The sequence below is a fragment of the Streptomyces sp. NPDC046887 genome, from assembly GCF_040644755.1.
Taxonomy (GTDB): Bacteria; Actinomycetota; Actinomycetes; order Streptomycetales; family Streptomycetaceae; genus Streptomyces; species Streptomyces lichenis.
Genome location: NZ_JBEYXH010000020.1, coordinates 1 through 113,629, shown reverse-complemented (window position 1 = coordinate 113,629; position 113,629 = coordinate 1). Strand labels below are relative to the sequence as shown.

At 72.7% G+C, this 113,629-nt stretch carries 92 protein-coding genes, 13 tRNA genes, 1 other RNA gene, 2 pseudogenes and 1 riboswitch (1 of these 109 cut by a window edge); of the genes and pseudogenes, 58 read left to right on the top strand and 50 right to left on the bottom strand.

Annotated elements, in window-relative coordinates; genetic code table 11:
• Nucleotides 1-216 carry the beginning of an SDR family oxidoreductase gene (locus ABZ945_RS19855; RefSeq protein ID WP_361270973.1) on the bottom strand. The gene continues 561 nt to the left of window position 1, outside the view, so the window shows 216 of its 777 coding nt (coding positions 1-216); its start codon is at nucleotides 214-216; its stop codon lies beyond the left edge, outside the window.
• A 381-nt stretch (nucleotides 217-597) separates the two neighbouring features.
• On the opposite strand from ABZ945_RS19855, the gene ABZ945_RS19850 reads away from it, so the two are divergent.
• From ABZ945_RS19850 to ABZ945_RS19840, 3 genes are all read left to right on the top strand, one after another.
• On the top strand, nucleotides 598-903 hold the full coding sequence (locus ABZ945_RS19850; RefSeq protein ID WP_361270970.1) for a hypothetical protein: 306 nt from the start codon (nucleotides 598-600) through the stop codon (nucleotides 901-903).
• A 425-nt stretch (nucleotides 904-1,328) separates the two neighbouring features.
• A complete protein-coding gene (locus tag ABZ945_RS19845; RefSeq protein ID WP_248631569.1) occupies nucleotides 1,329-1,886 on the top strand; it encodes a SigE family RNA polymerase sigma factor in 558 nt (185 codons plus the stop codon).
• Between the two features lie 137 nt (nucleotides 1,887-2,023).
• On the top strand, nucleotides 2,024-3,667 hold the full coding sequence (locus ABZ945_RS19840; RefSeq protein ID WP_361271012.1) for a long-chain fatty acid--CoA ligase: 1,644 nt from the start codon (nucleotides 2,024-2,026) through the stop codon (nucleotides 3,665-3,667).
• A gap of 94 nt (nucleotides 3,668-3,761) precedes the next feature.
• Here the strand turns inward: ABZ945_RS19840 and ABZ945_RS19835 are convergent, their stop codons facing one another.
• Both ABZ945_RS19835 and ABZ945_RS19830 read right to left on the bottom strand, forming a co-directional pair.
• Nucleotides 3,762-8,036 carry a PAS domain-containing protein gene (locus ABZ945_RS19835; RefSeq protein ID WP_361270968.1) on the bottom strand — a complete coding sequence of 1,425 codons (4,275 nt, stop codon included), beginning with the start codon at nucleotides 8,034-8,036 and terminating at the stop codon, nucleotides 3,762-3,764.
• A gap of 234 nt (nucleotides 8,037-8,270) precedes the next feature.
• Nucleotides 8,271-8,717 carry an SSI family serine proteinase inhibitor gene (locus ABZ945_RS19830; RefSeq protein ID WP_361270965.1) on the bottom strand — a complete coding sequence of 149 codons (447 nt, stop codon included), beginning with the start codon at nucleotides 8,715-8,717 and terminating at the stop codon, nucleotides 8,271-8,273.
• A 214-nt stretch (nucleotides 8,718-8,931) separates the two neighbouring features.
• On the opposite strand from ABZ945_RS19830, the gene ABZ945_RS19825 reads away from it, so the two are divergent.
• The 7 genes from ABZ945_RS19825 to ABZ945_RS19795 all read left to right on the top strand — a co-directional run bounded on the left by ABZ945_RS19825 (nucleotide 8,932) and on the right by ABZ945_RS19795 (nucleotide 14,771).
• Nucleotides 8,932-9,022: transfer RNA gene (locus tag ABZ945_RS19825), tRNA-Ser, on the top strand.
• 231 nt (nucleotides 9,023-9,253) lie between these two features.
• A tRNA-Arg gene (locus ABZ945_RS19820) sits at nucleotides 9,254-9,326 on the top strand.
• On the top strand, nucleotides 9,322-10,425 hold the full coding sequence (locus ABZ945_RS19815; RefSeq protein WP_361270962.1) for a DUF2797 domain-containing protein: 1,104 nt from the start codon (nucleotides 9,322-9,324) through the stop codon (nucleotides 10,423-10,425). Before ABZ945_RS19820 ends, ABZ945_RS19815 begins: the two co-directional genes overlap by 5 nt.
• 55 nt (nucleotides 10,426-10,480) lie before the next feature.
• Nucleotides 10,481-11,398: an amidohydrolase family protein gene (locus ABZ945_RS19810; protein WP_361270959.1), complete on the top strand. Its 918-nt coding sequence runs from the start codon at nucleotides 10,481-10,483 to the stop codon at nucleotides 11,396-11,398.
• A 69-nt stretch (nucleotides 11,399-11,467) separates the two neighbouring features.
• Entirely contained in the window at nucleotides 11,468-12,223 is a 756-nt protein-coding gene (locus ABZ945_RS19805) for a response regulator transcription factor (protein ID WP_361270956.1), read from the top strand.
• 89 nt (nucleotides 12,224-12,312) lie between these two features.
• A complete protein-coding gene (locus ABZ945_RS19800) occupies nucleotides 12,313-13,830 on the top strand; it encodes an MFS transporter (protein WP_361270953.1) in 1,518 nt (505 codons plus the stop codon).
• 92 nt (nucleotides 13,831-13,922) lie between these two features.
• Nucleotides 13,923-14,771 carry a TetR/AcrR family transcriptional regulator C-terminal domain-containing protein gene (locus ABZ945_RS19795; protein ID WP_361270950.1) on the top strand — a complete coding sequence of 283 codons (849 nt, stop codon included), beginning with the start codon at nucleotides 13,923-13,925 and terminating at the stop codon, nucleotides 14,769-14,771.
• A 10-nt stretch (nucleotides 14,772-14,781) separates the two neighbouring features.
• On the opposite strand, the gene ABZ945_RS19790 is transcribed toward ABZ945_RS19795, so the two are convergent.
• From ABZ945_RS19790 to ABZ945_RS19780, 3 genes are all read right to left on the bottom strand, one after another.
• Nucleotides 14,782-15,627: a YceI family protein gene (locus tag ABZ945_RS19790; protein WP_361270947.1), complete on the bottom strand. Its 846-nt coding sequence runs from the start codon at nucleotides 15,625-15,627 to the stop codon at nucleotides 14,782-14,784.
• A 194-nt stretch (nucleotides 15,628-15,821) separates the two neighbouring features.
• Nucleotides 15,822-18,320 (bottom strand): MFS transporter, encoded by a 2,499-nt coding sequence (locus ABZ945_RS19785; protein WP_361270945.1) that lies wholly within the window; start codon nucleotides 18,318-18,320, stop codon nucleotides 15,822-15,824.
• A 122-nt stretch (nucleotides 18,321-18,442) separates the two neighbouring features.
• Nucleotides 18,443-18,898: a MarR family winged helix-turn-helix transcriptional regulator gene (locus ABZ945_RS19780; RefSeq protein ID WP_361270943.1), complete on the bottom strand. Its 456-nt coding sequence runs from the start codon at nucleotides 18,896-18,898 to the stop codon at nucleotides 18,443-18,445.
• A 268-nt stretch (nucleotides 18,899-19,166) separates the two neighbouring features.
• On the opposite strand from ABZ945_RS19780, the gene ABZ945_RS19775 reads away from it, so the two are divergent.
• The gene (locus ABZ945_RS19775) at nucleotides 19,167-19,367 is read left to right on the top strand and encodes a hypothetical protein (protein WP_361270942.1); all 201 of its coding nucleotides are present in this window, start codon (nucleotides 19,167-19,169) and stop codon (nucleotides 19,365-19,367) included.
• 122 nt (nucleotides 19,368-19,489) lie between these two features.
• On the opposite strand, the gene ABZ945_RS19770 is transcribed toward ABZ945_RS19775, so the two are convergent.
• From ABZ945_RS19770 to ABZ945_RS19735, 8 genes are all read right to left on the bottom strand, one after another.
• Nucleotides 19,490-20,581 (bottom strand): RNA polymerase sigma factor SigF, encoded by a 1,092-nt coding sequence (locus tag ABZ945_RS19770; RefSeq protein ID WP_361270939.1) that lies wholly within the window; start codon nucleotides 20,579-20,581, stop codon nucleotides 19,490-19,492.
• A 398-nt stretch (nucleotides 20,582-20,979) separates the two neighbouring features.
• On the bottom strand, nucleotides 20,980-21,837 hold the full coding sequence (locus ABZ945_RS19765; protein ID WP_361270937.1) for an RNA polymerase sigma factor SigF: 858 nt from the start codon (nucleotides 21,835-21,837) through the stop codon (nucleotides 20,980-20,982).
• Nucleotides 21,838-22,072: 235 nt separating this feature from the next.
• Nucleotides 22,073-22,366 carry a Dabb family protein gene (locus tag ABZ945_RS19760; protein ID WP_361270934.1) on the bottom strand — a complete coding sequence of 98 codons (294 nt, stop codon included), beginning with the start codon at nucleotides 22,364-22,366 and terminating at the stop codon, nucleotides 22,073-22,075.
• A gap of 67 nt (nucleotides 22,367-22,433) precedes the next feature.
• Nucleotides 22,434-22,598, bottom strand: coding sequence for a hypothetical protein (locus ABZ945_RS19755; RefSeq protein ID WP_248631599.1), 165 nt, complete (start codon nucleotides 22,596-22,598; stop codon nucleotides 22,434-22,436).
• A gap of 182 nt (nucleotides 22,599-22,780) precedes the next feature.
• Nucleotides 22,781-22,868: transfer RNA gene (locus ABZ945_RS19750), tRNA-Ser, on the bottom strand.
• A 173-nt stretch (nucleotides 22,869-23,041) separates the two neighbouring features.
• Nucleotides 23,042-23,470: a tRNA adenosine(34) deaminase TadA gene (gene tadA / locus ABZ945_RS19745; RefSeq protein ID WP_361271009.1), complete on the bottom strand. Its 429-nt coding sequence runs from the start codon at nucleotides 23,468-23,470 to the stop codon at nucleotides 23,042-23,044.
• 86 nt (nucleotides 23,471-23,556) lie between these two features.
• Nucleotides 23,557-24,084, bottom strand: a complete 528-nt coding sequence (locus tag ABZ945_RS19740; protein WP_361270930.1) for a hypothetical protein — start codon at nucleotides 24,082-24,084, stop codon at nucleotides 23,557-23,559.
• A 335-nt stretch (nucleotides 24,085-24,419) separates the two neighbouring features.
• Complete coding sequence (locus tag ABZ945_RS19735) at nucleotides 24,420-24,614, bottom strand: hypothetical protein (protein ID WP_248631704.1); 195 nt, start codon at nucleotides 24,612-24,614, stop codon at nucleotides 24,420-24,422.
• A 413-nt stretch (nucleotides 24,615-25,027) separates the two neighbouring features.
• On the opposite strand from ABZ945_RS19735, the gene upp reads away from it, so the two are divergent.
• Nucleotides 25,028-25,663, top strand: a complete 636-nt coding sequence (upp, locus tag ABZ945_RS19730) for a uracil phosphoribosyltransferase (RefSeq protein ID WP_248631606.1) — start codon at nucleotides 25,028-25,030, stop codon at nucleotides 25,661-25,663.
• Between the two features lie 151 nt (nucleotides 25,664-25,814).
• Here upp and ABZ945_RS19725 read toward each other — a convergent pair whose 3' ends face one another.
• The 4 genes from ABZ945_RS19725 to ABZ945_RS19710 all read right to left on the bottom strand — a co-directional run bounded on the left by ABZ945_RS19725 (nucleotide 25,815) and on the right by ABZ945_RS19710 (nucleotide 29,564).
• Entirely contained in the window at nucleotides 25,815-26,450 is a 636-nt protein-coding gene (locus tag ABZ945_RS19725) for a LytR C-terminal domain-containing protein (RefSeq protein ID WP_361270926.1), read from the bottom strand.
• Between the two features lie 116 nt (nucleotides 26,451-26,566).
• Nucleotides 26,567-26,863 (bottom strand): type II toxin-antitoxin system VapB family antitoxin, encoded by a 297-nt coding sequence (locus tag ABZ945_RS19720; RefSeq protein ID WP_003949502.1) that lies wholly within the window; start codon nucleotides 26,861-26,863, stop codon nucleotides 26,567-26,569.
• A 343-nt stretch (nucleotides 26,864-27,206) separates the two neighbouring features.
• Complete coding sequence (locus ABZ945_RS19715; RefSeq protein ID WP_361270924.1) at nucleotides 27,207-28,781, bottom strand: M28 family metallopeptidase; 1,575 nt, start codon at nucleotides 28,779-28,781, stop codon at nucleotides 27,207-27,209.
• 192 nt (nucleotides 28,782-28,973) lie between these two features.
• Complete coding sequence (locus tag ABZ945_RS19710) at nucleotides 28,974-29,564, bottom strand: HhH-GPD-type base excision DNA repair protein (protein ID WP_361270921.1); 591 nt, start codon at nucleotides 29,562-29,564, stop codon at nucleotides 28,974-28,976.
• Nucleotides 29,565-29,728: 164 nt separating this feature from the next.
• On the opposite strand from ABZ945_RS19710, the gene ABZ945_RS19705 reads away from it, so the two are divergent.
• The 3 genes from ABZ945_RS19705 to ABZ945_RS19695 all read left to right on the top strand — a co-directional run bounded on the left by ABZ945_RS19705 (nucleotide 29,729) and on the right by ABZ945_RS19695 (nucleotide 33,073).
• Nucleotides 29,729-30,727, top strand: a complete 999-nt coding sequence (locus ABZ945_RS19705) for an aldo/keto reductase (protein WP_361270918.1) — start codon at nucleotides 29,729-29,731, stop codon at nucleotides 30,725-30,727.
• 381 nt (nucleotides 30,728-31,108) lie between these two features.
• On the top strand, nucleotides 31,109-32,548 hold the full coding sequence (locus tag ABZ945_RS19700; RefSeq protein WP_361270915.1) for a peptidase: 1,440 nt from the start codon (nucleotides 31,109-31,111) through the stop codon (nucleotides 32,546-32,548).
• A 24-nt stretch (nucleotides 32,549-32,572) separates the two neighbouring features.
• A complete protein-coding gene (locus ABZ945_RS19695) occupies nucleotides 32,573-33,073 on the top strand; it encodes a tetratricopeptide repeat protein (protein ID WP_361270912.1) in 501 nt (166 codons plus the stop codon).
• Here the strand turns inward: ABZ945_RS19695 and ABZ945_RS19690 are convergent.
• Complete coding sequence (locus ABZ945_RS19690) at nucleotides 33,043-33,990, bottom strand: phosphorothioated DNA-binding restriction endonuclease (protein ID WP_361270909.1); 948 nt, start codon at nucleotides 33,988-33,990, stop codon at nucleotides 33,043-33,045. The genes ABZ945_RS19695 and ABZ945_RS19690 overlap by 31 nt on opposite strands.
• Before the next feature lie 144 nt (nucleotides 33,991-34,134).
• Between ABZ945_RS19690 and ABZ945_RS19685 the strand changes: the two genes are divergently transcribed.
• The 5 genes from ABZ945_RS19685 (at nucleotide 34,135) to ABZ945_RS19665 (ending at nucleotide 38,357) form a co-directional block, all read left to right on the top strand.
• The gene (locus tag ABZ945_RS19685; protein ID WP_361270907.1) at nucleotides 34,135-34,554 is read left to right on the top strand and encodes a TOBE domain-containing protein; all 420 of its coding nucleotides are present in this window, start codon (nucleotides 34,135-34,137) and stop codon (nucleotides 34,552-34,554) included.
• A gap of 544 nt (nucleotides 34,555-35,098) precedes the next feature.
• Complete coding sequence (locus ABZ945_RS19680; protein ID WP_361270904.1) at nucleotides 35,099-35,677, top strand: hypothetical protein; 579 nt, start codon at nucleotides 35,099-35,101, stop codon at nucleotides 35,675-35,677.
• 12 nt (nucleotides 35,678-35,689) lie between these two features.
• Nucleotides 35,690-36,649 carry a ParB/RepB/Spo0J family partition protein gene (locus tag ABZ945_RS19675; RefSeq protein WP_361270902.1) on the top strand — a complete coding sequence of 320 codons (960 nt, stop codon included), beginning with the start codon at nucleotides 35,690-35,692 and terminating at the stop codon, nucleotides 36,647-36,649.
• Between the two features lie 5 nt (nucleotides 36,650-36,654).
• Entirely contained in the window at nucleotides 36,655-37,227 is a 573-nt protein-coding gene (locus ABZ945_RS19670) for a hypothetical protein (protein ID WP_361270899.1), read from the top strand.
• Between the two features lie 425 nt (nucleotides 37,228-37,652).
• Complete coding sequence (locus ABZ945_RS19665; RefSeq protein ID WP_361270897.1) at nucleotides 37,653-38,357, top strand: HNH endonuclease signature motif containing protein; 705 nt, start codon at nucleotides 37,653-37,655, stop codon at nucleotides 38,355-38,357.
• A gap of 524 nt (nucleotides 38,358-38,881) precedes the next feature.
• Here the strand turns inward: ABZ945_RS19665 and ABZ945_RS19660 are convergent.
• A pseudogene (locus ABZ945_RS19660) lies at nucleotides 38,882-38,992 on the bottom strand (IS5/IS1182 family transposase); the annotation flags it as partial.
• Between the two features lie 261 nt (nucleotides 38,993-39,253).
• Nucleotides 39,254-39,571 carry an AAA family ATPase gene (locus tag ABZ945_RS19655; RefSeq protein WP_361270894.1) on the bottom strand — a complete coding sequence of 106 codons (318 nt, stop codon included), beginning with the start codon at nucleotides 39,569-39,571 and terminating at the stop codon, nucleotides 39,254-39,256.
• On the opposite strand from ABZ945_RS19655, the gene ABZ945_RS19650 reads away from it, so the two are divergent.
• Nucleotides 39,570-39,845 carry a DUF6251 family protein gene (locus ABZ945_RS19650; protein WP_361270892.1) on the top strand — a complete coding sequence of 92 codons (276 nt, stop codon included), beginning with the start codon at nucleotides 39,570-39,572 and terminating at the stop codon, nucleotides 39,843-39,845. The two genes, ABZ945_RS19655 and ABZ945_RS19650, sit on opposite strands and share 2 nt — an antisense overlap.
• Nucleotides 39,832-40,041 (top strand): annotated as a pseudogene (locus ABZ945_RS19645) (site-specific integrase); the annotation flags it as partial. The gene ABZ945_RS19650 and the pseudogene ABZ945_RS19645, both read left to right, overlap by 14 nt.
• A gap of 101 nt (nucleotides 40,042-40,142) precedes the next feature.
• On the opposite strand, the gene ABZ945_RS19640 reads toward ABZ945_RS19645, so the two are convergent.
• Nucleotides 40,143-40,230 (bottom strand) — tRNA-Ser (locus tag ABZ945_RS19640).
• Nucleotides 40,231-40,361: 131 nt separating this feature from the next.
• On the opposite strand from ABZ945_RS19640, the gene ffs reads away from it, so the two are divergent.
• The 6 genes from ffs to ABZ945_RS19610 all read left to right on the top strand — a co-directional run bounded on the left by ffs (nucleotide 40,362) and on the right by ABZ945_RS19610 (nucleotide 49,469).
• Nucleotides 40,362-40,456: signal recognition particle sRNA small type (gene ffs / locus ABZ945_RS19635), an RNA gene on the top strand.
• A gap of 143 nt (nucleotides 40,457-40,599) precedes the next feature.
• Nucleotides 40,600-42,888, top strand: coding sequence for a DNA polymerase III subunit gamma and tau (locus tag ABZ945_RS19630; protein ID WP_361270890.1), 2,289 nt, complete (start codon nucleotides 40,600-40,602; stop codon nucleotides 42,886-42,888).
• Between the two features lie 108 nt (nucleotides 42,889-42,996).
• On the top strand, nucleotides 42,997-44,247 hold the full coding sequence (purD, locus tag ABZ945_RS19625; RefSeq protein WP_361270887.1) for a phosphoribosylamine--glycine ligase: 1,251 nt from the start codon (nucleotides 42,997-42,999) through the stop codon (nucleotides 44,245-44,247).
• A gap of 316 nt (nucleotides 44,248-44,563) precedes the next feature.
• The gene (locus ABZ945_RS19620; RefSeq protein ID WP_361271007.1) at nucleotides 44,564-46,717 is read left to right on the top strand and encodes a hypothetical protein; all 2,154 of its coding nucleotides are present in this window, start codon (nucleotides 44,564-44,566) and stop codon (nucleotides 46,715-46,717) included.
• 284 nt (nucleotides 46,718-47,001) lie between these two features.
• Nucleotides 47,002-48,465 carry a N,N-dimethylformamidase beta subunit family domain-containing protein gene (locus ABZ945_RS19615; RefSeq protein WP_361270884.1) on the top strand — a complete coding sequence of 488 codons (1,464 nt, stop codon included), beginning with the start codon at nucleotides 47,002-47,004 and terminating at the stop codon, nucleotides 48,463-48,465.
• 104 nt (nucleotides 48,466-48,569) lie between these two features.
• Entirely contained in the window at nucleotides 48,570-49,469 is a 900-nt protein-coding gene (locus tag ABZ945_RS19610; RefSeq protein ID WP_361270882.1) for a phosphoribosylaminoimidazolesuccinocarboxamide synthase, read from the top strand.
• Between the two features lie 157 nt (nucleotides 49,470-49,626).
• Here the strand turns inward: ABZ945_RS19610 and ABZ945_RS19605 are convergent.
• From ABZ945_RS19605 to ABZ945_RS19570, 8 genes are all read right to left on the bottom strand, one after another.
• Nucleotides 49,627-49,699, bottom strand: a tRNA-Gly gene (locus ABZ945_RS19605).
• Nucleotides 49,700-49,721: 22 nt separating this feature from the next.
• On the bottom strand, nucleotides 49,722-50,333 hold the full coding sequence (locus ABZ945_RS19600) for a response regulator transcription factor (RefSeq protein WP_248631624.1): 612 nt from the start codon (nucleotides 50,331-50,333) through the stop codon (nucleotides 49,722-49,724).
• A complete protein-coding gene (locus tag ABZ945_RS19595) occupies nucleotides 50,330-51,616 on the bottom strand; it encodes a histidine kinase (protein WP_361270879.1) in 1,287 nt (428 codons plus the stop codon). Before ABZ945_RS19595 ends, ABZ945_RS19600 begins: the two co-directional genes overlap by 4 nt.
• 53 nt (nucleotides 51,617-51,669) lie before the next feature.
• Complete coding sequence (locus ABZ945_RS19590) at nucleotides 51,670-52,470, bottom strand: ABC transporter permease (RefSeq protein WP_361270877.1); 801 nt, start codon at nucleotides 52,468-52,470, stop codon at nucleotides 51,670-51,672.
• 1 nt (nucleotide 52,471) lies between these two features.
• Nucleotides 52,472-53,449 carry an ABC transporter ATP-binding protein gene (locus ABZ945_RS19585; RefSeq protein ID WP_361270874.1) on the bottom strand — a complete coding sequence of 326 codons (978 nt, stop codon included), beginning with the start codon at nucleotides 53,447-53,449 and terminating at the stop codon, nucleotides 52,472-52,474.
• A gap of 139 nt (nucleotides 53,450-53,588) precedes the next feature.
• Nucleotides 53,589-53,661, bottom strand: a tRNA-Gly gene (locus ABZ945_RS19580).
• Nucleotides 53,662-53,740: 79 nt separating this feature from the next.
• Nucleotides 53,741-53,812, bottom strand: a tRNA-Gly gene (locus tag ABZ945_RS19575).
• Nucleotides 53,813-53,988: 176 nt separating this feature from the next.
• Entirely contained in the window at nucleotides 53,989-54,345 is a 357-nt protein-coding gene (locus ABZ945_RS19570) for an Lsr2 family protein (RefSeq protein WP_361270872.1), read from the bottom strand.
• 336 nt (nucleotides 54,346-54,681) lie between these two features.
• On the opposite strand from ABZ945_RS19570, the gene purS reads away from it, so the two are divergent.
• The 9 genes from purS (at nucleotide 54,682) to purM (ending at nucleotide 64,378) form a co-directional block, all read left to right on the top strand.
• A complete protein-coding gene (purS, locus tag ABZ945_RS19565; protein WP_248631629.1) occupies nucleotides 54,682-54,927 on the top strand; it encodes a phosphoribosylformylglycinamidine synthase subunit PurS in 246 nt (81 codons plus the stop codon).
• Nucleotides 54,924-55,628, top strand: a complete 705-nt coding sequence (gene purQ, locus ABZ945_RS19560) for a phosphoribosylformylglycinamidine synthase subunit PurQ (RefSeq protein WP_361270869.1) — start codon at nucleotides 54,924-54,926, stop codon at nucleotides 55,626-55,628. The genes purS and purQ overlap by 4 nt, the downstream gene beginning before the upstream one ends.
• Nucleotides 55,628-57,877: a phosphoribosylformylglycinamidine synthase subunit PurL gene (gene purL, locus ABZ945_RS19555; RefSeq protein ID WP_361270867.1), complete on the top strand. Its 2,250-nt coding sequence runs from the start codon at nucleotides 55,628-55,630 to the stop codon at nucleotides 57,875-57,877. Before purQ ends, purL begins: the two co-directional genes overlap by 1 nt.
• 105 nt (nucleotides 57,878-57,982) lie before the next feature.
• Nucleotides 57,983-58,498, top strand: coding sequence for a helix-turn-helix domain-containing protein (locus tag ABZ945_RS19550; protein ID WP_361270864.1), 516 nt, complete (start codon nucleotides 57,983-57,985; stop codon nucleotides 58,496-58,498).
• 28 nt (nucleotides 58,499-58,526) lie between these two features.
• Nucleotides 58,527-59,414 carry a M23 family metallopeptidase gene (locus ABZ945_RS19545; RefSeq protein WP_361270861.1) on the top strand — a complete coding sequence of 296 codons (888 nt, stop codon included), beginning with the start codon at nucleotides 58,527-58,529 and terminating at the stop codon, nucleotides 59,412-59,414.
• A 51-nt stretch (nucleotides 59,415-59,465) separates the two neighbouring features.
• Nucleotides 59,466-60,275, top strand: a complete 810-nt coding sequence (locus ABZ945_RS19540) for a sterol carrier family protein (protein WP_361270858.1) — start codon at nucleotides 59,466-59,468, stop codon at nucleotides 60,273-60,275.
• A gap of 54 nt (nucleotides 60,276-60,329) precedes the next feature.
• Complete coding sequence (locus ABZ945_RS19535; RefSeq protein WP_361270855.1) at nucleotides 60,330-61,178, top strand: META domain-containing protein; 849 nt, start codon at nucleotides 60,330-60,332, stop codon at nucleotides 61,176-61,178.
• A gap of 522 nt (nucleotides 61,179-61,700) precedes the next feature.
• Nucleotides 61,701-63,227 carry an amidophosphoribosyltransferase gene (gene purF / locus ABZ945_RS19530; RefSeq protein WP_248631635.1) on the top strand — a complete coding sequence of 509 codons (1,527 nt, stop codon included), beginning with the start codon at nucleotides 61,701-61,703 and terminating at the stop codon, nucleotides 63,225-63,227.
• Nucleotides 63,228-63,295: 68 nt separating this feature from the next.
• Nucleotides 63,296-64,378, top strand: coding sequence for a phosphoribosylformylglycinamidine cyclo-ligase (purM, locus tag ABZ945_RS19525; protein ID WP_361270851.1), 1,083 nt, complete (start codon nucleotides 63,296-63,298; stop codon nucleotides 64,376-64,378).
• 75 nt (nucleotides 64,379-64,453) lie between these two features.
• Here the strand turns inward: purM and ABZ945_RS19520 are convergent, their stop codons facing one another.
• Together ABZ945_RS19520 and ABZ945_RS19515 are read right to left on the bottom strand one after the other, a co-directional pair.
• Entirely contained in the window at nucleotides 64,454-64,711 is a 258-nt protein-coding gene (locus ABZ945_RS19520) for a DUF3073 domain-containing protein (RefSeq protein WP_361270848.1), read from the bottom strand.
• A gap of 415 nt (nucleotides 64,712-65,126) precedes the next feature.
• Nucleotides 65,127-66,242, bottom strand: coding sequence for a Glu/Leu/Phe/Val dehydrogenase dimerization domain-containing protein (locus tag ABZ945_RS19515; protein ID WP_361270845.1), 1,116 nt, complete (start codon nucleotides 66,240-66,242; stop codon nucleotides 65,127-65,129).
• A gap of 209 nt (nucleotides 66,243-66,451) precedes the next feature.
• On the opposite strand from ABZ945_RS19515, the gene ABZ945_RS19510 reads away from it, so the two are divergent.
• Nucleotides 66,452-67,324, top strand: coding sequence for a hypothetical protein (locus ABZ945_RS19510; protein WP_361270842.1), 873 nt, complete (start codon nucleotides 66,452-66,454; stop codon nucleotides 67,322-67,324).
• A 477-nt stretch (nucleotides 67,325-67,801) separates the two neighbouring features.
• A complete protein-coding gene (gene bldC / locus ABZ945_RS19505) occupies nucleotides 67,802-68,008 on the top strand; it encodes a developmental transcriptional regulator BldC (RefSeq protein ID WP_003949541.1) in 207 nt (68 codons plus the stop codon).
• Nucleotides 68,009-68,252: 244 nt separating this feature from the next.
• Here bldC and ABZ945_RS19500 read toward each other — a convergent pair whose 3' ends face one another.
• The 3 genes from ABZ945_RS19500 to hrpA all read right to left on the bottom strand — a co-directional run bounded on the left by ABZ945_RS19500 (nucleotide 68,253) and on the right by hrpA (nucleotide 72,918).
• Nucleotides 68,253-68,618 carry a DUF6274 family protein gene (locus ABZ945_RS19500; RefSeq protein ID WP_361270839.1) on the bottom strand — a complete coding sequence of 122 codons (366 nt, stop codon included), beginning with the start codon at nucleotides 68,616-68,618 and terminating at the stop codon, nucleotides 68,253-68,255.
• 144 nt (nucleotides 68,619-68,762) lie between these two features.
• A tRNA-Asp gene (locus ABZ945_RS19495) sits at nucleotides 68,763-68,836 on the bottom strand.
• Between the two features lie 110 nt (nucleotides 68,837-68,946).
• Nucleotides 68,947-72,918: an ATP-dependent RNA helicase HrpA gene (gene hrpA, locus ABZ945_RS19490; protein WP_361270836.1), complete on the bottom strand. Its 3,972-nt coding sequence runs from the start codon at nucleotides 72,916-72,918 to the stop codon at nucleotides 68,947-68,949.
• A 116-nt stretch (nucleotides 72,919-73,034) separates the two neighbouring features.
• Here hrpA and ABZ945_RS19485 point away from each other — a divergent pair, with 116 nt between their 5' ends.
• The 4 genes from ABZ945_RS19485 (at nucleotide 73,035) to ABZ945_RS19470 (ending at nucleotide 76,193) form a co-directional block, all read left to right on the top strand.
• Nucleotides 73,035-73,487, top strand: coding sequence for a hypothetical protein (locus ABZ945_RS19485; RefSeq protein WP_361270833.1), 453 nt, complete (start codon nucleotides 73,035-73,037; stop codon nucleotides 73,485-73,487).
• Between the two features lie 85 nt (nucleotides 73,488-73,572).
• Complete coding sequence (locus ABZ945_RS19480; protein ID WP_361270830.1) at nucleotides 73,573-74,430, top strand: thioredoxin domain-containing protein; 858 nt, start codon at nucleotides 73,573-73,575, stop codon at nucleotides 74,428-74,430.
• Nucleotides 74,427-75,257 (top strand): cytochrome c biogenesis CcdA family protein, encoded by an 831-nt coding sequence (locus ABZ945_RS19475; RefSeq protein ID WP_361270827.1) that lies wholly within the window; start codon nucleotides 74,427-74,429, stop codon nucleotides 75,255-75,257. Before ABZ945_RS19480 ends, ABZ945_RS19475 begins: the two co-directional genes overlap by 4 nt.
• 105 nt (nucleotides 75,258-75,362) lie before the next feature.
• Nucleotides 75,363-76,193 carry an SDR family oxidoreductase gene (locus tag ABZ945_RS19470; protein WP_361270825.1) on the top strand — a complete coding sequence of 277 codons (831 nt, stop codon included), beginning with the start codon at nucleotides 75,363-75,365 and terminating at the stop codon, nucleotides 76,191-76,193.
• Between the two features lie 87 nt (nucleotides 76,194-76,280).
• On the opposite strand, the gene ABZ945_RS19465 is transcribed toward ABZ945_RS19470, so the two are convergent.
• From ABZ945_RS19465 to ABZ945_RS19450, 4 genes are all read right to left on the bottom strand, one after another.
• A tRNA-Phe gene (locus ABZ945_RS19465) sits at nucleotides 76,281-76,354 on the bottom strand.
• A gap of 24 nt (nucleotides 76,355-76,378) precedes the next feature.
• Nucleotides 76,379-76,453: transfer RNA gene (locus ABZ945_RS19460), tRNA-Asp, on the bottom strand.
• Between the two features lie 40 nt (nucleotides 76,454-76,493).
• Nucleotides 76,494-76,566, bottom strand: a tRNA-Glu gene (locus ABZ945_RS19455).
• A gap of 80 nt (nucleotides 76,567-76,646) precedes the next feature.
• Nucleotides 76,647-78,299, bottom strand: a complete 1,653-nt coding sequence (locus ABZ945_RS19450) for a metallophosphoesterase (RefSeq protein WP_361270822.1) — start codon at nucleotides 78,297-78,299, stop codon at nucleotides 76,647-76,649.
• A 59-nt stretch (nucleotides 78,300-78,358) separates the two neighbouring features.
• Between ABZ945_RS19450 and ABZ945_RS19445 the strand changes: the two genes are divergently transcribed.
• From ABZ945_RS19445 to ABZ945_RS19425, 5 genes are all read left to right on the top strand, one after another.
• Entirely contained in the window at nucleotides 78,359-78,709 is a 351-nt protein-coding gene (locus ABZ945_RS19445) for a metallopeptidase family protein (RefSeq protein WP_248631647.1), read from the top strand.
• A gap of 157 nt (nucleotides 78,710-78,866) precedes the next feature.
• Nucleotides 78,867-79,502, top strand: coding sequence for a hypothetical protein (locus ABZ945_RS19440; protein WP_361270819.1), 636 nt, complete (start codon nucleotides 78,867-78,869; stop codon nucleotides 79,500-79,502).
• A gap of 298 nt (nucleotides 79,503-79,800) precedes the next feature.
• Nucleotides 79,801-82,071 carry a DEAD/DEAH box helicase gene (locus ABZ945_RS19435; protein ID WP_361270816.1) on the top strand — a complete coding sequence of 757 codons (2,271 nt, stop codon included), beginning with the start codon at nucleotides 79,801-79,803 and terminating at the stop codon, nucleotides 82,069-82,071.
• Between the two features lie 207 nt (nucleotides 82,072-82,278).
• Nucleotides 82,279-82,351, top strand: a tRNA-Lys gene (locus ABZ945_RS19430).
• 371 nt (nucleotides 82,352-82,722) lie between these two features.
• Entirely contained in the window at nucleotides 82,723-84,249 is a 1,527-nt protein-coding gene (locus tag ABZ945_RS19425; RefSeq protein ID WP_361270813.1) for an RICIN domain-containing protein, read from the top strand.
• Between the two features lie 48 nt (nucleotides 84,250-84,297).
• Here the strand turns inward: ABZ945_RS19425 and ABZ945_RS19420 are convergent, their stop codons facing one another.
• Complete coding sequence (locus ABZ945_RS19420; protein WP_361270811.1) at nucleotides 84,298-84,783, bottom strand: hypothetical protein; 486 nt, start codon at nucleotides 84,781-84,783, stop codon at nucleotides 84,298-84,300.
• Between the two features lie 43 nt (nucleotides 84,784-84,826).
• The gene (locus ABZ945_RS19415; protein ID WP_361270808.1) at nucleotides 84,827-85,924 is read right to left on the bottom strand and encodes a hypothetical protein; all 1,098 of its coding nucleotides are present in this window, start codon (nucleotides 85,922-85,924) and stop codon (nucleotides 84,827-84,829) included.
• A 408-nt stretch (nucleotides 85,925-86,332) separates the two neighbouring features.
• On the opposite strand from ABZ945_RS19415, the gene ABZ945_RS19410 reads away from it, so the two are divergent.
• On the top strand, nucleotides 86,333-87,097 hold the full coding sequence (locus ABZ945_RS19410) for a hypothetical protein (protein ID WP_361270805.1): 765 nt from the start codon (nucleotides 86,333-86,335) through the stop codon (nucleotides 87,095-87,097).
• 67 nt (nucleotides 87,098-87,164) lie between these two features.
• Nucleotides 87,165-89,018, top strand: coding sequence for an FG-GAP-like repeat-containing protein (locus ABZ945_RS19405; protein ID WP_361270802.1), 1,854 nt, complete (start codon nucleotides 87,165-87,167; stop codon nucleotides 89,016-89,018).
• A 478-nt stretch (nucleotides 89,019-89,496) separates the two neighbouring features.
• Here ABZ945_RS19405 and ABZ945_RS19400 read toward each other — a convergent pair whose 3' ends face one another.
• Together ABZ945_RS19400 and ABZ945_RS19395 are read right to left on the bottom strand one after the other, a co-directional pair.
• The gene (locus ABZ945_RS19400; protein WP_361270800.1) at nucleotides 89,497-90,180 is read right to left on the bottom strand and encodes a class F sortase; all 684 of its coding nucleotides are present in this window, start codon (nucleotides 90,178-90,180) and stop codon (nucleotides 89,497-89,499) included.
• Nucleotides 90,181-90,192: 12 nt separating this feature from the next.
• Nucleotides 90,193-91,017, bottom strand: a complete 825-nt coding sequence (locus tag ABZ945_RS19395) for a hypothetical protein (RefSeq protein WP_361270797.1) — start codon at nucleotides 91,015-91,017, stop codon at nucleotides 90,193-90,195.
• Between the two features lie 207 nt (nucleotides 91,018-91,224).
• Here ABZ945_RS19395 and ABZ945_RS19390 point away from each other — a divergent pair.
• From ABZ945_RS19390 to ABZ945_RS19375, 4 genes are all read left to right on the top strand, one after another.
• Nucleotides 91,225-91,298: transfer RNA gene (locus ABZ945_RS19390), tRNA-Met, on the top strand.
• A 249-nt stretch (nucleotides 91,299-91,547) separates the two neighbouring features.
• Nucleotides 91,548-92,636 (top strand): PP2C family protein-serine/threonine phosphatase, encoded by a 1,089-nt coding sequence (locus ABZ945_RS19385; RefSeq protein WP_361271004.1) that lies wholly within the window; start codon nucleotides 91,548-91,550, stop codon nucleotides 92,634-92,636.
• 289 nt (nucleotides 92,637-92,925) lie between these two features.
• Nucleotides 92,926-93,057, top strand: a riboswitch (cyclic di-AMP (ydaO/yuaA leader).
• Between the two features lie 192 nt (nucleotides 93,058-93,249).
• On the top strand, nucleotides 93,250-94,356 hold the full coding sequence (locus ABZ945_RS19380) for a M23 family metallopeptidase (protein WP_361270794.1): 1,107 nt from the start codon (nucleotides 93,250-93,252) through the stop codon (nucleotides 94,354-94,356).
• A gap of 114 nt (nucleotides 94,357-94,470) precedes the next feature.
• Nucleotides 94,471-95,415, top strand: coding sequence for an aldo/keto reductase (locus ABZ945_RS19375; RefSeq protein ID WP_361270792.1), 945 nt, complete (start codon nucleotides 94,471-94,473; stop codon nucleotides 95,413-95,415).
• Nucleotides 95,416-95,439: 24 nt separating this feature from the next.
• Here ABZ945_RS19375 and ABZ945_RS19370 read toward each other — a convergent pair whose 3' ends face one another.
• The 4 genes from ABZ945_RS19370 to ABZ945_RS19355 all read right to left on the bottom strand — a co-directional run bounded on the left by ABZ945_RS19370 (nucleotide 95,440) and on the right by ABZ945_RS19355 (nucleotide 101,046).
• Nucleotides 95,440-96,777 carry a PrsW family intramembrane metalloprotease gene (locus tag ABZ945_RS19370; RefSeq protein WP_361270790.1) on the bottom strand — a complete coding sequence of 446 codons (1,338 nt, stop codon included), beginning with the start codon at nucleotides 96,775-96,777 and terminating at the stop codon, nucleotides 95,440-95,442.
• A gap of 76 nt (nucleotides 96,778-96,853) precedes the next feature.
• A complete protein-coding gene (trmB, locus tag ABZ945_RS19365; protein WP_361270787.1) occupies nucleotides 96,854-97,627 on the bottom strand; it encodes a tRNA (guanosine(46)-N7)-methyltransferase TrmB in 774 nt (257 codons plus the stop codon).
• Nucleotides 97,628-98,113: 486 nt separating this feature from the next.
• Nucleotides 98,114-99,406: an L-2-hydroxyglutarate oxidase gene (gene lhgO, locus ABZ945_RS19360; RefSeq protein ID WP_361270784.1), complete on the bottom strand. Its 1,293-nt coding sequence runs from the start codon at nucleotides 99,404-99,406 to the stop codon at nucleotides 98,114-98,116.
• A gap of 161 nt (nucleotides 99,407-99,567) precedes the next feature.
• A complete protein-coding gene (locus tag ABZ945_RS19355) occupies nucleotides 99,568-101,046 on the bottom strand; it encodes an MFS transporter (RefSeq protein WP_361270781.1) in 1,479 nt (492 codons plus the stop codon).
• A 1,055-nt stretch (nucleotides 101,047-102,101) separates the two neighbouring features.
• On the opposite strand from ABZ945_RS19355, the gene ABZ945_RS19350 reads away from it, so the two are divergent.
• Nucleotides 102,102-104,213, top strand: a complete 2,112-nt coding sequence (locus ABZ945_RS19350; RefSeq protein ID WP_361270779.1) for an asparagine synthase-related protein — start codon at nucleotides 102,102-102,104, stop codon at nucleotides 104,211-104,213.
• A 36-nt stretch (nucleotides 104,214-104,249) separates the two neighbouring features.
• Here ABZ945_RS19350 and ABZ945_RS19345 read toward each other — a convergent pair whose 3' ends face one another.
• Both ABZ945_RS19345 and ABZ945_RS19340 read right to left on the bottom strand, forming a co-directional pair.
• A complete protein-coding gene (locus ABZ945_RS19345) occupies nucleotides 104,250-106,091 on the bottom strand; it encodes a sigma-70 family RNA polymerase sigma factor (RefSeq protein WP_361271001.1) in 1,842 nt (613 codons plus the stop codon).
• A 359-nt stretch (nucleotides 106,092-106,450) separates the two neighbouring features.
• Complete coding sequence (locus ABZ945_RS19340; RefSeq protein WP_361270777.1) at nucleotides 106,451-107,311, bottom strand: helix-turn-helix domain-containing protein; 861 nt, start codon at nucleotides 107,309-107,311, stop codon at nucleotides 106,451-106,453.
• 329 nt (nucleotides 107,312-107,640) lie between these two features.
• On the opposite strand from ABZ945_RS19340, the gene ABZ945_RS19335 reads away from it, so the two are divergent.
• Together ABZ945_RS19335 and ABZ945_RS19330 are read left to right on the top strand one after the other, a co-directional pair.
• Nucleotides 107,641-109,089, top strand: a complete 1,449-nt coding sequence (locus ABZ945_RS19335) for an NAD(P)/FAD-dependent oxidoreductase (protein ID WP_361270774.1) — start codon at nucleotides 107,641-107,643, stop codon at nucleotides 109,087-109,089.
• A gap of 163 nt (nucleotides 109,090-109,252) precedes the next feature.
• A complete protein-coding gene (locus tag ABZ945_RS19330; protein WP_361270771.1) occupies nucleotides 109,253-111,115 on the top strand; it encodes a SpoIIE family protein phosphatase in 1,863 nt (620 codons plus the stop codon).
• A gap of 4 nt (nucleotides 111,116-111,119) precedes the next feature.
• On the opposite strand, the gene ABZ945_RS19325 is transcribed toward ABZ945_RS19330, so the two are convergent.
• Nucleotides 111,120-112,451 carry an MFS transporter gene (locus ABZ945_RS19325; protein WP_361270999.1) on the bottom strand — a complete coding sequence of 444 codons (1,332 nt, stop codon included), beginning with the start codon at nucleotides 112,449-112,451 and terminating at the stop codon, nucleotides 111,120-111,122.
• 178 nt (nucleotides 112,452-112,629) lie between these two features.
• On the opposite strand from ABZ945_RS19325, the gene ABZ945_RS19320 reads away from it, so the two are divergent.
• Entirely contained in the window at nucleotides 112,630-113,169 is a 540-nt protein-coding gene (locus tag ABZ945_RS19320) for a MarR family transcriptional regulator (RefSeq protein ID WP_361270768.1), read from the top strand.
• Nucleotides 113,170-113,629 lie beyond the last annotated feature (460 nt).

Below are 113,629 nucleotides of genomic sequence, written 5' to 3'. Positions count from 1 at the left end.
ATCGGCGCTCACCCATCCCACCTGGCAGCCCTCCGCGGTCAGGGCGTCGGCCGTGGCGGCCAGCTCCTCCTTGCCGCGGGCCACGAGCACGGTCCGCGCCCCCGCCCGGGCGAGAGCGGTCGCGATGGCCCGGCCGATGCCCGAGCTGCCACCGGTCACCAGCGCGGTCCGTCCGTCGAGCGAGAACAGTTCGGAGAGGTAGGGGTGTGTGCTCATGCGCGCACTGTAGACACGCCTCCCGGGCGCACTCGAACTTCCGTACGGTTCCGTGGGACTCCGTACGGGCCGGGGCCATCCGCCGCCGGATTGCGGCGGGCCGGTTGGTGGTGATGTCGAAACGTTTCTTCTCTTGCGGCCCATGGCCGCGCCCCCGGCGTGCCCCTCTCGGTCCCCCGTTTCCTCCCGAAAGCCGCCGTGAGGAGGTTTATCGACTTGTCCTCACGCTTGCGAGCGAATCGGCCGGTCATGTCTGGTTCGCCGGGGATTCGGTGGGCAACTCTTGGACCACGACGTCGCGAACGACTCGGAGAGACGGCCAACTCCCCGGGAAACAGCCGAACTTGCACCGCCGTATCGGTGCCTTGGAGGAGAAACGACATGGCAAGCATCCGTACCGCCCGCGTGATCGCCGCCGCTGCCGCTCTGCCGCTGGCCCTGGGCCTCTTCGCGGGGGTGGCGACGGCCGACAACGGCAGTTTCGCGGACGACGGATCGAACGCGTCGGTGGGGTCGATCATCGGCAGCGGTGTCGGTGACGACAACGAGGGCAACTCGACCACCACCCAGCAGGTCGCCAGCGGAACCGGAGCCTCCAACCAGAACAACACGGCCAGCGTGAACGGGTCGGCCTTCACGGTCATCGACCAGGACAACACCACGATCTACTTCACCAACCTCTGGTAAGCCGCACCCCGGTGCCGAGCCGCCGCACCGGCCCGCCATGGGCCGGGTAGGGAGGACCGGACGCCCGCCGGACACGGGCGGGGACTCGAACGGCGACAGGGGGACGGAGAGGAGCCGAAGAGGAGCGGAAGAAGCGACAGGCGGAGACGTGGTCACAGCGACGGCCCGTGCGGCGGTACCCCGGTACCGGCGCACGGGCCGTCCGCGTGCCCGCGCGAGCACCCCGCCGGCGCTTCTGCCGATGCTCGGCCGCCGCCGCCGTCGTCTCGTCGAGGCCCATGTCACCGGCCCGGACCCTGACTGCCGGGGCGCCGCCCTCCACCTCCAGGTGGTGGGGAGGACCCCGCCGCTCCGACCTGAGGGGGACCCGCGGTCGGGACCTCCGGGCGATACGGGGGCGTCATACCCGCGCCTAGCGTGGGCCCATGACCGCGACTCCCGGGCCCGTCTGCGCCGGCGCCTCCACGGCCGCCGCCGCGCACGTCTCCTCCTACCCGTCGTTCACCTCGTACGTACGGGCCCGAGGCCCCGTGCTGCTGCGCACCGCCCGGTCGCTGACCGCCAATCCGTGCGACGCCGAGGACCTGCTCCAGACCGCGCTCGCCAAGACCTACGTCGCCTGGGACCGCATCGAGGACCACCGGGCGCTCGACGGGTACGTCCGACGCGCCCTGATCAACACGCGTACCTCGCAGTGGCGCAAGCGCCGGGTCGACGAGTACGTCTGCGACGAGCTGCCCGAGCCGCTGGGGCCGCCCGCGGCCGACCCGGCGGAGCAGCAGGCGCTGCGCGACGCGATGTGGCGCGCCGTGGAACGGCTGCCGACCCGGCAGCGGGCCATGGTGGTGCTGCGGTACTACGAGGACCTCAGCGAGGCGCAGACGGCCGAGGTGCTCGGTGTCTCGGTCGGCACCGTCAAGAGCGCGGTGTCCCGGGCGCTCGGCAAGCTCCGCGAGGACCCGGAGCTCGCCCCGGCCCGCTGACCCGGCCACCCTCCACGCCCCTCGCCCCACGGCTCCTACTTCCGGGTAGCCGGGTAGTGACATACCACGTGGTATGTGCGCACAATCGCCGGAACTTCATCCCCGCGTAATGGCGCGCATGTCGGGAGGCTCTGTTGCTGCACAGCACGATGCAAGACGTACCGCTGCTGATCTCACGGATTCTGGCCCACGGGTCGACGATCCACGGCCGCTCCACCGTCACCACCTGGACCGGGGAGCCGGAGCCGCACCGGCGCACCTTCGCCGAGATCGGCGACCGGGCGGCCCAGCTGGCGCACGCCCTGCGGGAGCTGGGCGTCGAGGAGGGCCAGCCGGCGGGCACGCTGATGTGGAACAACGCCGAGCATGTCGAGGCGTACCTCGCCATCCCCTCCATGGGCGCCGTGCTGCACACCCTGAACCTGCGGCTGCCGCCCGAGCAGCTCGCCTATATCGTCAACCACGCCGCCGACCGGGTCATCCTGGTCAACGGCAGCCTGCTGCCGCTCCTCGTCCCGCTGCTCCCGCACCTCCCGCGTGTCGAGCACGTCATCGTCGCCGGCCCGGGCGACCGCTCCGCACTGGACGGGGTCGCGCCGGCCGTCCACGACTACGAGGAGCTGATCGCGGGCCGCCCCACCCGCTACGACTGGCCCGAGCTGGACGAGCGGGCGCCCGCCGCCATGTGCTACACCTCCGGCACCACCGGCGACCCCAAGGGCGTGGTCTACTCCCACCGCTCGATCTATCTGCACTCCATGCAGGTGAACATGACCGAGTCGATGGGGCTGACCGACCGGGACACCAGCCTGGTCGTCGTCCCGCAGTTCCATGTGAACGCCTGGGGGCTGCCGCACTCCACCTTCATGGCCGGCGTCCATATGCTGATGCCCGACCGCTTCCTCCAGCCGGCGCCGCTCGCCGAGATGATCGAGCGGGAGCGCCCGACACACGCCGCCGCCGTTCCCACCATCTGGCAGGGACTGCTCGCCGAGGTCACCGCCCACCCCCGCGACCTGACCTCCCTGGACCGGGTCACCATCGGCGGCTCCGCCTGTCCGCCCTCCCTGATGGAGGCGTACGACAAGCTCGGTGTCCGTCTCTGCCACGCCTGGGGCATGACGGAGACGTCCCCGCTGGGCACCATGGCCAATCCGCCGGCCGGGCTCACCGCCGAGGAGGAGTGGCCCTACCGGCTCACCCAGGGCCGCTTCCCGGCCGGTGTCGAGGCACGGCTCACCGGGCCCGGTGGCGACATCATGCCGTGGGACGGCGAGTCCGCCGGCGAACTGGAGGTGCGCGGTCCGTGGATCGCCGCGGCCTACTACGGCGGCCCGGACGCCGAACCGCTCCGCCCCGAGGACAAGTTCAGCGCCGACGGCTGGCTGAAGACCGGCGATGTGGGCACCATCAGCCCGGACGGCTTCCTCACCCTCACCGACCGGGCCAAGGACGTCATCAAGTCCGGTGGGGAGTGGATCTCCAGCGTGGAGCTGGAGAACGCGCTGATGGCCCACCCCGATGTGGCCGAGGCGGCGGTCGTCGCCGTACCGGACGAGAAGTGGGGCGAGCGCCCGCTCGCCACCGTCGTCCTCAAGGAGGGCGCCACCGCCGACTACGCGGAGCTGCGGGCCTTCCTCGGGGAGTCGATCGCCAAGTGGCAGCTGCCCGAGCGCTGGACCATCGTCCCGACGGTCCCGAAGACCAGCGTCGGCAAGTTCGACAAGAAGGTCATCCGCCGGCAGTACGCGGAGGGCGCGCTCGACATCACCGAGTTGTGACTCGCGCCGCCGTGAACTGATCGAAGGCGGCAGGGATCAGGCGGGATGTTTCACGTGAAACATCCCGCCGTCCGTCTCCCTCTGTCGGACTCCGTCAGTTGGTGCCGATCTTGGCCAGCAGATCCACGATCCGCGCCTGCACCTCGCCGCTGGTCGAGCGCTCCGCGAGGAAGAGCACGGTCTCGCCCGACGACAGCTTGGGCAGCTCCGTCTCCTGGAGGCTGGCCGAGGTGTAGACGACCAGCGGGGTGCGGTTGAGCTGCCCGTTGGCCCGCAACCAGTCGATGATCCCGGCCCGCCGCCGGCGTACCTGCATCAGATCCATCACGACCAGGTTGGGCCGGGTCTGTGCGGCGAGCGTGACCGCCTCGCTGTCCGTCGCCGCCCGCGCCACCTGCATCCCGCGCCGCTCCAGCGACGCCGTCAGGGCGAGGGCGATCTCCTCCTGCTCCTCGATGAGCAGGACGCGGGAGGGGTGCTGCTCGCTGTCCCGGGGCGCCAGCGCCTTGAGCAGGACGGCCGGATCGGCGCCGTACGCGGCCTCCCGGGTCGCCTGCCCCAGCCCTGCCGCGAGCAGTACCGGCACCTCCGCCGCCACCGCGGCCTGTCGCAGCGACTGGAGCGCGGTACGGGTGATGGGCCCGGTCAGCGGGTCGACGAACAGCGCCGCCGGGAACGCGGCGATCTGGGCGTCCACCTCCTCGCGGGAGTGCACGATCACCGGGCGGTAGCCCCGCTCGCTGAGTGCCTCCTGCGTCGAGACATCCGGCGCGGGCCACACCAGCAGCCGGCGCGGGTTGTCCAGCGGCTCCGGCGGCAGCTCGTCGTCCACCGGCTGCGGCGTCGGCTCGTTGGCGACCTCGACCGCACCGCCCGGCCCGTCCAGAAGCTCGGGCCCCTCAGCCGCGTCCTGGTCGGGCGCGCCGATCTCGTACGCCCGTCCGCCGGTGGACGAGGCGAGCCGGGGCTGCGGCTGCGGATGCGGATGCGGCCGCGCCGCCGCGGCGGCCTCCAGCACGGGCGCCGGGTCCTCCTCCGGCGGTGTCGCCAGCTTCCGCCGCCGCCCCGACCCGGACGAGGCACCCTGCCCGGCGGTGGCCTGCTGCCCAGCGGCCTGCGGCCCCGCGGATCCTTCCCCGGTGCCGGTGGCCCCCGGGCGGACCGCCTGCTGCCCGACCACCGGCTGACCGCCCGCAGCCGCCTGACCGCCCGTCTGCTGGGTGAAGGGCACGCCCTGGCCGAGGGTGCGCACGCTGAACGCACGTCCCTGGGTGGACTGCGACGGATCCTGAGCCGAGGCCGAGGGCGGCTGGCCGGCGGGCTGCTCCGCGAGGCTCCGCCGGGCCGGGGCGGGCCGATCGGAAGGCACGGGCCCGCCGGTATCGGCAGCGGTTCCGGTCGGTGCCTCGGGAGGCAGCGGTACGGAGCCGGTGCCGCCGCCCGTGCCGCCGCCCGCCGCCGTACTGTCCGCCTCCGGCGCCGAGCCGTTCGCCGCCGGTCCGCCGGCCGCGTCCGCGGTCCGCGAGACACCCTCGCCCACCGCGCGCCGCCGCCCGGTGGGCGCCGAAGCCGCATCGGGGTCGGGGGCAGGCGCCGGATGGGCCTGGGCCGACCGCGGGGCTCCGTTCCGCTGGTACGGCTGGGGCTCCGTCGGCAGCGAACCCCGCCCGTGCTCCGCGTCCGCCGAGTCGTGCCGGGTCGGCTCCTCGTCGGAGCCGGATACCGAGGAGACGCCGGACGCCGAGGGGACGCTGGACAGAGCGGAGACGCCGGACACAGCGGGGACCGAGGACGGGTCCGTATGGACGGCGTCGGCGGGGGCCCGGCGGTCGGCGTCGGCCGGCGGCAGGGCGAAGGGGCTGCGTGGGGCAGCGGCGTCGGAGGAGCCGGCCTCGGCCGTGGCCGTCCGTTCCTGGGCGGGGCCCAGTGCGCGCCGGGCCCGTCGGCCGGTCGGCTCGTTGGCAGACCCACCCGCGGCAGGGGCGGCCGGGAGCGCGGGCAGCGCGGCGGGCTCACCGTCCCGTCGGGCCCGCCGTCCGGACGGGTGGACGGGCATCGCGTCGGCGGGCACGCCCTGCGGCGGCACCGTCTCACCCAGGGCAGGCCGGCCCTGGGCGCTCTCGGCGGCGGTCAGGACCGCGCCCTCGGCCGGGCTGGGGCGTCCGCGCCGCCGCCCGGTGGGAGCAGCCGGCACCATCGCGGCCGCCACCGGGTCGGGCGCGGCTCCGCCCGCGGCCGCGGCCTCGTCCGTACGGGCACGGCGACGACCGGTCGGCTCCGCGGCCACCGGGTCCTCGTCGCGTACCGGGCTCTCCAGGAAGGCGTCCGTGGAAGACCGCCGCGCCCGCCGGCGCCCCCCACCGTTCGTACCGCCACCGCTCGTACCGCCATCGGTCCCACCGGCCGCACCCGCCGCCGGGGCCACCCCGCCGCCACCGGCGGTGTCCCCGCCCTGACCGCCCGAAGAATCCGGACCGCCCGAAGAATCCTGACCGCCCGAAGAATCCGGACCGCCCGAAGAATCGGCACCGCCCAGGGAATCCCGAACGCCCACGGAACCCCGACCGTCCCGACCATCCGGACCGCCCCGGCGGCCGACGGCGTCCCGCTCGCCGTTCTGCTGGGCGGGCAGCAAGGCCCCCGCCGCCGCGAACGCCGCGCCGCCCGCGTATCCGTCCCGGGCCCGGTCGACCTCGCCGAGAGGCACCTCCAGCACGAACGCGCTGCCGGGCATCCCGGGGACCTCATGGCTCTGGACCACTCCGCCGTGCGCCCGGACGATGCCGCACACGATCGGCTCGTGCACCGGGTCACCGCCCGCGTACGGCCCACGGACCTCGATCCGCACCACATCCCCGCGCTGGGCGGCGGCCACCACGATGGTCGAGTCGGCGTAGCCGCCCGCCGCCACCTGCCGGGTCCGCCCGGTCGAGTCGACGCCCGCCACGTCCGCGATCAGATGCGCGAGCGCCGTGGAGAGGCGGACCCCGTCCACCACCGCCTCGATCGGCGGGGCGTGCACGGCGAACTGCACCCGGCCGGGCCCGATCAGCTCCACCGCGCCCTCGACACCCGCGGCGACGACCCCGTCGAGCAGGGCCACGCCCTTGTGCAGCGGCTCGGCACCGGCGTCCAGGCGCTGGTACCCCAGCACGTTGTCGACGAGCGTGGTCATCCGGGCGTAGCCGGCGGCGAGGTGGTGCAGGACCTGGTTGGCCTCCGGCCACAACTGCCCGGCCGGGTCGGCGGCCAGGGTGCCGAGCTCGCCCCGCAGCTCCTCCAGCGGGCCGCGCAGCGAGGCACCGAGGACGGCGGTCAGCTGGGTGTGCCGGGCGGCCAGCGCCGCATACGCCTCCTCGCGCCGCTCCCGCTCCACGGCGTCCCGCTCACTGCGGTCGGCCACCTCGGTGACATGCCGCTCGGCCAGTTCGGCGACCTCGGCGGTGTGCCGCTCGGTCAGCTCGGCGAGCTCCGCCGTGTGCCGCTCGGTCAGTTCGGCGATCCGCGCCTCGACCTCGGCGACCTTCTCCTCGTGCTGGGCGACCAGTTCCTCGTACGGGCGGCGGTCGGTGAAGGTCATCACCGCGCCGACGAGCTGGTCCCCGTCGCGTACCGGCGCGGTGGTCAGGTCCACCGGCACCGGGGAACCGTCCTTCGCCCACACCACCTGGCCGCGCACCCGGTGCTTGCGGCCGGAGCGCAGGGTGTCGGCCAGCGGCGACTCCTCGTACGGGAACGGCTCGCCGTCCGCGCGGGAGTGCAGCATCAGCGGGTGCAGTTCCTTGCCGCCGAGGTCGCTGGCGCGCCAGCCGAGGATCTGGGCGGCGGCCGGGTTGACCAGCACCACCCGGCCGTCGGTGTCGGTGCCGACGACGCCCTCGGCGGCGGCGCGCAGGATCATCTCGGTCTGCCGCTGGGACCGGGCCAGTTCGGCCTCGGTGTCGATGGTCCCGGACAGGTCGCGCACCACGAGCATCAGCAGCTCGTCACCGGTGTACGAGGAGCCCGCGCCGGCGCTGTACGGGTCGTACGCCTCGCGCCCGTCCTCCAGGCTCGCGCTGGTCACCTCGACCGGGAACTCGCCGCCGTCGGTCCGCCGCGCCACCATCCTGGCCGGCTTGGTCCGTCCGCGGGCGTCCGCGGCCTCGGGCCGGCGCATCGAACCGGGGATCAGCCGGGAGTCGAACGCCGGCAGCAGATCGAGCAGACCCCGCCCGACCAGGGCGGTGCCCGGCGCCTCGAACATCTCCAGCGCGATGGTGTTGGCGTTGACGACCGTGCCGTTGCAGTTGACGAGTACGAGCCCGTCCGGCAGCGCGTCGAGTATGGCTGCGAGGCGAGCAGCGCCTCGGGATGGCCTGCTGCTCACGACGACGCTTCCTCCCACTCGGCCTGTCACTGCACAGGAGTCTAAGGGCAGCCGATGGGGGCCCGACGGCGGTTGTGTGGGGGTTCGCGAACGATGATCTTGTACGGGCCGGCCGTGGCCCCGCCCCGGCCGCGGGCATATGCGCAGGCCGGGAGCGGGACGAGCCCACGGTGGGGGCGGAGGCGAGACGAGGAGGCGGGCCTCGGACGAGCCGTGGACGAGCCGTGGTGAGGACTACGACCGGACCCTCGGCAGCACCGGCTTCAGCGCGTCCCAGCGGGCGATCTCGCAGCCGTCCGTCCGCGAGAAGCGGGCGTCCACGTCCTCGCCGCGCCAGGTGCCGGTGATGTGCGCGGTGGCGGGCCCGCCGTGCTGCATGGTGCACATCGTGCCTTCGGCGACCGGCGCGAACGGGTCCCTGTCCTGCGCGGCCAGTTCGTCCAGCCGGTCGCAGGCGCTCTTCGCCCGCGGGTGCGTCCCGACGGCGCTGCGTGTGTCGCACTCCAGCTCGAAGGTGCCGTTCGCCGTGGAGTAGCCCGAGTCGGCGATGGTGATGGTCAGCTTGTCCGGCCCCGCCAGCAGCGGCAGCGGCAGCGGTGAGTCCAGGGCGACGGCACCGGGCGCGGCGGCGCCCAGTACGGCGAGGGAGGCGGCGGACGTGAGGAAGAGGCGACGCAGCATGCGTACTCCTGGGGTGCGGAAGCCGGGGGTGGCCCGGCCGGAGGCCGGACCTTCGCTCACCCCGTTAACGCGCCACCGCCGACGGCGTTGCGCACCCGCTAACGCCTTTGCCCCGCCCCGGGGCCGCCTAGTACCGTAGGGATCGATTGGTGACACCCCCCGTGGCTGTGTCATCATCTGCACGCACCACTCGCTCCGCGCGGGTGCGCGCACTGGAGGCGTCGCCTAGTCCGGTCTATGGCGCCGCACTGCTAATGCGGTTTGGGTCTTAAAGCCCATCGAGGGTTCAAATCCCTCCGCCTCCGCAGCACCACCCGAAGCCCCGGCCCCACGGCCGGGGCTTCGGTCGTTTCCGCGCCCGGAGCGCCGTCGTGCCGAGGGCTTCCGGCCTCCGGCCCCGGGTGGGCGCCTGGAAGATCGTCTGGGGAGTTTGCCCAGCTCAGGACCGGTCCGGGTAATGGATTTCGCGTCCCGCCGCCGGTCATGTAATGTTGTTCTCGCAACGCCGACCGGGACGAAAAGCCCGGGAAGCACAAGCACTCGTAGCTTAACGGATAGAGCATCTGACTACGGATCAGAAGGTTGCAGGTTCGAATCCTGCCGAGTGCACACAGCTCAGAGGCCCGGACGACAGTCCGGGCCTCTTGGCGTTGGTGGTCGTACAGCAGCGGCGTACACCCACGGGCCCGGAAAGCAGTCGGGCGCCGGTCGGCGAGCAGGGTGTCCCGTTCATGCCATCCGCCCGTGGAGCGACTCGATCACGGTGCGAGCCACCCAGGGCAACCCGGGCGTGGTGCGGGAAGGGGCGGGCGTGGTGAGGGTGTGGCGGTGCCGGGGGTTGCGGTGGGGTGGGGTCGGGGTCGGGCGGGGGCCCGGGTTGGTGTGGGAGGGCGGGCGGGTGAGTGGGCTCGGGTACGGGCAGCGGGTGGCGTTTCGGGTGGTCGGCGAGCGGCGGTGCCCGGGGGCGCGGGGGAACCGCTGTCCGGTGGAGGCGAGGCTGCCGGGGCGGAGCACGGGCGGGTTGTGCCCGGAGTGTGCTCGGCTGGATCGGGCGCACTCGGTGGCGGCGGACACGGCGGCCGGTGACCCGCGCACGTTCCGGGTGTATCTGGCGTGGTTCGGGCCCGGGTTGGTGAAGGTGGGGATCACCGCCGAGGAGCGGGGCGGTGCGCGGCTGCTGGAGCAGGGGGCCGTGGCGTACACCTGGCTGGGCCGCGGGGCGTTGATGGCGGCGCGGCGGACGGAGGAGCTGCTCGGCACGGCGCTGGGGGTGCCGGACCGGGTGCCGTACGCCGTGAAGCGGCTGGCGCGGGCCGGGTTGCCCGAGGCGGGTGAGCGGGCGGCCGAGGTGGCCGAGCTGTACCGGCGGGCGGCGGAGGTGGGCGGCTGGGACGAGACGCTGGAGCGGTTGCCGCCGGTGGTCGAGGACCATGCGGAGGTGTTCGCCCTGGGTGCGGTGGAGCGGATCGACGGGGTGGTCGCCGAGTTGGTGGACGGCGGGTGGTTGGTGGGACGTCTCGCCGCGGCGGCCGGGCCCGATCTGCACCTGGAGGTGGAGGGCGGAGGGGCCGTGGTGCTGGACACGCGGTTGATGGTGGGTTGGGGGCTGGCCGGAGTCGAGGAGGGAGAGGAGGGGGAGAGTGGCGGGGTGGCGGTGCCGGTGGTGAGGGGGCCGGGGGAGGGAGAAGCGCAGGGCGGGCTGTTCTGAGGGGACGTGAGGGGCGGGGGTTGTTCCGCGGACGGGGGCCGGGGAGGGTGGGCGCATGTGCGGGGTGAGTGAGGGGCGGGAGAGGCCGGCGGGCGAGGGCGTGTGGGTGCGGGGGTTCCGGGAGCGGTACGGGTTGCCGGGGCTCGTGGATGTGCACACCCACTTCATGCCGGAGCGGGTGCTGCGGAAGGTCTGGGCCTACTTCGACGCGGTGGGTCCGATGACCGGGCTCGCGTGGCCGATCACGTACCGCGAGGAGGAGGACCGGCGGGTCGAGCTGCTGCGGGAGTTCGGGGTGGTCCGGTTCACCTCGATGCTCTACCCGCACAAGGCGGGGATGGCCCGCTGGCTCAACGGCTGGGCGGCGGACTTCGCGGCGCGGGTGCCGGACTGCCTGCACACGGCGACGTTCTTCCCGGAGGAGGGCGTGGCCGGGTATGTGCGGGAGGCGGTCGAGGGCGGGGCGGTGGTCTTCAAGGCGCATCTGCAGGTGGGCGCGTACGACCCCAACGACCCGCTGCTGGAGCCGGTGTGGGGGCTGCTCGCGGAGGCGGGGGTGCCCATCGTGATCCACTGCGGTTCGGGACCCGCTCCGGGCAAGCACACCGGGCCGGAGCCGATCGCCCGGCTGCTCGGCCGGCACCCCGGACTGCGGCTGATCGTCGCCCATATGGGGATGCCCGAGTACGGCGACTTCCTGGACCTCGCCGAGCGGTACCCGGAGGTGCGGCTCGACACCACCATGGCGTTCACCGACTTCTCCGAGCGGCTGGCGCCCTTTCCGGTGGGGGAGCGGGGGCGGTTGCGGGATCTGGGGGGACGGATCCTCCTCGGCAGCGACTTTCCCAACATCCCGTACGGCTATCCGCACCAGCTGGAGGCCCTGGAGCGGCTGGAGCTGGGGCCGGACTGGCTGCGGGCGGTCTGCCATGGCAATGCGGTGGGGTTGTTCGGCCTACCGGCGCTTGATTGAGGCGGTTTTCTCAGGAGATTCACAGACAGGGGCCAGGGGGCTCTCACCGGGCGGGGCCACGCTCGCCGTATGACCGTTTCCGCCCCCGAGGGGCTCACCGTTCCGTTCTCGTCCGAAGCGGCGCCGGGTGGGGTCCGAGTACTGGTCGTCGGACCGGAGACCTCGCCCACCGACCTGCTGGCCGCCGCCCTGCGGTACGAGGGGTGGGAGGTGCGGGGCGCCGAGGACGTGGCCGCGGCGCTGCGTACCGCCCGGGAGCACCGCCCCGACGCGGTGGTACTGGACGCCGCGGTGCTGCACACCGGGGCGGATGACGGGGGGCTCGGCGCGCTGCGGCGGGGGCTGCCCGCGGTGCCGGTCCTCTTTCTGACGCCGAGGCGCCCGGTCGGCGGCGCCCGTCTCGCGGGGCTGACCGCGGGCGGGGACGACGCCGTGGTCAAGCCGTTCGCCGTCGAGGAGGTCGTCGCCCGGGTGCGGGGGCTGGTCCGGCGCTCGCCGGTCGCCGCGGCGCGCCCCGCCTCCGTCCTGGCCGTGGGCGATCTGACGCTCGACGAGGACAGCCGGGAGGTGGCGCGGGGCGGGCGGGCCGTCCATCTCACCGGCACCGAGTTCGAACTGCTGCGGTTCCTGATGCGCAACCCGCGGCGGGTGCTCAGCAAGGCGCAGATCCTGGACCGGGTCTGGAGCTACGACTTCGGCGGCAAGGCGAACATCGTGGAGCTCTACATCTCGTATCTGCGCCGCAAGATCGACGCCGGGCGGCCGCCGATGATCCACACCCGGCGCGGGGCGGGCTATCTGATCAAGCCGGCGGAGGGGGCCTGAGAGGGGCGGGAATATTTGTTGTACGGCGTAGAGGCGTGACTTGTACGGTGTAGAGGAAGGGTCCTCTACACCGTAAGGGAGCTGCCGCCGTGACGGCCACCACGCCCGCGAGTACTGCCGTCGAGCCCTCCGGCGGCCATCCCCAGCGCTGGCTGATCCTGGGGGTCATCTGCCTCGCCCAGCTCACCGTGCTGATCGACAACACCGTCCTCAACGTCGCCATCCCGTCCCTGACCGGCTCGCTCGACGCCTCCACCTCCGACGTCCAGTGGATGATCAACGCCTATGCGCTGGTGCAGTCCGGTCTGCTGCTCACGGCCGGGAACGCCGCCGACCGCTACGGCCGCCGGAAGATGCTGCTGGCCGGCCTCGCCCTCTTCGGGCTCGGCTCGCTGGCCGCCGGGCTCGCCCAGAGCTCGGCCCAACTGATCGCCGCCCGGGCCGGGATGGGCGTCGGCGGCGCGCTGCTGATGACCACCACCCTGGCCGTCGTGGTGCTGGTCTTCGACGACACCGAGCGGGTCAGGGCGATCGCCCTGTGGTCCACCGTCAGCTCGCTCGGCTTCGCGGCCGGGCCCCTGCTCGGCGGCTTCGTGCTGGAGCACTTCTGGTGGGGCGCGATCTTCCTGATCAACCTCCCGGTGGTGGTGCTCGGCCTGGTCGCCGTCGCCGCCCTCGTACCGGAGTCCAAGCACCGGCAGGGCGACCGGCCCGACCTGCTCGGCGCCCTGCTGTCCACCATCGGCATGACCTCGGCCGTGTACGCGATCATCTCCGGACCGGAGCACGGCTGGACCTCCGCCCATGTCCTGGCCTCCGCCGGGCTGGCCGCTCTCGTGCTGACCCTGTTCGCGCTCTGGGAGCTGCGCACCGAACACCCCATGCTGGACATGCACTTCTTCACCGACCAGCGGTTCACCGGAGCGGTCGCCGGTGTCGTCCTGGTCGCCTTCGGCATGACCGGCTCGCTCTTCCTGCTCACCCAGCACCTGCAGTTCGTGCTCGGCTACGACCCGCTCGACGCCGGCCTGCGCACCGCGCCGCTGGCCGTCACCGTCATCGTGCTCAACCTCAGCGGGGTGGCCGCCCGGCTGCTGCCGAGGATCGGCACGCCCGGCACCATCGGCCTCGGTATGTCCCTGGTCGCCGCCGGACTCGCGGCGATCGCCGTACTCGGCGGCGCCCACGGGTACGGCGGCATGCTGGTCGGCCTGGTCGTGATGGGGGTGGGTGTGGCGCTGTCGATGCCCGCGATGGCCAACGCCATCATGGGCGCGATCCCGCCGGAGAAGGCGGGCGTGGGCGCCGGGATCAACGGCACCCTCGCCGAGTTCGGCAACGGCCTCGGCGTCGCCGTCCTCGGCGCGGTGCTCAACTCCCGCTTCGGCGCGCTGGTCTCGGTCTCCGCGGCCTCCCTCCCGGCGGCGCTCGCGGCGGCCGGGAGCGAGGCCGAGCGGGCCCGGATCTCGGACGCCTTCGCCACCAGCCTGGAGACCAGCCAGCTCGTCGGCGCGGCGGCCGTACTGGTCGGCGGCCTCCTCGCCGCGCTGCTGCTGCGGCGGGCCGAACGACCCGGCGGAGCCCCCGCGGCTCCTGGGGAGGCGTGAGGCTCGGGAAGGCGTGAGGGGTACGCGGCGGGGGTGCGGGGCCCCCGCCGCGTGCCGCGCCATAGCATCGGGCCAGGAACGAGGAGGCACCCATGGCGTCGGCAGCCGACCGCACCAGGCGTCCTGGCCGTACGAGCGTATGGCTGGAGGACGGCGGCAAGGCCGGCCGCCCGCCCCACGGAACCGGAAGGGCCGCACGGTCCGGAAAGGCCGGAAAGGCCGGAAAGGCCGGAGGGGCCGGAGGAGCCGGAGGGGCCGACCAGCCCGCCGCCGGGCTGGACCGCGACCGCATCACGGCCGCCGCCGTACGGCTGCTGGACGCGGCCGGGCCGGAGGCGTTCTCGATGCGCCGGCTCGCCGCCTCGCTCGATGTCACCGCCATGTCGGTCTACTGGTACGTCGACACCAAGGACGAGCTGCTGGAGCTGGCCCTCGACGCGGTCTTCGGCGAGATGCGGCTGCCCGACACCGGGGCGCCCGACGCCGACTGGCGGGAGCAGCTGCGGGCGATGGCGGTCACCTACCGGGAGACGCTGGTGCGCCACCCGTGGGTGTCACCGCTGATCGGCCGGTTCCTGAACATCGGCCCGCACTCCCTGGCGTTCGCGCGCGGTGTCCACGAGATCGTCGTCCGGACCGGGGTGCCGCCGGAGGGGCACGCGGGGGCGATCGCCGCGGTCTTCCAGTTCGTCTACGGCTTCGGCACCATCGAGGGCCACTACCGGGCCCGCTCCCAGAGCGCCGGGCTCACCCCGGACGAGTTCTTCCAGCGGTCCCTGGAGTCCCTGGAGCACCACCCGGACGGCGAGCAGACCTTCGAACTGGGCCGGCAGATCATGGCGGCGCGGGGCGCGGACACCGTGGACGAGATGTTCGAGCGGGACTTCGCGTTCGCGCTGCGGGTCCTGGTCGCCGGCATCGAGGCGATGCGGGACGGGTGACGGGGGCGGGTCAGCTGCCGGGGGTGGGCTCGCCCGCGGCCTGGGACGCGGCCGGCTCCTCCCGTACCGCCTGGATGTCCAGCTCCACCCGCAGCGTGGTGCCGATCGCCGAGATGCCGGCCTGCACCACCTGGTTGTAGTTCATCGCGAAGTCCTCCCGCCGCAGCTCGGCCGTGGCGTGGAAGGCCGCCCGCCGGCCGCCCCAGGGGTCGGGGCCGGTGCCCGAGTAGGCCAGGTCGAGGTCCACCTCGCGGGCCACCCCGTGCAGGGTGAGCAGCCCGTGCACGGTCCAGCGGTCCGGGCCGGCCGGGGTGAGGCCGTGACTGCGGTAGGTGATCTCCGGGTACGCGGCCACATCCAGGAAGTCGGGGGACTTCAGGTGCTTGTCGCGCAGCCCGTTGCCGGTGTCGACGGAGGCCGCCGAGATGACCGCCTCCACCCGGGAGGCACCGAGCTCCGGCGCGATCTCGATCCGGCCGCCGAACTCGGTGAACCGGCCGTGCACGCTGGAGATGCCCAGGTGCTGGGCGGTCGCGGCGACCGTGGAGTGCGCCGGGTCCAGCGCCCACAGCCCGGGCGGCGGCAGCTCCGCACCGCCCTGCCGGGCCAGCACCACGGTGCCGACCGAGGCCCGGCCGCTCGCGGTGACCAGCGCGGTGGAGGCCGCCGGGGCGTAGCCGACCGCCGTCACGATCACCGTGTACGGGCCGGGGGCCAGCGGCGTGTCGGAGGCGACGACGCCGTCGGCGTCGGCCTCGGCCCGCAGCACCTGCGTCCCGGTCATGTCGGTGACGGTGACCACGGCATGCTGGACGGCCCAGCCGTCCCGGGTCCGTATCTGCGCGTGCAGTGCCATGCGGATTCTTCTCTCCTCTGGGATCTGAAAGGGGCGGCCTTCTGAGATCTGGAAGGGGCGGTCCTCTGGGATCTGAAAGGGGCGGCAGGCCGTCCCCTGCCTGCCGCCCCGGTGCCCGGCCGCGCCTCCGCTCGAAGCGCGGCCGGGAGTCGGCTGCCCGGTCCCCCGGACCGCGTGCGTGCCCTTCGGGGGCGCTACTCGGCCGGGTGGGACAGGGCGATGTCGTGGCCGTCGATCCCGCGGCCGGTGATGCTCAGCGCACCGGCGGCCGGCGGGTAGCCGGTGGCGATGACGGTGTAGTCACCCGAGGTCAGATCGGCGAAGCCGTACGCCCCGTCCTCGCCGGTGGTGGCCGTGGCGACCACGTTCCCGGCGGCGTCCACCAGGGTCACCCGGGCGTCGGCCAGCGGGCGGCCGTCGGCCCCGGCCCGTACGGTGCCCTGGAGGCGGGCGCCGGACTGGAGCAGCGCGTCGATCCGGGTCACGCCCTGGCCGCCGATCTCCACCGGCAGGGCCAGCGGACGGAAGCCCTCCGCGTTGACCGCGACGGTGACCGTGCCGGGCACCAGCTCGGCGAAGGTGAACGCGCCGTCCGCCGTCGACAGCCCGGTGGCGAGCACATCACCGCGTACGTCCGTCACGATGACCATCGCGCCCTCGACCGGCTGCCCGCCCTCGGCGGAGCGCACGGTTCCGGCCAGCCCGCTGGTGCCGGAGAGCAGGATGTCGTACGCCAGGGTCTCCCCGCCGACGACCACGGTGGAGGCCTGCGGCTGGAAACCGTCGGCGGAGGCGATCAGCACATACGAGCCGGCGCTCGGTGCGTCCAGCGCGTAGCCGCCGTCGGTGTGCGCCACCGCGCGGCCCAGCTGCCGGCCGGCCAGCGAGATCAGGGTGACCGCGGCCTGCGGCACCCAGGCGCCCTCGGCGGTGCGGACCGTGCCGTGCACGGTGATCCCACCGCCGTGCGGGCCCTCCTGCGGTAGGGGCTCGGCGACCGGGAGCGGCTGGGCAGCGGCCCGCGCGGGCTCCACGGCGGGCAGCTCGTGGGTGTCGCCGGTGGGGGCCGACGCGGTGGCGGGCACGGGCTCGTCGGCCGCGCCGCCGGGCGTCGCGTTCGTCTTCAGGGCGACCTCCTTGATGAACAGGGTGATGAGGAAGGCGAGGAAGGCGAACGGCGCCGAGTAGAGGAAGACGTCTCCGACGCCATGGCCGTACGCGGTCTCCATCACGGTCCGGAACGGGGCGGGCAGCTTGTCCAGGTCGGGGATGCCGCCCCCGCCCGTACCGCCGTGCCCGAGCGCCGCGGCCTTCGGCCCGAGGTCGGCGAGGCCGTCCTGGACGTAGTGGGTGACCCGGTTGGCGAGCACCGCACCGAGCGCCGAGACGCCCACCGCGCCGCCGAGCGAGCGGAAGAAGGTGACGACCGAGGAGGCGGAACCGAGGTCCTCGGGGGCGACCTGGTTCTGGGTGCAGAGCACCAGGTTCTGCATCATCATGCCGATGCCCAGGCCCATCACGGCCATGAAGATCGCCACATGCCAGTACGGGGTGTCGTAGCGGATGGTGCCGAGCAGCCCCAGTCCGGCGGTGACCAGCACACCACCGGTGACCAGCCAGGCCTTCCAGCGGCCGGTGCGGGTGATGACCAGGCCGCTGACCGTGGAGGAGACGAACAGGCCGCCGATCATCGGGATGGTCATGACGCCGGACATGGTCGGCGACTTGTCCCGGGCCAGCTGGAAGTACTGGCTGAAGAAGACGGTGCCCGCGAACATCGCGATACCGACGAAGAGCGAGGCGATCGAGGCCAGGGTGATGGTGCGGTTGCGGAACAGCCGCAGCGGGATGATCGGCTCGCTCGCCCTGGACTCGACCAGCAGGAAGATCGCGCCGAGCGCGATCGAGCCGCCGACCATGGCGTACGTCTGCCAGGAGATCCAGTCGTACTTGTCACCGGCGAAGGTGACCCAGACCAGCAGCAGCGAGACGGCGGCGCTGATGAAGAAGGCACCGGCCCAGTCGACCTTGACCGTGCGCTTGACCACCGGCAGCTTCAGCGTCTTCTGGAGCACCACCAGCGCGATGATCGCGAAGGGCACGCCGACGTAGAAGCACCAGCGCCAGCCGAGCCACTCGGTGTCGGTGATGACGCCGCCGAGCAGCGGGCCGCCGACGGTGGCGACGGCGAAGGTGGCGCCGAGGTAGCCGCTGTACCGGCCGCGCTCGCGCGGGGCGATCATCGCGGCCATCACGATCTGGGCGAGCGCGGACAGCCCGCCCACGCCGATGCCCTGCACCACGCGGCAGACGATCAGGAAGCCGGCGCTGTGCGACAAGCCCGCGGCCGCGGAGCCGAGGACGTAGATCACCAGCGCGATCTGGACCAGCAGCTTCTTGGAGAAGAGGTCCGAGAGCTTGCCCCACAGCGGGGTGGTGGCCGTCATCGCCAGCAGCGAGGCGGTGACCACCCAGGTGTAGGCGCTCTGGCCGCCGCCGAGGTCGGAGATGATCTGCGGCAGGGCGTTGGAGACGATCGTCGACGACAGGATGGCGACGAACATGCCGAGCAGCAGCCCGGACAGCGCCTCCATGATCTGCCGGTGCGTCATCGGCGCGCCGCCGTCGGGAGAGGCGTGACCCCCGTGCTTGGCGCGGCCGCCCCGCACACCGGCTGGTGTGGTCGTAGCCATGGACTTCCTTTGCGTGCGTCTGGTGTACGTGCGTGTGTGCTGGTGTACGTGCGTGTGGTTCTGCGTGCGGGTGTGTCCGGTGGGCGTACGCCCCGGAGCCCGGGCCCCGGGCCCGCGGGCCGTCAGCCGGAGGGGCGGACGGGGTGGCTCCGGCAGTCCCCGAAGGAGTCCCGGAGGCGGCCCAGCAGCACGGTGAGCCGCCCCACGTCCTCGGCCGACCAGTCGCCCAGCGTGCGGGCGAACATGTCCGTGGTGCGCCGCCCGAGGTCGTCGAGCATCTCCTCGCCCGCCCCGGTCAGCCGGAGCATCCGGGAGCGCCGGTCGTCCGGGTCGGGCAGCCGCTCCACCCAGCCCCGGTCCACCACATGGGCGACATGGCGGCTGGTCACCGACATGTCGACGGCGAGCAGCTCGGCGAGCCGGCTCATCCGCATGTCCCCGTGGTGGGCCAGGAGGGAGAGGACGGCCGCGGAGCCACCGGGGCACTCGGCGGGCATCGCCCGCGCCAGTCCCCGCTTGACGGCTCCGATGGCGCTCAGCTGCCGGGCCAGTTCCTCGTACTGGCTCCGTTCCGCCATGGCACCCCCAGGATCTTGTTGCTTAGGGCAACCATAGAAGCGTTTGGTTGCTACAGGCAAACGAAAACGGGCGAACGGGCCTAAAGAGCTGGCAAAGGCCTCGCCAAGCGGGGCCACCGGGGGGCGCACCGGGGCGGGGCGGGGGCTTCCGAGAGACCGAGTGTGTGCTTCCGCTCGCCGGGTCGCGGCTCGCGTCCGGGGCTCGGTCGACCGGCCGCGGACGGCGGCGGGTTGGGCCGGACGGGCGGGTTCGCTAGGGTCCTGCCCCATGGCACACAACACCCCCGGCCCCGAGGGTCAGCACGACCCCGCGGGCAGCACCCAGATGTTCCGCGCCTTCGTCGACGAGGGCACCCCGCAGCGGCGGCAGCAGCCGGCGGCCCCGTCCGGCCCCCGGGTCGGCCTGATCGCCGGCGTCGTCCTGGCGGTCATCGTCGTCGCGGCGGTCGCCTGGCTCGCCCTGGCCTGACCCCCGCCGGGCCCCTCGCCACGCGCGTGCGCGCCCGAGGTGGTACGCGGTACCGGCCGGCCGAGGCCGGTCGCTACCGCGTACCACCACGCCGTTTTCGGGTGTCCGGCGGCGGCTCTCCGTCAGTCGGAGATCAGGCCCTCGCGGAGCTGGGCCAGGGTGCGGGTCAGCAGCCGGGAGACATGCATCTGGGAGATGCCGACCTCCTCGCCGATCTGCGACTGGGTCATGTTGCCGAAGAACCGCAGCATGATGATCTGCCGTTCGCGCGGCGGAAGCTTGGCCAGCAGCGGCTTCAGCGACTCGCGGTACTCGACGCCCTCCAGCGCGGTGTCCTCGTAGCCCAGCCGGTCCGCGAGCGAGCCCTCGCCGCCGTCGTCCTCCGCGGCGTGCGAGTCCAGCGAGGAGGCCGTGTACGCGTTGCCGACGGCCAGCCCGTCGACGACGTCCTCCTCCGAGACGCCCAGCGCGGCGGCCAGCTCGGCGACCGTCGGCGAGCGGTCCAGCTTCTGCGCCAGCTCGTCACCGGCCTTGGTGAGCGCCAGGCGCAGCTCCTGGAGCCGGCGCGGCACCCGCACCGACCAGGAGGTGTCGCGGAAGAAGCGCTTGATCTCGCCGACCACGGTGGGCATGGCGAAGGTCGGGAACTCCACTCCCCGCTCGCAGTCGAACCGGTCGATCGCCTTGATCAGCCCGATGGTGCCGACCTGGACGATGTCCTCCATGGGCTCGTTGCGCGAGCGGAAGCGGGCGGCGGCGTAGCGCACCAGCGGGAGGTTGAGCTCGATCAGGGTGTCGCGGACATAGGCCCGCTCGGGTCCGTCGGCGCCCTGGGCGTCGAGGGCGGCGAGCCGCAGGAACAGGGAGCGGGAGAGCGTACGGGTGTCGATCGCCTCGGTCGTCGCGGTGCCCCGCGCGGTGGCGGGCGGGCCCGCGGGCGCGGTCTCCGGCACCGGGTCGCCGCCCTGGGCGGGCAGCGGCGGTACGGGAAGGGTGGCGGTGGCGGTGGCGGTCGGTCCGGCCTCGGTGGCATGCCCGGATCTGCCGGCGGCGGGGGCCCCGGCCTCGGCGGACGGGTCGGCGAGACCCGACAGCCCCGACAGGTCGGCCGGGGCGGCCAGACCGGCCGGGGCGGACCGGTCGAGTCGCACGGGCGCCGGCGCGTGGTCGGGCGTGAGCGTGAGCACCTTCGGGCTGCCCTGTTCTGCGGACATGCCACCCCCTTGAGATCGCGGACGGTCGCGGGCCGCGACCATCGGAGGAACGCAGCCTCCACCTGAATACCGGAGCCGAGACTGCGGCAAACGCGGTTCCAGCAGAATGTCACATGTCGGCAACACGCTGTAGTGACTTGTCGACATGGAGAGGGTGGCTAAATGCTGAAATGGCGGCTCCTGCCGCCTTTTGACGGCCCGTCGGCCGGTGCCGCCGCCGAAACCGGTCTAACCGATCGGGTGGCGAACCGATCAGGCGTACGGATCGATGTGCCTACCGATCCGTTCCCGGGCCGGGCCCGGTCCATGCCCGGCGCGGCTCAGGCGTCGATCCGGTTCGCGGACCTCAGGCGCCGACCGGGTTCGCGGATGTCAGGCGTCGACCGGGTTCGCGGATGTCAGGCGTCGATTCGGTTCGCGGATCTCAGCCGGGCGAAGCTCCGGGCGAGCAGCCGGGAGACGTGCATCTGCGAGACGCCCAGCTCCTGGCTGATCTGGGACTGGGTCAGGTTGCTGTAGTAGCGGAGCATCAGGATCCGCTGCTCCCGCTCCGGCAGCTGGACCAGCAGATGCCGTACCAGGTCCCGGTGCTCGACGCCGGCCAGCGCGGGGTCCTCGTAGCCGAGCCGGTCGAGGAGGCCGGGGAGCCCGTCGCCCTCCTGGGCCGCCTCCAGGGAGGTGGCGTGGTACGAGCGGCCCGCCTCGATACAGGAGAGGACCTCCTCCTCGGAGATCTTCAGCCGCTCGGCGATCTCGGCCGTGGTGGGCGACCGGCCGTGCGCGGTCGTCAGGTCCTCGGTCGCCCCGTTGACCTGCACCCAGAGCTCGTGCAGCCGCCGCGGTACGTGGACGGTGCGGACGTTGTCGCGGAAGTACCGCTTGATCTCGCCGACCACGGTGGGCATGGCGAAGGTCGGGAACTGCACGCCCCGGTCGGGGTCGAACCGGTCGATGGCGTTGATCAGCCCGATGGTGCCGACCTGGACGACATCCTCCATGGGCTCGTTGCGCGAGCGGAAGCGGGCGGCGGCGTAGCGCACCAGCGGGAGGTTGGCCTCGATCAGCGCCCCGCGGACCCGGTTGTGCTCGGCGGTGCCCGGCTCCAGCGTCTTCAGCTGCCCGAACAGCACCTGGGTGAGCGCCCGGGTGTCCGCGGCCCGGCTCTGCGAGCGGGTCCGGGCCTCCGAGGGGGTCCGGGCCTCCGAGGGGGTCGACTCGTTCTGGGGCGGCACCTGAGATGTCGTACTGGCCGGCACGTTCTCGCCACCCCTTCGTGGTCGCACTCCGCGGTCAATAACGGTCAACTCATCCGTCAAAAGCGGTCAAAGCGGTCATAGCATCACAAGACATGTCCACTGTGTGCAAGCACCGGACCACGTCGTGTTGCCCCCCGCCCGTCCCGCCGCCCCGGTGGTCCGATGGCGGACATACGAGGAGCCCCGCACCGTTCCGGTGCGGGGCTCCGTGCTCCGGCCGCGGGCCGGACGGGGCTCAGAACTCGTAGTCGGCGATCACCCAGGTGGCGAATTCGCGCCACTGCCCGGCGGCCGCCTGGTGCGCCGGGTGCTCCACATAGCGAGTCAGCGCGTCCTTGTCGGCGACGGCGGAGTTGATCGCGAAGTCGTACGCGATGGGCCGGTCCGTGATGTTCCAGGCGCACTCCCAGAACTCCAGCTCGGGGACGATGCCGCCGAGTTCCTGGAACGCCTTGGCGGCCGCGACCACGCGCGGCTCGTCGCGGCTGACGCCGTCGTTGAGCTTGAAGAGGACCAGGTGGCGGATCACAGCGACTCCTCGTCGACCGGTCGAGCCCGCCGGGCCGGGGGCCGGGGGGCCGGCCAGGCCTGCCGGCCTAGTTGACGAGCTGGGTCATGAACTCGCCGACCGCCTGCGCGGCGCTCGAAATGCCCTCGAACCCTACCTGGACCAGGTCGGCGGCCCGCGCCGGGGAGGTGATGATCGTGTACAGCACGAAGACGACCACCACGTACAGCGTGAGCTTCTTCGCCTGCACCATCGGCCCTGTCCCCCGTCTCGCCGTCTCTCCGCACCGCTCTGCCGGTGATCCGCTCGGCGGTCGGGTGAGTCTAACCGAGCACCCGCGAGGGCCAAGGCCCCGCCGGTTCTCGTAGCTTCTGCCGACACAGCACACGACGAAGGCCCCGGTGCTGGGATCAGCGCCGGGGCCTTCGTACGAAGCGGTAGCGGTGGGATTTGAACCCACGGTGACGGGTTACGCCACACTCGCTTTCGAGGCGAGCTCCTTCGGCCGCTCGGACACGCTACCGAGAGAGAGCTTAGCCCAAAGGTGCCTGATCGAAGAAATCGGTTCTCCGGCGCCGGTCGGCGCTGGTCAGCGGTTGGTCAGCGGCTGTTCACGGGTCTGTCAGAGGCCAGTTCGCGGACATCGGCGGGCGTCGCGTGGGCGTCGCACCGGCGTCCCGAGAGGCCCCGGGCGCGTCAGCGGTCGCGGAAGAAGCGGGTGAGCAGGGCGGAGCACTCCTCGGCGAGCACCCCGTGGATCACCTCCGGACGGTGGTTGAGCCGCCGGTCGCGTACCAGGTCCCAGAGCGACCCGACCGCGCCCGCCTTCTCGTCCAGCGCGCCGAACACCAGTCGGCCGACCCGGGACTGCACCAGGGCGCCCGCGCACATCACACAGGGCTCCAGGGTGACGACCAGGGTGCAGCCGGGCAGCCGCCACTCGCCGAGGGCCTTCGCCGCCCGGCGCAGCGCCACCACCTCGGCGTGCGCCGTGGGGTCCCCGGTGGCCTCGCGCTCGTTGTGTCCGGTCGCGAGCAGGGAGCCGTCCGGGGTCAGCACGACCGCGCCGACCGGCACATCGCCGGCCCGCGCGGCCTGCTCCGCCTCCGCCAGCGCGTCGCGCATGGCCGGCTGCCAGGGGTCCCGGACGGGATCGACGGCGTACGGCCCGGGCGGGTCGTGGTCGTGGGGTCGGTGCGGGGGGTGGGGCACTAGCGGACGGTCTCCAGGACCTCCGCGGCGCCGAGCGCGTCCGCGATGGTGCCGAGCGCGTCGGTGTCGAGTACCAGCAGCTCCTTCTCCGTCAGGCCGAGGTCGTCCAGGACCTCCCGGTCGCCGACCGGTGCCGAGGGCACCGTCTCGGCCGCCGTGTCGGCTTCCTCGTCGTCCGCCGCCTCCGGCTCTCCGTCCTCGGTGCCGTCGAGGTCGAGGGCGTCCAGGTCGGTGCCGTCGTCCGACCGGTCGTCGCCCAGCAGTTCCCTGGTGAGGATCTCCCCGTACGAGGAGCGGGCGGCGGCCGCTCCGTCGGACACGTAGATCCGGGGGTCTTCCTCACCCTCCACACGGACGATGCCGAACCATGCGTCCTCCTGCTCGATGAAGACGATCACCGTGTCGTCGTCCACCGAGGCATCCCGGGCAAGCTCGATCAGATCCGACAAGGTCTCTACATCGTCGAGCTCTGTGTCGCTCGCTTCCCACCCGTCTTCGGTGCGCGCGAGCAGTGCGGCGAAGTACACCGTGACTCTCCCACTGATCAGAGGTGTGACGATCGGGCGGCCCTCCTGAATGCCCCGCCCACTCGGCATCGTGGCAGATACCGGGCCCGGAGGAGAGGTGTTCCGCTCTTGCGTCGTGCACCAGTCTGGTCCGGCGGCCGTTCGACGTCAGCAGCGGACGCCGTCCGCGCAGGCCCGGCGAGCGGTCCCCGGACGGGCGGTCAGCCCCGGAAGCCACCCCGGCGACAACCGATCACAGCAGGTCGAACTCGGTTGAACTCGGTTGGACTCGGTCGAAGTCGAAAGGAGGTGATCCCGGGTGGTCGAGGGCGTACGGGAAGGGCGGGCGGGAGCGTTCACCAACGGAAGGTGCGCATCCGCATGGCCTGGCGCATCCGGGCCGCCCGGGCGCGGCGCGGCTGCACCCGGTCGCGCAGCGCCTTGGCCTCGTAGAGCTCGCGCAGGAACTGCGCCCGGCGCCGCCGGCGCTCGGCGTCCGTCTCCGGCCCGTCCGGCCGCGGCCCGCCGACCACCGGCGGGTCGTCGATCAACCGCTGCTCCGACGCGGACCTCGGCCCGGATCCGGACCCGGACCCGGACCTGGGCCGGGAAGCAGACCCGGGCGCGGCCCCGGACGCGGACCCGGACCGGGATCGGGAAGCAGACCCGGACGCGGACCCGGACGTCCGATCGCCGCCACCGTCGCCTGCGCGACCCCGGTCCCGGCCCCGACCGCGATCCTGACCGCGGTCCCGGCCCCGGCCGCGGTCCTCACCCGGCCGGTCCGAGCGGGCGGACGACGGGTTTCGGCGCTCACGTCGCCGTTCCGGTTCTCGGCGCTCCGGCATCTCGACCACCCCCAGGCTGGGTCCGTCCACCCCACTTTCCCCCTCTGGCGTGGGTTGATGCCAGCGCGTGCCCTCCCTGGCATGGGTCGATGCCGCTGCGGGCTAGGGTTGAGGACATGCGGATTCACGTCGTCGACCACCCGCTGGTGGCGCACAAACTCACCACGCTGCGCGACCGGCGCACCGACTCCCCGACCTTCCGGCGCCTCGCCGACGAGCTGGTCACCCTGCTCGCCTACGAGGCCACCCGGGACGTGCGCACGGAGCAGGTCGACATCGAGACCCCGGTGACCGGGACGACCGGTGTGAAGCTCTCCAGCCCCAAGCCGCTGGTGGTGCCGATCCTGCGCGCCGGCCTGGGCATGCTGGACGGCATGGTGCGGCTGCTGCCGACCGCCGAGGTGGGTTTCCTCGGGATGATCCGCAACGAGGAGACCCTGGAGGCGTCGACGTACGCGACCCGGATGCCGGAGGACCTCTCCGGGCGCCAGGTCTACGTCCTCGACCCGATGCTGGCCACCGGCGGAACGCTGGTCGCCGCCATCCGGGAGCTGATCGAGCGCGGCGCGGACGATGTCACCGCGGTCGTGCTGCTGGCCGCGCCGGAGGGCGTCGAGGTGATGGAGCGCGAGCTCGCGGGCACCCCGGTCACGGTCGTCACCGCCTCGGTCGACGAGCGGCTGAACGAGCACGGGTACATCGTCCCGGGCCTCGGCGACGCGGGCGACCGCATGTACGGGACCGCGGACTGACCGGCTGACGGACTGACCGGCTGACGGACTGACCGGCTGACGGGCTGACCGGCTGACCGAAGGGTGCGGGACCGCCGGTCGGGCCTCCCTTACGAGGAGCGCTCGGCCCGGCGCCGCCTCCTCCCGCCCGGCACCTGCACTTCTCCGGCGCCTAGCACTTCTCCGGCGTCGGCTTCTTCGGCTGGGAGAGGGCCGTCAGCGCGGCGGTGGCGTCCTGGGGAGGCGCGAGCGCCTTGAAGGCGGTGCCGATGATCAGGTCCACGTCGGCCGTCTGGCGGGTGTCCGTCTTCCGCGCGGCGCCCTTCAGCTGGGTCCCGAGCACCGGGAACGCCGCCTTGTCGGAGTTGGCGGCGCCGAGCAGCACGCCCGGCCCGGGCACCTTCTTGTCGTAGGCCACCGGGGCGTTGCCGACCTTGCCGATCGCGAAGCCGCGCTTCTTCAGCTCGTCGGCGGTCGCCTTGGCGAGGCCGGCCCGGGGGGTCGCGTTGTAGACGTTCACCGTGATCTGCGCCGGCTTGAGCGGGGCGTACACGGTGGTGGCGGTGGTGGTCGCCTTGCGGGGCTTGCAGCGGTCGGCGGCCGCGGTGGCCGCGCCACCGGTCTCCCCGTCGCCGCCGAAGACGTCCACGAGCTGAAGCGTTCCCCAGCCGGCCAGGCCCAGGGCGACCACCGCGGAGAGGCCCGCGACCACGATCCGGCGGCGTCGCCGGGGGCGCCGCATGCGCGGGTAGGTGTTACCCGTGATGCGGTACTTTCCGCCCATACCGGGGGGAGTGAGCATGCTCATGGGCGCAGCGTAATGCTGGCCCCTGACTATGCCTACTAAAGGATCAGCAGATGACCGCCGGACGGGTCTGAAACGGTCCGAACGGCTGATCCAACGAGGCTCAGACCCTCGGACCCTCAGTCCAGTTCGAGTACGCGCGCGTGCAGTACCTGGCGCTGCTGGAGGGCCGCGCGCACCGCGCGGTGCAGTCCGTCCTCCAGATAGAGGTCGCCCCGCCACTTCACGACATGGGCGAAGAGGTCGCCGTAGAACGTCGAGTCCTCGGCCAGGAGCGTCTCCAGATCCAGCTGGCCCTTGGTGGTCACCAGCTGATCGAGGCGGACCGGGCGCGGCGCGACGTCCGCCCACTGCCGGGTGCTTTCCCGGCCGTGGTCGGGGTACGGCCGCCCGTTGCCGATGCGCTTGAAGATCACACGGAAAGCCTACCGGGCGGATGGCGCCCGGCGCAGCCACGCGGCGCCGGTGCGATGCGTGAGAAACCGGAGCAAAGCGGTAACCGGTACGGGCGGGATCACGCCGGTTCACCCGGCTGGGCTATCCCGGGACGCACCCGGGACGCCCCCGGGGAGGTCTTGGGACGCCCCCGGGGAGGCCCTGGGGAGGCCCCGGGACGCCCCCGCGTGCCCGAGCCACCGCTCCGTACGGTCGTTGGGCGAAGTCCGCTCCCGGGCCGTCCCGGTCATCGGGCGAACGCGTGGGGCGCGGCCGGAGGGAATCCGACCGCGCCCCGACGCGTAGCCCTGGTGCCGATCGGTGCTACTCCGTGACCTCGTGGCCGTGGCCGTCGTGCAGGCCGCCGCCGCTGCCCGCGTCGCCCTCGGTGGGGACGGTGGTCACCGGCTTGCGCAGCGAGCTGAGGTCGTGCGCGTAGGTGCCGACCGCGTTGGCGATGACATCGACGTTGGCGTCCATCGCGGTGAGGTTGATGTTCTTCAGGTCATCGCACTTGGCGTGGTAGCAGGCGTCGTACGCGACCCCGGCCGTGCCGCCGAACTTCTGTGCCTGCGCCGGGGTCTTGACGCCCTCGGCACCCGTGAACGTACCGCCGGACGGGATGCCCACCTCGATGAACGGCCCGTAGTCCGAGCGGCCGGTGAAGTCGGTGCCCTCGTGCGGCAGACCGCGCTTGTCCATGAACTCGTTGATGTCCCGCTCCAGCTGGGCCGAGCCCGCCGGGCCCGCCGGGGAGCCGACGCCGTCCGAGTTGTCGCCGTCGTAGACGAACAGCCCGTAGTTCGGCGAGGCGATCATGTCGAAGTTCAGATAGAGCTTGATCTCCTTGCGGTCCAGCGCGCTGAGGTTGGCCACATAGTGCTCGGAGCCGAGCAGGCCGTTCTCCTCGGCCGACCACCAGGCGAAGCGCACCTTGTTGGTGGTCTTGTTGATCTCCTTCGACTGGGCGAACTTCAGCGCCACGTCGAGGAGTCCGGCCGAGCCGGAGCCGTTGTCGTTGATGCCGGGGCCGGCCGTCACCCCGTCGAGGTGGGCGCCGAGCATCACCGTGTTGGCGGCGTTGCCCCGGGCCGTCTCGGCGATGACGTTGTTGGTGGTCCGCTTCTCCTGGAGCTGGCGGAGGTCGAAGCGGACCGTCACCGGGCCCTTGGCCGCGTCGGCGGCGAGTTTCTCGCCCTCGGCCTGGGTGATGCCGCCGGTGGGTATCTTGGCGGCGTTGGCGTCGCCCAGGGTGCCGGAGAGCGCGCCCGCGGTGTTGTTGTAGATGATCGCGCCGGTGGCGCCCGCCGCCGCGGCCTGCGCCTGCTTGTCGGCGAAGGTGCAGCCGCCCCGCTTGATCAGGGCGATCTTCCCGGTGTACGCGGTGCCCGCGTAGTCGGCCGCCTCGCAGCCGGGGGTGGTGTCCTCCGCCGGGGCGGGGACCGCGGCCAGCTCGGCCGTGACACCGCCGACCGGGGTCGACTTGGTGTAGGTCATCGCCGATATCGCGACGTCCCGCGCCTCGGGCGAGACCACCGAGAGCTTCTCGGCCTGGGTGTTGGTGAACTGGAACTCGAACTTCTGGTACGAGACCTGGTAGCCGGCCTTCTTCAGCTGCTGGTACACATACGCGGCCGAGGCGTCGTGCCCGAGGGTGCCGGCCGCGCGGTTGCCGCCGGCCGAGTCGGCTATCTGCTGGAACTTCTGCAGGTGCCGGTACGCGTCCTTGGCGGAGGCGTCGCGCACCAGCTTCTGGGAGAGCTTCGCGGCGTCCTTGGCCGCTTCCTGTCCGGGGTCGGTCCGGACGGCGGAGGCGGGGGACGCGGAGACCAGCAGGAGCGGAGTCGCGAGTGCGGCCGCGGCCAGGGCGGCCGCCGCTCTGCGATGGGATGCGTTCACAGAGGTCCTTCCGGGGCGAACGAGGTTGAGGGGAAGCTAGCGATCTCCCAGGCTCCTGTGAACGGATGTGCCACAACTCACGTCTGATTCCGTACATTTGGCATCGCAGAACGTCACTTCGGTGCGGAACCTCCGCTTCCCCCGGCCGATCCGGAGACCTTGGCCGCCCGGCCCGGAGGCCATCGAGTCCCGCTACTCCGACTCCTTCTCCTGCTTGGCCGCGCGCTTGGCCTCCTGCTTGTACGCGCGCACCCGGGCGAGGGACTCGGGCCCGGTGATGTCGGCCGCCGAACGGTACGAGCCCTCCTCGCCGTACGCGCCCGCCGCCTCCCGCCAGCCGGGCGGCCGCACCCCGTACTGCTTGCCCAGCAGCGCCAGGAAGATCTGCGCCTTCTGCCTGCCGAAGCCGGGCAGCGCCACCAGCCGGGCCAGCAGCTCCTTGCCGCTCGCCGCGTCCGCCCAGACGGCCTCCGCCGCGCCGTCGTACTCCGCCACCAGATAGCGGCACAGCTGCTGCACCCGCTTGGCCATCGAGCCCGGGTAGCGGTGCACCGCCGGCTTGGCCGCGAGCAGGTCGGCGAACGCCTCCGGGTCGTACCCGGCGATCTCGTGCGCGTCGAGATCGTCCCCGCCCATCCGCCGGGCGATCGTGTACGGGCCGGAGAACGCCCACTCCATGGGCACCTGCTGGTCCAGCAGCATCCCGGTGAGCGCGGCGAGCGGACTGCGTCCCAGCAGCTCGTCGGCCTCGGCCTGCTGGGCCAGGTGGATCGTGGTGGTCATGGACCGATGGTCGCCCGGCCGTCCGCCCCCCGCACGGCGGGACGGCCGCCCGGGCCCGTACGGCGGACCGGTACCGCCATCGGCCCTTGACTTGGAGAGCGCTCCAACACCGAGAGTCCTCCTGCCACCGCCCGCGCCCAGCGGGCCGTACCAGGGGGTCCTCCATGCGTTACCGCACCATCGGCACCGATCCGGCCACCCGTCGCGAGGTGAGCGTGCTCAGCCTCGGCGCCATGCTCTTCGGCACCAGGACCGACGAGCGCACGTCCTTCGCGATCCTCGACCGGTACGTGGAGGCCGGCGGCACCTTCATCGACACCTCCAACAACTACGCGTACTGGCACCACGGCACCCAGGGCGGCGAGAGCGAGGCGCTGCTCGGCCGCTGGCGGCGCAGCCGGGGCGTCGGCGACGAGATCGTGATCGCCACCAAGCTCGGCGCCCGCCCGACCGCACCGGGCAGGGACTTCACCACCGACCGCGAAGGCCTCTCGGCGAAGGTCGTCCGCGAGTCGTCCGAACGCAGCCGTGAGCTCCTCGGCGTGGAGCGGCTCGACCTGCTGTACGCGCACATCGAGGACCCGGAGACCCCGTTGGGCGAGACCGTCGAGGCGTTCGCCGGGCTGGTCGGCGAGGGGACGGTCGGCCTGCTCGGGGTGTCCAACCACTGGGCCTGGAAGGTGGAACGTGCCCGGAGCCTGGCGGCGGCCGCCGGACTGCCCGCGTACGAGGTGCTCCAGTACCACCACACCTATCTGCGCCGCCGCACCGATGTGCCCGGCCGGCTCTCCCCGGACGGTGACCAGGGCGTGGCCGACGGCGCCCTCCTCAGTTACGTACGCGAGGAGCAGGAACGGGACCCGGGGCTGGCGCTGGTGGCGTACAGCCCGCTGCTGTCGGGTGCTTACGTACGTGAGGACAAGCCGCTCGACCACGAGCTGGACCACGCGGGCACCCCGGCCCGGCTGGCGGCGCTCCGCGAGGTGGCCGCCGAGACCGGGGCCACCGTCAACCAGGTGGTGCTGGCCTGGCTGATCGGCGCCGAGGTGCCGGCGATCCCGCTCGTCGGGGCGTCGTCGGTGGCCCAGCTGGACGAGAGCCTGGCCGCCGCCGATCTGGACCTGACCGCCGAGCAGCGGGCCCGCCTGGACGCGGTGCGCTGAACGAACGCCCGTACGGCCGGGTGATCTGCATCACTCGGCCGTGCGCAAAGCGACGCCCCACGGCATCCTTCCCGCCCTCCCGCACGCCTTTTGTACTGTCTGCACCGTCTGTACCGTCCATTGAGGACCGGAACGGGGCAAGAGGCGGGCCGGAAAGGGGTGAAACCCCCTTCGCGGCAACGGGAGACGGTCATACGATCTTCCCGGGCCGCACACCGGCGGCTGCCCGCGGCGACCACCGCCGGCGTCTCCCCGCCACCCCGCCCTCCCCCTTTCCCTGCCCCTCCCCCTTTCCCTTTCCTTTGACATTCGACGACCCGTCATGGCGCGCACCGCGTCCGGACGTCGGGCCCGGCCCGGCACCCTGACCGAAGGGCTGAAGTGAGAATCCGCCGAACGCTGGCCACGGCCGTCGCCGCCGCCGTGACCGCCCCCGTCGTCCTGCTGTCCGCCCCGCCCGCGCTCGCCGTGCCCCGTCTGTCCGGGTCGGCGCCCGGGGCCGAGCCCGCGGCGCAGGAGAGCAGCCGGGACCGGACCGTGGCGCCCGAGCCCGCCGCATCCGCCGCCAGGCGGCAGTCCGCCGACCAGCCGGACTCCCGTAACGAGTCCCGCAAGGGCGACCAGGGGGCCCAGGGCGGTGATCCGCAGAACCTCTCCGTCCCGGCGCTGCGGCGGGCGGTCGCCGAGGCGCGCGCGGCCCATGAGAAGGCCGTGGCCGCCGAGGAGGCGGCGATGGCGGCGTTCGAGAAGGTGGACGCGGACGGCGCGCCGCTGGTCCGGGCGATCGACGAGGCCGAGAAGGCGGCCGCCGCCGCGAACACCGCCCGGGAGGCCGCCGACCAGGCGCTGGTCGAGGCCGAGGACGCCCTCGCCGAGCTGCCCGACGACGCCACCGACGACCAGAAGAAAGCCGCCGAGAAGGCGGTGGCCGACGCCACCGCGGCCGTCGCGGTCGCCGAGAAGACGGAGACCGAGGCGCAGGCCGAGGTGACCGCGGCGCACACCGCGCTGGGCGACGCCCTGGTGGCCGCCTCCCGTGCGGTCCGCAAGGCCCAGGACGCCGCGGCCGCCGCCCAGGCCGCCCTGGACGCGGCCGAACAGGCCCTCAAGGACGCCCTGGAGCAGGCCGTCGAGGGCGCCTGCGTCCCCGAACCGCGGCTCACCGCCCGGGCGCTGGGTGTGCCCGGCGCGGTCGAGCGGGGCGCCACCGTGGTCTTCACGGTGCGGGTCGCCAACGGCACCGCCCGTACCATGGACACGGTCTGGCCGTACATCGCCGTGAGCGCCGTCGACCAGGGCGGTCAGAAGGGCATCGGGGACAAGCTGGACCTGACCTGGTCCACCGCCGGCGACCCGGACTGGCAGGAGCTGGACGGCGACAACTTCGCGGGCGCGGTCGAGACGCTGCAGCCCGGTGAGCACGCCGACATCAAGGTACGGCTGAAGGCCGGTGCCCAGACGCCCCTGGGCACCGGGACGGTGTCGGTGGCCGCCGACTACCTCAACGACGACGACTCCTGCGGCGGCACACCGGTCTACTACGAGTACGGCTTCGCCCTGACCGCCGCGAACTCCACGGTCACCCCGGGCACCTCGCCCACCCCCGCCCCGTCCCCGGCCGGCGGCGCCCAGAGCCAGGTGTGGACCCCGGCCGGCCCGTCCAGCCCTGTCGCCACCGGCTCGGGCCTCGGCGGCAGCCTGGCCGCCACCGGCTCGTCCTCCGCCGTCCCGGGCATCGCCCTGGCGAGCGGGACGGCGCTGCTGCTGGGCGCCGGCGCGGTCTACGCGGCCCGCCGCCGCCGAAGCACCCCGCAGGACTGACGCCGCTGTCCACAGGAGGCACCCATGGTGAAGCAGCCGCCGCCGGCCGGCCTGGCCGAAGCCGAACGCTCGTACCAGGCCGGGCGCTTCGAGGAGGCGCGGGCGCTGCTGGTGGCGCTCAGCGCCGCGTACCCCGAGGACGCCGAGACGGCGTACCGCACGGCGAGCGTCCACGACCGCCTGGGGCTGGAGGCCGAGGCGGTGCCGTACTACGAGCGGTGCCTGAGCGGCGCGGAGCTGTCGGACTCCTCACGGCGCGGCGCGCTGCTCGGGCTCGGCAGCACCTACCGCGTCCTCGGCCGGTACGAGGAGGCCGTGCGCACCCTGCGCCGGGGCGCCGAACGGTACCCGGACGACGGGGCGCTCCGCGCCTTCCTGGCGATGGCCCTCTACAACACCGGCGGCCACCACGAGGCCACCACCCTGCTGCTGCGGCTGCTCGCCGAGACCAGCGGGGACGAAACCGTACGGGCCTACCGTCGTGCCATCGTCCACTACGCCGACGACCTGGACGCGACCGTCTGAGGTCCCTTCGCTCCCCCGTTCCCGCGGAAGACATGGGCCGTATGCCAGAAGCGGTGCTCGGCCGCCACCGGCGCCGAACCGTGCCGCGGGCCGATCAGGGCTTGCCCCGCCAAGGCGCGCACCTGCTGCTCGGCGGCCGCGCTCCGGCCCGCGAACCGGGCTGACACCACCACCCGCAGATCCTCGCCGAGACCCAGTACGCCCTTGTCGAAGAGCTTGTGGTGCAGGGCGCAGAGGCAGAGCCCGTTGTCGACGTCGTCCGGCCCCTTGAACGCCCACCAGCGCACATGGGCCGCCTCCAGCCCGACCGGCACCGTGCCGAGCGCCCCGTCGTACCCGCAGAACGCGCACCGGTACTCGTACGCCGCCAGCACCATGTCCCGCATCCGCCGCCCCCGCCGCCGCCCCCGCTGCCCCGGCACCAGCCCCAACCCTCCGTACTCCCCAGGCGCCCCATGGTCCCCGTACTCCAACTCCACCCCCGCCGCCTCGCACAGCTCCCCATGCAACGACGGCGGGAAGTGCAGATCCAGCAGGATCCGGGCCATCCGGACGAGCAGCGCCGGATCGCGCCTCAGCGCCGTCCGCAGTTCGGGGTCCAGCCGGCCGCGCGCTCCGGACGCCCGCAGCTCGGTCACCAGCGGGCCCGGGCTCCCCGCCCCGCCGTCCGTGCTCACCTCCCACACCCCGTCACCCGTCAGATGGTGGAAGGGGTACGCGGGAGTGGTCCGGTTCCTCGGCCCGTACTCGGCCAGCAGCCGCTTCAGGTCCCCCTCCACGGCGCTGTACCGCAGCTCGCCCTCGGGGTCCTCCTGGAAGCGGCCCAAGGCGTACAGCAGCAGCAACGGCTTGTGCGGCGCCCGCGCGCCGTCCCGCGCCCACTGCCGCAGCCCCGCCACCCGCTCCAACCAGTCCACGGCCGCCGAGCCTATCCAGGGCCGTGGATGCGAGGTGATCACCCCTCCCCGCCTCGCACCCGCGACGGCCGTTCTGCGCCCTTCGCCGGAAATGGCTACCGTCGCCTTCCGTACGCACGCGCGAACCGACCAGTGAGGCACCCCATGACCCTGAGCATCCGCAACCAGCTCCCCGGCACGGTCTCCTCCATCACCAGCGGCGAGGCCATGTCCACCGTGCGGGTACGCCTGGTCGGCGGCCAGGACATCACCGCCGCCATCACCACCGACGCCGTCAAGGACCTGGGCCTGTCCGAGGGCTCCGAGGTCCGCGCCCTGGTCAAGTCCACCGAGGTCGCCCTCGCCACCGCCCCCGTGACCGGCCTCTCCATCCGCAACCAGCTCCCCGGCACCGTCACCGGCGTCACCACCGGCGGCGCCATGGCCAGCGTCCGCCTCGACGTCGACGGCGCCGAACTGACCGCCGCCATCACCAAGGACGCCGTCCAGGACCTCGCCCTCACCCCCGGCACCCCCGCCGTCGCCCTGATCAAGTCCACCGAGATCTCCCTCGCCTCGGCCTGACCAAGGGCGCCGGATTCTGCGGGCACATACCGAAGGGCCCCACCGCGATCGGTGGGGCCCTTCGGTACACCGGACAGAAACCAGGACAAGGATCGCTCCAGTGCCGAGGTCGGCCGCCGTGGGTACGTGCGGGGGGAGTGACCCTGGCGGACCGAGTCTGGGTAACTCGCTTTGCAGGTTTGCCTGGGCTGGGCAGGACGCGATCCGGGGGTGTTCGATGGCGTTCATCCCCGTGCGGAGCCAGCGAGACGGACGCGGTCTACTCCGAGGAGCCAGCACAGAGGTTGGGGGTTGCGGGTGACGTCGGAGCTTCCCATCACCTGATGGCTCGACCCGGTCCCCTGGTCCCATTTGCCTCCCAGCTACAGCTCATCACCCACGATGACCCTCTGGCATGAGCCCATCGCAGCCGATTCGACGGTTATCGACGTTTACCTACGGCTGCTCAAGTGTCTCTGATCACGCTTACACCACCTCTGAGCTGCGCTTATTCATTTTACCGAAAGTCACACACCCGGCTTATCGAGTGGCTATCGTCGTAGCTATGACAGCGACAGCCACTGCAGAGGACCACCTCGCGACCGGCGACTCCATCAACGAGCAGCTGAACGCCGGCGCTTCCCTGGACGCTGCCGCCGCTCGCCTGGGAATCACTTCGAGGTGGGCCAGGAAGCTTGCGTGGCTGTCGCGAACCTTCACGGCTGCGGACCGTGAAGAGATCGGGGCTGAGAACCTGGCGAGCCTTCGGATCACGCACCTTGAAGCAATCGCAGGACAGCAGGCACAGCTCCGTGTCCCGCTCCTGATAACGGCAGCTGAGGAGCTGCTGTCCGTGCGCGGCCTCAGGAAGCGGGCGGCCGGACTGCGAAGCGGCTGCCGCCCGGCCGTCAAGGCTACCGACACCGTGGAGCGATCCGGTGGCCCAGATGCGCTGCGAAGCACGGAGCGGGCTCTGGCCCGGTACGCCGGAATGCCGAAGGAGCAACTCCTGCGGATCTATACCGGGGAGTCAGGGCCGTACATCGCCGGTGTCATTCGGGCAGCCCACCAGCTGGAGGCCCGTATCACTCAAGAGGGCGGCGAATCCTTCGGTATGGCGCCTAACGACGGAAACCTCATCTAGGAGATTCGGGCAATGGCCCTCGAAGTAGTCGAGACTGGTCGGCACGTCCCCTTGGACGAGATTGCCGAGTCCCCGCAGAAGGTGCGCCGAGAAACTGTCGAGCAACGCCTTGACGACCTCGCGAAGAGCATCAAGGAACACGGTCAGATCCATGCCGTATCTCTTCTCCAGCACGACGACGCGCCTGTAGGTAAGTACGAACTCATAAACGGACACCGCCGCTTTCAGGCAGCACGCCGCGGCGGTATGAGAAGCCTCCGGGCTAACATCTACCGCATTCCGGCGGGGCAGGAGAAGAACAGAGATCTGCTGATTCAGCAGCATCTCTACGCAGCGAACATGGCTGAGCCTCTCATCCCGGTAGAACGTGCTCGGATGTTCGAAGCACTGATTCAGCAATACGGTATGAGTGTTGAGCAAGTTGCTAATTGCTTCGGGGGGGAAACTGCGGAATCCGTGGCCGAAGCGATGAAGTACCTCGCCATCGACCCCGTAGTGCTCGACGTGATCTCTGCTCATCCGGAGAAATTCTCCGAAGGCCACATTCGTGTACTTGCTGAGTTTTCCTCTCCCGGCAAGCGGGCTTGGCGGATGAAGCCGGATGAGCAACTTCGAGTAGCGCGGGAAGTCGCTGAACAAAAGGACAAGCTCATCGCAGCGGATCCGCGCAAGCTCGAAGAGCGCGTAAAGAGTGTTGTCAAGCTTCGGCGTGAGCAGGAACGTGCCAAGAACGAAAAGGAAAAGATCAAGAAGACGCAGGCCGACCCGGTTAAGGTGCTCTTCAGGGCTGTTGAAGCTGTGGAGAGTGCCGTGCGCAGTCTCCGCGACGTTGACCTCCTACCCATTAAGGAAATTGACGCGGGCGACAAGGGTGACCTGATTAAGCGCCTTTACGATTCTGTGCAGTCGCTCGACGATTTCGCGAATGAGCGGCTGTCTAAGCTTGCTACCTCTCGGAAGACCGCCCAGTGAATGAAATGAAAGAGCTGAATAATCGGAGCGGCCATAGGGAGCGTCTGCAGGTTAACCCGGACACGCTTCGGCTCGTCCCGGCAGGGAGACGCGAATTCTGGGAAAAGCTCGCAGAAGATGTCGAGCTCAATATTGCGAGCCAGTTTGGTAAGCGTTGGACTATGCTTGCCACCCTTACAGTGATACTGGCTACGCCAGAAGATACTTATGAGGATGTGGCACGCGCTTTGAATCGCTCACCCGGAGCGATTCGGTATCGACGGCAAGCAATGATTCACCTATTGCGCGACGAGCATTCTGCCGTTGACCGTGTAGAAGCGTACAGGGGCGACCGCAAGAAATTCCACAAGTACAGTGACTATGCGCAAGTTGCTGAAGCTCTTGAACATTTGGGGTATTTCGACTTGCCCGTTCGGGAGCAATTTGTGCTTGCAGTACCTCTGGGGCAGCCAAGCAAGAGTTGGCGCGGGGACGGTTCATCCGCGGCTCTGGCGCAGAAAAAAGGACGAGAAGGTTCGCTCAAAGACGAGGTGCGTCGACTGCTAGATGAGGCCCGAAAGCGTAACATTTACTCTTAGGTCAAATTCTCTTTACGGCTCGCCGGTTTCTCCGGCGGGCCGTTGTCGTTGTCCGGATACGGCACACGATGACATGGGTCCCGGGTGTTCGGATGGGCACCGGGTTCGGCGATACCGAGGAAGCATCGCTCACAGATGGCATTACCTTGACGCATCTCGCGCACGTCTAACAGCCGACCGTCCCCCGACCTCCACGCGCGCTCGGGGCCACGCTCCGCACACGCGAAACCACAGAGCCTACGCGAGCCCCCGGGGATGGGACATCAGCGCGGCCCCGCCCTCCAACACATGCTGTCCGGCATGAACTATTGCTGCGCCGAACGTTGCCGGACGTTGCGCCAGCGTTGACACAGTGATGCGCCGCATGCCATGGTTGATGTACCGGCGCACCGCAGGGGGGTGCCGGAGAGGAGGAAGGAATCCAAATGAGCACGCCTATGCGCAGGACGTCGCTGGTAAAGGTCGCCGAGTTCGTGGCTTCCAGGGGGGTGGGCGGCAAGTTCAGCAAGCTGGAGCTTTTTGAGGCCGTCCCGGACGTCTCTCAGGCGGACCGCCGCATGCGGGACCTCAGACCGATGGGCTGGAAGATCGACAACTACAAGGTCAACCCGAATCTCAAGCCGGATGAGTACCTCGTCAGGGAACTGGGGACGAGAGTCGACCTTGGTGAGACGCCGCCAAAGACCATTCGCAAGAACATCACCGGCCCCAAGCGGCGGCGCATCCTGGAGCGTGACGGCCATACGTGCCAGGTCTGCGGGATCCGCGCGGGGCAGGAATTCCCGGACGCCCCCGGTCGCACCGCAGTTTTGACCATCGGCCATATCATCCCGATCAACCGCGGCGGCGCGAATGACGATGAGAACCTACGTGCCGAATGCCAGCGTTGCGGCGACGAGTCTCGCGACATCACTGTGGACCCGCCCACAGGTCAGCAGGTGCTTGCCCACGCTTCCCACCGGAGCCTGAAGGACAAGCGCACCCTCTACGGCTGGATGCAGGCCGGGCGGCGCACCCCGTCTGACACCGAGAAGGTCTTTCAGGAGTGGTCCCGGTTGTCAGGGGAAGAGCGCATAAAGGTCATGACTGCCCTTGCGGAGCAGGTCATCAAGGGGCTTGAAAATGACTGACCCATCCGCCCGGCAGCCGCCTGCCAGATGCACCTCGCGACCTAGCCCATGAGGGGCGGCGGCGTGCCAGTGAGGTAAGTAGGATGGGCAGCGCTTCACCGGTTTCCCTAGCTCGTCGACCTCCTTGTCGGGAGTCGTCGGTTACCCCGTGAAAGTCAAGGAAGTTGATGGAACTGGAGGTGCAACGGTGGTGAGTTCTGACATGGGCAAGCCTGGCAGGAAGTGGACCGGACCGGAGCAGTGGCAGGTGGGTCTGGCAGCGCTGGGAGTGCTTGTGGCGATCATCGCCTTGATGCTGCAGCTCGTGCAGTAGCGACAGCATTGTGAGCCCTGAGACGGCCGTGCCGGGAAGAAGTGAGCCCGGCCGAATCGAGAACGGCCGGGCTCAGTACTGCACCGCGAAGGCCTGCTGGGTGGCACCCCGGTCGGGCCTTCTGCATAGATGGCCACAGTTCAAAACTGCAACCATGTCCACCACCGTAGCGTACTGCTCCGTACGCTACGACGAGGCGGTTTCTTTCGGATCATCTCGCTGACCAGATGGAGATGGCGGCGATATGGAGTCCGGCGAGGTAAATGGTGGCGGTCTTGTCGTATCGGGTGGCGAGGCCGCGCCACTGCTTGAGCTTGTTGAGGTCAACGACACACATCAACCAACGATCGGATGATCCGGAGGAAACGTCCTAGACGATGTCGCGCACTCGGCAGCGTCAGAGGCACCCCCCAGGGCGCCGATCACAGCCGCGGGATCGCCGTCGCACCGCACATGCAGCTCCTCAGCCTCCGGAGGGAAGAGCCGGGCGCGATACCGCTGAAGATCGCTCTCGGAGACATAGATCGCGTTCGAATCGTTCACGTGGAACTTGTTGCAATTGCTGATCCGTGCCCATGACTCGTCATGGCTCACCCGCCAGGTAGATGAGGAGCGGGATCGCTCCGGCACCGATGGCGAGCGACCGCCACTTCTCCTCCTCTGGGGTCCAGAAGCCGTGGTCGACCACGACGTCATGTCCGGCCTTCAGGTGCTCCCTGAGTCCGACGGCCACGTCTCCGTGGACGGAGCGTTCCAGGGTCGGGAAGACTCTGCGTGGGAAGTTGACGCCGTACACGCCATGCAGACGGAACACCTCCTCGTCCGGACACAGCCGCTCGAATCCGCGCTCGGTGAGGACTCGGGACAGGGCGGTCTTGCCGGAGCCGGGAAGGCCCGCCATGAACACACCGCAGCCGGCGAGGCGGCGCAAGACTCGCCTGTGCGTCGTTCAAGTCGCTCAAGCCCCGACTGCGGATCGGGCTCGGCTCCGGCTCGGCGCCGGCAGCGTCGCCGCTGGGGGCTACTTCCGCCCCCTCCTCGTCGGTGCTCGCACCGCCATTGCGGCCGACATCGCCTTCCTCGCCGTCGTCCTCGCCTGGGGCGTTGTGACGGTCCTGAAGTCGATCGGAGGCACGGAGGAGCAGGCCGCCGCAAAGTCCATCGGCGGTCCGTGACGGCCGACTGCACAACGTGCGGCACACCATCGGCACGGTGCTGCTGCTGAGCGTTCCCGATCGGGTGATCGACCAGATCATGGGTTGGGAGCCGGGCGGGGCCGAACGGATGCGGGCGCGCTACCTCCACGTCTCCGACCAACTCCTGAAGGAGGTGACTCGGAAGATCGGCGCGGCGATCTGGGGGACCCAGTGAACAACCGTAGTGGACAAAGACCAGGACAACGGAGGCTGAGGAATGTCGAAGGGCCCCACTGCAAGCAGTGGGGCCCTTCGACATCGTGCCCGGTGAGGCACTGGCGGAGGATACGAGATTCGAACTCGTGAGGGGTTGCCCCCAACACGCTTTCCAAGCGTGCGCCCTAGGCCTCTAGGCGAATCCTCCGCCGGGAACATTACATGACCGAGAGGGGTGCTCGCGAACTCGTTCCCCGCTGGTCACGGGGAGGGGGTCCGGGGAGTGGAGTGGGTGCGGGAGGCGGGTGTGGGCGGGGTCGGGCATCGGGTAGTCTGGGCGCAGCCCCTCACGTGGCGCTATCTGACTGAACTCCCCCAGGGCCGGAAGGCAGCAAGGGTAGGTCGGCTCTGGCGGGTGCGTGGGGGGCCCTTTGCGTTCCGGGTGGGGTTTCCGGGGTGTGGGCCGGTGGGCGGGATGGGTGTGGGGGAGCTCGTGGCGGGGTGACGGGGCCGGGCGGGGCGGTCGGGGAGGTGCGGGGCCGGTCGGTTGTCGGTGGGGCCCGATATCGTCGTAAGCGTGTCGTCCCTCGCCTTGTACCGCCGCTACCGCCCCGAGACCTTCGCCGAGGTCATCGGGCAGGAGCATGTCACCGACCCGCTGCAGCAGGCCCTGCGTAACAACCGGGTCAACCACGCGTACCTGTTCAGCGGGCCGCGGGGGTGCGGGAAGACGACCAGTGCGCGGATCCTCGCGCGCTGTCTGAACTGCGAGCAGGGGCCCACGCCCACGCCGTGCGGTGAGTGCCAGTCCTGCCAGGACCTGGCGCGGAACGGGCCGGGGTCGATCGATGTGATCGAGATCGACGCGGCGTCGCACGGAGGCGTGGACGACGCCCGTGACCTGCGGGAGAAGGCGTTCTTCGGGCCCGCGAGCAGCCGGTACAAGATCTACATCATCGACGAGGCGCACATGGTCACCTCGGCGGGGTTCAACGCCCTGCTGAAGGTGGTCGAGGAGCCGCCGGAGCATCTGAAGTTCATCTTCGCCACGACCGAGCCGGAGAAGGTCATCGGGACGATCCGGTCCCGGACGCACCACTACCCGTTCCGTCTGGTGCCGCCCGGCACGCTGCGGGACTACCTGGGCGAGGTCTGCGGCAAGGAGGAGATCCCGGTCGCGGACGGGGTGCTTCCGCTGGTGGTGCGGGCCGGTGCCGGTTCGGTGCGTGACTCGATGTCGGTGATGGACCAGCTGCTGGCCGGCGCCGCCGAGGACGGTGTGACGTACGCCATGGCCACCGGACTGCTGGGGTACACCGACGGCTCGCTGCTGGACTCGGTGGTGGACGCCTTCGCCTCCGGGGACGGCGCCGCGGCCTTCGAGGTGGTGGACCGGGTCATCGAGGGCGGGAACGACCCGCGCCGCTTCGTCACCGACCTGCTGGAGCGGCTGCGCGACCTGGTGATCCTCGCCGCCGTACCGGACGCCGGGGAGAAGGGGCTGATCGACGCCCCCGCCGATGTGGTGGAGCGGATGCAGGCGCAGGCCTCGGTGTTCGGGGCCGCCGAGCTGAGCCGCGCCGCCGACCTGGTCAACACCGGGCTGACCGAGATGCGCGGGGCCACCTCACCGCGCCTCCAGCTGGAGCTGATCTGCGCCCGGGTGCTGCTGCCGGCCGCGTTCGCCGACGAGCGGTCGCTGCTGGCCCGGCTGGACCGGCTGGAGCGGAGCGGGCCCCCGGCGGCCGCCGTCTTCCAGCAGCCCGGCCCGGGACCGGCGGTGGGGTACGTACCGGGCCCGGAGGCTCATGGGCAGCCGGCGCCCATGCCTCAGGCTCCGGCACCCGTACCTCAGGCTCCGGCGCCCCAGCCGGCGCAGGAGGCGCCCGCCGCCGACGGTGGGACCCCTGCCCCGGCCAAGCCGGGGGCCTGGCCCTCCGCCGGTGGAGGCCAGGGCGATACGGCGGGCGGCGGCGGTGCCCAGGGAAGTGGTGGTGCGCAGGGCGGGGGCGGTGGGCGTCCTGCCGGTGCCTGGCCGTCGGCGTCCACTCCGGGGAGCCGGCCGGCCGCCCCGGCGGCGCCCGCGGCCCCGCAGCAGGCCGCACCGGCCGGGCAGGCGTCGGGAGGAACCTCTCCGGGGATGGCGCAGGGCGCGGCCCAGGTGCGGAACATGTGGCCGGACGTCCTGGAGGCGGTCAAGGGCCGCCGCCGCTTCACCTGGATCCTGCTCAGCCAGAACGCCCAGGTCGCCGGGTTCGACGGCACCACCCTCCAGCTCGGCTTCCTCAACGCGGGCGCCCGCGACAACTTCGCCGGCAGCGGCAGCGAGGACGTGCTGCGCCAGGCGCTGGCCGAGCGGTTCAACGTGCACTGGAAGATCGAGGCGATCGTCGATCCCTCCGGTGGCTCCGCCCCGCCGCCCCCGCCCGGCTCCGGCGGACCCGCCGGCGGCTACGGAGGCGGGTACGGCGGTGGGCAGGGCGGTGGATCCGCTGGCGGCCAGGGCGGCGGGGCGGTCGGTGGGTACGGCGGCGGGGCTCCGGCGGCGCCCGCGGGGCCGGCTCCCGGCACCGTGCAGGGGCCGTCGTCCGGGGGTCAGGGGAATGCGGGCCCCGGGCCCGTGTCGCATACGCCGCAGAGGGGCGCAGACTCGGCCGAACGGCCCGGTTCCGGGCCGTCGGCGGACCGGTCGCCCGCCGGCGGCGGCACGGACCGGCCCGCACCGCCGCCCCGGCCGCCGGTGCGGCTGGAGGACGACGTGCCGGAGGAGGACGACCCCGACCTGGTCGACTCCGCGCTCTCCGGCCACGACCTGATCGTGCGGGAGCTGGGCGCCACGGTGGTGGAGGAGTACACCAACGAGTAGGCCGCGACCGGCACGGCGGTGGTACGGAGGAACGTACGAGGGCGGGGCGGGCGTCCGCTCGGTGGCCCGCACAAGGGCGTCCTCCGTCCGCGGGCTACCCTGGCTGGCGTGAAGGTCCTCGTCATCGGCGGCGGCGCCCGCGAACACGCCCTGTGCCGCTCCCTCTCCCTCGATCCCGACGTCACCGCTCTGCACTGCGCGCCCGGCAACGCCGGAATCGCGGAGGTCGCCGAGCTCCACCCGGTGGACGCCCTCGACGGCGCCGCCGTGGCCGCTCTGGCCGGTGAACTCGCCGCCGACCTGGTCGTCATCGGCCCGGAGGCCCCGCTGGTCGCGGGGGTCGCCGACGCCGTGCGGGCGGCCGGCATCCCCTGCTTCGGCCCGTCGAAGGAGGCCGCCCGGCTGGAGGGCTCCAAGGCCTTCGCCAAGGACGTGATGGCCGGGGCCGGGGTGCCCACGGCCCGCTCGTACGTCTGCACCACCCCGGAGGAGATCGACACCGCGCTGGACGCCTTCGGCGCCCCGTACGTGGTCAAGGACGACGGCCTCGCCGCCGGCAAGGGCGTCGTGGTGACCGACGACGTCGAGCAGGCCCGGGCGCACGCCCGCTCCTGCGAGCGGGTGGTGATCGAGGAGTTCCTGGACGGCCCCGAGGTCTCCCTCTTCGCCATCACCGACGGCACCACCGTGCTGCCGCTCACCCCCGCCCAGGACTTCAAGCGCGCCCTCGACGGCGACCAGGGCCCCAACACCGGCGGCATGGGCGCCTACTCGCCGCTGCCCTGGGCCGACCCCAAGCTGGTGGACGAGGTGCTTCAGACCGTCCTCCAGCCCACCGTGGACGAGCTGCGCCGCCGCGGCACCCCGTTCTCCGGGCTGCTCTACGCGGGCCTGGCGATCACCTCGCGCGGGGTGCGGGTCATCGAGTTCAACGCCCGCTTCGGCGACCCGGAGACCCAGGTCGTGCTGGCCCGGCTGCGCACCCCGCTGGCCCGGGTGCTGCTGCACGCGGCCGAGGGCACCCTGGACAGCGAGCCGCCGCTGACCTGGCACGACTCCGCCGCCGTGACCGTGGTCATCGCCTCCCACAACTACCCCGGAACCCCGCGCACCGGTGATGCGATCACCGGTCTGGAGGAGGTGGCGGAGCTGGACGCCCCGGGCGCCTACGTCCTGCACGCGGGTACGCGACGGGAGGGCGACGCGGTGGTCAGCGCCGGGGGCCGGGTGCTCTCGGTCACCGCCACCGGTGAGGACCTGGCCGAGGCGCGGGACCGCGCCTACGCGGCGGTCGCGCGGGTCCGGCTGGACGGCTCGCAGCACCGTACCGACATCGCCCGCACCGCCGCCGGGAGCTGATCGGCGGCCGGCGGCCTGTGGCCTGGGACGCGCCGCGGGATCCGGTCCGAGGACCGGATCCCGCGGCGCGTCTTTCTGTCCACACCTTTGCCCAAAGCCATTCCATCGAGTGATGGCTGAGCCATACGGATGACGCCTGCCGGTGCCCCAACTAGGGTGCCGCGCAGGCGTTCCGGCGCGTTCCGGCACTTGGCCCACCGGCATTGCGATGTCAGTGGCGGGTGCCACAGTGGGGGAGTGACCAGTACCGCCGCGAGGCAGTCCGCCGCAGGGCAGAAGGGGGTGACGTACAGCCGTGTCCGACGCCGCGAAGGGGATGGGTGAGGAGCGGGGCGCGCAGGCCGCCCGGGCCCGGGCGCTGGCCGTGCTGCGGGTGCGCGGCCGGGCGCTGGGCGTGGCCCTGCTGCCGGCGGCCGTCGCCGTGGTCCTGCTGGCCGGCGGGGCGACGGGGCGGCTGACCGGCGCCGGCTGGGACGCCGCGCGCTGGGCGGTCTCGGCGCTGGCGGTGGCCGTGCTGGCCGCCGCCGCGGTGGTGGCCTCGGCGGTGGCCCGGGCCAGGCCGGCGCTCACCCCGACGGTCGACATCCCCGCGGAGTCCGCCCCCGACCTGTACCGGCTGGTCCAGGACCTCGCCGGGCGCCTGGACGTTCCGGCGCCCTCGGCGATAGCGCTGACCCCGGACTGCGACAGCTGGCTGGAGGACCGCTCCCACCCGGCGCACGCCCGGGCGCTGCCCGGCGCATCCGCGCGCGGCCGCCGCTCGGAGGCGGCGCCGGTGCTGGTGATCGGCTCGCCGTTCCTGTGGTGGATGAGGGTGGCCGAGCTACGGGCGGTGCTGGCCCCGGTGGTCGCCGGTACCGGCCCCTCGGCGCACCCCGACATAGCCGACGCCCGCCGGTTCGTCCGCGGGCTGGACGCGGCGGTCGCCGCGGCGGACCGTCCGGGGCCCGGGGGCGGTGGGGTACGCGGGTGGGGTGCGCGGTTCACCGGCGCGGTGGCCAGGATCCTGCTCCGCTCCTGCCGGGCGCATGTCGCCGAGATGGAGCGGGGGGTCGCGGCCGCCGGTTCGGAGCGGGCCCGGGAGGTGGACTACGGGCTGCGGATCGCCGCCCAGGAGCAGGTCGGCCTCGCGTACGCGGGGTGGGACCGGCTGTTGACCCGGGTGGCGCTGCCCGCGTGGCGGATGGGCCGCTGGCCGTCCCGGCTGGACGCGGGGGTCGTCTCGGCGCTCACCGAGCTGTCCCGGCGCGACCGGCTCGCCGAGGGGTACGCCTCCCGGCTGGGCGAGCGCCCCGCGTGCGACCTGCTGGAGGAGCCCGGGCTGGTGGACGAGGCCACCTCGCTGCTGGCCGCCCGCCTCTTCCACGGTGGCCCCGCCCGGCCCGGGCCCGGCTGGGCGCCGGTCGACTGGCAGGACTATCCGGACGAGGTGGTGGGCCGGAAGTGGCGCACCGAGGCGGCCCGGCTGCACCGCGTCCTCGACCGGCTGGGCGTGGAGCGCGGCACCGACGGGACGCTGGCCCGGGTCATGGACCATCTGTCGGCCGGCACCGACCGGGGCGGTGAGGCCCTGGCGGCCGCGATCACCGCCGAGGTGGCCCGCGAGCGGGCGGGGGAGCCGGGTGGCCTGGCGGCCGGGTCGGCGCCGGCCGGGACCGCCACTACCGGGCAGGCCGCGAGTGGGCCCGGCACCCCGGCGGCGGCCCCCGGTGGTCCCCTGGCGGCCGGGTCGGGGACGACCCGCGGCGGCTCCGTGGGCGGGTCGGCGACGGCCACGGACGGTCCGTACTGCGCCCCGGAGGCGCCCGCGGGCGGTCCCACCACGTCGGCGGCGGCCCCTGATGGCCTCCTCTTCGGTCCCGCCCCGGTGGCCCGTCCGGAGGAGCCCGTCGCACCGCGACCGGCCCCGGCAGCGTCGGTCGCCGCGCCCTACTCCGTACCGCAGGCGTCCATCGCCACCCGGCTCTCCGAGCCCGGGCCCCCGGAGCATCGGTCGCCCGAGGCGGACCCGGCTGCCGGAAGCCACCCGTCCTCCGAGGCCGGCCCAGCACCCTCAGGGGCGTACCCGACCTCCGACCCCGCTTCCGGCCCCGGCCACGCCTCCGGCCCCGACCCCGCTCCCGGTCCCGGCCACGACCCCGGTCTCGGCCACGACCCCGGTCCCGGCCACGACCTCGCCTCCGACCTCTACGGCGACCTCCCGCTCCTCCCCCTGCAACCACCACGCACCGGGCGGGAGTTGCTCGCGGACCATGTCACCGCGATGGTCTGCTGCGCGGCCGTGGACACGGCCGGGGCCGCGCCGGGGCTGGACTGGCTGGACGGGCCCACCCTGCTCGTCGCCGGGCGGCGTCATCCGGACCTCGCGGCCAGGGTGCTGAGCCTGGTGGAGGACGCCGACCCGGGGCCGCTCCGGGCATGGCTGGCCACCGTGGGCGTACGGGCCGAGAAGCCGGTACGGCTCGGCTGAGCGGGGGAGGGGGAGGGCAGGGGTGGGGAGGAGGAGGCGTCGGTGCCGGCTCCCGACTCCGAAGCGCCCGGGGTCCTGGCGGGTGGGACCTGGATGGAGGACCGCACCCCGGCCCGGGGGAGCCCGCACTTCGGCGCCCGCCAGCCGGCCTCTACCTCCCCCCGGATGTGAAGGGAGGATTCCGGTTTCGTCAATCCGCGACAAAGGGTGACGGGGTGCGTGCGTTATGTGATGTGCTGGGGATCGGCAGTGACAAGCACGGGGGACAGCGAGGGAGGGGCGCCATGGGGGCGGAACACATCAGACGGTGGGAGTCGGGAGCCCTCGCCCACGCCGTCACGGACCCGTTCGGGCAGGGGCCGCTGCCCTGGCTGCGGGCCAGCGAGCCGTATCTCGACGACTCCGGCCAGGTGGTGCCCTGGTACGCCGATCCGGACCTCGGCGCCCGGGGCAGAGGCGGCGGGACCCGGTCGGCCGACGATGTGCACCGCCAGATCAAGGGGTTCACCTCCACCGGGGCGGTCGCCCCCGGGGAGGCCGTCGACTTCCACATCACCGTGGACCCGCCCCAGGAGTTCTCCGTGGGCGTCTACCGCATCGGGCACTACGCCGGAGCCGGGGCCGCCAAGGTCACCACCAGCCCCCGGCTGGCCGGCATCGTCCAGCCGGCCCCGCTCACCGCCGACCGCACCGTCTCCTGCCACCACTGGTGGCTGTCCTGGCGGATGCAGGTCCCCTCGTACTGGTCGGTCGGCGCCTATGTCGCCGTGCTGACCACCGCCGACGGCCACCGCTCCCACATCCCCTTCACCGTGCGCGACGAGCGGCCCGCCGATCTGCTGCTGCTCCTGCCGGACGTCACCTGGCAGGCGTACAACCTCTACCCGGAGGACGGCCGGACCGGCGCCAGCCTCTACCACGCCTGGGACGAGGAGGGGCGGCTGCTCGGCGAGGAGGACGCCGCCACCACGGTCTCCTTCGACCGCCCCTACGCGGGCGCCGGGCTGCCGCTGCACGTGGGCCACGCCTACGACTTCATCCGCTGGGCCGAGCGTTACGGCTACGACCTGGCCTACGCCGACGCCCGCGATCTGCACGCCGGCCGGGTGGATCCCACCCGGTACCGGGGCCTGGTCTTCCCCGGCCACGACGAGTACTGGTCGGTCCCCATGCGCCGCACCACCGAGGCCGCCCGCGACCACGGCACCTCGCTGGTCTTCCTGTCCGCCAACACCATGTACTGGCAGGTCGAGCTGTCCCCGTCCGCCTCCGGGGTGCCGGACCGCCTGCTCACCTGCCGCAAACGCAAGGGCCCCGGCCGCCCGGCGCTCTGGCGCGAGGTGGACCGCCCCGAGCAGCAGCTGCTGGGCATCCAGTACGCGGGCCGGGTGCCCGAGCCGCACCCCCTGGTCGTCCGGAACGCCGACCACTGGCTCTGGGAGGCCACCGGGGCGGGCGAGGAGGACGAGCTGACCGGGCTGGTCGCAGGCGAGGCCGACCGCTACTTCCCGCGCACCGCGCTCCCCGACCACCAGCGGCGCATCCTGCTCGCCCACTCGCCCTACCGGGACGGCGACGGCGCCCTGCGCCACCAGGAGACCTCTCTGTACCGCGCGCCGTCCGGGGCGCTGGTCTTCGCCTCCGGCACCTTCGCCTGGTCCCCGGCCCTGGACCGCCCCGGCCACGTGGACGAGCGCGTCCAGCGCGCCACCGCCAATCTGCTGGACCGTATCTGCAAGCGTGACTGAGGCGAGCGAGACGGACGCGAACGCGACTGAACGCGGCCCGGCGGACGGCGGGGGCCGGGGTGCGGGACAATCGGTCCCGTCGTACAGAACTACGCGGAGGCACCGTGTCCGGATTCGTCGAAAAGCCCGAGCCGATCCAGGTCCCCGGCCTGGTTCATCTGCACACCGGCAAGGTGCGCGACCTGTACCGGAACGAGGACGGCGGCCTCGTCATGGTGGCCAGTGACCGGATCTCCGCCTACGACTGGGTGCTGCCCAGCGAGATCCCGGACAAGGGCCGGGTGCTCACCCAGCTGTCGCTGTGGTGGTTCGAGCAGCTCGCCGACCTGGCGCCCAACCATGTGGTCTCCACCGAGCTGCCGGACGGCGCCCCCGCCGAGTGGGCCGGGCGCACTCTGGTCTGCCGTTCGCTGGACATGGTCCCGGTGGAGTGCGTGGCCCGCGGCTACCTCACCGGTTCCGGCCTCGCCGAGTACCAGGAGACGCAGACCGTCTGCGGGCTGGCGCTGCCCGAGGGGCTGAGCGACGGCTCCGAGCTGCCCGCGCCGATCTTCACCCCGGCCACCAAGGCGGCCGTCGGCGAGCACGACGAGAACGTCTCGTACGAGGAGGTGGCCCGCCAGGTCGGCGCGGAGACCGCCGCCGAGCTGCGCCAGCTCACCCTCGCGGTCTACAGCCGGGCCCGGGACATCGCCCGCGAGCGGGGGATCATCCTGGCCGACACCAAGTTCGAGTTCGGCCATGACGGCGAGCGGCTGCTGATCGCGGACGAGGTGCTGACCCCGGACTCCTCGCGCTTCTGGCCGGCCGCGAGCTGGGAGCCGGGCCGCCCGCAGCCCTCGTACGACAAGCAGTACGTACGCGACTGGCTGACCTCCCCGGCCTCCGGCTGGGACCGCCGCGGCGAGCAGCCGCCGCCCGCGCTGCCCGCCGAGGTGGTGGAGAAGACCCGCGCCAAGTACGTGGAGGCGTACGAGCTGCTGACCGGCACCCCCTGGGCGTAAGCCGTTCCCAGGTCCCCCGGCCACCGCGGCCGGGGGACCCGGGGTCCTTGAAACCCCGGGGACCCGGTGTCCCCCAAACCCGGGGACCGTGAAACCGCATACGAACTCGGCACACGACGAAGCCCCCGGTCCATCGACCGGGGGCTTCGTTTCGCTGAGCGGACGACGAGGCTCGAACTCGCGACCTCAACCTTGGCAAGGTTGCGCTCTACCAACTGAGCTACGTCCGCATGCGCCGTAGCGCGAAAGCCACTATACCCAACCTCGCTCGCGGGCGAGACGCACCGCCGAATGGCGGTTCTCCGCACCGATCTTGGTCACCGCCGAGGAGAGGTAGTTGCGCACCGTCCCGGGCGAGAGCGAGGCCCGTTCGGCGATCTCCGAGACCGGCGCCCCGTCGGCCGCCAGCTCCAGCACCTCCGCCTCCCGCGCGGTCAGCGGGGAGTCTCCGGCCGAGATCGCGTCGGCCGCCAACTCCGGGTCCACATAGCGGTTTCCGCCGTGCACGGTACGGATGACCTCGGCCAGCCGCTGGGCGCTGACCGTCTTCGGCACAAACCCCCGCACCCCCGCCGCGAGCGCCCGCTTCAGATGGCCGGGCCGCCCATGGCTGGTCACGATCATGGTCCGGCACTCGGGCAGCTCGGCGCGCAGCCATGTGGCCACCTTCACACCGTCGGCGCCCGGCATCTGGAGGTCCAGCACCGCGACGTCCGGCCGGTGCGCCCGGGCCATGGCCAGCGCCTCCGGTCCGGACGCGGCCTGGGCGACCACCGCGAGGTCGTCCTCCAGACCGAGCAGCGCGGCCAGCGCGCCGCGGATCAGATGCTCGTCGTCGGCCAGCAGTACGCGTACGGGGCTCACGCCGCACCTCCCGCGGCGACGCTCGCGCCGGCCGCCTCCGTGCGAAGCTCACCGGGGGAGTCACCCGGCTCGGCCAGCGGCACCCGGGCGGTGACCCGGAAGCGCCCGCCGTCCACCGGCCCCGCCTCCAGCACCCCGTCCAGCGCGGCCAGCCGCTCGCGCAGCCCGGTCAGCCCGGAGCCACCACCCGGCCCACCCACCGTGTCGCCGGGCCCACCCGCCCCGCCCCCGCCGTCGTCCTCCACGGTCAGCACCGCCCGTCCTCCCTCCGTACGCAGCTCCACCGCGCAGTGCGAGGCGTCGCCGTGCCGCAGCACATTGGTCGCCGCCTCGCGGACCACCCAGGCGAGCGCCGACTGCACCGCGGGCGGCAGCTCCCCCGCGGCCGGGTCCCGGACCGAGCAAGCGATCCCGGCCGCCGCCAGCACCCCCCGCGCGCCCTCCAGTTCGGTACGGAGATCGGCCTCCCGGTAGCCGCGCACCACGTCCCGCACCTCCCGCTGCGACTCCTGGGCCAGCTGCTGCACCTCGGTCATCTGCGCGAGCGCCGCCTCGGTCTGGCCGCGCCGGCCCAGCTGCACCGCCAGCTCGCTCTTGAGCGCCAGCACCGACAGATTGCGCCCCATCACATCGTGCAGGTCCCGGCCGAACCGCAGCCGCTCCTCGGCGACCGCCAGCCGGGCCTGGAGCTCGCGGGCCTCGTCCAGCTCCCACACCGCCCGCAGCAGCCAGGCCGAGAACCCGGTCGCGAACGCCATGAAGACGCTGATGGCGGCACCGCCGGCGGCGATCCAGGCCGCGTCCATCAGCGGCACCCGGCAGGCCAGCGCGGCCAGCAGGAGCGCCGCCCCGGCGGCGAGGGCCAGCGCCAGCATGGCCCGCACCCGCCGCAGCGCCAGCACCAGGCCGCCGACGCCGAAGAAGGCCGCCCCCATCGCGGCCGTGGCGGCCGCCCCCAGGTCCAGGCTTCCGAAGCCGTGCAGCGCCAGCGCGGTCACCCCCAGGGCGGCCGATGCCGCCCCGTACACCGCGAGCAGGCGGTCCGGCCGCGCCCGCCGGGACAGCTGCCAGTCCAGCCCGCGGGCGAGCACCACCAAGCTCAGCGCGGAGTGGCCGACGACCATCAGGAACAGCCAGCCGCCGAGCGGCCCCAGCGCGCGGCCGAGGACCCCGAGCCCGACGCCCAGGATCTCGACGACCGCGAACATATGGAAGGACCAGCGGGTGTAGAGCTCCACCTTCTGCGGGTTGCTCCGCCCCTGCCACCAGCCTGTCAGCCGCACACCGGCCTCCTTCCGTCCCCGTCCCGTCACCGTCCTCGGCCCCCGTGCTCCGCTCAGCGCCGCGGCTCCCAGCGGAACCAGCGCCGTGCGGCGTACCCGGACAGGATGGCCCACACCGCGGCGACCACGGCGGCCTCCAGCAGCTCCGAGCCGCCGCCGGTGCCCAGCCAACCGGTCCGGATCACCGTCGTCACCCCGGTCAGCGGCAGCAGCTGGCACACCTCGGCGACCCCGTCCGGGAACGTCTCCAGCGGCACGAACAGTCCCGAGCCCATCACCGAGACCATGAACAGCGGCAGGGTGGTGATCTGCGCGCTCTCGGTGGTGCGGGTCACCGCCGCCGTCAGCGCGGCCAGCCCGGCCAGCAGCACGGTGCCCAGCAGCAGTCCGGCCAGCAGCAGTTCCGGCCGCTGCGGGGCCTTCACATCCAGGAAGAGGGTGCCCGCGAGCACCATCAGCACGCTCTGCGCCAGCGCCGGCGCGGCCGCCGACAGCGCGGTGCCGGTCAGGATCTCCCCGTCGGTCACCTCGCCGGTGCGTAGCCGCTTGAGCACCAGCTCCTCGCGCCGGGCGACATAGGCGGAGGTGAGGTTGAGGTAGACGACGAGCACCAGCATCAGCGCGAGGCCACCGGTCAGCGCCCCCTCCAGGGCGTTCATGCCCGTCGGGCCCAGGTCCGCCTGGGCCAGGGTGCTGCGGAGCACCAGGACCATCAGCGGCGGCATCAGTACGGCGGTGAACAGCGCGTACCGGTTGCGCACCAGCAGGGTCAGCTCGGAGCGGGCCAGCGCGCCCAGCCGCCGCGCCCTGGTGGACGGGGCCCCGGTCTCCGCCCTCATGTCGGTCGCCGCCATGTCACACCCCCGCCTTCTCGGTGCCGAACGCGTCCGTCGTCTGATCCCTCGGGTCCGTCGCGTCCCGCGCGATGTCGAGGAACGCCTCCTCCAGGGACGCCGAGCGGGCGTCCAGCCCCTCCAGCCGTACGGCCGACTCCCGCGCCCAGAGGAGGAGTTCGCCCAGGGCCTCCTGGAGGTCGGGGGTACGGATCTCCACCCGCCGGCCGTCCTCGCTCGCCGCCCGCAGGGAGAGCGGCAGCCGTCCGGCGGGTACGCCCTCGGGCAGCGTGAAGCGGATACGGGCCGGCCGGGCGGCGGTCACCTCGGCGGGTGTGCCGGCCGCCACGATCCGGCCGCCGTGCATGATGGCCAGCCGGTCGGCGAGCGACTCCGCCTCCTCCAGGTAGTGCGTGGTCAGCAGCACGGTGGTGCCGCCCTCCCGCAGCCGCCGCACCAGCCGCCAGGTCTCCCGCCGCCCCTCGGCGTCCAGTCCGGTGGTCGGCTCGTCGAGGAAGAGCACCTCGGGTCGGCCGAGCAGCGCCAGGGCCAGGTCGAGCCGGCGCCGTTCGCCGCCGGACAGCTGCTTGACCCGTACCGCGGCCCGCCCGCCGAGACCGGTCAGTTCCAGGGCCTCTCCGACGGGCCGCGCCCCGGTGGTGCAGCCGGCCCACATCCGTACCGTCTCGGCGACCGTCAGATCCGAGGGGAAGCCGCCCTCCTGGAGCATCACGCCGATCCGGGGGCGCACCTCGGCGCGCTGCCGGTACGGGTCGCGGCCGAGCACCCGCACGGTGCCGCCGCTGGGTTCGGCCAGGCCCTCCAGCAGTTCCACGGTGGAGGTCTTGCCCGCGCCGTTGGTGCCGAGCAGGGCGAAGATCTCGCCGTGCTCCACCGCGAGGTCGATGCCCCGCACCGCCTCGAAGCCGCCCCGGCCGCCCGCGTACCGGCGCCGCAGGCCGTCGGCCCGGATGGCGTACTCGTACTCGTCGTTGGTCATGCATCCAGGCTTCCGCCCGCCGAAGGCGCTCGGCAGTGCGCGCCATCACCGCTCGCCATGACAGATGTCATGCGGGGTCGGCCAGGAGGCCGGTACAACGCGAAACCCCCGGTCGCGATGACCGGGGGTTTGCTCACTGAGCGGACGACGAGATTCGAACTCGCGACCCTCACCTTGGCAAGGTGATGCTCTACCAACTGAGCCACGTCCGCGTTGCTCCCGCTCAGCTCTCACTGGGCGGTGCGGGCACCACTCTACCTGATCGATTGAGCTGATCGGTACGTGGTACGGAGCGGGTGACAGGAATTGCACACTGCGCCTCCCCCCTGGAAGGGGGGTGTTCTACTACTGAACTACACCCGCACGCTCCGTGAGGTGGAGGCTTTTTCGGCCTCGCCCCTCGGCGTGATCCAGACTCTAGCCGATCACCCGGGGGGTCGCGCAACTCGGCCGCCGGGCCGCCCGCTGAGCGGGCCTCAGCCCGGGCGGGGCTCGGGGCGGGATGGGCCTCGGTCCGGGAGGCTTCCAGCCCGGTGGCGTCAGCCCGCCGCGTGGAAGGCCTCGTAGATCCGCTTGGGGATACGGCCGCGGGCCGGCACCTCCAGCTTGTTGGACTGCGCCCAGGCGCGGACCGCCGCCGGGTCGGGGTCGAGAGTGGTGTGCGAGGCCTGGGCGGCGCGGGGGGCCGGGCCGGTGCCGGAGCGGCGTCCGGGTCTGCCGCCCGGCCGGGTCCGGCCCGCGGCCAGGTAGGGCGCCAGGGCCTTGCGCAGTTTCTTCGCATTGGCAGGATTGAGGTCGATCTCGTACGACTTCCCGTCGAGCCCGAACACGACCGTTTCCGCCGCCTCTCCGCCGTCGATGTCGTCGAAGAGCGTGACCACTACGCGCTGTGCCACGGATATCGGTCCTTTCCTGCCGGTACCGCGCCGAAGTGCGGTCTTACCGGATTCACGGTGATCGCGGGGTGATGCCGCTTTCCTCTGCATTCCTTTGTACAGCGGAAGGCGTCCCCCGGTGAAGCCCAGCCAATTGCGTCCGCGTGTCCGGCGGCAATGGGCGGGCGCATTCTTTTCCCGGATTTTCCCGCCGGGGCGATCACCGGGCCGGCCGCGGAGGCGGCGATCTTGCCGGAGGTGCGGCGTTTGGAGGGACCTCCAATCCTCTACCCGCGTAGAAATTGGAGACAGGTACGCTGAGGGAACCGCCCACGCAACACACCACCGGGAGTGCCAGTGGCACGCGTCGTAGTCGACGTCATGCTCAAGCCGGAGATCCTCGACCCGCAGGGACAGGCGGTGCAACGCGCACTGCCCCGCCTCGGATTCGACGGGATCGCCGACGTCCGCCAGGGGAAGCGCTTCGAACTGGACGTGGAGGGGCCGGTCGACGAGGCCGCCCTCGCCCGCATCCACGAGATGGCCGAGACCTTCCTTGCCAACACCGTCATCGAGGACTTCGTCGTGAAGGTGGAGTCGTGACCTCGCGTATCGGCGTCGTCACGTTCCCCGGCACCCTGGACGACCGGGACGCGCTGCGGGCCGCCCGGCTCGCGGGCGCCGAGCCCGTACCGCTGTGGCACCGCGACAAGGACCTGCACCAGGTCGACGCGGTGGTGCTGGCGGGTGGCTTCTCCTACGGCGACTACCTCCGCGCCGGTGCCATCTCGCGCTTCTCGCCGGTGATGGAGACCATCATCGAGCAGGCGAAGGCGGGCCTTCCGGTCCTCGGCATCTGCAACGGCTTCCAGATCCTCACCGAGGCCCATCTGCTGCCCGGGGCGATGCTCCAGAACGACCACCTGCATTTCATCTGCCGCGAGCAGCGGCTGCGGGTGGAGAACGCCGCCACCGCCTGGACCGCCGACTTCGCGCCGGGCCAGGAGATCTCCATCCCGCTGAAGAACATGGACGGCCGGTACGTCGCCGACGAGCGCACGCTCGACGAGCTGGAGGCCGAGGGCCGGGTCGCCTTCCGCTACCTGGCCGAGGGCGAGGCGGCCGACGGCTACGGCAACCCCAACGGCTCGCTGCGGAACATCGCCGGCATCACCAACGCCGCCGGCAACGTCGTCGGCCTGATGCCGCACCCCGAGCACGCGGTGGAGCCGCTGATCGGCACCGGCGGCACCGACGGCCTCGGTTTCTTCACCTCGATCCTCAAGAAGTTGGTCAGCGCCTGATGACCCTGGACACCGTCAAGCACGCCGGCGAGACCCCGGACACCGAGCAGCCCTGGTCCGAACTGGGCCTCAAGCAGGACGAGTACGCCCGGATCCGGGAGATCCTCGGCCGCCGGCCCACCGGCGCCGAGCTCGCCATGTACTCGGTGATGTGGTCCGAGCACTGCTCGTACAAGAGCAGCAAGGTCCATCTGAAGCAGTTCGGCGAGAAGGTCCCGGCCAACGACGCCATGCTCGTCGGCATCGGCGAGAACGCCGGTGTGGTGGACGTCGGCCAGGGGTACGCGGTGACCTTCAAGGTCGAGTCGCACAACCACCCCTCGTACATCGAGCCCTACCAGGGCGCGGCCACCGGCGTCGGCGGCATCGTCCGCGACATCCTGGCCATGGGCGCCCGGCCGGTCGCGGTGGTGGACCCGCTGCGCTTCGGCGCCGCCGACCACCCCGACACCAAGCGGGTGCTGCCCGGCGTGGTGGCCGGCATCGGCGGCTACGGCAACTGCCTGGGCCTGCCCAACATCGGCGGCGAAGTCGTCTTCGACTCCTGCTACCAGGGCAACCCGCTGGTCAACGCCGGCTGCATCGGTGTGATGAAGCACGAGGACATCCACCTCGCCAAGGCCTCCGGCCCGGGCAACAAGGTCATCCTCTACGGCGCCCGCACCGGCGGCGACGGCATCGGCGGCGTCTCGGTCCTCGCGTCCGAGACCTTCGACGACACGAAGCCGACGAAGCGCCCCGCCGTCCAGGTCGGCGACCCGTTCCAGGAGAAGCTGCTCATCGAGTGCACCCTGGAGATCTTCGCCGAGAAGCTGGTGGCCGGCATCCAGGACCTCGGCGGCGCCGGGCTGTCCTGCGCCACCAGCGAGCTGGCCTCGGCCGGCACCGGCGGTATGCGGGTCGAGCTGGACACCGTGCCGCTGCGCGACGCCACGCTCTCGCCGGAGGAGATCCTCATGAGCGAGTCGCAGGAGCGGATGTGCGCGATCGTGGAGCCGCAGCACGTCGACCGCTTCCTGGCGATCTGCGAGAAGTGGGACGTCATCGCCACCGTCATCGGTGAGGTGACCGACGGCGAGCGGCTGGAGATCTTCTGGCACGGCGAGCAGATCGTGGACGTGCCCCCGGGCACCGTCGCCCACGAGGGCCCGACCTACCACCGCCCCTACGAGCGCCCCTCCTGGCAGGACGCGCTCCAGGCCGACGACGCGGGCGCGCTGCCCCGCCCGGCGGACGGCGCCGAGCTGAAGGACCAGGTCCTGAAGCTCGTATCGTCGCCCAACCAGGCCTCCAAGGCGTGGATCACCGACCAGTACGACCGCTTCGTGCAGGGCAACACGGTGCTGGCGCAGCCGGAGGACTCCGGCATGATCCGCATCGACGAGGAGACGAACCTCGGCGTCGCCATCGCCACGGACGGCAACGGGCGGTACGCCAAGCTCGACCCGTACACCGGCGCGCAGCTGGCGCTGGCCGAGGCGTACCGGAACGTCGCCGCCTCCGGCGCCAAGCCGCTGGCCATCTCCGACTGCCTCAACTTCGGCTCCCCCGAGGACCCGGCGGTGATGTGGCAGTTCGCCGAGGCCACCCGCGGTCTGGCGGACGGCTGCCTGGCCCTGGGCACCCCGGTGACCGGCGGCAATGTCTCGCTCTACAACCAGACCGGTGACCTCGCGATCCACCCCACCCCGGTGGTCGCCGTCCTCGGGGTGATCGACGACGTCAACCGCCGCACCCCGATCGCCTTCGCAGAGGAGGGCCAGCTCCTCTACCTGCTGGGCGACACCCGCGAGGAGTTCGGCGGCTCGGCCTGGTCCGAGGTGGTCCACGGCCATCTGGGCGGACTGCCGCCCAAGGTGGACCTGGACCGGGAGAAGCTGCTCGCCGAGATCCTGATCTCCGCCTCCCGCGACGGCATGGTCGACGCGGCGCACGACCTCTCCGACGGCGGTCTGGTGCAGGCGGTCGTGGAGTCCTGTCTGCGCGGCGGGAAGGGCGCCCGGCTGGTCGTCCCGGACGGCCTGGACGCCTTCACCTTCCTGTTCAGCGAGTCGGCCGGCCGCGCGGTGGTCTCCGTGCCGCGCAGCGAGGAGCTCCGCTTCACCGACATGTGCGGCGCCCGCGGCCTGCCCGCCACCCGCATCGGTGTGGTGGACGGCGAAGAGCTGGACGTGCAGGGCCAGTTCGCCGTCACCCTGGCCGAGCTGCGCACCGCGCACGAGGGGACCATCGCGGGTCTGCTCGCCTGACCGCGCGTTCGCACCACCGAGGCCCCCGGCCGGTACGGGACACCGTCCGGCCGGGGGCCTCGCCGTGTCCTTGTCTGTAATTACGTAATTACGTAATCTAGGGTCATGGAGCTGGAGCAGCGCGTCGCCGACCTCGAACGCCGCCTCGCGGCCCTGGAGGGAGCCGGCCGTCCCGAGCCCGGGCCGCTCCCCACCGGTGAGGGGGAGCTCTGGGCGCTGGAAGGCCTCAGGGCCCGGATCGCCGAGGCCGGGACCGAGGCGGCCGACGGCGGGGTGGTCTTCACCGGCGCGGTCCGGCTGCCCACCGGGGAGCGGTACGAGTGGCAGGACGGCGCCCTCGCCGGCGACCAGTTCGCCGGCGACTGGGCCGAGGCCGCCGAGTCCTTCGCGGCACTCGGCCACCCGGTCCGGCTGCGGCTGCTGCGCGAGATCGCCGGGGGCCGGCGTACCGCCGCCGAGCTGGCCGAACTGCCGGACCTCGGCACCACCGGCCAGATCTACCACCATCTGCGCCAGCTCACCGGCGCCGGCTGGCTGCACAGCGCCGCCCGGGGCCGCTACGAGATCCCGGCCGGCCGGGTCGTACCGCTGCTCACCGCACTGGCCGCGGCGCGCCCGTAGCGCCCGCCACACCACAGGGGGAAGCACCATGTCCGCACCGGCTCACCGCACCTCCTCGCTCACCTGGGCCATCCGGCTGCTCTGGGCGCTGTTTCTCGTCCAGGCGGCGGCCTCGCTCCTGGTCGACCGGCTGCCCTACCCGTACGCGCTCGGCTGGCTGCCCGTCGCCCTGGCCGGGGTGCTGATGGTGGTACGGCGCCGGCGCGACCGCCGCACCCTGGTCGACCAGGCCCCGCCCGCCGTGGAGACCCTGCCGCCGGTCACCGGCACCTGGACGGCGGTGAACAGCCCCGCGGACCGGGCGCCCAGCCACGGCACCCACCAGTACGCCCAGACCTACGCGATCGATGTCGCGGCCGAGGCGGAGGGCCCGGACGGGCGGCCCCGCCCCGGGTTCGCCTGGGTCTGGCCGCTGGCCCGCCGCAACGAGGCCTTCCCGGCCTTCGGCGCACCGATCCTCGCGGTGGCCGACGCCACCGTGGTCACCGCGAGCGACGGCGCCCGCGACCATCTGAGCCGCAACTCGCTGCCGGGGGTGCTGTACCTGCTGCTGATCGAGTCCGTGGGCCGGACCCTGGGCGGGCTCCCCGCCATCCTCGGCAACCATGTCGTGCTGGACCTCGGTGGCGGTACGTACGCGGCCTACGCGCATCTGCGCCGGGGCAGCGTCACCGTCCGGCCCGGCGAGCGGGTCGCGGCCGGGCAGCGGATCGGCCGCTGCGGGAACTCCGGCAACTCCACCGAGCCGCATCTGCACTTCCAGCTGATGGACGGCCCGGACGCCCGCACCGCGCACGGCGTCCCCTTCACCTGGCATGGCGTCGGCGTCCCGAAGAACCGCACCCGCTTCACCACCCCCGCGCCGGAGCGGGCCGACCGCCCCGGCGCACGAGAGCAGGCCTACCGCCCCGGGTGAGCCGCCCTGGTGCCGGAACCGCACCGGGTGAACCCCCGCTACCCTCGCTCCATGCCGCCCACCGCCCGCAAGCGCACCCGCAGTTACGACCCGGCCCGGACCCGCGCCGCCGTGCTCGCCCAGTTCGACCACGTACGGGCCGCGGTGCTCGGGCTCACCCCGGAGCAGCTGGCGCTGCCCACCCGGCTGGGGGCCTGGACGGTACGGGAGCTGGCGGCGCACATCACCATGGCGGTGCGCTCGGTGACCCGGGGCGTGGCCGCGCCCGCGCCCGCCACCCGGGACCTGGCCCTGCACCAGTGGCCGCCGGCCACCCGCCGGTTCGCGGCCGATGTGGACCATGACACCCGGGAGATCGCCGAGGCCGCCGCGGACGGGCCCGAGGCGCTGGCCGCGCTCTACGAGGAGACCCGGCGGCAGCTGGCCGAGGCCCTGGCGGACACCCCCGACGAGCGGTTGATCACCACCCGGTTCGGCGGGGTGCGGCTCGGCGACTTCCTGGTCACCCGAACCGTCGAACTCACCGTCCACACCGACGACCTGAACGCCGCGACCGGGCTGGAGATCCCGTACGACCGCCAGGCGCTCGCCGCCTGCGTCCGGCTGCTGGCCGACACCCTGGCCCTCTCCGCCCCGGGCGGCTCGGTCGAGGTGCGGATCCCGCCCTTCGCGGTGGTGCAGTGCGTCGAGGGCCCCCGGCACACCCGCGGCACCCCGCCCAACGTGGTGGAGACCGATCCGCTGACCTGGGTACGGCTCGCCACCGGCCGTACGGAGTGGGGCGCGGCCCTGGCCGAGGCCCGGGTGCGTGCCAGCGGCGAGCGCGCCGACCTCTCCGCCCGCCTCCCCCTGCTCGGCTGATCGGCAGAAGTCCCCGCGGTGGAACCGGAACGCGATGGCGTCCGTCACAACGGCATGCGGAACACGACTGCGCAAGCGAAGAAGAAGCACGTCACGGCACGCGCCGCCGCGGCGCTCGTCCCGCTGCTGGCCCTCACCGCGGCCGCCTGCGGAACCGAGGGCGGCGGTACGGGCAGCGGCTCGGTGCAGCCCGCGCCCGCGCCCAAGGTGGCCGGCGTCCACTGGGCGGTGCAGAGCGTGACGGTGGACGGCAAGAAGAGCGGCCCGCCCGCCGAGGGCGCCCATCTCACCATCGAGAAGGGGCGGGCCTCCGGCTCCCTCGGCTGCAACGGCTTCAGCGCCAAGGCCGAGGTGAAGGGCGACACGGTCACCGTCTCCGAGCCCACCAGCACGGAGAAGGCCTGTCCCGGCCCGGCCTCGGACTTCGAGGCGGCGCTCTCCGACGCGTTCACCGGCAAGCTCACCGCGAAGAGCGAGAAGGGCGGCGCCCTCACCCTCACCGGCGCGGACGGCAAGACGATCCGGCTCGCCGAGCAGCCGGCGACCCCGCTGGAGGGCACCGACTGGACGGTGGAGTCCCTGGTCAAGGGCGAGACCACCGCCTCCCTGCCCCAGGGCACCGAGGCCAAGGCCACCATGGTCTTCGGCAAGGACGGCTCGCTCCGCGGCAACCTGGGCTGCAACAGCTTCTCCACCACGGTGAAGAAGTCCGGCGCCACGCTGACCTTCGACCGGGTCACCAGCACCCGCAAGCTGTGTGCCAACCCGGAGATGGAGCTGGAGCGCGCGCTGGCCAAGACCCTGGAGGGCGGCAAGGCCACCTACGAGGTCGAGAACCGCACGCTGACCGTCACCGCCACCGACGGGACCGGCTTCACCGCCCAGGCGGCCGCCGCCAAGTAGGGCGCTCAGGTAAGACGCGAGGAGGCCTGAGGAGACCTGGAGGCCGACCGCCGGTGCGGGCGGCCGGCCTCCGTACCGGTCGTTCGCGCGGCCCGCTACGCGGCCCGGGGCGCCGGGTCCGACGGCCCCGTACCGGCATCCGCCGGTGGGCCCGCCCCGGGGCCTGGGGCATCGGGGCCGCCGGCTCGGTACGGGCGGTCGCTCCTGCCCCGAGGCACTCGCGGCCACCGCCCCGACGAGACATCCACCGGCGGCCGCCGGGACCCGTACTTCCGGCTCGGTGCCGGCGCCCGTCGGGGCCCGCGTCGGGCCCGGGGCGCCGGGTCCGCGCACCCCGCGCCGGCACCCGCCGTGACCCGCGGCGACCGCCCCCGCTGCGAGGTCCGTCACACCCGGCGGTGGGCCCGGGCGGGGCAACGGGCCTGTTCAGCGGGGCGGGAGCGGTGGCGGGGGTTCCGCGGGGGTGCCCCGTACCCCGTCCCCAATTCGGACCAGTGGTCGATCTCGCCTACACTCGGTGGCGTGCCACGTGGTGACGGTCGACTCAATCACGATCTGCTTCCCGGCGAGAAGGGTCCCCAGGACGCCTGCGGCGTCTTCGGAGTCTGGGCCCCAGGTGAAGAGGTCGCAAAGCTGACGTACTTCGGGCTCTACGCCCTCCAACACCGAGGCCAGGAATCCGCGGGAATCGCGGTCGGCAACGGCTCACAGATCCTTGTCTTCAAGGACATGGGCCTGGTCTCCCAGGTCTTCGACGAAACCTCTCTCGGCTCCCTCCAGGGCCATATCGCGGTGGGCCACGCCCGCTACTCGACCACCGGTGCCTCCGTGTGGGAGAACGCGCAGCCGACGTTCCGGGCCACCGCCCACGGCTCCATCGCGCTCGGCCACAACGGCAACCTGGTCAACACGGCCCAGCTCGCCGAGATGGTCGCCGACCTCCCCAAGCAGGACGGCCGCGCCACCCAGGTGGCGGCCACCAACGACACCGACCTGGTCACGGCCCTGCTGGCCGGGCAGGTCGACGAGGACGGCAAGCCGCTCACCGTCGAGCAGGCCGCCGCGAAGGTCCTCCCCGAGGTCCGGGGCGCCTTCTCCCTCGTCTTCATGGACGAGCACACCCTCTACGCCGCCCGCGACCCGCAGGGCATCCGCCCGCTGGTGCTCGGCCGGCTGGAGCGCGGCTGGGTGGTCGCCTCGGAGTCCGCCGCCCTGGACATCTGCGGCGCCGCGTATGTCCGCGAGGTCGAGCCCGGCGAGATGATCGCCATCGACGAGAACGGCATCCGCACCTCCCGATTCGCGGAAGCGAAGCCCAAGGGCTGTGTCTTCGAGTACGTGTACCTGGCCCGCCCCGACACCGACATCGCCGGGCGGAACGTCTACCTCTCGCGCGTCGAAATGGGCCGCCGCCTCGCCAAGGAGGCCCCGGCCGAGGCCGACCTGGTGATAGCGACCCCGGAGTCCGGCACCCCCGCCGCCATCGGCTACGCGGAGGCCAGCGGCATCCCGTTCGGCGCCGGACTGGTCAAGAACGCCTACGTCGGCCGGACCTTCATCCAGCCCTCGCAGACCATCCGCCAGCTCGGCATCCGCCTCAAGCTCAACCCGCTCAAGGAAGTCATCAAGGGCAAGCGGCTGGTCGTGGTGGACGACTCCATCGTCCGCGGCAACACCCAGCGCGCCCTGGTGCGGATGCTCCGCGAGGCCGGCGCCGCCGAGGTCCACATCCGGATCTCCTCCCCGCCGGTGAAGTGGCCCTGCTTCTTCGGCATCGACTTCGCCACCCGCGCCGAACTGATCGCCAACGGCATGACCGTGGACGAGATCGGCACCTCGCTGGGCGCCGACTCCCTGTCGTACATCTCCATCGACGGCATGATCGAGGCCACCACCATCGACAAGCCGAAGCTCTGCCGCGCCTGCTTCGACGGCGAGTACCCGATGGAGCTGCCCGACCCGGAGCTGCTCGGCAAGCAGCTGCTGGAGACCGAGCTGGCCGCGGGCCCGGCCGCCACCGCGGCGACCGACGCCCTGCGCCGCCCCTGATCCCCGTGCCCGGGCCCGAGCGACCGCGCCGGGCCCTGGGCCACCTCCCACACGAAAGTTCCGCAGCCATGTCCTCCCAGGCCACCAGTGCCGCAGGCGGCGCCTCCTACGCGAGCGCGGGCGTCGACATCGAAGCCGGCGACCGTGCCGTCGAGCTGATGAAGGAGTGGGTGAAGAAGACCCGGCGCCCCGAGGTCCTCGGCGGCATCGGCGGCTTCGCCGGCCTCTTCGACGCCTCCGCCCTCAAGCGGTACGAGCGGCCGCTGCTGGCCTCCGCCACCGACGGCGTGGGCACCAAGGTGGACATCGCCCGCCGCCTCGGCGTCTACGACACCATCGGCCACGACCTGGTCGCCATGGTCATGGACGACATCGTGGTCTGCGGCGCCGAGCCGCTGTTCATGACCGACTACATCTGCGTCGGCAAGGTCCACCCCGAGCGGGTGGCCGCCATCGTCAAGGGCATCGCCGAGGGCTGTGTGCTGGCGGGCTGCGCCCTGGTCGGCGGCGAGACCGCCGAGCACCCGGGCCTGCTCGGTGAGGACGACTTCGACGTGGCCGGCGCCGGCACCGGCGTGGTCGAGGCCGACCGGCTGCTCGGCCCCGAGCGCATCCGTACGGGGGACGCGGTCATCGCCATGGCCTCCTCCGGCCTTCACTCCAACGGGTACTCGCTGGTCCGGCATGTGCTGTTCGACCGGGCCGGGATGAGCCTGGAGACCCGCGTCGAGGAGCTGGGCCGGACCCTCGGCGAGGAGCTCCTCGAACCCACCCGGATCTACTCCCTGGACTGCCTGGCGCTGACCCGTACCACCGAGGTGCACGCCTTCAGCCACATCACCGGCGGCGGTCTGGCCGCCAACCTCGCCCGGGTGATCCCGGACGGGCTGCACGCCGCTGTCGACCGCTCGACCTGGGCCCCCGGCGCGATCTTCGACCTGGTCGGCACCGCCGGTCGGGTGGAGCGGCTGGAGCTGGAGAAGACCCTCAACATGGGCGTCGGCATGATGGCCGTGGTCCCCGCCGACTCGGTCGACGCGGCCCTGACCACCCTCGCCGACCGGGGCCTGGACGCCTGGGTCGCCGGTGAGATCACCGAGCGCGGCGACCGCGCCGAGGGTGCCGAGCTGACCGGCGACTACGCGAGCTGACCACAGCGAAGGCTGTGCACAGCGCAGAAACCGGTCCGAGGCAGGGCCCCGGACCGGTTTCGAAAGACGCAGGCGTCAAGCGCCGCGACGCTGCTGCGACGACGGGCCGGACTGGTCGTCCTCGTCCTCGTCGTCGTCGTTGTACAACTCCGCGTAGCGGGCGTACGGGTCGTCTTCCTCGTCGTCATCCTCGAACGGTTCGCCGTTCGGCGGCTGACTCGAAGGTTGTGCGCCCAGCTCGTTGGCCAGGCGGGAGAGGTCCGTCCCGCCGCTGTTGTACTTCAGCTGGCGGGCGACCTTCGTCTGCTTGGCCTTGGCCCGGCCGCGCCCCATGGCTCGACCCCCTCGGTGACGGGGCTCGACGGCCCCAGAGTCTTGACACGCGTTCATGAATCGAGGCGGACTCTCCGCAGAGAGACCGACCCGTAGGGCTTCAACGGTACCTGCTTCCGCGCGCATACGGTACGCCGCCCGCATCACGCGCCCCGGAGCACGACCGGCGAGGCGCCCCGTCCCCGCTGGTCAGCTGCGATTTTAACCTCTTCCCGCGGTACGACCCGCCGTCCACCGTGAGCCTGGTCTCTTTTGTTTACGCGACCCCGGCCGATCCCGGCCGGCGGGCCGGGGTCATGACACGAACCAGGCAAGCCCGCCGTCCGTTCAGATGGCCGAAACATTGCGTTCGCACCCGCGTCCGGGCGGTCACCCACCGTAGTGGGTGACCACCCCTCACCGGATCACGTCGGAGTCAGAGCGCCGCCGGGGCGGTCTTCCGGGCGTCCCGGGCGTCGGCCATCCGCTGCTCGGCGATCCGGTCGGCCGCGGCGGCCGGCGGGATGCCGTCTTCCTTCGCACGTGCGAAGATCGCCAGCGTGGTGTCGAAGATCTTCGACGCCTTCGCCTTGCAGCGGTCGAAGTCGAAGCCGTTCAGCTCGTCGGCCACCTGGATGACCCCGCCGGCGTTCACCACGTAGTCCGGCGCGTAGAGGATGCCGCGGTCCGCGATGTCCTTCTCCACACCCGGGTGGGCGAGCTGGTTGTTGGCCGCGCCGCACACCACCCTGGCCGTCAGCACCGGCACCGTCTCGTCGTTCAGGGCGCCGCCCAGCGCGCAGGGCGCGTAGATGTCCAGGCCCGGGACGCGGATCAGCGCCTCGGTGTCCAGAGCCACGGTGACCTGCGGGAACTTCTCGGTGATCCGGCGTACCGACTCCTCGCGGACATCGGTGACGATGACCTCGGCGCCGTCGCTGAGCAGGTGCTCCACCAGGTGGTGGCCGACCTTGCCGACCCCCGCCACACCGACCTTGCGGCCCTGGAGGGTCGGGTCGCCCCACAGATGCTGGGCGGAGGCGCGCATGCCCTGGAAGACCCCGTACGCGGTGAGGACCGAGGAGTCGCCGGCGCCGCCGTTCTCGGGGGAGCGGCCGGTGGTCCAGCGGTTCTCGCGGGCCACCACGTCCATGTCGGCCACATAGGTGCCGACGTCGCAGGCGGTGACGTACCGGCCGCCGAGCGAGGCCACGAACCGCCCGTAGGCGAGCAGCAGCTCCTCGGTCTTGATCAGCTCCGGGTCGCCGATGATCACGGCCTTGCCGCCGCCGTGCTCCAGGCCGGCGAGGGCGTTCTTGTACGACATGCCGCGGGCCAGGTTGAGCGCGTCGGCGACGGCCTCGGCCTCGGAGGCGTACGGGTAGAAGCGGGTGCCGCCGAGGGCGGGGCCCAGGGCGGTGGAGTGGAGGGCGATGACGGCCTTGAGGCCGGAGGCGCGGTCCTGGCAGAGGACGACCTGTTCGTGGCCTCCCTGCTCCGAGCGGAACAGGGTCTGCAGTACGTCGACAGGATCGCCGGTCACAGCGGTCACGGTGGTGACTCCCAAGTTCGAGGCGGTGGAGCGGTCCTCCTGCGGGTGGGGAGGACCTGGCCCTCCAACGGGTGGGGAGGACCTGTTGGGCAAGAGGGTAAGTGCTACCTGGGCGTAGCTCGGCCCCCGTGCCGGAGATCGGCCTCTCTCGGAGTACCCCGGAAGGACCCCGGGGCGCCCGGGACCCCCGGCGTGGAAGGATTCGGCGCATGTCGGCGCCCTCCTCCGTCCCCGTCCCGTACGCCGCCTATCTGCGGGTCTACGAGCCGCTGGCGGCCTTCCCGGAGCCCGAGCGGGCGCACTGGGAGGCGTACGCCCGCCGGGGGACGGCCCCCACCGCCCAGGACGAGCTGCGCAGGTCGCTGGCGGACCTGCTGCCGGTGCCGCCGGTGGCCGTGCCGGTGCACGAGAGCGCCGACGCCTTCACGGCCGAGCTGGACGGGGTGGTGTGCGTCTGCCCGTGGCGGACCCGGCTGCGCGGCTGGCTGGCGCTGGCGGAGCTGCCGGCGCTGCTGCCGCCCCCGCTGCTGGACGCGGCGCTGCCACCGGTGGTGCGCGCCCAGGCGGCCGGCGACTACGAGCGCTGGCGGAAGATCAACCCGGACGCGCGGCCGTGGATCCGGACCGCGGTCTGGCAGGTGCCGGTGCGCTGGTTCACGCTCTTCTCGGACAAGGAGCGGGAGTACGTCCCGGCCGGCCAGGAGGAGGGCGGCCAGGAGGAGGGTGCGGAGGGCGGTGGGCCGCGGCTGCGCTACCGCACCCCGATGGTGGAGGCCCGCCGTCGGGTGGCCCGGACGCTGAAGGCGCTGCGGGACGCGGAGGACGAGGGCCCGCTCATCGACGGGCTGGTGGACGTGGGGCGCTGGCTGGAGGAGTTCCACCCGCGCTCGCTGGTGGAGCTGGACTACGGCGGGCTGGTGCACGCCCTCACCCCGGAGCAGCTCGCCGAGGACCGCTCGGCGGCGGATGTGGCCCAGGGCATCGTGGCGCTGCGGGCCGGGGACACCGAGACCGCGGGGGCGGTCTACGAGCGGCTGGCGGAGCGCTGGCGCGCGGTGCGCAACCTCCAGCACGCCAACTGACCGCGGCTCTTGACATCGGCGGGACCTTGGTCCCGATCCGGGCTTTTGTGTCAAGCCGGTGTCAAGCGTGATGGACAGCACGTAACGCGCTCTTGCGCCCATCGCCCGACCTCATGCCAAAATAGGACAAGGAGTCCGGGGAGGGCTCCTTCCGCCCGCTATGGGCGGAAGGCTTCAGCATTGCACGCTATGGGGGGTCTGTGTGGCTCCTGATCGCTCTGTGACTGGTCGTCACTGTGACGTGACTGTCCGTTATGGCATGGTCCATCGGCTTCCGTGGCTGATGAACACCTGAGAGGGCAATTCCGTCGGTTTGGCCGAACGTGGCTGGACAGATGGTGTAGTTGTAGTGCCGAGGACAAGCCGTTCGTCCTATAACCGACTCGGCCCGCGTCCGCCATTTCGGGCAACGCGGGTCAAGGTGCAGAATTTAGAGGAAAGAACCGAGATGGTTCGGTTCTCCCGAGGAGGCCGCTCATGACCGCTCGCACCCCTGATGCCGAGCCGCTGCTGACCCCCGCTGAGGTAGCCACGATGTTCCGCGTGGACCCGAAGACGGTCACCCGCTGGGCAAAGGCGGGCAAGCTCACGTCCATCCGCACCCTGGGCGGGCACCGCCGCTACCGCGAGGCGGAGGTGCGCGCCCTGCTGGCGGGCATTCCGCAGCAGCGCAGCGAGGCCTGAACACCCCGATGAACCGGGTCTGACCGGGTCCCCCAACCCGCCACGGCCCACCCTGGCTCCACCGGCCTCGGCCCGCCCCAACGGGCCCGTCGCCTTCAGATCGCACCGGACTCCGCCTGGTCCGGTGCGATCTTTTTGTGTCCGCTTCCGGCGCCTCTGTACCGTGCAATTGCACATATTAAATGGGTGTGTTGTAGGGAGGGGTTAAGTAAAGCCGTGGGCAAAACCACTTAAGTGACGTGCGTCACACGGCGGGAGGGGGCTGCTCGGCCCCGCCCCGGGCCTCGGAAGAGGCCGCCTCGGGTGCCGACTGCGGGGTCGCCTCCTGGCCCGCCTTCTGGGCTGTCGGGGCCTCTTGCGTCCGCCCCGGGCTCGCGGCGCTGCGATCGGGGCTCGTGGCGCTCCTGTCGGGGCTCTCACCGCTTCGGACGGCCTCGACGGGTGGCGACTGCTGCTCGTCGTTCCACTCGTCCCCCGCCTCCAGGGCGAGCGCCAGCAGGCGGTGGCAGACGGCGCACTGACGGGTCAGATGCCGGTACACGGACGCCGCCGCGAGATGGGCGCGCAGCAGCGCCCTGGTCTCATGCCTCACTGTGGATGCCGCCGCCATGCGCGTCACCTCCGGTACGGGACCCCCGTGTCCCCCGCTGTCTGCGTACCGAGGGCAGTTGACTCCGTCAAGGCCGCGCGCATCCGGGCAAGCGAGAAGGGCCCGTGTCCCCCGGGGGGGGATACGGGCCCTTCTCATCTACGGCGATCCTGACGGGACTTGAACCCGCGACCTCCACCTTGACAGGGTGGCGAGCTGACCAACTGCTCCACAGGACCTTGGTGTCGCCGCCTTGGCGGGCGGCTGCGAAGTAACTGTACCCCAGCTCAGGGGGTGCGTCGAACCCGCGTCGAAGCCGCCCCCGGGCCACCCCCCACCGGGGCCCCCGTCAGGGGGCCAGGGCGTCGATCGCCTTGATGATCCGCTTGTCGGAGACCGGGTGCGCGGTGCCCAGGGCGTGGGCGAAGTAGCTGACCCGCAGCTCCTCGATCATCCAGCGGATGTCCCGTACCTCCTGCGGCACCGGCCGGCCCTTCGGCAGCTGCTCCAGCAGCCAGGCGTACTCGTCTTGCATCTCGTGCACCTTCTCCATCCGGGTGGTGTCCCGCTGGACGGAGGTCGGCATCTGCTGGAGCCGGCGGTCCACCGCCACCAGGTAGCGCATCAGGTCCGGCAGCCGCCGCAGCCCGGTGGCGGTGACGAAGCCGGCCGGGACGAGGGCGTCCAGCTGCTGCCGTACGTCCTGGACATTGCGCAGCAGCGCCGGGGAGGTGGTGGCCTTCAGCCGGCGCTCGCAGGCCTGCCAGGCGGCGAGCACCTGCCGCACCTGGTCCACCGTGCGGACGGTGAGGTCCACCAGGTCGGCGCGGACCGCGTCGTACAGCTTGCGGAAGGACTCCTCGTCCCACGCCGGGCCGCCGTGCTCGGCGATCAGCCGGTCCGCGGCGGCGGTGGCGCAGTCCTCGAAGAGGGCCTGCACCGAGCCGTGCGGGTTGGCGGACAGCGCCAGCTTCTGCTGGTTGCCCAGCTTGTCGGCGGCGAACTTCGCCGGGTTCACCGGGATGTTGAGCATGATCAGCTTGCGGGTGCCGCGCCACATGGCCCGCTGCTGCTCGGCCTCGGTGTCGAAGAGGCGTACGGAGACGGTGGCGCCGTCGTCCACCAGCGCCGGGTACGCCTTGACCGGCTGGCCGGCCCGCCGGGTCTCGAAGACCTTGGTCAGGGCACCGATGGTCCACTCGGTGAGCCCGGTGCGCTCCAGGGACGGCCCGGTGCCCTCGGGGCCCGCGGTGGCGGCCTTGGCGGCCTGGGACAGGGCCTGGCGGGCCTTGGGGCGCAGCTGGAGCTTGAGCGCCTCCAGGTCCTTGTCCTCGGCCAGCTTGCGGCGCCGCTCGTCGGTGATCCGGAAGGTGATCTTCAGATGCCCGGGGACCCGGCCCCAGTCGAAGTCCTCGGCGTGCACCGGGACGCCCACCATCCGCTGCAACTCCCGGGCCAGCGCCCCGTCCAGCGGCTCCTGCACCGGGACGGCCCGGTCCAGGAACGCCTTGGCGTAGTTGGGCGCCGGGACGTAGTGGCGGCGGATCGGCTTGGGCAGCGAGCGGATCAGCTCGATGACGACCTCCTCGCGGAGCCCCGGGATCTGCCAGTCGAAGCCCTCACCGGTGACCTGGTTGAGCACCTGGAGCGGGATGTGCACGGTGACACCGTCGGCGTCCGCGCCCGGCTCGAACTGGTAGGTGACCTTGAACTTCAGCGCGCCCTGCCGCCAGGAGTCGGGATAGTCGGCCTTGGTGACCGCGCCCGCCTTCTCGTTGACCAGCATCTCGCGCTCGAAGTCGAGCCACTCGGGCGCCTCGTGCCGCTTGTGCTTCCACCAGGAGTCGAAGTGCGCGCCGGAGACGACGTGTTCGGGGATCCGCTGGTCGTAGAAGTCGAACAGGGTCTCGTCGTCGACCAGGATGTCCCGGCGCCGGGCCCGGTGCTCCAGCTCCTCGACCTCGGTGAGCAGCCGGCGGTTGTCGGCGAAGAACTTGTGGTGGGTGCGCCAGTCGCCCTCCACCAGGGCGTTGCGGATGAACAGCTCCCGGCTGGCCTCGGGGTCGATCCGGCCGTAGTTGACCTTGCGCTGGGCGACGATCGGCACCCCGTAGAGGGTGACCTTCTCGTAGGCCATCACAGCCGCCTGGTCCTTCTCCCAGTGCGGCTCGCTGTAGGTGCGCTTGACCAGGTGCTGGGCCAGCGGCTCGATCCACTCGGGCTCGATCTTCGCGTTGACCCGGGCCCAGAGCCGGGAGGTCTCCACCAGCTCGGCCGACATCAGCACCCGGGGCTGCTTGCGGAACAGCGCCGAGCCCGGGAAGACCGCGAACTTGGCGCTGCGCGCCCCCAGGTACTCGCCGCCGCGTGAGGTCTTCTGCCCCTCCTTACCGGTGCTTCCGCCCTCCTTCACGTCCTTGACGCCGACGTGCGAGAGCAGCCCGGCCAGCAGCGAGATATGGACGCGGTCCTCCGGGGCACCCGCCTCGTTCAGCTGGATGCCCATCTGCTTGGCGACCGTACGCAGCTGCGAATAGATGTCCTGCCACTCGCGGATGCGCAGGTAGTTGAGGTACTCCGCCTTGCACATCCGGCGGAAGGCGGAGGAGGACAGCTCCTTCTGCTGCTCCCGCAGATAACGCCAGAGGTTCAGGAAGGCCGAGAAGTCGGAGGCCTCGTCCTTGAAGCGGGCGTGCTGCTGGTCGGCCTGGGCCTGCTTCTCCACCGGGCGCTCGCGCGGGTCCTGGATGGAGAGCGCGGCGGCGATCACCATCACCTCGCGGACGCAGCCGTTCTTGTCGGCCTCCAGCACCATCCGGGCCAGCCGGGGGTCCACCGGCAGCTGGGCCAGCTTCCGCCCCGACGGGGTGAGTCTCCGCTTCGGATCCTTCTCCGCCGGGTCGATCGCGCCCAGCTCCTGGAGCAGCTGCACACCGTCGCGGATGTTGCGGTGGTCCGGCGGGTCGATGAAGGGGAACTTCTCGATGTCGCCGAGCCCGGCGGCCGTCATCTGGAGGATGACCGAGGCGAGGTTGGTACGCAGGATCTCGGCGTCGGTGAACTCCGGCCGGGTGAGGAAGTCGTCCTCGTCGTACAGCCGGATGCAGATGCCGTCCGAGGTGCGGCCGCAACGGCCCTTGCGCTGGTTGGCGCTGGCCTGGCTGACCTTCTCGATCGGCAGCCGCTGCACCTTGGTGCGGTGGCTGTAGCGGGAGATCCGGGCGGTGCCCGGGTCGATCACGTACTTGATGCCCGGCACCGTCAGCGAGGTCTCGGCCACATTGGTCGCCAGCACGATCCGGCGCCCGGAGTGCGCCTGGAACACCCGGTGCTGCTCGGCGTGCGACAGCCGCGCGTACAGCGGCAGCACCTCGGTGTTCCGCAGCTTGCGCTTGCCGAGCGCGTCGGCGGTGTCGCGGATCTCCCGCTCACCGGAGAGGAAGACCAGGACGTCCCCGGGGCCCTCGGCGGCCAGCTCGTCCACCGCCTCGCAGATCGCGGTGATCTGGTCCCGGTCGGACTCCTCGGAGTCGTCCTCCAGGAGCGGCCGGTAGCGCACCTCCACCGGATACGTCCGGCCGGAGACCTCCACGATCGGGGCGTCCCCGAAGTGCCGGGAGAACCGCTCCGGGTCGATGGTCGCCGAGGTGATGACCACCTTCAGATCCGGCCGCTTCGGCAGCAGCTGCGCCAGATATCCGAGGAGGAAGTCGATGTTCAGCGACCGCTCGTGCGCCTCGTCGATGATGATCGTGTCGTAGGCGCGCAGCTCGCGGTCGGTCTGGATCTCGGCGAGCAGGATGCCGTCCGTCATCAGCTTGACGAAGGTGGCGCCCGGGTCGACCTGGTCGGTGAACCGCACCTTCCAGCCGACCGCCGAGCCCAGCGGGGTGTTCAGCTCGTCCGCCACCCGCTCGGCCACCGTACGGGCGGCGATCCGGCGCGGCTGGGTGTGGCCGATCATGCCCCGCACCCCGCGCCCCAGCTCCAGGCAGATCTTGGGGATCTGGGTCGTCTTGCCGGACCCGGTCTCACCGGCGACGATCACCACCTGGTGGTCGCGTATCGCGGCCAGGATGTCGTCCTTCTTCTGGCTGACCGGCAGCGCTTCCGGGTACGACACCTCCGGCACCCGCGCGGCCCGCTCGGCCGTACGCGCGGCGGACTTGCCGGCCTCGGCGGCGATCTCGTCCAGCACGGCCTGCCGTGCCTCGGGCTTGCGGATGCGGCGGGCGCCTTCCAGACGGCGGCCGAGCCGGTGCGCGTCGCGCAGCGACACCTCGGCCAGCAGGGTCTGGAGGTCGGCGAGGGAAGTAGACATACCTGACCCAGGATCTCACCCGGGCCCGCGCGGTGGCGAGCCGGTTTCCCCGTACCCTTTCTCCGGACCGCGCCTCCGCGCGACCTCCCCCTCCCTCATCCAAGGTGGTGCACCGTATGGCCTCGGCCGCCGCCCGGTGCCGCCGCCTCGCGGCCGCCCTCGCGCTGCTCCTGGGAGCGCTGCTGCTCTGCGGCCCGTACGCGGCGGGGGCGGGGCACATCGCGGGGCATGCGGCAGTGGCGGCCGTGTCCTCGCACGCGTCCGCCCCCTCCGTCCCGGCGGCTGAGATCCCGCCGGCTGAGGCCCTGGCGACCGAGATCCTGGCGGCAGAGCCCGCCGGCAGCCCCGGGTGCCATGACTCCGGCGACGACCGGGCGGTCCGGCTGCCCGCGGTGCCGCCGCGCTCGGGCTCCCCGCTGGCCGACCTCCCGCACCTCTCGGCGGCCGCCCGCGCGGTGACCCCCGGCTGGGCCGCCCAGTCGCAGACCGCCGCCCGGGTCCGCGCCGAACGGGGGCCGCCGGAGCTGGTCGGCCCGACCCCGGTGGAGCTGGCGGTCCTCCGGGTATAGCCGGGCACACCTCCACCCTCCCGTGCCCGTAACATCCCTTTCGTCCGTCGTGCGAGGCGCCCGCCCCGTACGCCAGGAGCCCGCCATGCCCTCCTCCTCTTCTTCCTCTCCCTCTTCCGCCCCCTCCTCCCGGCGGCCGTATCTGATCGGGGCCGGGGTCGCCGCCGCGGCCCTGCTGCTCGGCTTCGCCTCGTACACCGCCACCAAGCCCGCCGACCGCGAGGCCACCGCCGCCCCCGCCCCCTCCGCACCCGCGCCCACCGGCTCGGCGTCCGCGTCCGAGCCCGACACCGGTGCCGAGTCCGGGATCTACCCCGAACTGGAGGCCTACGCCCGGCGCGAGGCCCGTGATCCGCTCGCCGTGGGGCGCGCGGACGCGCCGGTCGTGATGATCGAGTACGCCGACTACCAGTGCGGCTACTGCGGCAAGTTCGCCCGGGACACCGAGCCGGAGCTGATCCGCCGCTATGTGGACGAGGGGGTGCTGCGCATCGAGTGGCGCAACTTCCCGATCTTCGGCGAGGACTCCGAGCGGGCCGCGCGCGCCTCCTGGGCGGCCGGCCGACAGGGCCGCTTCCATGAGTTCCACCGGGCCGCGTACGCCAAGGGCGCCAAGGAGAAGGGCTTCTCCCAGGAGCGGGTCACCGAGCTGGCCCGGGAGTCCGGCGTCCGGGACCTGGAGCGCTTCGTCCGGGACCTGGACGGCAAGGCGGCCCGTGACGCGGTGGCGGCGGACCAGCGGCAGGGTTACGAACTGGGGGCATCCTCCACCCCGTCCTTCCTGGTCAACGGCCGCCCCCTCGCGGGCGCCCAGCCACTGGAGGCCTTCACCCAGGCGATCGAGGCGGCGGCCGCCACAAAGTCCGGTCCGGGGACCGCGGAGAAGTCCGGATCGGCGGCGACCTCTGGCCCGGCGTCCTTTGACCCGGCGGCCGGCCGATGACGGATATCGGCTATCTGGCCGCCTTCCTCGGCGGTCTGCTCGCCCTGCTCAGCCCATGCAGCGCGCTGCTGCTCCCGGCGTTCTTCGCGTACTCCATCGACACCCGCACCCGGCTGCTCGCCCGTACCGCCGTCTTCTACGCGGGCCTGGCCACCACCCTGGTCCCGCTGGGCGCGGCCGGGTCGGCGGCCGGGCGCCTCTTCTACGGCCACCGGGAGCTGCTGGTCACCGCCGGCGGCTGGCTGATCATCGCGCTGGGCGCCGGACAACTCCTCGGCCTGGGCTTCGCCTCCCGCCGGCTGGCCGAGGCGAGCGGCCGCATCCGCCCCACCACCGCGCTCTCCGTCTACGCCCTGGGCATGGTCTACGGCCTGGCCGGCTTCTGCGCGGGCCCGATCCTCGGCAGCGTCCTGACGGTGGCCGCGCTGGGCGGCAGCCCGGTCTACGGCGGCCTGCTGCTCGCCGTCTACGCCGCCGGGATGGCCGTCCCGCTCTTCGTGCTCGCTCTCCTCTGGCAGCGCTACGACCTGGGCGGACGCCGCTGGCTGCGCGGCCGGGAGGTGCGGCTGGGACGGCTCCGGCTGCACTCCACCTCCGCCCTCTCCGGCCTCTTCTTCATCCTGCTCGGCACGCTCTTCCTGGTCTTCGACGGTGCCACCGCGCTGCCGGGCCTGCTCTCGGTGGACGACTCCTACGCGGTGGAGGAGTGGGCCTCCGCCCTCGGCGGCGCCGTCCCCGACTGGGCCCTGCTCCTCGCCGTGGTCGCGGTCGCCGCCATCACCCTCGGCGTGCGCGGCTGGCGCGGCCGGGACCGTACCCGGACGTAGCCGAGCGGACCGACGACCGGCGGTCCACACTGGCCAGGACGGTGCCCGAACCGCCGGCCCGCGAGCCGGTGGGGCCGGCACAGGCACTTCGACCGAGGGGCCCTCATGGCCAGGACATGGTTCATCACCGGTACGTCATCGGGGTTCGGGCGGCTGCTGACCGAGCAGGCGCTGGAACGCGGTGACCGGGTCGCGGCCACACTGCGCCGCCCCGAGGCCCTGGACGATCTCGTCGAGCGTTTCGACGATCGGCTCTGGGTGGCCCGGATGGATGTCACCGACGCCGCGCGGGTCCGCGAGGTCGTGGACCGCGCCTTCCGGGAGCTGGGCACCGTGGACGTGGTGGTCAACAACGCGGGGCGCGGCATCTCCGCCTCGGTGGAGGAGGCGACGGACGAGCAGATCCGCGACATCGTGGAGACCAATCTGCTCGGCTCCATCCATGTGGTCCGGGCCGCGCTGCCGCATCTGCGCGCCCAGGGGCACGGGCGGATCGTGCAGATCTCGACCGCCGGCGGGCAGACCACCTATCCCAGCTTCGGCTACTACCACGCGGCCAAGTGGGGCGTGGAGGGCTTCTGTGAGACGGCGGCGCGGGAGATCGCGCCGTTCGGGATCGGGCTGACCATCGTGCAGCCGGGGGCGACGCCGACCGGCTTCGCCGGGGCGCTGGCCACCGCACCGGAGATGCCGGAGTACGCGGCGAGCCCGGCCGGCGAGGTGCGGCGCGCCCTCGCCGCCGGGGACTTCCCGCTCCCCAACGACCCCGACAAGATCGTCCGCGCGGTGCTCGACCTGGTCGACAGCGGGGAGGTGCCGCTGCGGCTGCCCCTGGGCGAGGACACCTACCGGGACGTCCGCGCCTCCCTGGTGGCCCGGCTGGCCGAGCACGACGCCCATCGCGACACCGCGCTGAGCGTCGCCCGCTCCGATTAGCCGCCGGCTTGACCGTCGGTGCGTGCGACAACGAGAACGGCCCCACCGAGTCTCCTCGGTGGGGCCGTCTGCCCTGATGGGCTGCGGTGGCTGGGGCCGGGATCGAACCGGCGACCTATCGCTTTTCAGGCGATCGCTCGTACCAACTGAGCTACCCAGCCACGATGTTTCACGTGAAACATCAGCGGTCCTGACGGGATTTGAACCCGCGGCCTCCACCTTGACAGGGTGGCGAGCACTCCAAACTGCTCCACAGGACCAAGCATGTGCGCGAAAACAAGTCTCGCACATGGTGATGCGTGCCCCCAACGGGATTCGAACCCGTGCTACCGCCTTGAAAGGGCGGCGTCCTGGGCCACTAGACGATGAGGGCTAAGGGCCCGCCTGGGCGCTTCGCAGCGCGTCGGGGACGTGAGAAGCATATGGGATGGGGCGGCCGGTCGGCAAAACGGTTCAGGGAGACGGCGAGGAGGGCGGGGGAGGGGAGGAGGCGGAGGAGAAGGGGGACGGGGTCGGCCGGACCGGGGCGCCCGGGGGGACGGCGTCCGGGGCCGCGGCGGAGGGGCCCGCGGGGATGGCGGGCGGGCTCGGCGGCGGTTCGGTGCCGCCCGGCTGGTTGTCCTCCGGCAGATGGCGGCTGACCTCGGCGGTGGTCAGGCCCAGTCCGCCCAGGGTGATCTCGTCCCAGGCCTGGAGGTGGTGGCTGTCCCGGTCCAGATAGAGCACCGAGGCGCGCACCTGCTCCGGCTTCTCGTTCTGCACCGCGCGCAGCCCGCCGCCGCCCGCCGAGCCCTCGATCTTCAGCCGGGTGCCGCCCGGCAGCACCTCGGTGTGGCGCCGATGCACATGCCCGGCCAGCACCAGCGGCACCTGCCCGTCGGTCTCCCGCGCGGCCACCGGGTTGTGGGCGACCGCGATGTCCACCGGGGTGCCCGCCTCCCGCTGGGCCTTCAGCGCTCCGGCCAGCCGGGCGCCCGCCACCCGTTCCTCGTCGTCACCGGCCGCCACCACCGAGCGGTCCGGGGTGAACTGTGGGTCCCCGATACCGGCGATCCGCAGCCCGCCGACCGACACCGCCCGGCCCTCGTCCAGCACATGGACGTCGCCCTTCAGCTGCTCCAGGTACTTCTGGGTGGCCGCCGAGTCGTGGTTGCCGCGCACCCAGACATACGGGGCGCCCAGGTCGGCCGCCGGGTCCAGGAAGCCGTTCTCCGCCGCCGTACCGTGGTCCATGGTGTCGCCGGAGTCGATGATCACGTCGATCTTGTACTGCTCCACCAGCGAGCGGATGATCTCCCAGGCCGCCGGGTTGAGATGGATGTCGGAGACCTGGAGCACCCGCATGGTCCCCGGGTCAGGCTGGTACGTCGGCAGCGTGGACGCCGCGTCGTACAGCTTGGTCACATTGGTGACCAGGGTCGCCAGCTCCTTCTGGTAGACGTCGAACTCACTCACGATGGAGCGGGCGTTGCCCACCACCGACGGCGCCGAGCTGAGCAGCCCCGAGAAGCGCGGCTCCAGTACCGACTTCGGGTTCCATGTCGCGTACGCCGTACCGCCGGCCGCGCCCAGCAGCACCAGCGCCAGCCCGCCCGCCGCCAGCGCCCGGCGCGGCCGCCGGTAGACCACCAGGCCCAGCGCGGTGGCGCCGGAGACCACCGCCACGATCGACCGCACCGCCAGCTCCCGGGTGCCGCTGGTGACATCCCGGCTGATCTCGTCCTGGAGGCCGCTGATCCGCTCCGGATGGGAGACCAGCGCCTGCGCGCGGACCGGATCGAGCTGGTCCACGTCCACGTCCAGCCGCAGCGGCGCGGTGTGCGAGTCCAGCTCCAGCGCGCCCAGCGGCGAGACGTTGATCTTCGTCCCGCCGGAGACCGACGGGCGCAGCGTCATGCTGGTGTCCATCGGCCCCACCGGCGCCCGCACACTGCCCACCACCAGCAGCCCGAGCCAGGCGCCGAGCAGCACCACCGCCACCAGTCCGAGAGCTCGTACATACGGGTGAGGGGTGTGGACCAGCGTGGACACGGGTTCGGTGCGCCGCGACCGGTAGTGCCGCAGGGCGCGGTCATAGGAGGCACGCGGGGACGGGGGTCGGGCCATGGGCGGCGTATGCCCAGACGCTCCGACCGCCATGCGGGGCCATCCGGGACAATGGCGGCGTGCTGGAGATGACGCGTGAGGAGTTCGAGGAACTGGTCGCCGAGGCGCTGGACCGCATCCCGCCGGAGCTCACCCGCCTGATGGACAACGTCGCCGTGTTCGTGGAGGACGAGCCGGCCCCGGACGACCCCGATCTGCTGGGCCTGTACGAGGGGACCCCGCTGACCGACCGGGGCGAGTGGTACGCGGGAGTGCTGCCGGACCGGATCACCATCTACCGGGGACCCGTGCTGCGTATGTGCGACTCCCGGGAGGACGTGGTCGCCGAGACGGAGGTCACGGTGGTGCACGAGATCGCCCACCACTTCGGTATCGACGACGCCCGCCTGCACGAACTCGGCTACGGCTGACCGGCGTACGGGGCTTTGTCCGTACGCCGGGACGGGCCGTACGGGATCGGCGACGGCCCGTCGGTCCCGCGCCGGGCGTGTCCTCGGCGGGGCTCGGGAGTTGGGCAGGGTGCACACCCCTGTCCCCGCCCCCCCGCCCCCGCCTGGAGGAGCCCTCGTGCGCCAACTGTCCGCCACCGTCCGATGGGCCGTCACCGCTGTGGCGGTCGCGGCCTCCGCAGGCTCCCTCAGCGGCTGCATGAGCGTGACCGACGAGAGCGCGCGCCCCGCGCCCGCCCGTTCGGCCGGGCCGTCGGGGGCCGCGGAGGCCGTGCCGGACGGCGGACCGGACGCCCCGGTCGGCGGGCACCAGGTGCGTACCGGCCACCGCCCGGACGGTGCGCCGGATCTGAAGGAGGCGGACGGGAAGGCCTCCCGCGAGCCCGCCCGCGCCGCCGACCGGCCGCCCGGTCGCGCCCCGGCCAAGGACGACGCCCGGCCCGGGGCGGGCCCCGCCGCCCCCCAGCCGAAGCCCTCGCCGACCCGCGGCGGCGGCGACAGCGGCGGCGGTACGGGAGGGGGCGACACCGGCGGCCCCGGGGCACCCACCCCGCAGCCGACCGCCCCGGAGACCACGCCACCCCCGGAGCCGGAGCCCACCCCCACCCCGACGACCGAGCCGGAGCCCACCCCGACCGACACGCCGTCCCCCTCCCCGGACGCCGAGGGCAGCCGGACCCGCGCCCTGGACGCCCCCGAGGGGCTGCTGTTCGCCGACGAACCGGACGCATCCCCGCAGGTCTCACCGGCGTGAGCTTGACCACAGCGGCGCGGCAGGCGGCCGTCCACCCCCGCCTGAGCTGGCGTGATGGGGTCCGGTCGGGGCGAGGCCGCTGTGCACCGGTTTGCGTCGGGCGGGGGAGGGTGCGTATGGTGGTAGATCGTTTGATCCCATGTTCCCCTTTGCCCGGCGCCGTCACCGAGAGCGCCGCGTGTGGCGCGTACTCTCCCTTGCCGTGGCTGACCGCATCGAGGCGGTCGTTAATCGCGAAGCAGCGAAAACACGGAGTTGACGGGCGCGTGCCGAGACTCCGGAAGGTTTCGCATTTCGCATGTCCATTTCCCGAACTGACCACGTCGTCGTGCCCGAGAACGAGCAGGCCGAGCAGACCGTCGAGGCCGTAGCCGTCGTCGAGACCGCCGCCGTCTCCGACGCTCCCGCCTCCGAGACCGCCGTCTCCGACGAGACCGACGCCGTGGACGCCTCCGTCGTCACCGCCGAGGCCGCCTCCGAGACCGAGGAGGCCCCGGCCGAGCCGGAGACCACCTTCGCCGACCTGGGTCTGCCCGAGGGCGTCGTCCGCAAGCTCGCGCAGAACGGCGTGACCACCCCGTTCCCGATCCAGGCCGCGACCATCCCGGACGCCCTGGCCGGCAAGGACATCCTGGGCCGCGGCCGCACCGGCTCCGGCAAGACCCTCTCCTTCGGTCTGCCGCTGCTCGCCACCCTGGCCGGCGGCCACACCGAGAAGAAGAAGCCCCGCGGCGTCATCCTCACCCCCACCCGTGAGCTGGCCATGCAGGTCGCGGACGCCCTCCAGCCGTACGGCGACGTGCTCGGCCTGAAGATGAAGGTCGTCTGCGGCGGTACGTCGATGGGCAACCAGATCTACGCGCTGGAGCGCGGCGTCGACATCCTGGTCGCCACCCCGGGCCGGCTGCGGGACGTCATCAACCGCGGCGCCTGCTCGCTGGAGGCGGTCCAGGTCGCCGTCCTCGACGAGGCCGACCAGATGGCCGACCTGGGCTTCCTGCCCGAGGTCACCGAGCTGCTGGACCAGGTTCCGACGGGCGGTCAGCGCCTGCTCTTCTCCGCCACGCTGGAGAACGAGATCGACACCCTGGTCAAGCGGTACCTGGTGAACCCGGTGACCCACGAGGTGGACCCGTCCGCCGGCGCGGTCACCACCATGACCCACCACGTCCTGGTCGTGAAGCCCAAGGACAAGGCCCCGGTCACCGCCGCCATCGCCGCCCGCAAGGGCCGCACCATCATCTTCGTCCGCACCCAGCTGGGCGCCGACCGCATCGCCGAGCAGCTGCGCGACGCGGGTGTGAAGGCCGACGCGCTGCACGGCGGCATGACCCAGGGCGCCCGCACCCGCACCCTGGCCGACTTCAAGGACGGCTACGTCAACGCGCTGGTCGCCACCGACGTCGCCGCCCGCGGTATCCACGTCGACGGCATCGACCTGGTGCTGAACGTCGACCCGGCCGGCGACCACAAGGACTACCTGCACCGCTCGGGCCGTACCGCCCGCGCCGGCCGCTCCGGTGTCGTGGTCTCCCTGGCCCTGCCGCACCAGCGCCGCCAGATCTTCCGCCTGATGGAGGACGCGGGCGTGGACGCCTCGCGCCACATCGTGGGCGGCGCCGGGGCGTTCGACCCCGAGGTGGCCGAGATCACCGGCGCCCGGTCGCTGACCGAGGTGCAGGCCGACTCCGCGAGCAACGCCGCCAAGCAGGCCGAGCGCGAGGTCGCCGACCTCACCCGTGAGCTGGAGCGCCTCCAGCGCCGGGCCGGCGAGCTCCGCGAGGAGGCCGACCGCCTGGTGGCCCGCGCCGCCCGCGAGCGCGGCGAGGACCCGGAGGCCGCCGTCGCCGAGGTGGCCGAGGCCGCCGAGGCCGATCTGCGCGCCGAGGCCAAGGCCGAGGAGGCCGCCGCGGTCTCCCTGCCGGAGCAGCGCGACAACCGCCCCGCCCGCCGGGACGACCGCGGCAACTTCGACCGCCGGGACCGCGACGACCGTCCGTTCAACCGCGACCGCCGCGACGACCGTGGCGGTGACCGCCCCTCGTTCCGTCGTGACGACCGTGGTGGCGACCGCCCGTTCAACCGCGACCGCCGCGACGACCGCCCCGGTTTCCGTCGTGACGACCGCAACGACCGCGGTGACCGCCCCTTCAACCGCGACCGTGACGACCGTCCGGGCTTCCGCCGGGACGACCGGAACGACCGCCCCTCCTTCCGTCGTGACGACCGTGGTGGCGACCGCCCGTTCAACCGCGACCGCCGTGACGACCGCCCCGGTTTCCGCCGCGACGACCGCAACGACCGCGGTGACCGTCCCTCCTTCAACCGCGACCGTCGGGACGACCGTGGCGGCGACCGCCCGTTCAACCGCGACCGTCGCGACCACCGCCCGGCCGGCGACCGTCCGTTCAACCGCGACCGCCAGGGCGACCGCCCGGCCGGCGGCGGCTTCCGCTCCGGCGGCCACGAGCGCCCCTACGGCCGCCGTGACGACCACCGCGGCGGCTCGGCCTCCGGCTCCTCCTTCGGCCGCCGCGACGACAAGCCCCGCTGGAAGCGCAACGGCTGACACCCGGTGAGCCGCCGGACCGGCCCCGCCCCGGCCCGGCGCCACTGACGACAGGGCCCGCCCCCACCCCGGGGACGGGCCCTGTCGCCTCGTCAGCACCCACCCCGGCCCACCCCACCTCCCACCAGGCCGCCACATGATCCGTTCACCCGATACCCGATCGGCTGCCGGACACCTTGGGGCTATGCTCAGGGGTGGCACTCCCGAGGGCCGTTAGCTCAATTGGCAGAGCAGCGGACTTTTAATCCGTTGGTTGTGGGTTCGAGTCCCACACGGCCTACCGACAGCAGGGCAGGGGAAGCCCCCTGACCTGCGGTGAAGCGCCCCGACCGGTTTCGACCGGGCGGGGCGCTCTGTCGTTGAGGTGCGGGCGTGAGCGCCTGCGTCTCCGACGTCCGGATTCCTGACGCTCCGATAAACCCGAGGGCCTGATCGAGCTGGACCGGGTCGGGCTGCTCAACCAGGTGGCCGCCGAGCCGGGGCCGGGAGCCTTCGCGTGGGGCGGCGGCCCGCCGCCGGTTCGGTGGCCTGTCAACGCGCTCCGTGAAGACCACTCGGAAGTGATCTTGCCAAGCCGACACTCCTGTGACTTTCTGGAATCGTTACACAACCTTCCGTAATGGGCGGTCGGTGAACGGTGAAGGGATGACGATGAGCACTCCCCAGGCGGCGACCACAGGCGAGGGGGACTTCACCCCTCGGATCGGCACGGTCGCGGGGACCGGGGCCGCAGGGTTCAAGGGGGACGGTGAACCGGCTGTTTCGGCCCAGTTGAACCGCCCGTACGGGATCGCGGTGGACAGCGCCGGCGCCCTGTACTTCTCCGACCAGAGCAACAACCGGGTTCGGAAGATCACCTCCGACGGGAAGATCAGTACGGTCGCGGGGACCGGTGTCGCGGGCAGCCGGGGCGACAACGGTCCCGCCGTGGCGGCCCAGTTGAACCGGCCGCGTGCGGTGGCGGTGGACGGCGACGGCAACCTCTTCATCGCCGACGACGAGAACCACCGGATCCGGAAGGTCGCGGCGGACGGGACGATCACCACGGTCGCCGGCACGGGCGTCGCGGGGTTCAGGGGCGACGGCGGACCGGCGACATCGGCCCAGCTGAACAAGCCGCTGGGGGTGGTGGTGGACCGTTCCGGTGTCCTCTACGTCGCCGAGTGGGGCAACGACCGGATCCGGAAGATCACGACCGACGGGAAGATCAGCACGATCGCGGGGACGGGCGCCGCGAGTTACGGAGGCGACGGCGGCCCCGCCGTCAAGGCCCATCTGCGGGCTCCGTACGCGATGGTGGTGGACGGTGCCGGTGCCCTCTACATCGCCGATGCCAGCAATCACCGGGTCCGGAAGATCTCGGCGGACGGGACGATCGGCACGGTCGCCGGTACGGGCGTCGCAGGGTTCGGCGGTGACGGCGGCCCGGCGACCTCGGCCCAGCTGCACCGTCCCCAAGGGCTCGCCCTCGACAGCACCGGAGCCCTCTACATCGCCGACGCCAAGAACCAGCGGGTCCGAAAGGTCTCGGCGGACGGGACGATCAGCACGGTCGCCGGCACGGGCACCGGGGGGTCCGGCGGTGACGGCGGCCCGGCGGCCTCGGCCCAGCTGAACGAGCCGAACGGGCTCGCCGTGGACTGCGTCGACACCCTCTATATCGCCGACCACCTCAACAACCGGATCCGGAAGATCACTTCGGAGAGGCTGGCCGGACTGCCCGACTCGGGCGCGGTGGTCTCCTGGGCCAACGTCCGCAGCAGGCTCCGCATGGGTGTGCGGCGGGAGTCCCTCAAGGACGGCGCCGAGGTCTACCAGGACCTCACCACCCCCAGGAACCACCAGCGGTGGCGGCTGATCGCGGTGGGCCAGGAGGACGACGAGGTCCTGTACCGGATCGAGAACGTGCGCAGCGGCAAGGTCCTGGAGGTCGCCGGAGCGCAGGAGGCGGCCGGGGCGGTGGTCGCACAGCGCGCCTACGAGGGCGGTGAGGCGCACCACCAGCAGTGGCGGCTGATCCCGGCGGGCCCGGCCACCGACGCCCCGCGGGTGTTCGAGATCGCGAACCGCGACAGCGGTCTGCTGCTGCGGGTCGACACCAACGCCCGTACGGCGGTCGAACAGTACGGTGCGGAGGGCGACCACCGGGGCCGCCAGTGGCAATTGCTCCCCGTGTAGCGCACGAGGGGGCGGGGACGCTTCCGTCCCCGCCCCCTCGCCGCCGCGCTACGCGGAATCGGGCTTCTCCGCGGTCGCCTTCGGGGCCTTCGGGACGTCCGGGGTCTTGGGCGGCTTGGTGTAGTCGCTCTTCTTCGGCCTGCTCTCCAGGTCCTCGTCCTTCTGGAGGTCGCCGTTCTCCGTCACCGTCGTGCTCGCGTCCTGCATGCCGGCGGAGGCCGCCCTGGTCACCGAGCCGGGGTCCTGGGCGTACTGGGCCTGTGCGCCGGCGGACGCCTGGGTGGTCTGGATGAAGGAGCCGAGGAAGCCCAGGACGGCCCGCGCCTCGGGGGAGGTCTCCTGCACGATCTTCGCGCGGGAGGAGGCGCCGTGGATCGCGCTGTGGAACAGGCTGGGGCTCGTGTCGTCGTACGTGTCGTCGTCGGAGTCCTCGAAGTCGACGCCCTCGCCGGGTCGGGGCTTCGTGCCGTCGGTGGTCACGGAGAAGAGCCCCGCACCCTTTCCGGCGGAGTCGAAGACGTTGTCGAACACCATGGTCGTCACCTCTGGTCGTCGTCGTGGCGGCGGCGCCGCGCGGTCAGGGCTGCTTGTACAGCGTCTGCTCGCTGACGGCCAGGCTCTCGCCGTCGAGCATCGTGTGGTGGACCTCCAGGTCGGAGACGACCTCGGCCAGTCCCTTCATGCGGAAGCCGCCGGGCGCCAGGTCGATGTCGCCGATGTCGCGGGCGACCATCCGTTCGAGGCCGGGGTATGTCCCGGGCTGCGGGGGAGACAGGACCGCCACCGGCACGGCGTACCGCACCGCGATCAGTCCGGAGAAGGTCACCGGGATCTCGTAGGTGTACTGCTTGCGGGTGCGGCGCTGCGAGACGAAGACCTGCACGCGCGAGTTCGCCGGCACCTTGCCGGAGATCTGCGACTTCGAGGCCCAACTGGTGTTCAGGGAGCCGCCCACGGTGGCCGCGATGCCCAGGGCGAGCTGTGCGTTGAGCGATGCGTTGCCGGTGGCGCTGCCCGTGGTCGTGAACCCCACCGAGTTGGTCATCCCGGTCGAGGCGGAGTTCGTCGCGGAGCTGCTCACGGACGTCTCGGTGGTGTTGGCGTTGTCGACGCCGACGCTGTCCTTGCTGTCCTTTTTGGTCACCGTGTTCGCGTTCTTGTTGGCGGTCCCGTTCTGGCAGGACGCCGCGAGCTGCGACTGGAGGTCCAGACGGAGCTGGTTCTGCAGCTGAAGCTGCAGCGACGCTCCGACGCTGCCGCCGAAGGTGAGCTTCGCGTCACCGTGGAGCGACCACGTGACCCCGTTCGACACGGTGAAGTCGACCGAGTCGGTGAAGTTCATCGCTTCCGTCTGGCTGCGGTTGACGTAGGTGCGCGAGGAGAAGGTGTCGGGCGGCGGCTGGCCGATGTCCCCCCGCACCTCGATCAAGGGCTCCCCGAGGTTCATGTAGGCGAGCCAGCCCAGCTGGAAGGCGGTGCCGGGGAAGGTGCCGAAGCTCGACTTGTTCACGGAGAACCCGACGGGTTTGTGCTGCGCGCCGTAGGCGTCGACGTAGACCAGGTTGGGGTGGTCCAGGACGGACTGCCAGGTCTGCTCGATGTTGAGTTCCCGCAGGTTCTTCTTCGTCAGCGGCTGACGCTTGGCCTGTACCAGGCTGTACGCGTTGGAAGGCATCCACCCGTCCTCGACTAATTCCGGCCGCACCGCGCTCGGTGAAATGTAAACAGAGATGTGCGCACGTTCCGGTGGGCGAAACTATCGCGTCCCCCTTCGCCTGGGAAGGCATATCTGAACCTCACGCTCAATCGAGTGATCGATTTCAGGAAACCGCTTCCGAAACGCCGAAGGAGTTTCCTTTCTTCAGCATCCTTCACTCGATCGATGACTTTTTAGTAGCCGGGCTCATGGGTAGCGTGAGCTCGGATGTTGCCGTACGTGGGGTTTCCGTTCCGGTCGTTTACCTGGTTTCGGACACCTTCTCGTGGAAGGTGATTCGGGATTCCGGTGATGCCGTATGGCAAGCCGCTGCAATGAGCGTCCGAGGCGTTGTCCTCCGTAATCAGAACGAGTGAGGTTTCCGCGATGTACACCCAAGAGCGCACGGCGATGTCCAATTTGGTGGTCGGCGGCCCGGTGGCGGTGAACAGCTACGACAACGCGATCGTGGCGGCGCTGGTGGAGAACCGGCCGGTCATGCTCGTCCACGCCTTCAACGGCGGTTACCTGCGGCCCGCCGAGCTGAGCGGGGAGAGCCACGACAAGGGCGTGCAACTGGCCACGGCTCTCGACCCGGCCACCAAGGAGGCGAAGGGCCACCTCTGGTACGTCACCCCCGCCGGCTTCTTCGGCCAGCGGCCGCTGTACGTCATCGAGAGCGCCGCGGGCGAGGTCGCGCTCAGGCCGGCCGGTGCGGGCGGCGCCGACACCGGACGCGCCGACGCCGGGCGCGGCGACCACGGACGCGGGGACGACGGACGCGGGGACGACGGCGTGCCCAAGCCGCGGCGCAGGCGCGTCACCGTCCACCAGGACGCCCCCAAGAGCACAGCCGACACCGTCCAGGTCGGTCTGCCGGACAAGGTGGGCGACAAGTGGCGGGGCAAGAACGGCGCGCCCGAGGACACCCAGCTCTGGATCGTCACGGTCACGCCGTGGGGCGGGATCACCTTCGTACCCATCACCCACCCCGACGCCATCCTCGGGTTCAAGGACCACGCGGTGACGGCCAACAGCGAGGTCCGGCTCACCTACAACTGGGGCGGGGACTTCACCGGGACGGTCATCAACACCTTCTACCCGCGGCTGCCCAGTGAGTGGAACGTCCCGTACCACCACGTCTTCACGTGATCCGTGACCGCCGCCGTACCCCGTCCGCCCCGAACCGACGCCCACACCGCTTGGAAGAGGCACCACGATGCCCGTGCCCAGGGAAGAACTGAAACTGGAGATCGTCAACGCCGCCACGGGGAAGCCCCTCGGTGCCAAGGCCGGGCCGGAGCAGAGCGGGGCGCTCGTCGTCCGTGAGCTCCCCGAGGAAGGCCCGGGCCCGGAGCAGTGGCAGCTCGTCCCCGTGCAGTCCGCGCAGGACGAGCAGGTGTACGTGATCCGCGGCGCGGCCGACGGCAAGGTCCTCGACAACCCCGCCGCCGCGGACGGCGGCGTGCGCCAGGGGGACGCCGCCGACGGCAAGAAGAGCCAGCAGTGGCGCGTCGTCCCGGTCGAGGGCGAACCCGGCCTCTGCTTCATCGAGAGCGCGAACGACGACACCGTCCTCGATCTCGGAGTCGGCACCGATCCCGGAGTCGGCGAGTCCGGTGAGGACGGCATCCCGGTCGTCCTGCGCGTGTACGACGAGGATGCGAAGGGCCAGCGGTGGCGTCTCGTCCCGGTCGAGCCCGAGCGCGTCGCCGATCTTGCCCTGCGCTGGGCACCGCTGGACCACTGGAACGGGCGCCGGTCCTGGCGGCTGGCCCGTTCGGCCGCGCTGCGGCCCGTCGCCGGGGCGGCACCTTCCTTCAGCGACCTGCTGCTCGTCCTCGACCGGTTCGGGAGCGACCCGGACGCCGGCGGGTGGAGGAGTGAAGGGCCCGTTCCCGCTCCCGACGGCCGGGCGGGCTGGTGGGCCGGGCTCGGCGCGCGGTTCCTCGCCGACCCCACGGGAGAAGGGCGGGCCGACCTCATCGGGCTCAAGCCCGCCAAGGGAGCCGTGGTGTCGGCCGCCAGGGGCGACGGCACGTTCGAGGACGAGGAATGCGTCCTGCACCAGCCCGTGCCCTCCGCCGCCCACGCGGATCTGTGGACCCTCGCGGACACGGCGGGCGACGGCGTGGCGGCCGTCGTCGTGCTCGCTGCCGACGGCGTCCGGATCTCCCCCCGGGCGGAGGACGGAGCGTTCGAGCCCGCCGGCGAGCCGGCCCTCAAGGCGTTCGGTCACGGCGAGCAGGCCGGTGGCTGGCTCGTGGACGAGCACCCCCGCTTCCTCGCCGACACCACCGGCGACGGCAGGCTCGACGTGGTCGGCTGCCACGACGACGGTGTCTGGATCTCCCTCCAGGACGAGGAGGGGAAGTTCGCGCCGCTCGCCGAGGAACCCGTCCTCCGGGCGTTCGGCCGTGGAGACGAGGCAGGCGGCTGGCTGGTCGGCCAGCATCCCCGTTTCCTCGCCGACACCACGGGTGACGGCAGGCTCGACGTGGTCGGCTGCCACGACGACGGTGTCTGGATCTCCCTCCAGGACGAGGACGGCACGTTCGCCGAACCCCTGTACGTCCTCGACGACTTCGGGACGGGGCAGGGCTGGGCCTCGACCGACGAGCACCCCCGGTTCCTGATCAGGACCACCGGCGACGGGGCGGTGGACGTGGTCGGCTTCGGCCCCCACGGCGTCGTCGTGGCACGCGGCCTCGGCGACGGCACCTTCGAGCCCTCGAAGCTCGTCCTGAACGACTTCGGCACCGCCCAGGGATGGACGAGCGGCAAGCACCTTCGCCTCCTCGCCGACGTCACCGGCGACGGCAACCCCGATGTCGTCGGCTTCGGCGACGAGGGGGTCTGGGTGTCGCACAACCTCGGCGACGGCCGGTTCGAACAGGCCCGGCTCGTCTGCCGGGGCTTCGGGCACGGCGACGCCGCCGGCGCCTGGCGGGTCGACCGGCACCCCCGCTTCCTCGCCGACGTCACCGGCGACGGACGGGTCGACATCGTCGGCTTCGGCGGCCCGGGGGTGTACGTGGCCCGGAACCTGCACCGCCGGTTCAGGACCCGGTGACGGCGACGGACCTGTGCCCCCGGCCGAACCCGGTCCTCCCGCATTCGGTCGATCGCCGTCTGACCCGCGCGAGCGAGGCACGTTCACGGAGCATGCGAAAGATCATCACCTGCGGCTGACAACCGGAACTTCACCGCCGCCGACGTGTGCGTCCAGGAACCCGCCGTGGTCCCCGCCCTGAGCGACTGGACCGGCAACCACCAGATCAACTGCTCCAACGGCAACGTCATCGACCACTCCGACACCACCCAGCCGCCCGGCCGCTGACAGCACCATGGCGACGGAGCCCCGCTCGGTGCCCGGACCCGCGGCCGAGGCGGCCTTGCACGACCGCGGACGGGGCCGTATCCGTGACAAGAGTGAGCTCCGAGTCGGCCTACCGCCCGCAGACCAGGGAAGCCCTCGCTGAACTGCACGGGAACGCCCCAGCCGGATCCTTCCGGCTGGGGCGTTCGTCGTCTGTGGTTGCGGGGTCTTGTCACCCTTCTCGTACCGACAGCAGCCGGCCGAAGACCACCACGTTGTCGCTGTAGTAGTGGTCGGCCTCGCTGAAGTCGCCGCCGCAGGTGATCAGCCGGAGTTCCGGTCCGGCCGTGTTGCCGTACACCTCCAGGCTGGGGAACTCCTTCTTCCCGTACTGGGCGACCTTGGTCACCGCGAAGACGGCCGTGCTGCCGTCCTTCCGTTCCACCTCCACGCGCTGCCCGGTCCGCAGGCGGGCCAGGTCGAAGAAGACCGCCTTCCGCTCGTTCCAGGTGACATGGCCCGCGATCACCGCCGGGCCCCTGGCCCCCGGTGCCGCGCCCCGCTCGTACCAGCCGGCCCGGTCGGGGTCGCGCGGTGTCTCCATGGCCTGCCCGCCGTCCAGTCCGAGCCGTTCCAACGGCGTGGACACCTTCAGGGCGGGGATGACCAGCCGCTTCGGCGCCGATACCGGTGGCACCGGGGTGGAGTCTGCCGCCTCGGACGGCCGTGGAGGGACCGGTGGCGAGGTGGCGCCGGCGCTCGGGCTGCTCTGGGCCTGCGGGACCCGGGGCGGGGCGGGCTGCTGGCGGCCGACGCCGGTGGCCAGCAGCACACCCCCCACCACGAGCAGGGCGCAGGCCGCGACCAGAAGCCCGATCCGCCCCCGGCGACCGGACCGCGCCTGCGGCGTACCCATCACCGGACCGCCTCAGCGGAGGCCGTCGGCGGACCGGCGGCGCCGTACCGCCAGCGCGCCCAGCGCCCCGGCACCCAGCACCGCGGCCGCGCCGCCGGCCAGCATGCCCGGCGCCTCGACGCCCTGCGTGCCGCCGGATCCGGTCTCCACCCCGCCGACCGGCATCGAGCCGACGGCGGCGCCCGCGAGCATCCCGCACGAGGCAGGGGCGGTGGCCTCCTGGGGCAGCTTCGGGTCCAGCTCGCTCTTGCCCTTGTTGAAGTCGTACTTCTTGTTGCCGTTGGTGTCGATGCCGTGCTGCACCACGTGCAGGTCCTTGAGGTGGTCGGCGACCTTCTGCGAGACGGTGATCACCCGCTCGTAGGAGACCTTGCCGTCCTTGTCCGCCACCGGCATCCGCGTGACGTCCAGTCCGCTCTTCTTGGTGGTGTCGCCCTTGGTGGTCAGGGAGATGTTGATGTCCCCGTAGGAGGGCAGGCCCTCGGCGGTGCTGACCACGCCGTCGCCGTTCTTGTCCGCGCTCGCGTCCGGGCAGTGGAAGTCGTGCCCGTCGGTGGAGCCGTGGATGTGCTGCGCGTGCGGCTGCCCCGGCACCAGCCCGGACGCCTCGATCTTCACGTTCAGGTCCCGGCCCTTGAGCGTCAGCATCGCGGTGCCGCTCGCCCCCGAGCCGTTCAGCTGCTCCAGGTCCACCTGGTACGACCCGTCCTCGGCCGCGGCCTGGTGGGATCCGGAGTGGCCGCCGGTGTGCGCGGCGGCCGGCAGCGCGCCGGCCAGCGCGAGCGCGGCGGGCAGCGCCATCAGGGTGGTGAGACGGGCGGTGCGCTTGGCTATCACGGGAAGTCCCTTCCTCCACCGCCCCTGTTGCTTCTTGAGGCGGACATGCCGTCAGTGACATCGGTGGTTCGCACCCAGCCCGGGTCCGGATTGGTCGCCTCGCCGAACTGTTTCGTCTCCGCCCGTTGCCGACGGGGTTCCGTCGTACAGGCCCGCGATAAGCGATTGGGACTTACGCGGGAGATGGCGTAAGGTGGTGTTCACCGACGCGGGGTGGAGCAGCTCGGTAGCTCGCTGGGCTCATAACCCAGAGGTCGCAGGTTCAAATCCTGTCCCCGCTACTGAAGCGAAGGCCCGGTGCACTTGTGCACCGGGCCTTCGTCATGTCTGCGGTGGGCGGGCTGTCGCCCGGTCGGCGGACGGCCGGTCGCCGGGGGGTGCGGCTCGGGTGAGTCTGGACGGGGCGCGGTAGCGGTCGCGGCCGTGGGCGGACCGGCAGGAGAGCAGCGGTGGGGCAGCGAGCGCGGCAGGACGGCACCGGCCCGGCAGGGAGTGGCGGCCGGGCCAGGGGTGGCGCCGCGCGGCGCTTTCTGCGGGCGGTGCCCGCGCTGATGATCATCGGCGGGGTGCTGTACGACCAGCTGACCCCGCCGCGCTTCACCGCGGTACCGCTGTTCGCGGCCGCCCCGCTGGTGGCCGCCCCGTTCTTCACTTACCGGGCGACCCTGCTGGCCGGGATCTTCGCGGTGTTCGCCGTGCTGCTCAGCCATGTCGGCAACCGGACGATCGTCGAGGGGCCCGCGCTGACCGAGGTGCTGACGGTGGTGACCGTCTCGGCGCTGGCGCTGCTCGTCAACCGGGTGGTCCGGCGCAGCGGTGAGCGGCTCGCCTCGGCGCGGGAGATCGCCGAGACCGCCCAGCGGGCGGTGCTGCCGGTGCCGGCCGAGCGGATCGGCGGCCTCCAGGTGGCCGCCCGGTACGAGGCCGCACAGGAGGACGCGTTCATCGGCGGCGATCTGTTCGCGGTGCAGGAGACCCCGTACGGGGTGCGGCTGGTGGTCGGGGACGTACGGGGCAAGGGGCTGGGCGCGGTCGAGGCCGTGGCGGTGGTGATCGGCGCGTTCCGGGAGGCGGCCGAGCAGGAGAGCTCGCTGGAGGGCGTGGCCCAGCGGCTGGAACGGGCGCTCACGCGCGAGGGCAGCCGGCGGGACGGGCTGGACGCCTTCGAGGGGTTCACCACCGCGGTGCTGGCGGAGATCCCGCGCGGCCGGGGGGTGGTGCGGATCGTCGACCGGGGGCATCCGGAGCCGCTGCTGCTCCATGCGGACGGCAGGATCGTCCGGCTCGTCCCCGTCGAGCCGGCGCTGCCGCTCGGCATGGCGGAGCTGGGCGCCTGGCCCGACCGCTCGTACGAGGTGGCCTTTCCGTCCGGGGCGACGCTGCTGTTCTACACGGACGGCCTCTCCGAGGCGCGGGATCCGCAGGGGGTGTTCTACGACCCGGTGGCCCGGCTGCGGGGGCGGATCTTCCCGGGGCCGGACGCCATCCTCGACGCGCTCACGGACGACGTACGGCTGCACACGGCGGGCGGCGCGAGGGACGACCTGGCGCTGCTGGCGGTCGCGCGCCCCGCGGTGGGGCAGCCGCCCCGGCGCCGCACCATGCCGGTGGTGCCCTGAGCTTCCCGGAGGGGGTCGGGTATACGGAGGGTGATCACCATGGCCCCGTCCGTTTCTCCCGTGACAGGGATACGGAGAGGGCGCGGCGGGTACCCGGGGGCCGGTGGTGGATACATGCGCCGGTGAGGCTTCTGAGGGGTGGTCAACTCGACCCCGTATCAGCGCATCTGCCCAGGTCCGTCCCTCCTTCGGAGGCCGAACGATCGCATGGAGCGGCTTGGAATCCGAGCCCCGGGTCTATTAACGTTCGATAACGCAGCGCGGTCGTCCCAGCCGTCGGCAAGACGGCGCCGTGCGCGCGCCGAATTCCGCTCGGAAACCGGGGAACCACCACTTTGGGGTGAATCGGGCCGCTTGGCCCGTAGGAGACCTTCCTGCTCCGAACCCGTCAGCTAACCCGGTAGGCGCGAAGGAAGGAAAGGAGTGCGCCTCCGTGGCGTCCAACAGGCCTGCCCCCGAGACTTCTTACGGTCCGGGTGGCTCCCTTGGCATCACGGCCGCTCCGGCCGGTCCGTTCTCCTCCTCAGGCTTCCCGGGCGCCGCCCCGGCAAACGACCCGATCGGCCCGGAGGCCGCCTTCGGCCCGGATGGCTCGTTCGGCCCGGATGGCTCCGTGTTCGGCTCGGATGGCTCGTTCGGCCCGGACGGCTCCGCACTCGGTTCGGATGGCTCGTTCGAGGAGTGGAACCCGACCGAGGAGACCGTCCGCCCCGTGCGCGGTCGGCACCGGGTGGCCAAGCAGCGCGGCGGCCTGGCCCGTAGCTCCACCGTCCTCGGTGTGGGCGTCATCGCGGCGGTCGGCGCGGGCGGTATGGCCACCGCGCAGAGCAAGCCGCCGGTCTCCATCTCCCTGCCGGACGCCGTCGCCGACAAGCTCCCGGACGCCGCGTCCCTGCCCGGTATCGGCTCGCTGATATCCGGTGACGAGGAGTCGGGCGAGGAAGCGGGCGGTGCGGTCGCGGCCCCGGGGACGGCGGCCCTGGCCGGCACCGCCGACCGTGGCGGCGCCGCCGACGCCGGTGAGGCGCTGCGGGCCCGGATCCTCCAGCAGGCCGAGCAGGCCCAGGCGTCCGCCGACGCCGAAGCGCGGGCCGCCGCCGAGCGGAAGGCCGCCGAACAGGCCGCCACCGAGGCCGAGAAGCAGCGCGGTGCGGCGGACAAGGCCGCCGAGGCCGAGAAGGCGAAGAAGGAAGCGGCGGCGAAGAAGGCCGCCGAGGAGAAGGCGAAGGCCGAGGCCAGGGCCAAGGCGGCCGCAGAGGCCGAGGTCGAGGCGGAGCCGGAGAAGCCGGCTCCGGCGGAGAAGCCGGCCGAGGCGGCGGGCGACTGGTCGCTGCCCACCTCCTCGTACACCATCACCTCCACCTTCGGGCAGGCCGGCTCGATGTGGTCCTCCGGCTACCACACCGGTCTCGACCTGGCCGCGCCGACCGGCACGCCGGCCAAGGCGGTCCACGGCGCCACGGTCAAGTCGGCCGGCTGGTCGGGCTCCTACGGCTACCGCATCGTGCTGGAGCTGGCGGACGGCACCGAGGTCTGGTACTGCCATCTGTCTTCGATGACGGTCGCCGCCGGGCAGCAGGTCGGCGCCGGGGAGACCATCGGCCGGGTCGGCGCCACCGGCAATGTCACCGGGCCGCATCTGCACCTGGAGGTCCACACCCCGGGCGGCCAGGGCATCGACCCGCTCTCCTGGCTGCGCGGCAAGGGCCTCACGGTCTGACGGAGCGGCCACCCGGCCCCCGCCCGCCCCCGCTCCAGGGCGGAATAGCGCTCCGGGGGCGGAATACCGCTCCGGGGCGGAATAGGGCTCCGGCGGGGGCGTGTTCTGCCCTCCATGACCTCTCTCCGCAAGCTGGGCACGTCCGACCTGCTCGTCTTCCCGCTCGCCCTGGGCGGCAACGTCTTCGGCTGGACCGCCGACCGGGCGCAGTCCTTCGCCGTGCTGGACGCCTATACGGCGGCCGGCGGGAACTTCGTCGACACCGCCGACACCTACTCCTCCTGGGCCCCCGGCAACCAGGGTGGCGAGTCGGAGACGATCATCGGCGAGTGGCTGGCCGCCCGCGGCAACCGGGCGGACGTGCTGATCGCCACCAAGGCCGGTGCCCATCCTGACTTCAAGGGGCTGGCCCCGGCCACCCTCCGGGCGGCCGTGGACGCGTCGCTGCGCCGGCTGGGCACCGACTACATCGACCTCTTCTACACCCACTACGACGACCCCTCGGTCCCGGTCGAGGAGTTCGTGCCGGTGCTGGACCAGCTGGTCCGGGACGGCAAGGTACGGGCGATCGCCGCCTCCAACATCTCGCCCGAGCGGCTCCGGGAGGCGCTGGACTTCTCCGCCCGCGAGGGGCTGGCCGCCTACAGCGCCCTGCAACCGCACTACAACCTGGTCTCCCGCGACACCTACGAGGGCGGGCTGCGCGACCTCGTCGAGCGCGACGGGCTGGCGGCCGTGCCGTACTACGCCCTGGCCTCGGGCTTCCTCACCGGCAAGTACCGGCCGGGCACCGAGGTGGACAGCGCCCGGGCGGGCGGCGCCGCCAAGCACCTGGAGTCCGACCGCGGCCGCACGGTGCTCGCCGCGCTCGACCAGGTCGCCGAGGCCCATGGCGCGGAGCCGGCGACGGTGGCCCTGGCCTGGCTCGCCGCGCAGCCCACGGTCGCCGCGCCGATCGCCTCCGCCCGCACCGTGGAGCAGCTGCCGGCCCTGCTGGCGCTCGCCGACCTCACCCTGACCGACCAGGACCTGGCCGCGCTGACCGCCGCCTCCGACTGAGCCACGCGAAAGGCCAGGAGGCGGTCAGTAGCGGTACGGGTTGTAGCCGCCCCCGTAGTTGAGGTGCGGGGGCGGTGTCCACACCCGGCCGGTGGCCTGGGCGGCGTAGGTGAGGGCGGGCCCGGCCACCTCCTTGCGCTGCCAGAGGTGGTGCAGCAGCTCCTGCTCCCGGGCGGCGAAGTCCCCGTCCGCGTTGCCCCGGCGGGCGCGGTGGCGCAGGAAGGCCAGCGAGGTGGCGAACGCCTCGTACTCCCCGACCGCCGCCGCGGCGGCCGGGCCGAAGCAGCGGGCGGCGTACGCCCGGGCCAGCTCCCGGGCGCGCATCGAGGAGAGCGCCCGGGGGACGGCCGGGGCGAGCCAGCCGGCCGCCGCGTACACCGGGAGCTCGCCGGATATCGTCCGCAGCTCGCTCTGGCGCGACCAGATCGCCAGCCAGGTCAGCAGCCCGAACACCGGGACCATGATCATCCCGTAGACGGCGAGGAAGCCCCAGGGGCCGATCGACGCCGAGCCGTTCCACAGGGCGTGCATGCCCATCGCCAGGACCAGCCCGGTGAGCGGCAGCAGCACCCGGCGGATCCGGTGGCGGCGGGCGGCGGCCGCCGCGAGGCCGAAGCCTATGCCGGTGAACACGGTGAACAGCGGGTGGGCGAACGGGGACATCACGATCCGCACGAAGAAGGTCCCGGCCGTGACGGACGCGAACCCGGCGGTGCCGATCTCCTGGTCCTCGCCGAAGGCGTTGCCCAGGTAGAGGATGTTCTCGGTGAAGGCGAAGCCGGTCGCGGAGAAGCCGGCGACCACCACCCCGTCCACGATGCCGGTGAAGTCCCGGCGGCGGAAGAAGAAGACCAGCAGCACGGCGACCGCTTTGGCGCTCTCCTCCACGATGGGCGCCACCACGGTCGCGCCGATGGTGTCCGCGGAGCCGGGGTCGGCGGTGGCGGTGGCTATCCAGCGGGTGGCGAAGGTGTTGGCCACGATGGCGACCAGGGTCGCCGCGCAGGCGCCCCAGGCGAACGCGAAGAGCAGGTTCCGCCAGGGGCAGGGCTCGACCCGGTCCAGCCAGCGGAAGGCGGCCAGCAGCAGCGGCACCGGCAGCAGGGCCAGGCCGAGGCCGACCAGGAAGCCCTGGGTGCCGGTCTGCTCGCGGACCAGCGCGAGGATCACCAGCCCGCACAGGGCGAGGACCAGGGCCAGCGCGACCGCCCGCACCAGCTTGCTGCGCCACAGGGCCCGGCGCGGCTTGTACCGCCAGCGGGCGCGCTCCGGCACCGCGGCGAACGCCGGCTCCGGTTCGTATGCCGGGACCGGCGGCTGCGGCGGGGGGTGCGGGCTGGGGTGCACGGACGAGTGGGACACGCGATCGACCCTAGCGACCGCCACTGACACCCTGCGACGAGTGTGCTACCGGCATAACCGGAATCACGGCCTCCGCCTAGGCCGACGGGACCCGGGTGAACAGCAGGTCGTGCACCAGATGGCCCTTGTCCAGCCCCTGCCCCTCGAAGCGGGTGAGCGGCCGGAACGCGGGACGGGGCGCGTAGCCGCCGTCCGGCTGGGTGTTGGCGAAGTCGGGGTGCGCGGTCAGCACCTCCAGCATCTGCTCGGCGTACGGCTCCCAGTCCGTGGCGCAGTGCAGCACGGCCCCCGGCCGCATCCGGGTCGCGGCCAGCGACAGGAACTCGGGCTGGATCAGCCGCCGCTTGTGGTGCCGCTTCTTGGGCCAGGGGTCGGGGAAGTACACCCGCACGCCGTCGAGGGCGTCCTCGGGGAGCATCTCGCGCAGCAGGATGATGGCGTCGCCGTTGGCCACCCGGATGTTGGTCAGCCCGGCGCGGTCGGCCAACCCGAGCAGGTTGCCCTGGCCGGGGGTGTGGACGTCCACGGCCAGGATGCCGGTGGACGGGTCGTCCGCGGCCATCCGGGCGGTCGCCTCACCCATGCCGAAGCCGATCTCCAGGACGACCGGGAGCCCGTCGAACAGGGCGCCCGGGTCGAGCCGGCGCTGCCCGTCGATGTCCAGGCCCCAGGTGGTCCACAGCCTCGTCAGGGCGTCCGCCTGCCCTGGGGTGACGCGGCTGCGGCGCGGCTGGAAGCTGCGGATGCGCCGCTCGAAGTGGGACCCGGCGGGATCGGGCGCGGGGCCCTCCGGGAAGCGGGGCTCCCCCTTGGAGCGGCGGTGCACGGCGGTATCAGGGAACTCAGACACAATGCCCCGATTCTACGGCCCCGCCGCCGGAGGCGGATGGGGCCGGGGACGGTCGTCGGCCTGGGACGGATGGGGCCGGGGACGGTCGTGGGCCGGAGGCGGATGGGGCCGGGGACGGTCGTCGGTCTGGGACGGACGGGCCGGGGACGGACCGCCTGGCCGTGGCCAGGACCGGGGTCCGGCAGCGCCGAGTACGAGCCCAGTCCCGCTGGGACGGGCGCGTAGCCCGCGGAGACGGGCGGGAGCGGGCGGGGCCGAGGCCCGGCGGGGTCGCAGCAGCGCCGAGGGGCCCCGTCACCGTCGGAGCGGTCCGGCGGCGGGCGCAGTCGGGCGCCGCCGATGGTGGCCCCGGTCACCGCCGAGCGGGGCCGCCAGCAGGGCGCCCGCCGAGTAGGAGCAGACCGAGCCGGCCGAGCCCAGCCGTAAGGTCACCGCCGGACGGGGCCGTCACCAGGCCGCCCGCCGACGCCCCCGGTGGTGGCCTCGTCAACGCCGGGCGGAGGGGGACTCTCCGTCCGCTGGAACCTCCGCCGGGGCCGCCGGGCGGCCCAGATGGAGCAGGGCGCGGCGGGCCACCTCGCGGCCGATGGGCAGGGCGGCGGTGGCCGCGGGGGAGGGGGCGTTGAGCACATGGACCGTGCGGTGCGCCTCGCGCAGCAGGAAGTCGTCGGCCAGCGTGCCGTCCCGCAGCATCGCCTGCGCCCGCACCCCCGCCGGGGCGGGACGCAGATCGGCCTCCGCCACCTCGGGCAGCAGCCGGCGCACCGCCTCGGTGAAGGCGCGCTTGGACAGCGAGCGGCGCAGCTCCCCCGCCCCGTACCGCCAGTGGCGGCGGGCTATCCGCCAGGAGCCCGGCCAGGCCAGCGTGGCGGCCAGCTCCCGGGGGCGCACCACCGACCAGTTGTACCCCTCGCGGCCGAGCGCGGGCACCGCGTTGGGCCCGACGTGCACCCCGCCGTCGACGCCCCGGGTCAGATGCACCCCGAGGAACGGGAACGCGGGGTCGGGCACCGGATAGACCAGCCCGCGGACCAGCCCGGGCCGCGCCAGCTCGTAGTACTCGCCCCGGAACGGCACGATCCGCATCCCCGGGTCGTCCCCGGCCAGCCGGGCCACCCGGTCGCAGTGCAGCCCCGCGCAGTTCACCAGGACCCGGCCGCGCACCACCGCCCCGGCCGTGGTGCGCACGGCCACCCCCCAGGGCCGCCGGTCCACCGCGGCCACCTCGGCCCCGTACCGCACCTCGGCGCCGCACGCGCCGGCCGACTCCGCCAGCTGCGCCGCCACCGCCCCGTAGTCGCAGATCCCGGTCGAGCCCACATGGATCCCGGCCAGCCCGCGCACCCGCGGCTCGTACTCGGCGATCTGCGCCGGGCCCAGCTCCCGCACCGGGATGCCGTTCTCCCGGCCGCGCTGCACCAGGGCGTGCAGCCGGGGCAACTCGGCGCGCGCGGTGGCGACGATCAGCTTGCCCGTCACCTCGTGCGGCAGCCCGTACTCCGCGCAGAACTTCACCATCTCCGCCGCGCCCCGCACCGCGTACCGCGCCTTGAGGGAGCCGGGGCGGTAGTAGATCCCGCTGTGGATCACCCCGCTGTTCCGCCCGGTCTGGTGGCGGGCCGGGCCGTCCTCCTTCTCCAGGACCACCACCCGGGTGCCCGGGGCGGCCCGAGTGAGGGCATAGGCGGTCGACAGCCCGACGATCCCGCCACCGATCACGAGCACGTCGCAGTCGAAACCCCGACCGCCCTGGCTGCCGTACGCGGACACCTGTGCCACCTCCCACCCCAGATAGTGCACTGGCCCACTGACAACCGCCCTAAACCGCTTCCACCCCGCGACCTCGCCGCGCCCTCGCGCCGCCCGGCCGGGCAAGCCCTCACCGACGCCCTCACCGCCCACCTCGCCGCGCCCTCGCCCCCACCCCGGGGGCGGACGGTTCAGGCCGTCGTCATCAGCAGCGGCCGGGCCCGCTCGCGCAGCTCGGCCACCCGGGGCTCGTCCCCGTACGGCTCCAGCCGGTGCAGCAGGTCCCGTACGTACTCGGTGGTCCGCGCCGAGGAGATCCGGTTGGCCACCTCCACGGCCCGCACCCCCGCCGCGCAGGCCGCGTCCAGGTTGCCCGACTCCAGCTCGGCGACCGCGCTCACCACCAGCCGCAGCCCGTGCGAGCGCACGAACTCCTCGGTCGGCCGGGACAGCGCCTGCTCGGTGAAGCGCCGCACCTGCCGGGGCAGCTTCAGGTCCCGGTAGCACTCGGCCGCGTCCGCCGCGAACCGGTCGTAGGAGTAGAACCCCAGCCAGGACGGGTCGGCGTCGCCCTCCCGGGAGCGCTCCAGCCAGCCCTCCGCCGCCCGCAGCGCCGCGCCCGCCGCCGCCGAGTCACTCGCCTTGGCGTGCGCCCGAGCCTCCACCAGCCGGAAGAACGACAGCGTCCGGGCCGTGGCCAGGCCCCGGTTCCGCTCCACCGCCGCCTGGGCCAGGTCCACGCCCTCGTCGGCGAAGCCCCGGTAGGTGGCCTGGAGCGACATCGAGGCGAGGACGTACCCGCCGAGCGGCACATCCGCGGCGGCCCGGGCCAGCCGCAGCGCCTGGATGTAGTAGCGCTGGGCGGCCTCCTGCTGCCCGGTGTCGAACGCCATCCAGCCCGCCAGCCGGGTCAGCTCGGCGGTCGCCCCGAACAGCGCGCGGCCGACCTCGTCGGAGTACGAGCCGAGCAGCAGCGGGGCCGCGTCCACCCGCAGGCACTCCGGCACCATCGAGGAGCGCCAGTCGCCGCCCCCGTACTTGGAGTCCCAGCGGCGGGCGTCCTCGGCGGCCTCCCGCAGCTTCGCCACATCGCTGTGCCCCACCCGGGTGAAGCCGTTCTCCTCCAGCGCGCAGGGCTCCCCGGCCCGCTCGGCCTCCGCGTCCGGTCCGCTCTCCGCGGCGGCCGGTGGAACCGGGCGTTCCACCGAGGAGTCGGCCGGCGTTATCAGCCAGCGGGAGACCGGGGTGGCGTACGCGCTGACCGCGAACGACCCGGCCAGCGACTGCCAGATGCCCCCCGCGCCGCCGCGCCGCCCGGCCAGGTCCAGCCGGTAGAGGTCGGTCGCCGACTTCACCGCCTCGCCGATGTCCCGGGGGAAGGCGAGCCCCACCTCGGGCGCCGGGTCGGCGTCGGCCAGCCCGATCTCGTGCAGCGGGACCGGCCGCCCCAGCTTCTGCCCGATGGCGGCGGCGATCAGATGGGGCGCGGCGCCCTGCGGGACCATGCCCTTGGAGACCCACCGGGCCACCGACGTCTTGTCGTACCGGAGGGTCAGCCCGCGCTGCGCGCCCAGGTCGTTGACCCGCCGGGCGAGTCCGGCGTTGCTGATTCCCGCGAGGGCGAGAACGGTGCCGAGCTTCTCGTTCGGCCCGCGTTGGTCCCTGGACATGCGACGCCACCCCTCGACCACATGCGGCCGCCGCGACGCCAGGCATAGGCGCGCGGCATTCGTAAACCCAGCGTAGTTCGCCGCATGCCGACCGTTAAGGGTTGGTGTTCCGTATGGCGAGATTGTTGTGCGTACGGGTGGATGGCTCCGGGCGCGTCCCGGGGCGGCCGCGCTCCGGGACCGTGGCGATGGGTGCGGGGCCGCCGGCCCGGCCCGGGTGTACGGACCACCGGTACGGCTCACGGGTACGGCGGCGGGGCGCCCGCGACGTGGACGCGCCCCGGCCGAAGCCGCCGCCCGGCGCCGCCCGGCGCCGGCCGGGGGCTGGTCGGAGCGCCGGTGGGCGTGCTCCCGGTGTGTGGCCGTGCGCCCGCCCGTGCGCTCTGCCGGGTGGGTCGGCCGGGCGGCTTCCATGGGTCTCGCGTGGGTCGGCCCGCCGTACTGGAAACGGCGGGCTGGGGGATACCGCCGCCTCAATTCCCCGCGGGCGGCGGAGCGGTCCGGGGGGCGGACACCACGCCTCCCGGGCTGGTCCCGGGCCGGCTCCGCGCCCTGGGCCGGCCCTGGTCCGGTGCCGGGAGCCCGACCCGTCCACCACCCGTATCCACCACCCCGCCGACGCGGAATCGAGGTGCCGACCAGGCCGGAGACCAGCAGAGCGGCAGATCAGCGACCGCGCCGCGCCCGGTGGCCGGCGCGCCGCGTCCGTGTGCGGCGCCGGTGCCGCGTCCGGCCCCCGGCCGCCCGGCCGCATCCGCGGACGGGACGCGCGCGCGGGAGTCGTACCGGAGGCGCTCCCTACGGCACCCGCGTACGTAATTGGCCGAAACCGATCGGTCCTGCCCTGCCGCGGTGTGCCCCGGAACGCCCGGTTCCGTCGCTGCTCACTCCTCCCACGGGCCGTCACCCGGCCCATGCCAGGGGCGTGTTCCCGTTTGGCGGGGCGCGCCCCGCACCCACCCCTGCGCGGCCTTGTCGTGGCAGCATGTCTCCAGCACTCCCGGCATATGAGCCGGGTTGTCCACAGCCTGTGGAGGCGGGGTCGGAGGCGGCTGATGCGGTGGCTGGTCGGATGGAGCAGTATCGCCGCGCGGTTCGGCACGGCCGGAGCGGTGGGCTCCCCTTCCACCGGCAGCCCGCTCGACGAGGAGCACCGCACCGTGCAGCCGGTCGGCGCCCAACTCCTCTGGGGCGACCCCGATCCGCTCTGGGCGGTCGGCGACTGGCGCCCCGACGAGGTGCGGGTGGTCAGCACCGACCCCTTCACCCGCCTCGCGGTGCTCGGCTGCTGCGCCGCCTCCGACGAGGAGCTGCGGGTCGGGCTGTTCGCCGCGCGCGGCGGCGCCATGCGCCACCTCACCGCCTGGGCCGGCAGCTACACCGCGGTCGCCCAGGTGGGCCGCCGCATCATCGTCGCCGGCGACCTGGCCGGCGCCCGCCCCGTCTTCCACACACCATGGGCCAACGGCACCGCCTACGCCACCGCCGCCCTGCCGCTCGCCGACCTCATCGAGGCCCAGCTCGACATCGGGCACCTGGCCGCCCAACTCGCCTGCCCCGAGCCGCCCGAGGGGCTGCGCGAATCCACCCCGTACATCGGCGTCAAGCGGGTGCCGCCCGGGCACGCGCTGGTGCTGCGGGAGGGCTCCCGCGAGATCCTGGGCTACGAGCAGGTCTCCTCGCTCGCGGTCGCCGTCCCCGAGGCCGACCCGGAGCGGGCGGTGGACGCCGTCCGGGAGGCGCTGGTCAACTCCGTACGGGCCCGGCTCACCGCCCCCCGGCACGCCCCCGAGATGCCTCCGCCGGACCCCGGCCCGGTGCCCGGCATGGGCCCCGCCGACCGCCGGGCCGCCCGCGGGGCGCCCGCCCCCGGCATCGGGGCCGACCTCTCCGGGGGCAGCGCCTCCGGCACCCTCGCCCTGCTCGCGGCCGGGCTGCCCGGGGTGCCCGGCACCATCGCCGGCGCCGGGACCGGGGCGGGCGAACGGCTGCTCGCCGTCACCTTCAACGACCTGGCCACCGGCGGCCGGGAGGCCGAGCTCGAACGGGCCCGGGCGCTGGCCGACAACCCCCGGCTGCACCATGTGGTGGTCGCCGCGGCCGAGGAGGCGCTGCCCTACGCCGGGCTCGACGGCCCGCTCACCGACGAGCCGGGCCCCTCCCTGGTCACCGCCGAACGGCACCGCCGCCGGCTGGCCGCGGGCAGCGCCGACCACTTCACCGGCCAGGGCGCCCGCCAGGTGCTGGACGCCCATCCGGCCCGCCTTGCCGACCTGCTGATGGACCGCCGGCGCCGCCATCTGATCCGCCCGGTCACCGCGCTGGCCAAGGCGAGCGGGCCGAACGCGGGCGCGCTGCTGGTGCCGCTCACCGTCTACCGGGCGGCCCGCCGGCTGGCCCGCACCCCCTACCGGGCCGGGCTGGAGTCGGCCGCCGCCCGGCTGCTGGAGGCGGGCCGCGACCCGGGCGCGGTCGGCGGGCCGCTGGACGCCTCGCTGGCGGCGCTCGCCTGGGCGAGACCCGGCCCGGCCGCCCGCTGGCTGACCGGTGAGGCACTCGCTGAAGTATCGGTTCGTCTCCAGCAGGCGGCGACCCGGCCCACCTCCGTACAGCGCCCCGGCGAGGCCCGCGCCCGGGCCGCCCTCGCCCGTTACGCGGCCGACCACCGGGTCCTCGAACAGGCCGCCGAGATCCGCAGCCAGCGGCTGCACGCCCCGTTCCTGGACAACCAGGTCGTCCGCGCCTGCCGCGAACTGCCCGAGTCGCTACGGGTCCAGCCCGGCGCCCGCGCCGCGATCCTGCGCTCGGTCCTCGCCGGGGCCGGCATCCACGACCTGCCACCCGGCTGGGGCGCCACCAGCCACACCGCCACCGCCTCGGCCGGCCGCGCCGGTCTGCGGGCCGCGCTGCCGCAGCTGATGGCCCTCTTCGACGCCCCGCTGCTCGCCGACGCCGGGCTGATCGAGGCCCGGGTGGTCCGCAAGGCCCTGCGGGCCGCCACCGACGGCGAACCGGTGCCGCTGGACGGCCTCGCCGACCTGGTCTCCACCGAGCTGTGGCTGCACCGGCTGCTGGCCCGCCGCGGCACCTGCTGGACCGGCTCGGCCGCCCCCCGCCGCCGCGCGGTCGCCGCGGGCGTCCCCTCCCGCCCCTCCCTCCGCTCCTGACCCTTCTCTCTACGGGGTTCAGGAGCTCTACGGGGTTCAGGAGCAGGTCAGCCGGGCTTGGGCCCAGTCGGCCGGGGCGACCGTGCCGAGCGGACGCCCGAGGTCCGGTTCGGTGACCAGCCGGACCGTCCGCCGTCCGCCGATCGCCGCCCGCACCGGCACGGCCGGGTCCCCGCCGCGCAGCACCGGGGAACTCCACAGCCGCTCCCCGTCCCCGTAGAGCGAGAACCGCACCGCGCCCAGCCCGAGCGCCAGGTCGTCCACCCCCACCAGCGCGTCGAAGGAGACGCAGCTCCGGTTGAGGTCGATGGTGACCGAGGAGCGGGCGTGCACGGTGATCCCGTACGCGTACGGGGTGGAGCCGATCGACAACCCCCAGCGCCGCCACACCCAGTTGCCCGGGTCGAACCGCAGCTCGGGCCCGCTGCCGTCCCCGGTCAGGCTGTCCGCCAGCCGGTCCACCCGCAGCACCGCCGGTGCGATCGGCTTCGGCTTGGGGGGTACGGACGGAGGCGGTACGGAACGGGTGGGCGAGGGCGACGGTACGACCGGGGGGCGCCGGGTCGGCGAGGGCGACGGCTTGGCGGGCTCCGGGGCGCTCGGCCGGGGCGCGGCCCGGGACGGGGTCGACGACGGTGCGGGTGACGCGGGGGCCGGGCGCCGGATCGACGGCTCGGCCGGGCGTACGGGGGGCGGGGCGGGTTCGCTCGGCGGCGGCTCGCTCGGCTCCGGCGGGGGCGGCACCGGCACGACCGGCTCGACGGCCGGCGGCTTGGCGTCCGCCGGGGGCGCGGGCGCGGGCTCGGACCCCCCGGACAACGCCCAGACGGCCCCGGCCACCGCGGCCACCGCCGCCGCGATCGCCAGCCCCGCCTTCATGGGCGCGGCCAGCCCCTCACCCACCGCCCCGGCACCCCCGGCCGTGCCGGCTCCCGCTCCGGCGCCTCCCGCTCCGGCGCCCGAGACGGCCGCGGCTCCCGCACCCGCGGCCCCGGCCGCCCCGGCGCCTCCGGCGACGGCGCCCAGCGCCTTGACCGAGAAGCCCGCGGCGAACCAGCCGATCACCGCCACCGGCACCACCGCCGGAATACCCGAGTTGACCTGCTCCAGCTCGCCGACCGCCAGCCGGCAGGCCGCGCACTCGGCGAGATGGGCGCGCAGCCCCCGCTCGGCCCGCGACCGCAGACCGCCCCGGGCGTACGCCCCCAGCCGGTCGGCGTACCGCGCGCAGTCGCCGCCCTCGGTCAGGGCGCTGCTCACATGGGCCTGGAGGTACGCCTGCTTCAGCCCCTCCCGGGCCCGGCTGGCCAGCACCGCGGTGGCGTTGGCGGTCAGCCCGAACAGCGGGGCCACCTCGCTCGGTGACTCCTCCTCCACCGCGGTGTGCCAGAGCACCGCCTGCCAGCGCTCCGGCAGCGAGCGGAACGCCCGTACCGCCAGGGACCGCTCGGCCTCCCGCATGGCCCGCACATCCGCGCCCGGCTCCACTACGGCGGTCCCGGGCACCGGGGCGCTGGTGGCGGCCTGCGCGGCGAACACCGCGAAGTCCTCGACCAGTTGCTCCCGCCGCGAGGTCCGCGCCCAGTCGGCGGCCACCCGGCGCACGGTCGTCAGCAGATAGGCCCGCACGGCATGGTGCGGACCGGCCCCGCCGCGCACCGCGTGCAGGGTGCGGGTGAAGACCTCGGCCGTCAGGTCGTCCGCGGTGTCCGCGTCCCGGCAGCAGGTGCCCGCGTACCGCCGTACCGCCGCCGCGTGGCGCCGGAACAGCTCCTCGTACGCGGTGCCGTCGCCCTCCCGCATCCGGCGGACCAGCTCCACGTCCGCCGGCGGCAGCTCCCGGGGCGGCGGCAGCACCGAACCACCCTGCTCCGGCACCCGGGGTCCGTGCTCGTCGTCCCGGGGGCCGCCATCGGGCCCCCGCCCCTCACCGCTCACGCCGAAGGCTCCCGTACCGCTGTCGAGATGGGAACATCCGGCAAGCGTTCCACGCCGCCCCGCCTCCGTCCGGCGGACCGACGCCCCATCACTCTTCCGAGTGCACCTCTCGCACTCCCGCCCGACGGCAGGTCAGGCGCTGTCGCGGGCGGGGAGTCGGGAGATGGCGCGGGCGGTGCGGCAGGGGCGGCTCAGGCGGTGGCGCCACCGCCGGAAGCCGGTGAGGCGGTGAGCACCGTACGAGAGGTGGCGCGGGCGGCGATCCCCCGAGGGGAGCACCGCCCCACCCACCCCCGGCCTCAGCGTGAGCGCAGCCCCTCCAGCAGGATGTCCAGCAGCCGGGCCGAGGCGGCGCTCTCCTGGGCGGCGTCCGGCAGCGAGGGCGCACCCGTGGCGATGACCAGCAGGACGTCCGACACCGTCACATCGCCGCGCAGCTCACCGGCGTCCCTGGCCCGGTCCACCAGCTGGCCCACGACCTCCAGCAGCTCCGCCACGCCGGGGCCGTCCACCGGTTCGGCGATCGGCTCGGACACCGGTATCGCGTGGGTCTCCGCGCCCGGCAGACCCTCCGCCAGACCCGCGGCACCCCGCTGCTGCGGCACCCGCACCGGCTCACCCTCGACCGGCCCGGTCGCCCCGGCCACCGCGGCCCGCTCGTCCGCGTCGATCCGCAGCGCCTGCGGAGGCAGCAGCCGACCCGCGCCCGAGGCGACCGAGGTGCGCAGGAACCGCGCCAGCGCCGACCACGGCTGCTCCTCCTGGCCCAGCGCGGCGCGGGCCTGCGCGGTGAGCCGGGCGGTCTCCTCCTCGGCTATCCGGCGCACCAGCACGTCCTTGCTGGGAAAGCGCCGGTACACCGTGCCGACGCCCACCCGGGCCCGGCGCGCCACATCCTCCATCGGCGCCCCGTAGCCCAGCTCGCCGAAGACCTCGCGGGCGGCCCGCAGCACATGCTCCAGATTCCGCTGGGCGTCCACCCGCAGCGGTGCCGCGCGCCCGACGGAGCCGGCCGGCCCCGACCCGGGAGCCGTGAGCCCCGCCGCCGCGATCCCCGCCGCGGACGGGCCGTCCACCGGCCCCGGCCCGCCCAGCGCGCCGGTCCGGGCGGTCAGACCCGCCGCCGCGTAGGCCGCGGACGGCGTGGCGGCGGTCGTCATCCCATAAGCCTGCGTATCCATATGTGTTCCCCCGGTAGTCATACGTCTCCCCCCGGAGACGCCCCCTGTCCGACAGCCGGGAACCCTTGTCCGACACGCTCAGGTCATGCGTGGTCACCCGGCTCCCCGACGGAATACGAACATAGTTGAGTCGGAGTCAATTCAGAAGGGGCCGTTCCTACCGGTGCGCCCCCCGATCGGCGCAACGGGCGGTACCCGCCGGTTTGAACCCCTGCGCACCACCCACCACGCCCCCTCTGACCTGCGACTCGACATCCCGCCCCACCAACCGGCTCGATCACCCGCGCCGGCGTGCTCCGGTCATACGAATGGTCGAGCCTGTGGACAAACGCGCAACCGCGTTGCCTCATGGGAGGGTGACCGAACCTGTGCGCATTCTCGTTGTCGGCGGTGGGTACGTCGGGATGTACACCGCCCTGCACCTCCAGCGGCTGCTCAAGAACGAGCTCAGAACCGGCGCCGCCGAGATCACGGTGGTCACACCCGACCCTTATATGACCTATCAGCCCTTCCTCCCCGAGGCGGCCGCCGGCAATATCTCGCCACGCCATGTGGTGGTGCCGCTGCGCCGGGTCCTGGACCGCTGCCGGATCGTCATCGGCGAGGTCCGCTCCCTGGACCACGCCAAACGGAGCGCGACCCTCACCACCCTCGCCACCGGCGAGGAGGGCACCGGCCCCCAGTACCTCGACTACGACGAGCTGGTCATCGCGCCCGGCTCGATCTCCCGCACCCTCCCCGTGCCCGGGCTCGCCGACTACGGCATCGGCTTCAAGACCGTCGAGGAGGCCATCGGGCTGCGCAACCACGTCATCGAGCAGATGGACATCGCCTCCTCCACCCGCGACCCGGCCATCCGCGACGCCGCCCTCACCTTCGTCTTCGTCGGCGGCGGTTACGCCGGGGTGGAGGCGCTCGCCGAGCTGGAGGACATGGCCCGCTACACCTCGCGCTACTACCACAACATCAAGCCCGAGGACCTGAAGTGGGTGCTGGTGGAGGCCACCGGCCGCATCCTCCCCGAGGTCGGCGAGGACATGGGCGTCTACGCCGTACGGGAGCTGCGCGCCCGGAACATCGACGTCCGCCTGGACACCCGGCTGGAGTCCTGCGAGGACCGGGTCGCCGTACTGAGCGACGGCAGCCGCTTCCCCACCCGCACCGTGGTGTGGACCGCCGGCGTCAAGCCCGCCCCCGTGCTGGCCGCCACCGACCTGCCCCGCAACGAACGCGGCCGCCTGAAGTGCACCCCGTACCTCACCATCGAGGGCCTGGAGCACGCCTGGGCCGCCGGCGACGCCGCCGCCGTACCGGACAGGACGGCCAAGGAACCGGGCAAGGAGTGCGCCCCCAACGCCCAGCACGCGGTGCGCCAGACCAAGGTGCTCGCCGAGAACCTCACCGCCTCGCTGCGCGGGCAGCCGCTCAAGGAGTACGCCCACAAGTACGCGGGCTCCGTCGCCTCGCTCGGCCTGCACAAGGGCGTCGCCCATGTCTACGGGCGCAAGCTCAAGGGGTATCCGGCCTGGTTCATGCACCGGGCGTACCACCTCAGCCGGGTCCCCACCTTCAACCGCAAGGCCCGGGTGCTGGCCGAGTGGACGCTCTCCGGGCTGTTCAAGCGGGAGATCGTCTCGCTGGGCTCCCTGGAGCACCCGCGCGCCGAGTTCGAACTCGCCGCCGGACCGAAGCCGCCCGAACCCAAGGACGAGGCCTACCGCGGCGGAACCGCCGACGGCGCTCCGAAGTCCGACTGAGACAGCGGGGGGACGGGCTCCGACCCGTCCCCACCGGTCAACGCAGTTCAACGCTGCGAACCCTGTCAGTGCGCTCGGTCACACTGGACGTGTGACCATAGGTGGGCTCACACCTGCACAGAGTGACTCGACACGGCACCGACACCACGAGGCATACAGATCCGTGAACTTCACGCGTTGGAGCGCCCGGCTCCCCGGTACGCAGCGCCGCGCCGCGGCACGCGCCACCGACCCCGGGACCCCGTCGGCGTCACGCGGGGACGGGGTCCCCGCCGCCCGGGGCGAAGCCGGCGGCGGGCAGGGTGAGACCGCCCGCCAGACCCCGGACCACCAGGAGTCCGGCCACCCCGTGTCCGGCCACCCCGCGTCCGGACGCTCCGCTTCCGGACCGTCGGCGGCGGACCGCCGGGAGGCCGCCACTCCGGCGGACGGCGCCCGCCCGGCCCCCGCCCCGGACCTGGAGCGGCCCACCGACGACGCCCCCGCGCTGGAGGACTTCTCGGTACGCGAGATCCTCGGCCGCCTCCCCGGTCTGGTCGCCCTCACCTACGGCACCCAGCACCGCGTGGCGTACGTCAACGACGCCTACGCCGCCGCCTTCGGGCCGCGCCGGGCCGGCACCGCCGTCGCCGCCGGCTGCCCCGAGCTCGCCGAGCTCGGCCTGCTGCCGCTGATGGACCAGGTACTGCGCAGCGGAAAGCCCCGCACCGTCAAGTCCCGCCGCACCCAGGCCGGCGGCTCCTACACCGTCACCTGCCTCCCCGTGGAGACCCGCGCCGGCACCGGCCCCGACGGCAGCACTCTGGGGAGCGGCGACGCGGCCGGCACCGGAGTGCTGGTGCACGCCACCGATGTCACCGACCACGCCGAGGCCGTCGAGCGGCTGCGCGCCAGCGAGCGCCGGCACCGTGAGACCGCCGTCACCCTCCAGCGCTCCCTGCTGCCCCAGGAACTGGAGCAGCCCGACGACCTGCGGGTCGCCGCCACCTACCAGCCCGGCGTCACCGACGCGGCCGTCGGCGGCGACTGGTACGACGTCATCACCCTCGGCGCCGGCCGCACCGCCCTGGTCATCGGCGATGTGATGGGTCGCGGAGTGCGCGCCGCCGCCGTCATGGGCCAGCTCCGCACCGCCGTACGGGCCTACGCCCGCCTTGACCTCCCGCCGCACGAGGTGCTCCAGCTCCTCGACGGGCTCGCCGCCGAGATCGACGCCAGCCAGATCGCCACCTGCGTCTACGCGGTCCACGACCCCAACGAGGGCCGGCTGATCTACGCCTCCGCCGGGCACCTCCCGATCCTGGTACGGGACGAGGACGGCACCGTCCGCCGCGCCTCCGACCCGACCGGCCCGCCCCTGGGCACCGGCGGCTGGCTGCACTCCTCCGGCTCCATCGCCCTGCCGCCCGGATCCACCGCCGTCCTCTACACCGACGGACTCGTCGAACGCCGCCGCGAGGACATCGACGAGGGGGTCTCCGCCCTGGAGCGCGCCCTCACCGGCGCCACCGGCAGCCCTCAGGTGGTGTGTGACCGGCTGCTGCGCTCCCTGGGCGTCACCGCCGAACACGACGACGACGTCGCCGTGCTGGTCCTCCAGCACCCCGCCCGCGAGGGGGCCGACGCCGAGCTCTTCCACAACGCCGCACTGGACCTGCTCGGCGGCGTCGAGGCAGCGCCCCGGGCCCGCGCCTTCGCCTCCGGGGTGCTGTCCAGCTGGCGGTTCCCCGTCGAGCTGCGCGACCTGGGCGTGCTGGCCACCAGCGAACTGGTCGCCAACTCCCTTCAGCACGGCACCCCGCCCATGCGGCTGCGGCTGCGCCGCACCGACAAGCGCCTGATCATCGAGGTCACCGACGGCGACGACCATCTGCCGCGCCGCCGCCGTGCCGAAACGGAGGACGAAGCGGGTCGCGGCATCTCGATCATCGCCACGATCGCCTCGTCCTGGGGCAGCCGCCGCACTCCCGGCGGCGGCAAGGCCGTCTGGTGCGAGTTCGCCCTGCCCGACCGCCCGGTCGGCTGACGCCTCAGACCCGCGCCTCGGCCACCCGCTCACTCGCCCGAGCCGGCTCGCTCTCCCGCGCCGACTCGTCCCCCGGGGTGTGCCGGGCCACCACCCGGGACTTCACCAGCGCCAGATGCGGGTGGTTCTGCGCCAGGGTGAGCTTCCCGCCCAGCCGCAGCGACAGCACCGTGATGCCCAGCGAGAAGAGCACGAACGTCAGGATGTACGGGCCGTGCAGCGCCGCGCCCATCGGCCCGCCGACCGCCGGGCCGACCGCCAGCGCCAACTGCTTGACCAGCGCGAAGGCCGAGTTGTACTGCCCGACCATCGACTCCGGGGCCAGATCGGCCACCAGCGGCGCCACGGTCGGCGACAGCATCGCCTCGCCCAGCCCGAACAGCGCGTAGGTGCCGACGAAGGCCGCCGTCGCCATCGCCTGGCTGACCTGCCCCAGCCCCGCGACCCCGGCGAACAGCCACGCCACGGTCCAGATCAGGCCCACCAGCGCGATCACCCGGGTCCGACGGCTCCGCTCCACGAACCGCAGGACGACGAACTGCGCCACCACGATCACGGCCGTGTTCGCGGCCAGCGCCACACCCAGGGTCGACGGGGCGAGCCCCGCCGCCTCGGTGCCGTACGCGGCCAGACCCGACTCGAACTGCCCGTAGCAGGCGAAGAAGAGCACAAAGCCCAGCACACAGAGCTGCACCATCGCGCGGTGGGACAGCAGCGCCCGCATCCCGCCGCGCGCCTTGGCCTCCGCGTTCTCCGGCCGGGCGTCGGCTATGGAGGGGGTGCGCGGCATCCGCACCGTGGCGGCTATCCCGGCCAGCACCAGGAACATCACGGCCTCGATGGAGAACAGCAGCAGGAAGCTGCCGGGCCGGTCCTCGTCCACCAGCTGCCCGCCGATCAGACCGCCGATACCGAGGCCCAGGTTCTGCAGGAAGAACTGCGTCGCGAACGCCCGGGTCCGGGTCGCGGTGGTCGAGCACCACACGATCATGGTCGCCAGCGCCGGCTGCATCACCGCCGTACCGGAGCCCAGCAGCACCGCGGAGAGCACCACCGCGGGCACGGTCGCGGACAACCCCAGCCCCAGGGCGCCCGCCGCCGCCAGCAGAGCCGCGACCACCAGCACCGGCACCGGCCCGCGCCGGTCGATGGCCCGCCCGGTGAAGGGCAGCACCACCAGCGCGGCCATCGCGAAGACCGCCAGCACGGCCCCTGCCGTCCCGGCACCCAGCTCCCGCACCTGGGCCACGTACACATACAGATAGGGAACGGTGAACCCGAGCCCGAACGCGCTCAGCACGTTCCCCGCCTGGATCCGGCGCATCGCCGCGCCCATCGCCTTGAACACACTCACCTGTTTCTACGTCTGTCCTACGTCTGTCAGCCGTCTGTCAGCGTCCACACGCTTCGAAGCTTGAGGACTCGACCCTCAAGACTTCAACACTAAAGTTCGATGCTTAACTGTACACACCGAAGGACTTCGACGCCAATCCCTTCCGTGCGATACTCCCGGCATGTCCGACACGCAGGAACCGAGCCTCGACGAGCAGATCGCCGCCTATCAGCGCGAGTTCCGCGACCTCGACCCGCAGGTGGAGCAGGTGGTCTCCGCCCTCGGCCGGCTGAACCGGCGGATGAACGTGGCCTACGGCCGCCAGGTCGCCGAGCTGGGCATCAGCAACAGCGAGTGGGAGGTCCTCAAGCACCTCGTGCTCGCCGGCGCCCCCTACCGCCTCGGTCCGGGCGAGCTGGCCAAGCGGCTCGGTCTGACCCCGGCCGCGATGACCCACCGGATCGACCGGATGGCCGCCGACGGTCTGGTTACCCGCGACCGCGACGAGAGCAACCGGGTGCGGGTCATCGTCGAGATCACCGACGAGGGGCGTACGAAGTGGATGGAGGCCATGCGGATGGCCACCTCCTTCGAGGAGGAGCTCCTCCAGGACCTCAGCCCCGCCGAGCGGGGTCTCCTCGGTGAGCTGCTGATCCGCGTCCTGCGCCGGGTGGAGCACGCCCAGCCGGACGCCGGCGGCCGGCTCAAGGGCCTCGACTGACCGCCTCGGGCCGTCCCGCCAGCGGGACTTGACACCCCCACCACCGATCCGTAAAGTTCTTCGGGTTGCCACGCGGACATCAGCTCGCACCGGCAGCCATCCCGCCGCAGTAGCGGCACACCAACTCAGCACGATCTCCCGTAAGTGGACCGAATTTCGGCATGCCGGAATTCGGTTCGAAAGCTCGATTATGAGCGGCCCGGGAAATCAGCTAGAGTCGGAAACGCCGGAAGGGCCGCAGGGCCCGGATGGCAATCCCACTCCGACTGGGAATCAGGCCCGAAAGGATCTGATAGAGTCGGAACCGCCGGAAAGGGAAAAGCGTGAAAGCGCCGGAACGGACCGGAAAGCCCGCTCCAGCGGGTGGCAGAAACGGAAAACGGATCTGCTAAGCTGGAGACAAGAAAGACCGAAGGGAAGCGCCCGGAGGAAAGCCCGAGAGGGTGAGTACAAAGGAAGC

Excerpts from the sequence above, each read along its gene's own strand:
- ABZ945_RS19470 (WP_361270825.1), top strand. The coding sequence starts at position 75,363 with ATGGCCAGGACATGGTTCATCACCGGTACGTCATCGGGGTTCGGGCGG.
- ABZ945_RS19320 (WP_361270768.1), top strand. The coding sequence starts at position 112,630 with ATGTCCGACACGCAGGAACCGAGCCTCGACGAGCAGATCGCCGCCTAT.
- ABZ945_RS19725 (WP_361270926.1), bottom strand. The coding sequence starts at position 26,450 with ATGAGCATGCTCACTCCCCCCGGTATGGGCGGAAAGTACCGCATCACG.
- ABZ945_RS19710 (WP_361270921.1), bottom strand. The coding sequence starts at position 29,564 with ATGACCACCACGATCCACCTGGCCCAGCAGGCCGAGGCCGACGAGCTG.
- ABZ945_RS19665 (WP_361270897.1), top strand. The coding sequence starts at position 37,653 with ATGAGCACGCCTATGCGCAGGACGTCGCTGGTAAAGGTCGCCGAGTTC.
- ABZ945_RS19755 (WP_248631599.1), bottom strand. The coding sequence starts at position 22,598 with ATGGTGCAGGCGAAGAAGCTCACGCTGTACGTGGTGGTCGTCTTCGTG.
- upp (WP_248631606.1), top strand. The coding sequence starts at position 25,028 with ATGCGGATTCACGTCGTCGACCACCCGCTGGTGGCGCACAAACTCACC.
- ABZ945_RS19620 (WP_361271007.1), top strand. The coding sequence starts at position 44,564 with ATGGGTGAGGAGCGGGGCGCGCAGGCCGCCCGGGCCCGGGCGCTGGCC.
- bldC (WP_003949541.1), top strand. The coding sequence starts at position 67,802 with ATGACCGCTCGCACCCCTGATGCCGAGCCGCTGCTGACCCCCGCTGAG.
- ABZ945_RS19615 (WP_361270884.1), top strand. The coding sequence starts at position 47,002 with ATGGGGGCGGAACACATCAGACGGTGGGAGTCGGGAGCCCTCGCCCAC.
- ABZ945_RS19485 (WP_361270833.1), top strand. The coding sequence starts at position 73,035 with ATGGCCTCGGCCGCCGCCCGGTGCCGCCGCCTCGCGGCCGCCCTCGCG.
- ABZ945_RS19780 (WP_361270943.1), bottom strand. The coding sequence starts at position 18,898 with ATGGCGGAACGGAGCCAGTACGAGGAACTGGCCCGGCAGCTGAGCGCC.
- ABZ945_RS19415 (WP_361270808.1), bottom strand. The coding sequence starts at position 85,924 with ATGCCTTCCAACGCGTACAGCCTGGTACAGGCCAAGCGTCAGCCGCTG.
- ABZ945_RS19585 (WP_361270874.1), bottom strand. The coding sequence starts at position 53,449 with ATGACCAACGACGAGTACGAGTACGCCATCCGGGCCGACGGCCTGCGG.
- ABZ945_RS19400 (WP_361270800.1), bottom strand. The coding sequence starts at position 90,180 with ATGGGTACGCCGCAGGCGCGGTCCGGTCGCCGGGGGCGGATCGGGCTT.
- ABZ945_RS19520 (WP_361270848.1), bottom strand. The coding sequence starts at position 64,711 with ATGGGGCGCGGCCGGGCCAAGGCCAAGCAGACGAAGGTCGCCCGCCAG.
- ABZ945_RS19590 (WP_361270877.1), bottom strand. The coding sequence starts at position 52,470 with ATGGCGGCGACCGACATGAGGGCGGAGACCGGGGCCCCGTCCACCAGG.
- ABZ945_RS19810 (WP_361270959.1), top strand. The coding sequence starts at position 10,481 with ATGTGCGGGGTGAGTGAGGGGCGGGAGAGGCCGGCGGGCGAGGGCGTG.
- ABZ945_RS19540 (WP_361270858.1), top strand. The coding sequence starts at position 59,466 with ATGCCGCCCACCGCCCGCAAGCGCACCCGCAGTTACGACCCGGCCCGG.
- ABZ945_RS19795 (WP_361270950.1), top strand. The coding sequence starts at position 13,923 with ATGGCGTCGGCAGCCGACCGCACCAGGCGTCCTGGCCGTACGAGCGTA.
- ABZ945_RS19410 (WP_361270805.1), top strand. The coding sequence starts at position 86,333 with ATGTACACCCAAGAGCGCACGGCGATGTCCAATTTGGTGGTCGGCGGC.
- purM (WP_361270851.1), top strand. The coding sequence starts at position 63,296 with ATGTCCTCCCAGGCCACCAGTGCCGCAGGCGGCGCCTCCTACGCGAGC.
- ABZ945_RS19845 (WP_248631569.1), top strand. The coding sequence starts at position 1,329 with ATGACCGCGACTCCCGGGCCCGTCTGCGCCGGCGCCTCCACGGCCGCC.
- ABZ945_RS19830 (WP_361270965.1), bottom strand. The coding sequence starts at position 8,717 with ATGCTGCGTCGCCTCTTCCTCACGTCCGCCGCCTCCCTCGCCGTACTG.
- ABZ945_RS19350 (WP_361270779.1), top strand. The coding sequence starts at position 102,102 with ATGCGGTGGCTGGTCGGATGGAGCAGTATCGCCGCGCGGTTCGGCACG.
- ABZ945_RS19655 (WP_361270894.1), bottom strand. The coding sequence starts at position 39,571 with ATGGCGGGCCTTCCCGGCTCCGGCAAGACCGCCCTGTCCCGAGTCCTC.
- purL (WP_361270867.1), top strand. The coding sequence starts at position 55,628 with ATGACCCTGGACACCGTCAAGCACGCCGGCGAGACCCCGGACACCGAG.
- ABZ945_RS19695 (WP_361270912.1), top strand. The coding sequence starts at position 32,573 with ATGGTGAAGCAGCCGCCGCCGGCCGGCCTGGCCGAAGCCGAACGCTCG.
- ABZ945_RS19340 (WP_361270777.1), bottom strand. The coding sequence starts at position 107,311 with ATGACGACCGCCGCCACGCCGTCCGCGGCCTACGCGGCGGCGGGTCTG.
- ABZ945_RS19675 (WP_361270902.1), top strand. The coding sequence starts at position 35,690 with ATGGCCCTCGAAGTAGTCGAGACTGGTCGGCACGTCCCCTTGGACGAG.
- ABZ945_RS19705 (WP_361270918.1), top strand. The coding sequence starts at position 29,729 with ATGCGTTACCGCACCATCGGCACCGATCCGGCCACCCGTCGCGAGGTG.
- ABZ945_RS19670 (WP_361270899.1), top strand. The coding sequence starts at position 36,655 with ATGAAAGAGCTGAATAATCGGAGCGGCCATAGGGAGCGTCTGCAGGTT.
- hrpA (WP_361270836.1), bottom strand. The coding sequence starts at position 72,918 with ATGTCTACTTCCCTCGCCGACCTCCAGACCCTGCTGGCCGAGGTGTCG.
- ABZ945_RS19850 (WP_361270970.1), top strand. The coding sequence starts at position 598 with ATGGCAAGCATCCGTACCGCCCGCGTGATCGCCGCCGCTGCCGCTCTG.
- ABZ945_RS19790 (WP_361270947.1), bottom strand. The coding sequence starts at position 15,627 with ATGGCACTGCACGCGCAGATACGGACCCGGGACGGCTGGGCCGTCCAG.
- ABZ945_RS19650 (WP_361270892.1), top strand. The coding sequence starts at position 39,570 with ATGAACACACCGCAGCCGGCGAGGCGGCGCAAGACTCGCCTGTGCGTC.
- ABZ945_RS19510 (WP_361270842.1), top strand. The coding sequence starts at position 66,452 with ATGTCGGCGCCCTCCTCCGTCCCCGTCCCGTACGCCGCCTATCTGCGG.
- ABZ945_RS19770 (WP_361270939.1), bottom strand. The coding sequence starts at position 20,581 with ATGTCCGCAGAACAGGGCAGCCCGAAGGTGCTCACGCTCACGCCCGAC.
- ABZ945_RS19435 (WP_361270816.1), top strand. The coding sequence starts at position 79,801 with ATGTCCATTTCCCGAACTGACCACGTCGTCGTGCCCGAGAACGAGCAG.
- ABZ945_RS19425 (WP_361270813.1), top strand. The coding sequence starts at position 82,723 with ATGAGCACTCCCCAGGCGGCGACCACAGGCGAGGGGGACTTCACCCCT.
- tadA (WP_361271009.1), bottom strand. The coding sequence starts at position 23,470 with ATGCGCGACGCGCTGGCGGAGGCGGAGCAGGCCGCGCGGGCCGGCGAT.
- ABZ945_RS19480 (WP_361270830.1), top strand. The coding sequence starts at position 73,573 with ATGCCCTCCTCCTCTTCTTCCTCTCCCTCTTCCGCCCCCTCCTCCCGG.
- ABZ945_RS19535 (WP_361270855.1), top strand. The coding sequence starts at position 60,330 with ATGCGGAACACGACTGCGCAAGCGAAGAAGAAGCACGTCACGGCACGC.
- ABZ945_RS19775 (WP_361270942.1), top strand. The coding sequence starts at position 19,167 with ATGGCACACAACACCCCCGGCCCCGAGGGTCAGCACGACCCCGCGGGC.
- ABZ945_RS19475 (WP_361270827.1), top strand. The coding sequence starts at position 74,427 with ATGACGGATATCGGCTATCTGGCCGCCTTCCTCGGCGGTCTGCTCGCC.
- ABZ945_RS19325 (WP_361270999.1), bottom strand. The coding sequence starts at position 112,451 with ATGGGCGCGGCGATGCGCCGGATCCAGGCGGGGAACGTGCTGAGCGCG.
- ABZ945_RS19680 (WP_361270904.1), top strand. The coding sequence starts at position 35,099 with ATGACAGCGACAGCCACTGCAGAGGACCACCTCGCGACCGGCGACTCC.
- ABZ945_RS19450 (WP_361270822.1), bottom strand. The coding sequence starts at position 78,299 with ATGGCCCGACCCCCGTCCCCGCGTGCCTCCTATGACCGCGCCCTGCGG.
- ABZ945_RS19420 (WP_361270811.1), bottom strand. The coding sequence starts at position 84,783 with ATGGTGTTCGACAACGTCTTCGACTCCGCCGGAAAGGGTGCGGGGCTC.
- ABZ945_RS19550 (WP_361270864.1), top strand. The coding sequence starts at position 57,983 with ATGGAGCTGGAGCAGCGCGTCGCCGACCTCGAACGCCGCCTCGCGGCC.
- ABZ945_RS19805 (WP_361270956.1), top strand. The coding sequence starts at position 11,468 with ATGACCGTTTCCGCCCCCGAGGGGCTCACCGTTCCGTTCTCGTCCGAA.
- ABZ945_RS19785 (WP_361270945.1), bottom strand. The coding sequence starts at position 18,320 with ATGGCTACGACCACACCAGCCGGTGTGCGGGGCGGCCGCGCCAAGCAC.
- ABZ945_RS19355 (WP_361270781.1), bottom strand. The coding sequence starts at position 101,046 with ATGTCCAGGGACCAACGCGGGCCGAACGAGAAGCTCGGCACCGTTCTC.
- ABZ945_RS19500 (WP_361270839.1), bottom strand. The coding sequence starts at position 68,618 with ATGGCGGCGGCATCCACAGTGAGGCATGAGACCAGGGCGCTGCTGCGC.
- ABZ945_RS19405 (WP_361270802.1), top strand. The coding sequence starts at position 87,165 with ATGCCCGTGCCCAGGGAAGAACTGAAACTGGAGATCGTCAACGCCGCC.
- ABZ945_RS19335 (WP_361270774.1), top strand. The coding sequence starts at position 107,641 with ATGGTCGAGCCTGTGGACAAACGCGCAACCGCGTTGCCTCATGGGAGG.
- ABZ945_RS19545 (WP_361270861.1), top strand. The coding sequence starts at position 58,527 with ATGTCCGCACCGGCTCACCGCACCTCCTCGCTCACCTGGGCCATCCGG.
- ABZ945_RS19685 (WP_361270907.1), top strand. The coding sequence starts at position 34,135 with ATGACCCTGAGCATCCGCAACCAGCTCCCCGGCACGGTCTCCTCCATC.
- ABZ945_RS19375 (WP_361270792.1), top strand. The coding sequence starts at position 94,471 with ATGACCTCTCTCCGCAAGCTGGGCACGTCCGACCTGCTCGTCTTCCCG.